Genomic DNA, 111,643 nt, shown 5'->3' with positions numbered 1-111,643 from the left:
AACTAAGGTCGAGGAAGGCACCTGGCTTCAGATCAGTGAAGTGCAATACTTCATCTTTGAGAATGAATTTTCAGGCCTTCCTTTGCCGACCGACATAGCAGTGCCAATGGCAACTTATGCCGAGTTTCTGTTCCCAATCCTGCTGTTGCTAGGGCTGTTCACACGGTTCTCTGCGCTCGCTCTGATGGGCATGGCAATTGTCATTCAGTTGTTCGTCTTCCCAACCTCTGATCACTTTTTTGGCTGGGCTGTTACGATCATTGCACTGGCTCTGGCCCTTATCTCACGCGGCGGCGGTTTCTTTTCGCTCGACGCTCTGATCGCCAAAGCGCGCGGTCAGTAACGGGAGCCGGGGTCCGTGATTGCTGACGAAGCCACCCTCGCCCGCCTCATGGCATCGGCACAAGACGGCGATAAGGCCGCCTATAATGTGCTCTTGTCAGAGGCGGGAATGTGGCTCGAGAGATATTTTCGCAGGCGCGTGCCCCCGTCCCAGCTCGATGATCTGGTGCAGGACGTGCTGCTGGCGATCCATCATAAACGGGCGACCTACGATCCCACCCGTCCGTTTATGCCCTGGCTGGCCGCGATTGCTCGCTATCGCTGGGTCGATCATTTGCGCAAAGTGTACAAGCACGAGAGCAAAGAGATCGAAGATGACGATGCGGTGCAAGATAGCGAAGAAGAAGTGACCCTGGCCCGGGTTAGCCTTGAGCGGCTGTTTAGCCACCTCAACGATAGCCAGGCAGAGGCCATTGAATTGGTCAAAATCGAGGGGCTTTCGATCCGCGAAGCCGCCCAAAGAACAGGCCAGAGCGAAAGTCTGGTCAAAGTGAATATACATCGCGGCTTGAAGAAGCTTGCCGCGCTGGTTGAGAAAGCTGATTAAGATGAACACATCACGCGAAAATATTATTGCAGGACTGGCTGACGATCTGGAACCGGTCCGCCGGATTACCGCTCAAAGCGGCTTATTGCTGGTTGGGTTTGCTACACTGGTTGCATTCGGCGTGTCAGTCGCCGTGTTCGACTTTTGGTTCGGCATCTTCGAAGGCCAGGCCTCCTCGTTCTTCTGGGTCACCAATGGCCTGGTTCTGCTGCTTGGCGTGGCCAGCGCTTTGGCTCTTGTCATGGGCGGATCTCCGCGCGTTGGTCAGCGTGAGAACGCACCAGGCTGGTCAGCTGCCATGGTCGGCGTGCTGCCGATTGCGGCGATCATCGCGCTGTTCACTGGCGAGGCAAGCCATGTGCATGAAGGATTGAACGATCCAGTTGCCCTGATGTGCACTCGCGCATCGCTAGCCGCATCGGCCTTGGTCGCAACCGCCTCGGTTCTTTGGCTACGGCGCAGCGCACCGGTTTCAATCGAGCGCTCTGCTTGGCTGGTTGGGATCGCATCGGGCGCGCTTGGTACTGTTGCCTATGGCATTACCTGCCCGCTCGACACGGTATCGCACCTCGGCCTGTGGCATGTTGCGCCAGTGGCAATCGCTGCCGTCATTAGCCGGATTGTGGTTCCGCCATTGATCCGCTGGTAACCGCGCAATCTCACAACATTTTGGCGGCGGTCAGCGATAAGCTGGCCGCCGTTTTTGTATGCGCGCCCTTCGTCAACCCGCGCCTGCGTCATTGCCCCTGACCATCAACGCGCCTATATTAGGGCTTATGTCTTCAATACGGCCCTGGCGCGATATCGAACGGCGGCAATGCCGCCAAATCATGGTTGGCGATGTGCCTGTGGGCGGCGATGCGCCGATCACCGTGCAGACCATGACCAACACCCCCACCGAAGATGCGGTCGCGACGCTCGATCAGATCCGCCGCTGCGAAGAAGTGGGCGCGGATATCATCCGGGTGTCCTGCCCAACCGAAGAAGCCACCGCCGCCTTTAGCAAGATCACCAAGGCCGCGCGCATCCCCATCGTCGCCGACATTCATTTTCACTACAAGCGCGCGCTTGAGGCCGCTGACGGGGGCGCCGCCTGTCTGCGCATCAACCCCGGCAATATCGGCAGCAGCGAGCGCGTGGGCGAAGTTGTCCGCGCGGCGAAGGCCAATGGCTGCGCGATCCGCATTGGCGTGAACGCTGGCAGTCTTGAGAAGCACCTGCTCGAAAAATACGGTGAACCCTGTCCAGAAGCGCTGATCGAAAGCGCGCTTGATCATATCAAGCTGCTGCAGGATCACGATTTTCACGAATTTAAGGTCGCGGTGAAAGCCAGCGACGTGTTTCTAGCGGTCGCCGCCTATCATGGCCTTGCAGAAACCGTCGATTGCCCGCTGCACCTCGGCATTACAGAGGCTGGCGGCCTGATCGGCGGCACGGTTAAATCCTCAATCGGCATGGGTTCGCTCCTTTGGGCTGGGATCGGCGACACGATCCGCGTGTCGCTCTCGGCGGAGCCGGAGGAAGAAGTCAAAGTCGGCTATGAAATGCTCAAATCACTGGGCCTGCGCACACGCGGCGTTCGCGTCGTGTCCTGCCCCAGCCGCTCACGCCAGGGCTTTGACGTGATCCGCACAGTTGAAACGCTAGAAAAGCGGCTGGAGCACATCAAAACGCCAATGTCGCTGTCTGTGCTCGGCTGCGTCGTCAACGGTCCGGGCGAAGCGCGCGAAACCGATATTGGCCTCACCGGCGGCGGCAATGGCAAGCATATGGTCTATCTCTCCGGCGTGAAAGCGCATGCGATTGATGATGAAGACACGCTTGAACACATCGTCAGGTTGGTCGAGGAAAAGGCAGCAAAGATCGAGGCCGGGGAAGCCACCGCCTTTGATCCGCACGCAGCCGAGGCGGCTGAGTGATCAAGCAGTTATTTGGGGGATTGGCCGGAGGCCTGCTGGCGACCGGCGGCGTCATGGCGGCAGGCACGCTGTCCGGGGCCGCGGCGCACGACTATCCCGAGGCCAAGGCCTATGACGTCTCGCAGAGCGTAAGCGCCGATGTCGATGCCGCCTTTGAGCGCGCAGCGGCAAACGGCAAGCTCGTGATGCTGGTGATGGGCGCAAACTGGTGCCACGACAGCCGCGCGCTCGCCGGATGGCTTCAAACCGAGCGTCTCGCCAAGCTGGTGGATGAGAAATACGAGCTGGTGTTCATCAATGTCGGCATGCCGCAATCGGGCGACGGGCATAATCTAGAGATTGCTCAGCGCTTCGGCATCAGCGACCTGCCCGGCACGCCCAATGTGCTGATCGTGACGGCAGAAGGCGAGCTGCTCAACGCGGACACAGCAACCACCTGGCGCAACTCAGCAAGCCGCAGCGAAGATGAGATTTATGGCGAGCTTGATGGGTATCAAGCATCGCCTGCGCGCAGTGCTCCTTCTACCAACGCTCCTCAGCAAGAGGCGGAACTAACACAATGATTAAAGGCCTAATTGCGGCTATTCTCTCAGCCTTCGGCTCTCCGGCATCGCCCGAAACAGAGCATAGAGAAATCCAAACGGACGGAAGCGAACCCCCGGTGATTGCAGCGCTTGATGCATGGCTCGACGCGTTTGAGGCACAAAAAATCCGCATCCGCGAACAACTGAACACGCCAGCATCAAACGCCGAAATTGCTTCGTTCGAGCAGCATATTGGCTATAAATTGCCCACGGAAGCCCGCGAGCTTTACCGCTTCGCAAACGGACAAAAATCGCCTTTCAAAGTAACCTATCGCGCGCCCGAGGCACCCAATATTGTCGAACTGCCAGTTCCACTGGGTGAGGGCGAGTATGTCGGGAACCTGTTCGGGAACTACGAATTCCTGTCGCTCCAGCAAGCAAAGAAAAATTGGGATGGCTGGGCGGAAATCAGAGCCGGATCGACACCAGAAGAACTGGCACTCGATTTTGATGGATCAGTCACGGTCCGTGACGGCGATCCCGTACTTAAACAGTACACGCACCCAGCGTGGATCCCATTCGCACAAGATGGCGGAGGCAATGCTTATGCCCTCGATCTCGCTCCAACCGAGGGCGGGCATATCGGTCAAATCATTGTGATCGGACCTGACGAAGATTTCCGGCGGGTATTAGCCCCAAGTCTGACCGAGTTTTTCATCTCCGCCTCTGCTCGCGGAATCTCGTTTGAAGACTCAGAAGATCACCGTGCTTTCTTCAATATGGAAAATGACTAAACCGTAGTCACCCGTGCTCCACGTTGTTCATCACGCTGATTACATGGCCCCTCGCCCAGAGCGCGGGACCTTTAAGTTCGACAAGTATTACCTCGTCATGGAAGCTTTGCGTTCGAGCGGCGCGGCAATCACCGAGCATGCGCCTTTACCAATCCCGCGAGAGTGGCTCGAGGCGGTGCATGACCCGGCCTATGTCGAGGAGGTTTTCACCGCCAGCGTCCCGCGCGAAAAGGAACGCCGCATTGGCTTTCCCGTCACCCCGCACATCGCCAGCCGCGTCGCCCACACCAATGGCGGCACATGGCTCGCGGCGAAGCTGGCGATGGAGCATGGCTACGCGGCAAACAGCGCCGCTGGCAGTCACCATGCGCTGGAGAACACCGGCGCGGGGTACTGCGTGTTCAACGATCTGGCCGTCGCTTCCAACCGCTTGATCGCAGAAGGAGACGCGGCGCGCATTTTGATCGTCGATCTCGACGTGCATCAGGGCGACGGCACCGCCAGCCTCACCGCACTGCGCGATGATATCTTCACGCTCTCGCTGCATGCGGAGAAGAATTTCCCAGTGCGAAAGGCCCGCTCTAACCTCGATGTGCCGCTGCCTGACGGTCTGGATGATGAAGGCTATATGGAGGCACTAACGCTGCATCTGCCGCGGGTCTTCGCCGAATTCGCGCCCGATTTTGTGCTCTATCAGGCCGGCGTTGATCCCCATTGTGAGGATAAGCTCGGGCGGCTCGCGCTGTCGGACGAGGGGCTGACCATGCGAGACCGCTATGTCGTGCGTGAGGCGCGGTCGCGGAGGCTGCCTATCGCCAGCGCGCTGGGCGGCGGGTACGGCGATGATCAGGCGGAGGTTGGCGCCCGGCACGCCCGGTCCATGCTGGCGATGGCAGATGAAAACGCGCAGGCTTCTGCGCACCGCGCCGCTCTTTAGAGAGACTTAATTTCGCCCGGCTAAGCTGCGCGATGATGGAACGTTTTATTGTCTTTGCGCTTGCCGTCTTCGGCTTTGCTTATCTCGCTGTGCCCTCTGCTGATGAGGGTGCAGCCGAGAGCGAGACGAGCGCGTCCGCTTCACGCTTTAGCAGCAATTCTGCCGGGCAGTCGCAATCCAACGCCGCGTGGTCTGCGGGTGAGCATGTGCTTGAGCGAGGGTCAGATGGGCATTTCTACGCCTCCGCCTATGTCGATGGCGCGGATATCCGCATGTTGGTCGACACCGGGGCAAGCGTAATCGCACTGACCGCAGATGATGCGCTGGCGGCTGGCCTGCAATGGGACGAGAGCGAGATCCGCCATATTGGCGCAGGCGCGAGCGGTGCGGTTTACGGCGTTCCCACGCGCCTCAACGAAGTTGAGATTGGCGGCATGATGCGGCGCAATATCCCCGCCGTGATTATTCCAGAGGGGCTGGGCATTTCGCTGCTCGGCCAATCCTACCTCTCCAAGATTGGCACGGTCGAAATCGCCGATGACAAGATGGTCATGAGCGCGCAGTAACGCGCGCTCAGCCCGCCTCAAAAATAGATATCGATGTAATCGGTCAGCCGGTCGCACCATTCAAATTCGCGCAGACGCCAATATTTGCGGTTTTGCGTAATGCCAAAACGCCATTGCTTGTTTTGATCACAAAACCGCTCAGCATCCGGCGCGCCAGCAATGGTGATCTCTCCTTCAAACAGGAAATAATCCGAGCCGATTTCGGAAATGTACCCGTCGAGCTTCAGGCCTGAACCGCCCTCGCCATTTTGCCTACCGGCCAGCCACCATACGCCCTGTTCGTCAATTGCAATCCAAACGCGGCCCCGCTCGTCCCAGCTGATCCACTGCAAGGTAAGCCCGGAATTGTCGAAGAGGCGTTCGGCGCTCTCCCGGTTGAGTATGCGCGTTGACACAGCAGGCACTTCATCTGTTTCAACAACCAACCTCTTGGGCGCTTCAGCAAAATTGCTGCGCACCAGTTTTCGCGAGATCAAATCTGGCATCACCGGCGGTGGGGGGATGGTCGGGATCTTGGCCTGGAGCGGGTCGGGCGTCGCTGTCGGTGCGGCAGCCGCCTCAGCAACTTCAAGTGCGGCTCCATCAGCCGAAGCAACACAGCCACTGAGCAGCAAGCCCCCTGAAATCAAGGCAAAAATCGCGCCTCTCCTTATGCTCATTCGCTCACTCCCCGCTCGCATGGCCTTGCATGACACAGCAAAAGCCTCCACCCATTCCCAATAGCTCACAGCGCAAGGATACCAGAGCCATGGCCGACATTGAAACCGATTATCTCGTCATTGGCGCTGGCGCAGTGGGGATGGCCTTTACCGATACATTGCTCGACGAAGATCCCGATTGCCACATCACCATCGTCGATAAGCATGCCAAGCCCGGCGGGCACTGGAACGATGCTTATTCCTTTGTGACCCTGCACCAGCCATCGGCGACCTATGGCGTCAATTCGATGGAGCTGTGCACCAACCGGGTTGATACTCACGGCCACAATGCGGGCATGTATCCGCTCGCCAAACATGCGGAGATCCTCGCCTATTACGAGCAGCCGATGAACGAGCGTTTCCTGCCGAGCGGGCGAGTCACCTATCTGCCGCTCAGCGAGTATCATGAGGGCCATACAGTCAAAGGTATTTTGTCGGGTGAGACCCAGCAGGTGAATGTCCGGCGCAAACTGGTCGATGGCACCTATTTCCAGACCTCCGTCCCCTCCACGCATAAGCCCGCCTATGAAATCGCAGATGGCACGCCCTTCACCATTCCCGGCGCGCTGCCCGGCCTTTGGAAGGATGCGGACAATCTGCCAGAGCATTTCGTGATCCTGGGCGCGGGTAAGACCGCGATGGACACCGCCGTCTGGCTGCTGGAGGCGGGCATTGCAGCGGATCGGATCGGCTGGGTGCGCCCGCGCGGCGGCTGGATGTTCAATCGCAAGTTCCTGCAACCTGCCGAGCATCACCTTGACCGCTTGGTTGATTTCCAACGGCGGCAAATGCGCGCTGCCGCCGCGTCGGAAAGCGGCGATGAGATGTTCGCGAAACTGGGCGAAGAAGGCCTGATGCTGCGGATTGATCCAGAGACCAAACCGGAAATGTTCCACTTTGCGGTGATCTCTGAAGGCGAGATCGAGATGCTGCGCGAGATCAGCCAAGTCTATCGTCAAGGCCGCGTGACGCGGATTGAACCGGGCAAAATGCACTTTGCGAGCGAAAGCGTGGATGTGCCCGCAAGGACCATGTTCATCGATTGCACCGCGTCGGCTGTGCCGTTTGACGCGCGCAACAATCAGCGCCCGTTCTTCGATGGCGATACGATCACCCTGCAATTGGCGCAGGCCCCATTCGTGCCTTACAGCGCATCACTCGCCGCCTTTCTTGAGGCGAATTTTGGCACGGATGACGAGAAGAACGCGCTGACCCCGCCCGCGCCGCTCACCGACACGCCGAGCGCCTATCCAGCCGCGTTTCTCTCCAATTTGCGCAGCACCGGGCTGCTCTCGCAAAATGAAAAGACCAATGCATTTAACGCGCGCAGCCGCCTGCACCCGACCGGCCCGGCGGTGGCCAAGATGATGGCGGAAGGCAGCCCGAAACTCGCCGCGATCGCCGATATTGGCTCGGTTGTAAAAGAATGCATGCCGGGGATCATGGCGCTGGGAATGAAGGCCTTTGCCGAGCACAACGCCGCCCCGCCGCGCGAAACCTCGGTCACGCAAACACAAGCGCAGGGCTAATACGTTTTTTGTTCACGGGAACGTTAGGTTTAGGCTATTAGTTTGAGCATGATGAAACGGCGCGATCTTCTCAAAACTGGCCTAGTCGCAGGCGCGGCTTTGGCTGCTCCTGCTTTGCCAGCGACCCTCGCAGCGCAGCCGATCAAAGGCTCTGCGCGCGACCGCAAGTTGTTCGACATTGCCCAGCGCGAGCTGAACCGGGCAGGCGCGGCGATCTGGAAGCGCGATATCGTGGGCATTGCCGATTTCGGCGTGCACTCGGCGCAGAGGCGGTTTCACTTCGTCAATTTGGACCGCCAAGAAGTGCAAAGCTATCACGTCAGCCACGGCACCGGCTCTGATCCAGAGCATGACGGCTGGCTCAACAATTATTCCAATGTCGAAGGCTCCAACGCGACCAGCCGCGGCGCCTATGTGACGTGGGAATGGTATGTCGGGCGCTATGGCACATCGGTGCGCCTTGGGGGCCTCGACCCAACCAATGATGCCGCCCTGCGCCGCTATATCGTGATGCACCGCGCCAAATATGCCGAACCGTCGCATATTGATCGCTGGGGCCGGCTGGGCCGCTCCAATGGCTGCTTTGCGCTGGGCGAGGAGCAGTTTCGCATTGCCCTGCTCAACCTGTCTGGCGGGCGCTTGCTGTTCGCCGACAGCCTAGGCCTGAACGAGGATGGCAGCATCGCGCAGCGCCCGCAGTACGAACCGCTGCAACCCGAGCGCCCAAGCGATGTTCAGCGCTACGCTCCGGGGTCGTTCTAAGACAGTGCCTTATCGGCCGAGCCATGCTGAGCTTGAGCTCAATATTGGATCAACGCTCAGCGGGATACTGCCAGCCAGTCTCTTTTCAGCGGCGGTCGGATCGGGTTTTGTTGCACTCTATGTTATCGTTAACCCTTGGCTTTTCAGTTCTGAGCCAGCTCCTTGGACTGCGCTAGGAGCAATTGGGACATTCCTCGTCATTTGGCTGTTCGGTTCTGGAATAGCCTTCATGTTCTGCGCGATTTACATCGGTGCGATTGGCATGCCTATCGCTAGTTTACTCGGCGAACGGATCGCAACTAAGTCAGGTTTCGCAATTGCGATTGGAGCAGCATTTCTAGCCAGCGTTGCCGCAGCCTACTTCCTAACTGGTTTAGGAGGCTTGTTCAGTGATCAACAAGAGTGGGAAATTTTTGCGATGATAATCGCCTATGCTATACCCTCAGGCCTGCTCTACCGCCGTGCGGTGATCTCAGCTCGATTGATAAGCCGCTGGTCCTAGAGTTTAACATCAACCCCCAACGCGCGGGTCGTCCTCAATCACAATAACCTCATCGTCGATCAAATCGGTGCGGTTGTCGACGCGCGGCTTGTCCAAGCTCGCCAGCACCGGCTTGTCCCGGCCATAGATGTCCTGGAAGGTCGTCATGTCGCCATTAATGTCAGACGCCATTGTGAAATAGGTGATGTAGGCGGGCAGTTCGCGCTTGTTCTTCACCTTGGTGTATTTGCCCGAAGTAGAAATCTGCACCGCCTCTTCTTTGGTCGCGCCTTTGCCAAGGATGGTGACCAGCATGGCCACTTCGAGCGCGTTTTCCGTGCGGATACAGCCATGGCTGAGCGCTCGATTAGCGTTCTTAAACAGGTGCCGCGACGGTGTATCGTGGAAGAAGATCGCATGCCGGTTTGGCATTTCCAGCTTCATCCGGCCCAGCGAATTGCCCGGCCCGGGCTGCTGAACCACGGTGATCCAACCGTTGGAATTCTTGGTCGCTTTATAGCCATTGCGCCGCGCCCAGGCGGGATTGTTGAGCACTTTATTGCCCAGCCCTTCGCCCTTCACGATGCTCTGCGGCACGGTCCAGGTCGGGTTGAACACCACGCCTTCGACCATTTCAGCGAGCTGCGGGGTCGCGGTGCGGCCCGGCTTGCCCACGACGGTGCGATAGGTTTTGATGATCTTGTCATTCACCGTCAGGCGCAGCTGATATTCCGGCACATTGGTGATCAAATACATGGTGCCCAGATCGCGGGCGAGCCAGCGCCAGCGGTCCATATTGGCGCGGATCAGCTTACGCTTTGCCGGTTCGCTCGCCGGTGTCTTGGCCAGTTCGTTTTTCAGCCGCGCGTAATCGGGATGAGTCGGTGCGAGGTCCGCCAAAGTGTCAGCAATATCACCGGTTTGAACCGCCTTTTCCAGCAGGTCTGCGGTGCGATAAGTGTCGCGGTCTGGATCAACCACAAACCATTGCTTGCGCGCATCCATTGGCGTGCGGCCATCGCGCATGTCCTCCACCAACCAGCGGAAGTTCTTCGAGGCCAGCATATCGAGCTCTGCCGAGGGGCCGGAGGCCTGCGAGACCTTCAATGCCTGCAGGTCATAATCCGCCGGATCGAGCCCTTCGCTGGCGATGCCTTCGATCACCGCGATCAGAGCGGCGGCGTTTTCGGTCGACCAGGCCTGAATGTTTGGCTTTGGCGTGGGATCAAGGTCGCCTTGCACGAGCGGCGCAGAAACACTGCTCGGAAAAGCCTCGTCAAAGCTGCCGGATTGCTCCTGCGCTTGAGGGGCCGTCTGCGTTTCAGCGGCTGGTTCAGCCTGCGCATCGGCAAGCAGGTCAGCAGGCTCGGCCTGCTGCGCGGAGGCGCCGCCAAACGCGATCGCTGAAAGTGCTGCTCCAGCGGCAAATTTGCTGAGGTGTTTGCGCATAAATATCTCTAGCATCCCAATACGCGCCGCCCGGTGGCGGCGCAGTAAACATAGTTATAAGGCTCTGAGGCCCCCCGATTCAAGCGGATGTTTAAGCGATATGCCCTTTCGCTTGGCTGAATCGCTGGGGTTTACGCATATTAATGAGAGGCGCGGGTGTAGCCGCCGCGCAATCGCCCCTGCACAGCGGCACGAAAGCCGCCTCTACGCGAGTTTCCAAGTGACGCGCCGCCGATGCGCCATTAGGGCAGGCCCGCAATGAACAGCTCCCACCGCCTTTTGCCTTTTTTGGCCGCTCTTGCCGGGGTCGGGCTATTGTCCTTGATGGACGCATTTATGAAGGGCGCAGCGCTTGCCGCCGGGGCCTATACCGCCACTTTGCTGCGCGCGCTGATCGGGGCCGCAATGATTGCGCCGTTTTGGCTGGCGCCAATGCTGAAAAAGGGCGCGGGCCGCTGGCCAGAGCGCGCCGTGATGAAGCTGCATCTGGAACGCGGGACTATTTCCGCTTTTATGGCGCTCAGTTTCTTTTACGCGCTCACCAAAATGCCGCTGGCCGAGGCGATTGCGATCAGCTTCATCTCACCGCTCATCGCGCTTTACCTCGCCCGCGCGCTGCTGGGCGAAGAGATCCAGCCGCAAGCGATCTATGCCAGCATCATCGGCTTTGTCGGCGCGATTGTGATTATCGGCGGGCAGTTTGGGCGCGCAGAAATGAGCAATGATCTCATCCTCGGGCTGATCTCGCTGATGTTCTCCGCCCTACTGTACGCCTATAATTTCATCGTGATTCGCCGCCAATCGCAGGTCGCCCGGCCAGTGGAAATCGCCACTTTTCACAGCGGGGTCGGCGGGCTGGTGCTGCTGCTATTTGCGCCATTCCTATGGGCGACGCCGGATCTGAGCGCAGTCGGGTCCATTTCGATTGCCAGCGCCTTCACCGTCACCGGCGCGATGGCGATTGCCTGGGCCTACGCCCGCGCAGAGGCTCAGGCGCTTGTGCCGATTGAATATTCCGGATTTCTCTGGGCGAGCGTGCTGGGCTGGCTTTTCTTCCGCGAAGAAGTGACGCTGACGACGCTGGCGGGAACCGCGCTGATTATCACCGGATGCTGGATCGCGACCCGCAAAGTCGCTGAGCCTGCCGCGGAACAAGCACCGCTATAGCAGACACAAAACACAAAAAAGGCCGGATCAGCGCGCAAACGCCAATCCGGCCAACCCCCTTGGTAAGCCGGCCCAGAACTCTACGGTTCGTTTCCGGCTGCGACCCGAGGGCTATTGGTTGCCCCCAATTGGACCAACGCCGCCGAGTACCCCTGTGGTGCCTCTGCCTGTTCCCCCGAAAAGGCGAAGGCAGCCCCAAAACAAGCTATGACGATTGTCACTGCGCCCAATAATCCGGCGCGTAAGCTATTAATTTTCGCCCTATGCGACTGCGCGTTGTTATTCATTTTTTCCCGCGTCCCTGCTGCGAAACCGCTTTTGCACCCAGGCGTCAGATTCGGAAAGTTAACTGTTGTAAAATTTGCAGCGCCGGGATCGCAGAGGCCACGCCGCACTTGACCTAGAGGCCAAGGTCTAGCAGGTGATCATGCAGATATTTCTCCGGCGCGGAACCCGCCCGGGACACACCACAGACAAGGAAGAAACGCCTCGATGACACAGGTCGGCAAGGACACGCTCGCAACCCGCTCAACCCTTAATGTTGGCGGAACAGAATACGCTTACTATTCGCTCGCAAAAGCGGCGGCGCAATTGGGCGATGTCTCCAAGCTGCCGATTTCACTGAAAGTGCTGCTGGAGAACATGCTGCGCTTTGAAGATGAAGGCTTCACCGTCGGCAAAGAGCATGCGCAGGCGATTGTCGACTGGCAGAAGAACCCAGTCACCGGCAATGAGATCCAATACCGCCCAGCCCGAGTGCTGCTGCAGGATTTCACCGGCGTTCCTTGCGTGGTTGACCTCGCCGCGATGCGCGATGCGATCAAGGAACTGGGCGGCGATACCGCCAAGATCAATCCGCAGGTGCCCGTCAATCTCGTGATCGATCACTCGGTCATGGTCGACGAATTTGGCCATCCGAAAGCGATGGAAGCGAATATGGCGCTCGAATATGAGCGCAATGCAGAACGCTATGACTTCCTCAAATGGGGCTCAAAGAGCTTTGAGAACTTTTCTGCGGTCCCTCCTGGCACCGGCATTTGCCACCAGGTGAACCTGGAGCACATCGCCCAAGGCGTGTGGTCGAGCAAAGACACCAGCGGCGCGATGGTCGCTTATCCTGACACCTGCGTCGGCACAGACAGTCACACCACCATGATCAACGGTCTGGGCGTGCTGGGCTGGGGCGTTGGCGGGATTGAAGCTGAAGCAGCGATGCTTGGCCAGCCGATCTCCATGCTGATCCCGGAAGTCGTCGGCTTTAAGCTGGAAGGCCGCATGGCCGAAGGCATCACCGCCACGGACCTCGTGCTCACCTGCGTGCAAATGCTGCGCGAAGTCGGCGTGGTGGGCCGTTTCGTTGAGTTCTATGGCCCAGGCGTTGCCAACCTCACGCTCGCCGACCGCGCGACCATCGCCAATATGGCGCCGGAATATGGCGCGACCTGCGGCTTCTTCGGGATCGACGACAAGACGCTTGATTACATGCGCCTCACCGGCCGCTCAGAAGAAAACATCGCTCTGGTTGAAGCCTATTCGAAAGAGCAAGGCATGTGGTTCGACCCGGCGAATGAGCCTGTGTTCACCAACACGCTCTCGCTTGACATGGGCTCGGTTGTGCCAAGCTTGGCCGGACCGAAGCGTCCGCAGGACAAGGTCATCCTTCCTGAGGTTGATGAGCTGTTCAACGGCGACCTCAAGACCACCTATAAGAAAGACGCAGCCGTTCGCGTCGGTGTCGACGGCAAAGACCACGACATTGGCGATGGCGATGTTGTCATCGCCGCGATCACCAGCTGCACCAACACCTCCAACCCGGACGTGCTGATCGCCGCTGGCCTCGTCGCGAAAAAAGCAAACGAGCGCGGGATGCTGCCTAAGCCTTGGGTGAAGACATCACTCGCACCGGGCAGCCAAGTTGTGACCGACTATCTGGTCAAATCGGGCCTGCAAGACGACCTCGACGCTATCGGTTTTGACCTCGTTGGCTATGGTTGCACCACCTGCATTGGTAACTCGGGCCCGCTGGCCCCGCCAATCAGCAAAGCGATCAACGGCAACGATATCGTCGCCGCCTCGGTCCTGTCGGGCAACCGCAACTTTGAAGGCCGCGTATCGCAAGACGTGCGCGCCAACTTCCTAGCATCGCCGCCGCTGGTCGTCGCCTATGCGCTGAAAGGCACGGTTACCGAAGACATCACCACCACCCCGCTCGGCCAAGACCAAGATGGCAATGACGTGATGCTGGCCGACCTGTGGCCAAGCAATGCGGAAATCGCTGAGCACCGCGCGGCCAATATCGACCGTTCGATGTTCGAAAACCGCTATGCCAACGTCTATGATGGCGATGAGCACTGGCAAGCGATTACCGTTGAGCCATCCGACACCTATCAATGGCGCGCAGGCAGCACCTATGTCGCCAACCCGCCATACTTTGACGGCATGGGCATGGAGCCTGCACCGATCCAAGATATCGAAGGGGCAAAGCCGCTCGCGATCCTCGGCGACTCGGTCACCACCGACCACATTTCGCCCGCTGGCGCGATTAAGGAAGACAGCCCTGCTGGTTCCTATCTCAGCAGCAATCAGGTCGCGAAGAAGGACTTCAACTCCTACGGCTCACGCCGCGGCAACCACGATGTGATGATGCGCGGCACCTTCGCCAATATCCGCATCAAGAACGAGATGGTCCCGGGCGTCGAAGGCGGCGAGACCACGTATAACGGCGAGCAAATGCCGATTTACGATGCGGCCATGAAGTATAAGGCGGACGGCACCCCGCTGATCGTTGTTGGCGGCAAGGAATATGGCACCGGCTCTAGCCGCGATTGGGCGGCGAAGGGCACCATCCTGCTCGGCGTGCGCGCTGTGATCGTTGAGAGCTTTGAGCGGATTCACCGCTCGAACCTCGTTGGCATGGGCGTTCTGCCGCTGCAATTTAAGGGTGGCGACACGCGCAAGAGCTTGGGCCTTGGTTCAGACGACAGCTTCAGCATTCGCGGCCTTGCCGATCTGGCCCCGGGTCAGGACGTGACAATCGACGTCACCCGCGGCGATGGCACCACCTTCAGCTTCACCGCATTGTGCCGGATCGATACTGCGAACGAGATGGAATATTACCGCAATGGCGGCATCCTCCACTACGTTCTGCGCAAACTGGCAGCATAGGAACTCAGCTATGCAGGCTCGCACTTCAATGATTTCAATTGTGGCTGCGAGCCTGTGCCTTGCGGCGTGCAATGCCGATGATACCCTTCAGGAGGCTGTGAAGGAAGAAATCAACGAATCGGCTGGCACAGAGGCGGCAGTTGAAGCGAGCGCAGAGGCGGCTGTCGTTGACCTCAGTGTAGACGAACTCACCAGTCTAATGGATGGTGGCAATGTCCGTCTGATCGATGTGCGGCGCGATGATGAAGTGGCCGAAGGGGTGATCCCGGGCGCAGAGCACATCATGCTCGATGATTTCAATCCGGCCGCACTCGACCTGTCCGATGGACGCGAAGTCGTGCTCTATTGCCGGTCGGGTCGGCGCTCCGGCATCGCGGCGGAAAAACTCGCAGCGCACACTGGTGAGCCAGCCAAGCATCTCGCCGGGGGCATCAACGCCTGGCGAGAGGCGAACAAGACAGAGACGACGCCGTGACCTCTAGGGTTTGGCCGACTGCAAACCGGCCACATCTTCGCCATTCACGATAAAGTCAGCCGCGCGAGCGCAATCCTTCGGAACTACTTCTGGGAGGATGGCTTTATGCGACCTATTCTGATGGCTGCGCCAATGCTTGCGCTAATCGCGGCGACAGGTGCAGCGGCCCAAGATCAAATACCGCAGGCGCAGCCTGACGTGTTGGAGAGTCCAACACCGCAAATCGACTTTCCCGCCTTTGTTAAACTGACGGGTGAAGTTGCTGAGCTGCGCGAACAGCGCCTACTTCCCAAGGACATGTTTCTTGAGCAAGCGCTCGCCGATGGCGCTCTGTTGCTCGACACGAGATCTGCCGAAGCATTCCGGCTTGGCCATATTGAAGGCGCGGTGAACCTACCGTTTTCAGATTTCACCGACGAGAAATTGGCCAAGGTGATCGGCGAGAACCGTGACCGCCCGATCTATATCTATTGCAACAACAATTTCAGCGATAATGTCGAGCCAATCGGCCTAAAGGCCGCACCACTCGCGCTGAACATCCCGACATTCATCAATCTGGTGGGCTATGGCTATGCCAATGTCTGGGAGCTGGACGGCGCGATGACCATTGCCGAGGTACCGTGGATGGGCGAGCCGAGATGGACTCTGCTTCAGCCAAGCGCGCAGCAAACCAACCCCTGATACGAAAAGGGCGGCTCTAACGCAGAACCGCCCTTTCACCAGGAGTATAAGAAGCGAGGCGTTTACGCGCCGCGCTTGATCCGAAATTTCTTGCGGCCCAGGATCGCTGCTGCGGCCAAGCCAAACAGAACGGTCATCGGCGGTGCGGGCACTTCTGTACCGCTGCTGGTGCCACCGCTCGTTCCGCCCGATGAGCTGGACGAGGATGATGATGACGAGCTCGAAGTGCTGCTGCTCGAGGTGGTTGAGCCGCCCGATGACGAACCCGAGCTAGAGCCGGAAGAACTCGACGAAGACGAAGAGCTGCCCGACGAGGAGCTGGTGCTGCTGGTCATATCGCCTGAGGTGCTGCCGCCGCTGGTCGATACGCCAGATGATGTGGCGCCGCCCGAAGAGGATGAACTGCTCGATGAAGAGCTGCTGCCCGAAGACGAAGAGCTGGAGGACGCGCCGCCGGAGCTGCTGCCGCCGGAGGACGAACCAGACGAGCTGCCCGAAGATGAGCCAGAACTCGACCCGCTAGAGCCGCCGGAACCACCCGAGGTGCCACCCGACGAGGACGAGCTGCTTGAGGACGAAGACGAGCTTGAAGAAGAGCTAGACGATGAACCGCCCGTGCTACCCGTGCTGCCGCCGGTTGAGGTCACACCGCCGGTGGTTGTCGACGAACCGCCGCTGCTGGAGCTCGATGAGCTGCCTGAACTGCTGCCGCTGCTCGACCCGCCGGTGGAACCGCCACTCGAAGTGGTTGTGCCAGGATGGCCGCTCGTGCCGCCCGTAGAGGTATCACCGCCAGTGCTGGTGTTACCGCCCGATGAGCTGCTGGAGGACGACGAAGATGAGCTTGAAGAGCTCGATGAGCTGGACGATGACGAGGATGAGCTCGAGACATTGCCCGAAGAACTGGATACATTGCCAGACGAGCTAGAAACATTGCCCGATGAGCTGGAGACGTTACCCGAAGACGAAGACACGTTGCCGGTCGACGAAGACACTGCGCCGGTTGAACTCGAAACGGTCCCCGTTGAGGTCGACACATCACCCGAAGACGTCGAGGTAGAGGTCGAAACCGCGCCCGTTGACGATGTGACCGTACCGCTGGAGCTGGTCGAGGTGACCACGCCAGAAGACGATGTTGTCGAGGTTGAATTGTCGATATCGATAATGATGCCGCCCGAGGATGAAACCCCGTCGCTGGTCGTGCCGCCGCCCGAAGTCGTGGTGCTGACCACAGAGACATCACCGCTCGACGAACCGCCGCCGCCGAAGAAGCCGCCACCAAATCCGCCACCGAAACCGCCAAAGCCGCCGCTACCGCCGATTACAACCGGCGCGGCTGAGCCGCCACCGCCGCGAATGGGCGGCAATGGTGGGAGCGGCGCTGGAGCGTAGGCAACTTGAGCGATGGGCGGGCACTCGGCTGGATCGAAATAGGTTTGTACAATGCGGCCTGCGCCTGCACCGGCGACCGCGCCGGGCGCTGCGCCCGCAATGGAGCCAGGACCGCCAAAGCCAGGCTGTTCTGGCTGGCACTCAATCGTGCGCTCAACTATACGCCGGCGGCGCTGCTCTGGTGGTGGCAGCCGACGCGTGCGCGTTTTAATCTGGATCGGTTCGCCCTTCACCATGCGGGTGCGGGTCTCCACCAGCTTGCCATCAATATTGGTGGTGAACTGGGGATCATCCGTGTTCATCGGTTCTGCCACTCGCACAGCTCCCCCGGTCATCAGGGCGAGCCCTGCGGCGGTGGCTGATAGCTTTGCTGCGGCCAGTTTGATCGACATGAGATACGAACCTTGCGTTTGCTTGGGTGGCTAGGGGGCGGCCCATCCGCTCCTTCACCAAATCCAACGTTCTCATGATGCTTCGGCAGGCCCGCGCACAACGCGGTTAACCATGATTCACCGCGGCTAACGCCGAAAAACCCACCAAAAGCGTGGTTTTTCAGAGGGCCTGTCCCAGTTTGATACCGAATATGCGGGCTAAGTAAGCCGCTGCGTTAGCCTGACGCTGTTAATCATCCTCGCCAAACATGCTGGGCTGGCCATCGCCGCTTGCCCGATTCGCAGCCGTGGGGGCTGGCGGGGTCATTTCCAGATGCTCCCACCCGCCATCATTGAGCACCCGGCCGCGCGCGGTCCGCGCCAGCAGGCCCAGCTGGATGAGGTAAGGCTCGACCACATCCTCCACCGTGTCGCGCGGCTCAGCGAGGCCGGCCGCCAGCGTCTCCACGCCCACCGGGCCGCCTTTGTAAGTGGTTGCAATCATGGTGAGATAGCGCCGATCCATCGCATCCAGACCCAGCCGGTCAATCTCCAACCGGGTCAGCGCATTGTCAGCGCCCGCGCGCGTCACCGTGCCCTCGCCCGCGACATGCGCAAAATCGCGCACGCGCCGCAGCAAACGACCAGCAACCCGCGGCGTCCCGCGCGAGCGGCGAGCGATCTCGCGCGCGCCTTGGCTATCAATATTGAGCCCCAGCAGCCGCGCCCCGCGCGTCACCACCTGATCAAGCTCGTCATGGGTGTAGAAATTAAGCCGTACCGGAATGCCAAACCGGTCGCGAAGTGGCGTCGTCAGCAAGCCCTGGCGGGTGGTCGCGCCGATCAAAGTGAACGGCGGCAGGTCGATCCGAACGCTGCGCGCAGACGGCCCCTCGCCAATAATAATGTCGAGCGCGCGGTCCTCCATCGCGGGGTACAGCACTTCCTCGACAACCGGGTTCAGCCGGTGAATTTCATCAATGAACAGAACATCATGCGGCTCTAGATTGGTGAGCAGCGCAGCCAGATCACCCGCCTTTGCAATCACCGGACCAGAGGTCGCGCGGAACCCCACGCCGAGTTCATTGGCGACGATCTGCGCCAGCGTCGTCTTGCCCAGACCGGGAGGGCCAAAGAACAGCGTATGATCCATCGCCTCACCGCGCGATTTCGCGCTTTCAATGAACACGCGCAGATTGTCTCGCGCGGCCTCTTGGCCGATAAATTCCTTCAGCGATTTCGGGCGCAGCGCGGCATCCGGATCATCAGGCTGCCGGTCAGGCGAATGGATCGGTGTCTCGTCGGTCATGCGCCTTAGCCCTGCACCTGGTTCAACCATTTCACAAACGGATCATCGCTATTCTTATCGCGCATTTCTGGCATGTCTCGCATGATTTCTGATGCTCTGTCCGGTCTTGCCACGCCGAACGTCTCAGCTATCCATGCCCGCAAAGCGATGGGCGCGGCGGGCGGCTGGGGCCGCTCATCTTCCATGCCTTCATAATCTCCGCACGGATGCTCTTCTTCATGGATCTCAAGAGGCGTGCGCCCGTGGTTTTCTGGCCAGCACAGCTCATCATATCCAATCGCGAGCAGACGCAAGAAATCAACCGGATCGCCAGCCATCACACCAATCATGGTTGATCCCGAACCAGACCTCAAATGAACGATCTGAGTGCTCCCTCCATCATCGACCCAGAACGCGGCATAAGAGCCATCGCCGCCTGTTTTGCAGAAGGGGACCAATCGCTCGCTCACCTCAGCCTTGTCACTGCCCACCCACAGCCGCGCATGGTCAGGATCGGGCGGAATGATCCCCATAGGACTGTTTTCCAGCGCGGGATCGAGCAAAGCATGCCGGTACCCGTCTGAGCCATCAAAATGACGGTCCAGCCCATTGGCCTCAATCCATCGGAAATAGGCCAGGATTGGCTCGGGCACGGTCACGCGCGGTCCAAATTCGGCCAGCATGGTTTGCGTAAAACCGGTCACGCGCCCTCCCCTTCCTCGGGCATGATGCAGTCGCGCACGCCTGGCCCGTCAAGCAGGGTGCCTCCTGCCTCCTCGCATTCGCTTTTGCCAGCGATTTCAATCGCACCGCTCGCGCCGAGGATAAAGGCGACCACAACCCCGCCTGCCAGCAATGGCAAGAGCCAGCGCGGTATGTTCAATCCGGGGCGAAGGTCATTGTCCTGCGTCAAAACGGGTTCACCGTATAGCCGTTTTGCTGCAGCACCGCATGGGCCGTCATCGCAGAGAGCGACATGCGCACGCCTTCGATTAGCTCATCCTGCGCAATGCCATTGGCCGCCGCGCTTTGCCCGCACAGCACCACGTCGACGCCGTAATCGATCATGGTGCGCAGCATCGCAGCACTGGGATTGACGTCAGGGCTGGACTCTCCACCGCGCTCTCTCGCCGCCCATGCTTCATTATTGAGCAGGTCGAGCGAGGCCTTCCCATGCACCACCAGAGCGACGCGGATTTGCGCCGGATCAACGCCATTGGCGACATGCATATTGATAAAGCGCGCCACGCTTTCAAAACTGCGGTGACGCTGCCCCTCACTGGCCGCATCGGCGACATCAAACGCGACGCTGAAACTGACATCTGCGGGCAAGTCCGTCATGCTTTCGACCGGCGCATGCGGGCCGAATTCCTCGAACACCGGGCCGGTTTTGAAGGCGGAGAGATCAGCCTGCTGCGCAGCGGCCGGACTGGCGAGGATTAGTGCCGGGATAAGGAAAGCGAAACGCATGGGTGTTCCTTTGGTGGTCATTTTGAGTGGTACTGGCTTAGCTCGTCACCCCGGACTTGATCCGGGGTCCATGTCTTGGAACGAGAGAAAACAGGATCAGTCATCAACCGACTTCTCCTGACCGCGCTTAGACAATTGAAGGCAGACGAACATCCCGACGGCAAAGACAATTGTCGCAGCAATCTGCAGCAAGGGGACAAATAGGAAAACCAGCGCAGACTGCGGATCAAGCCGTAAGTACATAGCGTCATAGACGAGCCACAGCCCAACCCCGCCAATTAATGCGGCGCCAAGTCCATTAGCGCGCGCGTGCCCGCGCCAAAGGCAAAGAACGGCAATGGGAGCGACGGTAAAAAGGAAGAGACCAATCGAGAACGCATCTTCAAAGCTTCCCAAGTCAGCCATGATAGCCCCCAATCCCAAAATATAGAGAGCCAGCACTCCGATCCTCCAATCCATCACCCAGCCGCCTTCTTAAGCGCCACCCGGATCAGATCGCCTTCCTTTGCATCTTCGCCGAGCTCGCTTTGCGCGCGGGCCACGGCTTGGGCTGCGACCGCTGGTTTGAAGCCGAGGTTCTCCAGCGCGCTCACCGCATCGGCGCTTGCGCCGCCTGCTTGTGAGACCGCGCCGACCGGCGCTCCCGCAACCCCGCCGCCTGGCAGACCGTCTGCCTTATCCTTCAGTTCGTTGACGATTCGGCTCGCCAGCTTTGGCCCCACGCCCTGCGCCCGCGCGACCGTGGCCGCATCCCCGCCTGCGCAGGCATCGCGCACTTCGCCGGTCGACAGGGCAGAGAGGATCGCCAAGGCCACCTTGCTGCCCACCCCTTGAACGGTGGTGAGCAAGCGGAACCAATCGCGCTCTGCACTTTCGGCAAAGCCGAGCAGGCGCATATCGTTCTCGCTGACCTGCAAATCAGTGTGGATGGTGCAGGCCTCGCCCACCTCGCCCATGGCGGCGAGCGTTTTGGTGGAGCAATGGACCAGATAGCCAACGCCCTGAACATCGACGATGGCCCAATCCTCGCCCGTTTCATCGAGCCGTCCGGATAATTTCGCGATCATATTCGGGTTCCCTTGGACATGGTTTGTTCCTGCCTTACCTGCGCGGCTTTGACCAGAGGAAGTTGTTTGGTTGTCCAGAAGGGTATTGGTTTTCCTACCTCGCGGGTGATCGGTATAAACGCGCACATGCCAAACACTGCTCCGCTAACACCAACCGCCCTCAATCGAAATTTCCGATCAATCGCGGCGTTTGTGATCGATTGCTTTTCTTCCCCTGGACTGTGTTCCAGCCGTTCCAAGCGTGCTTCAGCAGCGACGAACCGAGCCGCCCGCACCCTCCGCCCTTCCACCCGGAGTCTACCGGGACACTATCCGGGTGGAAGGGCGGAGGGTGCGGGCGGCTCGGCAATCAGAACAGGCGCAGCCAAAGGTGGACAAACGCGGCGAGATTGGCGAATTGGGCGGCTATGAGTTGGAACACCTTCGGACGCGCATTGCGCTTCACCACTTGGGGCGAGAGCCATGGACCGGCATTGGGCGTGGTGCTCGACGGGTGCCCGCCGGGCATTGGCTTAAGCGAGGCGGACATTCAGCCGTTCATGGACGCGCGCAAGCCGGGCACGAGCAAGTTCACCACTCAGCGCAAAGAGGCCGATCTGGTGCGGATCCTCTCTGGCGTGTTCGAAGGCAAAACGACCGGCACGCCGATCAGCATGATGATCGAGAACACCGATCAGCGCAGCAAGGATTACGGCGAGATCGCCAAGAGCTATCGCCCCGGCCATGCGGACTACACGTATGATGCGAAATACGGCATCCGCGACTATCGCGGAGGCGGGCGCAGCAGCGCGCGCGAAACCGCGGCACGTGTGGCGGCGGGGGCGGTCGCGCGGCTCATCATCCCAGAGGTCACCATCACCGGCTTCGTGTGCGAGCTGGGCGGGGACAGGATCGACCGCGAGGCGATCAACCTCAGCGAAATCGGCAGCAATCCGTTCTGGTGCCCAGACAGCTGGGCGGCGAAACGCTGGGAAGAGCTGGTCGATACAGCGCGCAAGGATGGGTCATCGCTGGGCGCCGTGGTCGAATGCGTCGCGGAAGGCGTGCCCGCCGGATGGGGCGCGCCGGTCTATGCGAAGCTCGACAGCGATCTGGCCGCCGCAATGATGACGATCAACGCGACCAAGGGCGTGGAGATTGGCGATGGGTTCGAGGCAGCGCGGCTGACCGGCGAGCAAAACGCCGATGCGATGAGCCCGGGCGCAGATGGCACCCCGCAATATGCCAGCAACCACGCAGGCGGCACGGCAGGCGGCATCTCAACCGGACAGCCGGTGGTGTGCCGCACCGCGTTCAAGCCGACCAGCTCGATCCTGACCCCGGTGGACTCGATCAACTCCGATGGAGAGGCGACCAAGGTCCGCACAAAAGGGCGGCACGACCCCTGCGTCGGGATTCGCGGCACGCCGGTGGTGGAGGCGATGATGGCGCTGGTGCTGGCCGATCACAAGCTGCTGCATCGTGCTCAAGTAGCGTGAGCGATAGCATGACAAGACTCATGCAGGTGGGCGGTGCATAAGATACAGATCTACGTACGCCGCAAGCACTACCAAGCGGCTCTGCCATTCGACCAACGCCGATTGCCACATCACCCGCCATTGGCTAGCTAGAACAACGCTTTGCCCCTTCACAACGAACAAGCAGGTATCCCCATCCGTTCCTCACCTTCTCAGCAATCAGACCTCCACCTCGACAGCGCCGCCTACGGCCAGGATGATGGAGGCTCTGAGCCGGCCCCTGCGACCACTGCCGAAGAGGCCGAGCTGGCGATCAACCCGCGCGCTCTGGCCCGCCAGCTCGCTGCGTTCCGCACACCGCGCGTCTCGCGCAGCATCTGGGAAGTCGCCTCCACCTTCCTGCCATTTGCGGTGCTGCTGGGAGCGATGCTGTTTGCAGTTCAGGCGGGGCACTATATCGCCTTTGCACTGACGCCGTTAGCAGGAATGCTGCTGCTGCGCCTGTTCATCATTCAGCACGATTGCGGGCATGGCTCGTTCTTCAAGAGCAAGACCGCCAACACCTGGCTTGGCCGCTCGATCGGCGTGCTGACGCTAACCCCTTACGACTGCTGGAGGCGCAGCCACGAACTGCACCATGCGAGCACGGGCAACCTTGATGCGCGCGGATTTGGCGATGTTGATACGCTGACTGTGCGTGAATACCGGGCAAAGAGCTGGCTGGGGCGGTTTGGCTACCGGCTCTATCGCCATCCGATTGTGTTGATGGGCATTGGTCCGGCCTACCTGTTCCTGCTCAGGCACCGCCTGCCGATTGGGCTGATGAAGGATGGCTGGGTCTATTGGATCAGCGCCCTGGCAACCAATGCCGCGGCTGCCGGGCTGCTCGTGGCATTGGGCCTGATCTTCGGAGCCTATGTGACCGCAATCGTATTCTTGCCCGTGCTGTTGACGGCGGCATCTGTTGGTGTGTGGCTGTTCTATGTCCAGCATCAATTTGAAGATGCGCATTGGGACACGCGCGAGAATTGGTCCTATCACGAGTCCGCAATAGGCGGCAGTTCCTACCTACACCTGCCCGCTGTGATGAATTGGTTCACGGGCAATATCGCAATCCACCACATCCACCATCTGGTCAGCCGCATCCCGTTCTACCGCCTGCCGACTGCGCTGAAGGAACATCCAGAACTGGCAGAGATCAACCGCGTCGGCCCGCGCGAAGCGGTCAGCTCCATGTGGCTGGCGCTATGGGATGAGGATCGCCGTAAGCTGATCAGCTTTCGCGAGGCAAAGCGGCTGCAAACCTAAGCCGAAACGCGGCCTATTACCCGCTCGCAACAGCGCAGAAGGTTCCCAGAAACTTCGATTGGAAAATTCGATCATCGTGATCGCACTAATCGGCTTTTGTGCAGCGCAGCAATCCCTATGTGAGGTGTACGTCAAGGGCGGACCGCGCCCCACGTAACGCATTACCAAATAAGGGGTATTACCAATGGGCATTATCGGCTCAACCATCAAACCATTCACCGCCACAGCCTTCAAAGCCGGCGAAGATTTCTACGAAGTCACCGACGAAGACGTGAAGGGCAAGTGGTCGATCTTCTTCTTCTATCCTGCTGACTTCACCTTCGTATGTCCGACCGAACTCGAAGACCTCGGCGAGAAGTACACCATGCTGCAAGATATGGGCGTCGAAGTGTACGGCGTCAGCACCGACACGCACTTCAGCCACAAGGCATGGCACGACACTTCCGACAAGATTGGAAAGCTGCAATTCCCATTCCTGGGCGATCAGAATCACGTTCTCGCGCGCAATTTCGATGTGCTGCGTGAAGGCGTAGGCTTGGCCGACCGTGCGACTTTCGTGGTCGATCCCGATGGCGTGATCCAGATCATGGAGCAAACCTGCGAAGGCGTGGGCCGCAATGCCAACGAACTGACCCGCAAGATCAAGGCCGCTCAATATGTGCGCGCCAACCCAGGTCAGGTCTGCCCGGCAGCATGGGAAGAAGGCAGCGACACGCTGGCCCCATCGCTCGATCTCGTCGGTAAGATCTAAGCAGCGGCCCCAGGCCACTCAAACAGACCGGGCGGCGCGGCTTTCACATGTGAGGGCCGCGCCGCCACCCACTCAAGACAATACGGATTTCTCCATGCTAGACGCCACTATGCAAACCCGGCTGAAGCAATATTTCGCCAATCTGCGCGAGCCGATTGAGCTCGTTGCAAGCTTGGATGAGAGCGAGAAGTCCGAGCAAACCCGCGAGCTTTTGGGCGAGATCGCTGAGCTGCACGATCTGGTCAGCGCCAGCTTCGACGGTACGGATGATCGCAAGCCGAGCTTCGTCATTCGCCGCGCCAGTGATGCGACCAAATGGGTCCGCTTTGCTGGCCTGCCCATGGGCCACGAGTTCACCTCTCTGGTGCTCGCCCTGCTCTGGGCTGGCGGACACCCGCCAAAGGTTGACGCCGATCTGATCGAACAGATCCGCGCCCTGGAGGGCGACTATGACTTTGAGATGTTCTTCTCACTCGGCTGTCACAATTGCCCGGATGTTGTCCAAGCGCTCACCCTGATGGCGCTCGAAAACCCGCGCATCAGCGCCACACTGATTGAAGGCGGGACCTTCCAAGACGAAGTTGACGCGCGCGAGATCATGGCGGTGCCGGCGACCTTCCTCAACGGCGAAAGCTTCTACAATGGCAAAATGGAGCTGGCAGAGATCCTCTCCAAGCTCGACAGCGGCGCGGACGCGAAAGCGGCTGAAAAGCTTGATGCGAAAGAGCCATTTGAAGTTCTGGTCATCGGCGGCGGCCCCGCGGGCGCAGCATCGGCCGTTTACACCGCTCGCAAGGGCTTTCGCACTGGCATCGCTGCGGAGCGCTTCGGCGGTCAGCCGATGGATACGCTCGGGATCGAGAACCTGCCTGGCACCAGCTACACCGAGGGGCCAAAGCTGGCCGACAACCTCCGAAGCCACACCGGTGACTATGACATCGACGTGATGGACCTGGCCCGCGCGACCCAGCTGAAACCAGCTGGTGAGGCAGGCGGCATGCACGAAGTGACTATGGCGAACGGCGCGGTGCTAAAGGCGCGCTCGCTGATCCTGTCAACCGGCGCCCGCTGGCGCAATCTGGGCGTTCCGGGCGAGACGGAATATCGCAACAAGGGCGTCGCCTATTGCCCGCACTGTGACGGCCCCCTGTTCAAGAGCAAGGACATCGCGGTAATCGGCGGCGGCAACTCTGGCGTCGAGGCCGCGATCGATCTCGCCAAAATCGTCGGCCATGTAACGCTGGTCGAATATGACAGCAAACTGCGCGCCGACGATGTGTTGCAACGTAAGTTGCGCAGCATGTCCAATGTCGAAATCATCACCTCGGGCCAGACCACCGAAGTGCTCGGCAATGGATCAAAGGTCAGCGGCCTTATCGTCAAAGATCGCACCAGCGGTGATGAACGCCGGATCGAGCTGGAAGGCGTGTTCGTCCAGATCGGCCTGGTGCCAAACACGGAATGGCTGGAAGGCACCGGCCTGGAGCTGTCTCAGCATGGCGAAATCGTGGTTGATCAGCACGGCGCAACCAACCTGCCCGGTATCTATGGTGCTGGCGATGCGACCACCGTGCCAGACAAGCAGATCGTTGTGGCGATGGGTGAAGGCGCCAAGGCCGGTCTTGGCGCATTTGACTATTTGATCCGCAACGAACCTGCGGACGAGGTCGCCGAGGCGGCATAAACACGCGGACGGCGGGCACGCTTACGCGGCGCGTCCCTACGGAACAGACAATTGGCATGAAGGGGTGAACGCCGAGCGCTCGCCCCTTTTTGTTGCGTGCTGCGCTCAAGCCAAGCCCGAGTCTTCAATCGATCCTATCAATCAATTAGCGCATATTAATCGATTAGACAGATCAAACTCAAACGGTCATCTTCTCCTCATAACCTTGACTCAACCCCGAGTCTTAATGTGGTGAGGAGAACCCCAATGGATGCAAAAACTGGTGAAATGAACGGCTGTCCCTTCAATGGCGACGGCACAATGCGCTCTCTCTTAGGCCGGACAAATCGTGATTGGTGGCCAGAGGCGACGCAGCTCGAAATCCTCACTCAAGAAGGCCGCGACGCCAACCCTTATGGCGACGACTTTGACTATGCTGAGGCCTTCAACACCATCGATTACACCGCGCTGAAGGCAGACCTGACCGCGCTGATGACTGACAGCCAGGATTGGTGGCCAGCGGATTACGGCCACTATGGCCCGTTCTTCATTCGAATGGCATGGCATGCCGCCGGCACCTATCGCACCGGCGATGGCCGCGGCGGCGCAGGCAGCGGGCAGCAACGTTTTGCCCCGCTCAACAGCTGGCCAGACAATGGTAACCTCGACAAGGCGCGCCGTCTGCTGTGGCCGATCAAACAGAAATACGGCAGGAACATCAGTTGGGCTGACCTGTTCATCCTCACTGGCAATGTCGCGATTGAATCGATGGGCGGACCTGTGTTCGGCTTTGGCGGCGGCCGCGCCGACGTGTTTGAGCCAGAAAGCGTCTATTGGGGCACCGAAGAGCAGTGGGTAAACGAAGGCGTTGCCACCCGCATCCGTCCCGATGATGGCGCAGAGATCGAAAACCCGCTGGCCGCGATCCAGATGGGCCTGATCTACGTCAATCCAGAAGGGCCAGGCGGCAACCCCGATCCGCTGCAATCGGCCCGCGACATGCGCGAAACCTTCGCTCGTATGGCGATGAACGACGAGGAAACCGTCGCTCTGACCGCTGGCGGCCACGCCTTCGGTAAGGCGCATGGCGCGCAGCCATCTGACACCTTTGGCGGCGCTCCGGAAAGCGAAGTTCTTGAACTGCAAGGCTTCGGCTGGCTCAATGACGAGGAAGAGATTGCCAAGGGGCACATCACCACCTCGGGCATTGAAGGTTCATGGTCGAACAACCCAACTTCGTGGTCACATGACTACTTCCGGATCCTGTTCAAATATGACTTTGAACTGGTGCACTCACCGGCTGGCGCTCAGCAATGGACGCCGATCAATCCGGAAGAAGCCGACATGGCACCGGATGCCCGCGATCCTTCGAAAAAGGTTCCGACCATGATGACCACCGCCGATATGGCGCTGAAGATGGACCCGGAATATCGCAAGATTTCCGAGCGCTTCCTGGCCAACCCGGAGCAGCCGGATGACGCATTTGCGCGCGCATGGTTCAAGCTGTGCCACCGCGATATGGGGCCAAAGGTCCGCTATATGGGTCCAGAAGTTCCAGAAGAAACACTGATCTGGATGGACCCCGTTCCTGCCGGGGCCGAACCTTCTGACAGCGCGGTTAGCGCGTTCAAGTCGGCCATCCTTGGCAGCGGTCTGACCGTGAGCGAGCTGGTCAAAGCGGCGTGGGCTTCGGCTTCAAGTTACCGCAATTCAGATCACCGTGGCGGCGCCAATGGTGCCCGCGTGCGGCTCGCCCCGCAAAATAGCTGGGCGGCGAACGATCCCGATGAGCTTAGCAAAGTGCTTGCCAAGATCGACGAGCTGCGCGGTGATCTCTCGATGGCTGATGCCATCGTGCTCGCCGGAACGGCGGCGGTTGAGAAAGCCGCCGCGGACGCCGGTCATAGCGTGAGCGTGCCATTTGCTGGCGGACGCGGCGATGCGACCGAAGAGCAAACCGATGCGGAGAGCTTTGAGCCGCTGGAGCCATTTGCTGATGGCTTCCGCAACTACCTCAAGACGAACGCGAGCGTTCGGACCGAGGAAATGCTGATCGACCGTGCACATTTGCTCGGCCTGTCCATTCCGGAAATGACCGTTCTGGTTGGCGGCATGCGAGCGCTGGGCGCAAACACCGGAGGCACCAGCCACGGCGTGTTCACCGACCGCGTTGGTCGGCTGACACCCGACTTCTTCACCAACCTGCTCGACATGGGTACCAAGTGGACCCCGGTCGATGGCAGCGACGATGAGGAATACATCGGGACCGACCGCAAGACCGGCGCTGAGAAGTTCCGCGCCACCCGCACGGACCTGGTCTTCGGCTCCAACTCACGGCTGCGCGCACAGGCAGAAGTCTATGCCGAGGCTGGCAATGAGGCGAAGTTCGTCGCTGACTTCATCGCGGCTTGGACCAAGGTGATGAATGCAGACCGCTTTGATCTGACTCATGCAAAATACCATGGCTGATCCGGCACGAGCCTGATCGGGTCGCAAGAGAGCCCTCGGCAGAAATGCCGGGGGCTTTCCGTTTTTAGGTTGAGGAAGTGTGGAGCGAGAAGGAGCGTTTAGCGCTGCCGTTTCAGCACCAGATAGAGTGCGCCTTCGCCGCCGTGGCTGCGGTGGGCAGCTCTCACTGCTGAAATCGATCCGGCATGCGGGCCAGCGGCGAGCCAATCGAGCAGTTTGGCCCGGATAGCGCCGCGTTTTTCCCCGCGGTCCGCTGGGTCCACCGGACGCGAGCGCCCGGCAATCACCAATACGACCCGCGCATCCATCGCGCGCGCTTGGTCAAGCCCGCTGGAGAGCCGCGTATAGGCGCTGTCGAGCGTGTGGCCATGCAAATCGAGTGTGTAATCGGGCACAATCCGGCCCGTTTTTAGCTTGCGGTCCCAATGGCCATCAAGACTGGACGGGGCCGGCTTGGGCGGCGGTACAGCAACAACTGGAGCGCTCACGCGCGGCAGCTTCTTTGACGGTTTGCGCATTGGTGAGACGGGTTGCGGCGTCTTCAAGCCAGTTTTCGGTTTCGCTGTGGTCTGCACGCCAGCGGCGGGCTCTTGCGGCATCACTGGGCGCGTGCGTCCCTCTAGCGGGGTGACGCTTTGCGCCAAATGCGCCCACGCAGCCGCCTCTTGCTCATTGAGGCCGCGCGGGATGCTCATTGGCCAGTGTGGCGTTCCACTACGCCGCGCGGAAGCAGGATTAGCGCTTGCCCGCGCCCGCTCATGCCGCCGGCGATCTGGCGCGCATCTTCGCCCGCACCCCAAAAGGTGTCGAAGCGGTTCGGCCCTTTGATGGCGCCGCCGGTATCCTGCGCAATCCAAAGGCCATCGGCAACATCGCGGTCGAGATCGAGCCAGACAGGCGCGCCGTAAGGTACGAACCGCGGATCAACCGCCACAGAGCTTTCCCGCCGCACCGGAATACCCAGCGAACCCAAGGGGCCATCACCGGTTAGCTCGCGGAAGAAAATCCAGCTCTTGTTGAGGCGCATCAGCTCACGCCCTTCCTCTGGATTTTCGCGGATGTAGGCCATGATGCCTTGCATGGAGCCAGCGTATTTGCCCGGCCCCTCGCCGATCAAACCCCGGTCGCGCATAACCCGGCCAACACCGACATATTCGCGGCCATTCTGCCCGGCGTAGCCGATGCGGATCACTTCGCCATCGGGCGTGCGCAGGCGCCCTGAACCTTGAATCTGCAGGAAGAAGAGCTCAACTGGATCGGCTGCCCAAGCGATGACGGGGACGCGCCCATCAAGCGCGCCTTCTTCAATCTCGCGGCGTTCGTAATAGCGCACGAACTCGCCCGCTTCATTGGTGCGTCCCAGCGGCGGCCGCCCCGTACGCTCTGCCTCGGGAATATCCGCCGTCCATCCGCGTTTTAGATCGCTCGGCATGGCATAGATCGGCGTTTGGAAACCGGGAGAGCGCGTGCGGCTTGCGCGGATTTCAGGCTCGAAATATCCGGTTGCAAAGGCCTCGCCCGTGCCGACAATCGCGGTTTCAAAATAGGTCGCAAAGAAAGTGTCGGCGGTGCCGCGATTGCGCGGTGCAGCCTCGCAAGCTTGCTCCCAATCACTTGGCCGAGTGAGGCCAGTGGTATCTTCGCGCCGCAGCAGGCTGGGGCAGCTTTCGATGAAAGAGCGAAGAGCGCCCTCTGCGTCCGCCTGTGAATAGCCAAGCCCGGAAACATATGGTCCCGCTTTCACGCCCGCCATCAGAGCGCTCGTCGGTGCCGGGCCAGTGGGCGCTGGCGGCGTTACCGGAGCGGTTGGCGCGGTCACCGGCGGCGGCGGTGTCGTCACCACGGGACCGCTTGGTTCAGTGCTTTCTGGGATCAACCGGACGCAGCCGGAAAGGAGGATAGCCATCGCCAGAACCAGGCCTGTGCGCATTGTACTCTCCTTATGGTCAGTGCCCGTGGGCTTACTGCCTAGCCTTCGTCGGTCTCGTCGAGCACCCAGTTCGGGTCTTTGTCGCTCACATTACGTGAGAACATCCAGATGTCGCGGCTTTCAATCGCATCATCGAGCGAACCGGCGATCATATTGCCATCCTTATCGCGCGTAACAGCGGCAATGTCGGCAACGAACAGCAAAGCTATCCGAGCCATCCGGCCATCCGGCTGAGCGGAGTGGATCTTCGTCTCTTCGATACGGATCAGCTTGTTCTCAAGCGTGTGACCAGCGGCCTCACGCTCATCAATGGCAGCGGAGAAGCCTTCAAAAACATCATCATCACACAGATCGCGCAGGGTCTCGCGGTCGCCCTGCCAAAATGCCTCAAGCACCATGGTGTAAGCAGCGCGCCCGCCTTCTAGGAAGGATGTAAGGTCGAACCGGCTGTCTGCCGCAGCGATTTCGCGAATGCCGCGTTCAACCGCTGGCAAGACGCCTGTAATTTCTGGCTGAGGATTGGCGGCCACTGGCACTGCCGCCGGGCTAGGCGGAGTGTGCGGCGGTTGTTTGCCGCTCGGTTCAAACCGGTTTGGAACCGATTCCTCTTCATGCTCTGCACGGCGGCCAAGCACCGAATAGAGACGCAGCCCCAAGAATGCGGCGATCATGGCGAGGATGATAATTTCAACAATCACGTTTGTAATACCCGGTTGGTTTGGGATCCCGCGGCCGCGCGATCTCCGATTCCTGTGTACCTTAAGTGCCTTAAATAGGCGCTAAATACAAATCGACAACGACCTTTCGCGTGCCCGTTACAGGTTTTTGCGTGCATCTCATCCGGTTGCGAGCACGGCTCGCGCCTGCTAGGCGCGCCGCCAACCGAATACCCGATTACCCTGCGCGCTGTGCAGGCTTCACATTACCCATGATGGAAAGAGCTTAAAAATGGCCGAAGAAGGCGACATCCTAACCGATCTCAACAATCCAGCAGCCGGCGCAAATGGCGCCGATAATCAGCCCGCAGCCGGCCTGATTACGCAATATGTCAAAGACTTGTCGGTCGAAAATCCGAATGCGCCGGACGTCTATCAATGGCAGGATCAACCGCAGATCGACGTGCAGTTCAACATTGGCGCCGAGCAAGTGAACGAGAATGTTCACGAGATCACTTTGAAAGTGAACATCGACGCGAAGACCGAGCAAGGCAGCGCCTATTTGGTGGAGCTGGCCTATTGCGGCCTCATCGGTGTGCGCAATCTGCCCGAAGATCAGACCCATGCGTTTCTGTTTGCTGAAGCACCGCGCCTGCTGTTCCCATTCGCTCGCCGCGTCGTTGCCGATGCCGTGCGTGACGCTGGCTTTCCGCCGCTGCTGATGGATCCGATTGATTTCAACGGTCTCTATCTTCAGCAGCTCGCTCGCAAGCAGCAAGAAGAAGCAGCCGCTGGCGATGCGCCTGCTGGCGAGGCTTAGGGCCGCGTTCTGCTTGGCCCGGCTCACAGGCTTTCAAACCGCTAGACCTGTGATAGGGCTGGTGCAGCCATGAGCCTGCTTAAAAATGTCGGAACCATTGGCGGGCTAACCCTCGCCAGCCGGGTCGCTGGGATGGCGCGCGAGATGATTTTCTCGCGTGTCCTCGGCGCCAATGACATTACCGACGCCTGGCTTCAGGCCTTCATAATCCCGAATGTGTTCCGCCGGCTGTTTGCCGAGGGGGCCTTTTCGGCCGCCTTTGTGCCGATGTTTTCCAAGCGACTGCACGGTGAAGGTGGCATGGAAGAAGCGCGCTCGTTCAGCGCCGATGTGCTGAGTGTATTCCTGCCAGTGCTGATCGCGCTGGTGGCGATATTTGAGCTCGCCATGCCGGGTGTGATCTGGCTGCTCGCAGAAAAGCCGGTTGACGAAAGCACCTTCCCGATTGCCATCGACTTCGCCCGGATCATGTTCCCCTATATCGTGCTGGTCAGCATGGTGACGCTCTTCACCGGCATGCTGAATTCCGTCTCGCGCTTTGCGCCCGGGGCCAGCTTTCCGATCATTTTGAACCTGGTGCTAATCGCCGCCTTGCTGGTCGGCGAGCGCTGGATGGCGACCGGGGCCAGCCTTGAGCAGGTCGCCTATGGGATCGCCTGGGCCGTCACCGGGGCGGGCGTGATGCAGCTCGCTTGGCTCTATTACTGGGTCAGGGTTGAGGGCTTTGAAGTCAAAATGCGCCTGCCGCGTCTCACACCAGAGGTGAAACGGCTCGGCATTATCGCCCTGCCCGCCGCGATTGGCGGCGGCGCGTATCAAATCAACACTCTGGTCCAACTCTATTTCCTGAACCAGCTGGAGAGCGGCGCGGTCAGTTACATGAACTATGCCGACCGGCTCAATCAGTTGCCGCTCGGGATCATTGGGATCGCCCTGTCCACCGCAATCCTGCCGACCCTGTCCAAATTCGTCGGCAGCGACAATCATGAGGGCGCATCGCAAATCCAGTCTGACGCGATCGAGCTGGCTATGCTGCTGACGCTGCCCGCGACGATTGCCCTTGCCATTTGCGGCGTGCCGTTTGTGACGATGATCTTCGAAGGCGGACGTTTCGCGATTGAGGACGCCATTCAAACGGGCGCGGTCCTCACTGCGCTAGTGATGGGCCTGCCCGCCTATGTGCTGATCAAAGTGCTGGTGCCGAACTTTTACGCGCGCGCCGATACGAAGACGCCAGTTTACACCGCATTTGTCGCGCTCTTCGTGTTCATCGCTTACAACATCCTGTTCCTGAAAACCTACGGCGTTGTCGGCGTCGCCTTGGCCAGCGCGACCGGCGCATGGATTAATGTCACCATCCTTTACGTGATACTCACCATGCGCGGGCATTACCGCGCCAATTGGCAGCCGGTCGGGCGGATCGCGCGGCAACTCATCGCAGCCGCCGCGATGGGCGCAGCGCTGTATTTTGCCAGCGATATGCTGAGCGACTATTACTCCGCTGGCATCTTTGCGCGCCTGTTTGCCCTCGCGGTGCTGGTCGGCGCGGCGGCAATCGTCTATTTCACTTTGGCATTCGCTCTGGGCGCGCTCGACCGCGAACGGATCGCCAAGTTCACCCGCAAATCAACCTAAACTGAAAGAGCCTATTTCCCATGCAAGTCGTCTCCGGCATTCAGCCCACCGGCAATCTTCACCTCGGCAATTACCTGGGGGCGATCCGAAATTGGGTGAAGATGCAGGACGACATTGGTGAGAACGGCGAATGCCTGTTCTTTCTGGCCGATCTGCATGCCATTTCGCTGCCGCATGATCCGGCCCAGTTGAAGCAATCAACGCTTGAGATGACGGCAGCCTTGGTCGCTTGCGGGGTTGATCCTTCACGCTCAGTTCTGTTCAACCAAGCGCAGGTTCCCGCCCATGCAGAGATGCAATGGCTGCTGAACGGAACAGCGCGGATGGGCTGGCTCAACCGCATGACGCAGTGGAAGGATAAGTCGGGCAAGAACCGTGAAGGGCAATCGATTGCCCTGTTCACCTATCCCGTCCTGCAGGCCGCAGACGTCTTGCTGTATCAGGCGACTCATGTGCCGGTAGGCGATGACCAGAAACAGCATCTGGAGCTAGCGCGCGACATTGCGCAGAAATTCAACACTGATTTCGCCAGCGAAGACGCACCAGTTTTCACCCTGCCCGATCCCTATATTCCGCCAGAAGCCGCGCGGATCATGTCGCTGCGCGATGGCACGGCCAAGATGAGCAAGTCGGATCCTTCGGACCTCAGCCGCATCAATCTGACCGATGATGCCGACACGATCATGAAGAAGGTGAAGAAGGCAAAGACCGATCCAGAGCCGCTGCCTAGTGAGCTTGAGGGGCTGGAAGGCCGCGCAGAAGCGCTAAACCTGGTGAGTATCTTTGCCTCGCTGGCAGGCGTCAGCAAAGAGCAAGTGCTGGTCGACTTCGGCGGGCAAGGGTTCGGCGCGTTCAAGCCTGCCCTCGGCGAGCTGTTGACCGAGAGCTTTGCGCCGGTGACCGCGCGTTTCCGAGAGTTGATGCAGGACCGCGAGGCGCTCGATGCGATCCTTGCCAAAGGCGCAGCGAAAGCGCGTGAGCGCAGCGCGCCAACACTCAAGGCAACTTACGAAGCGCTCGGCCTTGTACGCGGATAAGGACAAGTACGGAGACGGCCAACAATCACATTCTGGACGCTGTGAACCGCACGATTCAGTCATCGCGCGTTCAAAAAGGGTTCAGGCCACGTCTTTACACTTAGGCTTGCTGATGACAGCTTGCCGACTCGATGATGGGATTCGCACCAGAACTTTATGGCGCGAGTGAAGGGAAATGGCGGCGGCAAACCATGAGCCTTTGAAAGCCATGTGAGTGATAAGAGGTAATGCCATGACCAATTCCGATACATCCTCGGCAAAAACGCCGGGCCGCACGCTAGTGAAACGTTTAGGACGCGCGAGCGTACCAATCCTGCTGCTCAGCCTCGCGGCCTGCGCCACGCCGTTTAAAGCCGATGTCTCGCGCTTCCAGAGCGCGCTTCCGGCGCCGACTGGCCAGACATTTGCCGTTGTTGCGGATGATCCCAAGCTGGCTGGCGGTCTTGAATTCGCGCAATATGCCGATTTCGTCGAAGCCGAGATGGAGCGCCTAGGCTATTCGCAAGCCGAGCCTGAGGCCGCGAATCTGCTGGTGCGCTTCGACTACGGAATCGACAAGGGCCGCGAGCGAATTCGCACCACCAACGCTGGCTTTGCTGGCGACCCCTATTTCAGCCCTTGGTATGGACGATTTGGCCGGCGCGGATTTTACCGCGGCCGCGGTTTCCATCGCAGCCGGTTTGGCGGCGCGTGGGGATTTGGCTTCTATGACCCATGGTTTGGCGGCCCCGAGGTACGCAGCATCACGGTCTATACCAGCGGCATCGATATGAAGATCGACAGCACGGCAACCGGCGAACGCCTCTTTGAAGGCAAAGCGCAAGCTGTCTCCAGCTCGAACCGATTGCAATATCTGGTTCCGAACCTCGTGGATGCGATGTTCACAGACTTCCCCGGCAATTCAGGTGAGACTTTGCGCATCACCATCAAGCCAGAAAGCAAAAAGGTCCGCCGCACCGACTAATCCGGCGGCTGATCAACCCTTTTCCCTTGGACGGGATTTGAAGAGGCGGTGCTGGAAACGGCGCCGCCTTTTTGCGTTTGGGGCGTGCTAGCTAGAGCTTCTCGTGTCCGCCGGTGGAGCCAAAGCCGCCTGCGCCGCGTTCCGTCGCATCGAGCTCTTCGACCTCTACCCATGAGCCTTGTGTAACGGGGGCCAGCACCAGCTGAGCAACCCGGTCGCCGCGTGCGATGGGAAAGGGTTCGTTGCCGTGATTGATCATGATGACCTTTAGCTCACCGCGATAATCGGAGTCGATTGTGCCCGGCGTATTGGGCACGGTGATCCCATGCTTCAGCGCGAGGCCAGAGCGCGGGCGCACCTGAATTTCAAACCCCTTGGGAATGGCAACCGCAAGACCGGTTGCAACGGCGTGGCGCGCGCCTGGATCAATGGTCACATCTTCTGCTGAAACAATATCCATGCCCGCTGCGCCGTCTGTGGCGTATGCTGGCAAGGGTAGGCCCTCCCCATGAGGCAGACGTTTGAGTTCTACCGATACGTGCGAAGTCACTCGGCGGCCTCAGCGGTCAAAGTCTCTGCGATGCGCTCAACCAGAGCCAGAGCGACGGCGCGCTTAGGCATCTTGTCGAGGCTCTCCACGCCTTCGCTCGAGACGATATGGACGGTGTTTTCATTGCCGCCCATCACATCGCCGGACACGTCGTTTGCGACGATCCAGTCAGCGGCCTTGCGCTTGCGCTTCTTCTTCGCGTTTTCGAGCACGTTTTCGGTCTCAGCGGCAAAGCCAACCACCAGTTCGGGGCGATTGGCGCCAGCGGCAAGATTGGTGAGAATGTCTGGGTTTTCCGTCAGCATCAGAACCGGCGGAGCCGACCCGCGCTTCTTCATCTTCTCAGACGTGTATTCTTTCGGCTTCCAATCAGCGACAGCGGCCACCATCACGGCAGCATCTGCGGGCAGAGCCGCTTTCACACGCTCAGACATTTGCGCAGCGCTCTCAACGTCAATCCGGTCAACACCGGCGGGCGTTTGCAGCGCGACAGGTCCAGCCACCAGCGTGACCTTCGCGCCCAGCGCCGCCGCAGCCGCCGCAATGGCGAAGCCTTGCTTACCGCTTGAGCGATTGGCAATGTAGCGCACAGGATCGAGCGATTCCCACGTCGGCCCGGCGGTCACCAGCACATGGCGACCCTCCAGCGGACGGTAGTTCGGATCGATATCAAAGCCGCCGCCGCCCAGCGCATCATCCAGCGCGGCTTGAACGCCGTCTTCCAATGATGCCATTTGCCCGGTCAGCTCAGGCGCAGCCTTGCGCTTGTCGACTTCGTGGTTGATCGCGCTTGGATCCATTGGCGGTGCAGCACCAGCTCCGCCCTTCTTGGCGAGCAGAGGCCCGCCAAAGTCTGGATTGAACTCAGGCGTTTCTTCGATCTCGCCTTCATCGGCCAGCTCAGCCGCCTCCGCATCATCGAGATCAGCCGCTTCGACATATTCGGTCTCGATCTCTTCATGCGTGCGTTTCGCGGTCGAGCGCGGAATGATCATCGACAGCAATCCGCCAAGACCGCCGCTTTTGCTTTCGGAATCTTCTTCTTCGTATTCCGGTTCCGGCTCAATCGCCTCGACTTCATACTCCTCGTCCGGCCCATCATTGGCGGGCACAGCGACAGGAGTGGTCGCTGGCGCAGCAGGCTCTTCGACTTCAATGTCAAAGTATGAGGCAATTTCGCGCCAGATCGCATCCGGCTCTGGCAGGCGGCCATAGCCGAACTCGCCGCAGGCCATTGGCCCTTCATCGGGGTCCAGCACATTGACACCGGCCTGGCGCAGCCATTCGATATTGCGCTGGGTCGCCTCATGCTCCCACATGCGTACGTTCATCGCCGGCACAGCCATCACTGGCTTGTCGGTGGCAAGGATCAAAGTGGTCGCAAGATCATCGGCAATGCCTGATGACATTTTGGCCAAAAGATCAGCCGTCGCCGGGCACACGACCACAAGGTCGGCCTCGCGGCTCAGCTCGATATGACCCATCTCGACCTCGTTCTTGAGATCCCAAAGATTGGAGTAAACTTGATTTTCGCTCAAAGCGGCGAGCGACATGGGCGTGACGAATTGCTGACCGCCTTTGGTCACCACACAGGTGACATCGCCGCCGCCTTTGCGGATCAGGCGAACCAGCTCGCAAGCCTTGTAAGCGGCAATTCCGCCGCCCACGACCAACAGGATTTTCGGCCGTGTTTCGGTCATTTTTGCGTCCTCACACATAGACTTACACATGGGCCGGGCAAGCAAACAATCACTCGCTTCACTCCCTCACATCACGTTAACGCTGTCCCAGAACCTAGACGTACAGCGTCCTTGGGCCAAGCCCAAGAGCGTTCCATGGGATACAATGGTTAATTAAGCTTGATCAATGGGGCACTAAATCAAGTAAAATCAGCGAGAATTCAACCAATCAAACCCAGTGCCACCGCGCCAAACATCGCGCCTGCCCCGGCAGCGCCTGCGACAAGGTACCCAAACACACCGCCGCCCTCGCGTGGTTTGCGGTCGGTCATCAGGGGCACATCGGGCAGCGGAGGCTGCTCTGGCGCGCCGCCTTTCGCTGGGAAGCGGTCTTCTATCCGGCGGATCAAATCGGGCAGGCGCAGAAACGTTTGCGTGTCTTCCTTGATCCGTTCCGCAACCGCGGCCTCTGGCCCCAATTCGTCGCGGATCCAGCCGCGCACATAAGGCGCCGATGTGTCCCACATATTGATCTCAGGGTTGAGCTGCGTCGCTATGCCTTCGACCATCACCATGGTCTTTTGCAGCAGCAGCAGATGCGGCTGTGTTTGCATGTCGAAATCGCGCGTGATCGCAAACAGCCCGTCGAGCATTTGCCCGACGCTAAGCTCGCTCACAGGTTTGCCGCGCATCGGCTCGCCCACAGCGCGCAATGCCGTCGCAAACTCACCAACCGAGTGGTAGCTCGGCACATATTGCGCCTCGAAATGAATTTCGGCCACGCGCTTATAATTGCCTGTTGTCAGTCCATAGAGGATCTCTGCGAGCCATTGCCGCGCGCGCCGATCAATCCGGCCCATGATGCCAAAATCAATCGCGACGATCGTGCCGTCTTCCTCAACGAACAGATTGCCCTGGTGCATGTCGGCATGGAAGAAACCGGCGCTGATCGCCTGCGTCAGGAACGATATCACCAGTCGTTCGGCAATATGCGGCAAGTCCTGACCCTGCGCTTTCAGCTCTTCAATCCGGCTGATCTTCACCGCGTTGATCCACTCAACCGTCAGGACGCGGCCATTGGTGCGGTCCCAATCGATCTCCGGGATGCGGTATCCCTCGATCCCGGCCATGCCCTCCGCCAGCTCAGATGCAGAGGCCGCCTCGCGCCGCAGATCCAGCTCGCTGTTGGTCCAACGTTTGAAATTGGCAATCGTCAGGCGCGGACGCAGGCGTTCCGCTTCGCCGCCAAAGGCCTCAAGGTGCGCCGCCGCCCATTCATAGGTTTGAATATCGCGCGCAAACTTCTCGCGGATTCCGGGCCGCAGCACTTTGATCGCCACTTCGCGGCCATCCGTGGTCACGCCCTTGTGAACTTGAGCGATGGACGCCGCGCCAACTGGGTCAGGGTCAATTTCGCGAAACAGAGTCTCCAGCGGAACGCCAAAGCTCGCCGCGATTGAGGCTTCGATTTCGGAAAATGGCACTGGCGGCAGATTGTCCTGTAGGCTGAGCAGATTATTCGCCGCTTCCTCGCCCACAATATCGGGCCGGGTGGCCAATGATTGCCCAAGCTTGATCGCTGCCGGGCCAATCGCGCGGAAGGCTCCGGCATAGTCGGGCGTGCCTGATTTGCCTGTGAAGGATATCCAGCGCGCTAGCTTAACCAAGCGCCGCACCGGCGGCGGAGCATTGGGATCATTCTCAATCCCGACCAGCGCGCGGCGCCGAGCGAGCGTGATGCCCCACTTTAGCAGGCGGAAAAGATGCGTGGCGGGCTGCGTCACCCTAGATCTTCCACCCCGAATGAATGGCCACAGCGCCGCCCAGGATCGGCTCCACCTTAGTGTTGGCAAAGCCCGCATCGCGGATCATCTGCTCAAACTCCGGCATTTTCGGGAAACGGCGGATGGATTCGGCGAGATAGCGATAGCTCTCTTCATCTTGAGCGATGACCTTGCCCATCTTCGGCATGATCTTATGCGAGTAGACGTCATAGACCTCTTTGAAGCCCGGCCATTCCGTGGTCGAAAACTCCATGCAGAAAAAACGTCCGCCTGGACGCAGGACGCGGCTTGCCTCACGCAGCGCCTTTGGAATGTCGGTCACATTGCGAATGCCAAATACGATTGTGTAAGCATCAAAACTGCTAGAGGCGAAGTTGAGTTCCTCAGCATTCTGGCATGACCAGACCAGCGAGCCCTCATCATCCTTCAGGCCGCGATCCATCGCCCGCTCAACGCCGACATCGAGCATATCCTGATTGATATCGCACACGGTGATCGCTGCGCCGCTGGGCGCCATGCGAAAGGCGATGTCACCCGTGCCGCCTGCCATGTCGAGGATCGTCTCACCCGTCTGCGGCTTCACCCGCCGCACAAAGCGGTCTTTCCACAAGCGGTGCATGCCGCCCGACATCGCGTCATTCATGATGTCATACTTGCTCGCGACGCTGGAGAATACGTCGCCAACACGGCGGGTCTTTTCCTCTGGGGCCACTTCTTCGTAACCGAAGGATACTGTCTTTTCGCTCATAGCGCAGAGCCTTAGGGAAGTTTGTGCAGCGCGCAAAGCTTGTTAGAGCGCTATTTTTGTGGGAGCGGGTGGCTTCGGTTAGCGAGTGACAGCGAGCCTAAGAACGATGCCTGAATTACCAGAAGTTGAAACCACCGTTCGCGGGCTAGAGCGCTTTATGCTGGGCGAGCGCATCGCGCGCGTCCAATTGAACCGCCCCAACCTGCGCCGCCCCTTCCCGCCAGACTTGGTGCAAGTGATGACTGGCGCGGTCATCACTGGATTGTCGCGGCGCGCGAAATACGGCCTCATTGATATCGATCGCGGCCAGTCGATGGTCTTCCATCTGGGCATGAGCGGGCGCTGGCGAATCGATCCGGAGGAACCGGACAAGCACGACCACCTGATCATTGAGACAGACGACCATCAATTTGCCCTGTGCGATCCGCGCCGGTTCGGTTCGGTTGATCTGCTGCCAAGCGATGCACTGGAGCGGTGGCCGCAATTTGCAAGCCTTGGGCCGGAGCCATTGGGCGATGGGTTAAGCGTGGAGCACCTGAAAGCGGCGCTGAAAGGCAAGACCCAGTCGATCAAACTGTGCCTGCTGGACCAGAGGATTATCGCCGGGCTTGGCAATATCTATGTGTGCGAGGCGCTGTGGCGCTCTGGCATTCATCCGCGCAAGCAAGGCGGCAAGGTGACAAAGCCGCAGCCGGCACGGCTCGTTCCGGCCATTCGCGAGGTGCTGGAGACATCAATCCGCGATGGCGGCTCCACTTTGCGGGATTATGCGCAGCCCGACGGCGAGCTGGGCTATTTCGCAACGCGGTTTGATGTCTATGACCGCACCGGCGAGGCCTGCCACCATAAGGATGGCGGGACGATCAAGCGTATCGCGCAAGGCGGGCGCAGCACGTGGTTCTGCCCCAAGTGTCAAAAGTGAGCGCGCTGGATTGATGCGGCCTCAGCCAGGATCGCACCAAAATCATTGACGATTCGCAAGGCTGGCCCTATGTGCCGCGTTTTCCGGCGTACGGGTGAATTCCTGAGCGCCGATTCTTCGAGCAACCGATATTAGAGATCAGGCCATCCTTGGTGGCCCGCAGAAACCGCGAGACAGACACAGATATGGCCAATACGCCGCAAGCCCGCAAACGCATCCGCCGCAACAATCGCCGTGCGGAAATCAACACCGCCCGCATGAGCCGCATTCGCGGCTTCGTGAAGAAGGTCGAGGCCGCTTGCGAAGCTGGCGACAAGCCTGCTGCTGCTGAAGCGCTTAAAGCTGCTCAGCCTGAAATGGCTCGCGGCGTTGCTCGCGGTGTCATGCACAAAAACACAGTCGCGCGGAAAATGTCGCGCCTCTCAAAACGAGTCGCTGCGCTCTGATTCGCACCCACTCACATCCGTATTTTTGCGGAGAATTATACATAAGGGTCGGGCCGTAGTGGCGCGGCCCTTTTTGTTTGTGCGGCACATGACAAAGCTGACACACTAATAGCGCAGGATTCCCCGCGATTCGCAGGGTCATAAACCAAAAATTAAAGGTAATTCAGAGCGTTGAACGGAGGCCTGCGGGTCACAGCCGAGTCAACACAAATATTTCTGTTTTTTTACATTATGCACCCTTGCCTCGAGGTGAAATCCATAGGTACATCATGCCTGACTCGGGGCGGGACAGCCCGGGTTTTTAAAGTTTGAATGAAGAGGGGAAACCCGGATCTTTCGATTCCGGGTCATGGGAAGGCTTTGCCTGTCATGAAGTTGGGGAAACGCTCCAGATCAGCAGCTCTGGAGTTGGTACAGGATTACGTACGATGGCTCATAAAATAGAAAAGGCGCGGTCTACGCGTCGGAAAGCAGATGACGACTTGATGGAAGATTCCGAAGCTGTGAACCTCGCTGCAGATTGGTCAGATATCAGCCAAGGACTTCGCAAGGATCTGGGCCATCAATTGCACAGCCAATGGATCAAACCGATTCAGGTTGGCGGCATTGATAAAGAGACCGGTACGCTCGATCTGTTTTTGCCCACTGAGTTTTCGGCCAATTGGGTCCAAGACCGGTTTCATGACCGTTTGCAACTCGCATGGAAGATCGCGCGCAGCGAAGTCCGCAATGTTCGCGTGCAGGTTCACCCCGGACGCCGCCAATTGCCAGAGCTGCGGCTCGACAATGGCCGCCGGCCAGCCAATGATGCGGATGCCAGTGCGATCGCAATGGCTGCCGGCACAATCGGCGATGCAGGCTTCACCAGCTCCGTAGGGCTCGACCCGTCGCTGACTTTTGCCGCCTTCGTCACGGGCGAGGCCAATGTGCTCGCTTGCAACGCTGCGCAGCGTATGGCCGCAACCGAACAGCCGCAATTTTCACCGCTCTATCTGAAGGCTGCGACCGGTCAGGGTAAGACGCACCTGCTCCACGCGATTGGCCATGCATTCCTGCAAGCCCACCCGCGCGCCCGGATTTTCTACTGTTCAGCTGAGCGCTTCATGGTCGAATTCGTCCAAGCGCTTAAAGCGAACCAGATGATCGAGTTTAAAGCGCGGCTGCGCAGCTTTGATCTGCTGCTGGTTGACGATATTCAATTCATCATCGGCAAGGCGAGCGCTCAAGAAGAGCTGCTTTATACGATCGATGCGCTTCTAGCTGAGGGCAAACGCCTGGTCTTTGCCGCTGACCGCGCACCTCAGGCGCTCGACGGGGTCGAACCGCGTCTCCTCAGCCGTCTGTCGATGGGTCTGGTTGCCGATATCCAAGCGGCCGACATTGAACTGCGCCGCAAGATCCTGGAATCGAAACTCACTCGTTTTGCGCCGCTTAATGTGCCAGACGATGTGATCGATTTCCTCGCCCGTACCATCACGCGCAACATTCGCGAGCTGGTGGGCGGCCTTAACAAGCTGATCGCTTATGCGCAGCCGACCGGCCAAGAGGTTTCACTCCAGCTCGCCGAAGAACAGCTGACTGATATTCTGTCGGCCAATCGCCGCCGGATCACGATTGATGAGATTCAGCGCACGGTCTGCCAATTCTATCGGATCGACCGCAGCGAGATGTCGTCCAAGCGCCGCGCCCGCGCCGTTGTTCGGCCGCGCCAGGTGGCGATGTATCTTGCCAAGGTGCTGACACCGCGCAGTTACCCTGAGATTGGCCGCAAATTTGGCGGCCGCGACCACTCCACGGTTATCCACGCTGTGCGGCTGATCGAAGATCTGCGCACCCGCGATGCGGATATGGATGGCGATGTACGCAGCCTTCTGCGCCGGCTGGAGAGCTGAGTTTAGCGCTCTCAGAAGCGCTCTGAGCCTAACCGTTTAGCGCACAGCATCTGCACAACTGCTCAACAGTCTGTCGACAGGGTCATCAACAGCCCTGCCCACAGGCTGTCGACAGGTTGTAAACATGATGCCAACAGGCAGTGCATGACTGTTTCCAGCGCCTTATCCTCTGCCCGCCTTGATCGCTTTGCGCGCCATATCGTGCTGCCAGAGATTGGCGGCGCGGGTCAGGTTGCGCTGGCTAGCAAGCATATCGCGATGATCGGGCTCGGCGGGATTGGATCGCCAGCGCTGCAATATCTCGCGGCCAGCGGCATCGGGCGCTTCACACTAGTCGATGATGATGTTGTTGATGCCAGCAATCTCCAGCGTCAGACCATTTTTTCCTCCCGCGATGTTGGCCACGGAAAGGCCGTCTCAGCCCGCCGGTGGCTGGCAAACTTCGATGATGAGACCGACGCGGAGATTTCCGACAAGCGCATTGATCCGCATAACGCGCACGGCCTGATTGCCAGCGCTGATCTCGTGCTGGATGGCACAGACAATTTCGCAACCCGCTTGGCTGTATCGGATGCCTGCGTCACGGCCGGTGTGCCGCTGCTCAGCGCCGCCGTTGGCCGCTTTCAGGGACAAGTTGGTGCCTTTGCGGGCCACCTTGCTGACCATGCCTGCTATCGCTGCTTCGTCGGCGATGCGTTTGATGCTGAGGATTGCGACACCTGCGCAGAGGACGGGATGCTGGGCGCGATGGCGGGATGGGCGGGCAGCTTTGCGGCCATGCAGGCGGTGCGCGTTTTGCTGAGCGGTGTGAGCGCCTTTGGCGATCCGCAATGGGGCAAGGTTCACATCCTGGATGGCATGAAGCCAGGCATGCGCACGCTCAGCATCGCCAAAGACCCAGCATGCAAAGGCTGTGGGCCCTCAGCCGCCTAAGCCCCTGCAAAAGCCTGGCAACTCAACGCTGCGTTACGCTGCCATTTGCTCGGTTTCCTCATCAAAGCCGGCGCTATAGCTGAAGTGAGAGACGCATTGCTTCAGCTCCTGAGCGCGGCTCGATAGCTCCAAAGACGCCGCGTTGCTTTCTTCCGCCATCGCCGCGTTCTGCTGCATCGCCTGATCCAGCAAGCTCATCGCGCGATTGATTTCGTCAATGCCGCCCAAGGTTGTGTCTGATTTCTCAGCGATCTGGTCGATCCTGGCGGTGATATCGCTGATCTGGGTGACAACGCCGCCGAGCAGAGCGACCATTTGTTGGACGCGTTCGACACCATCGGTGATCTCGCTGTTGGATTGTTCGATCAGCTCCTTAATCGCAGTCGCCGATTCGCCGGAGCGTTGAGCGAGTTCGCGCACCTCATTGGCTACCACAGCAAAGCCCTTGCCAGCATCGCCTGCACGCGCAGCCTCAACACCGGCATTGAGCGCCAAGAGATTGGTCTGAAACGCAATGGAATCGATAAAGGCGACCATCTCGACGACTTTGGAGGACGAGCTTTCAATGCGCCGCATCGCTTCTGCTGCGCCCTCGATCACCTCGCTGCCACGGTCCGCCTCGCCTTTTGCGCCAAGAGCGGTTTCACGGGTCTCGCTCCACATTTTTGAACTTTCCTGGAAATCTTCGAGCAGCTCAGTTGTCGTGCGAGAGACCGCCTCAATAGAAGAGGATTGTTGCTCTGTCTGGGTCGCCAAATGATCGGATGCCTCCTTCATTTCCCGCGATCCATCCGCGACCCGGTCGGCGGTGATGACGACAGTGCCGACAACCTGCTCCAGCTCTGAACAGGTCTTGTTGAGCATTTCACGCGCTGGCTCATAATCCGCCGGAAACGGTTCCGTTAGCCGGTCTGACAAATTGCCAGAAGCGAGTGCTGCAAGACGGTGACTCATTCCGTCCAGAACAAGGTCTTGCTCCGCTGCAATCCGAGCCCGCTCCGCCTTGGCCTCCTGATCCTGCTCATCCTGACGTTTTTTGGATTTTGTCAACCGGTCAAAGATCAATTCGAGCCGGGTGCACAGGACGATCAAGACGATCGCCTCCACCAAAACCACAAGCGCATGAAACAGAACGCGCATCAAATCCGTGCCGTCGGGAAACACATAGAGCGGAGCGACATAGTTGAGCAGCAGATGATGCACCGCCGTCACCAATGTCGCAGCGACAATCACCCGCCAGTCGGCCATGATCGCCAGCACCGCAAGGTACGCGAAAAAGGTCATGTGCATATCAACGAGCCAAACAGAATTCTTGGCTAGCGCTAGCAGCAGCGCTGCGAAGAGCGGCAAAGTCGCACCCAGCGCGATCCTGGAAACCGCATCAGTCTTGCCCGTCCAAGCGAGATAGGCGGGCAAAACGCACAAACACGCCGCCAGAGCGGCGTAGATATAGTCGCCTGTTTTGGCGCTCCAAACGGTGATTACGATAGCGCTCGCAACGACCAGAACGGTGATCAATTGCACGCCTTGTGCCCTGAGCTTATCAATCTCTTTCATGTTCATTATTCACCTCTGGAGGGGGAGTGCTTCGGCAGATTGCGCCGTCTGTCGCGATTGGCACCAAGCCCATTTTTACAGCTCGCAAAACGCTGATGTTGCTAGGGACAATGGCGATGAAAGCGCCTCCGCGCGCATCGAAGCTGAGCAGGCTTGTCTGTTCTTGCTCAAGCCATTGCAGGGCCCCTGCTGATTGCCTTTCGCCAAGCGGCACTAGGATCGCGGCCTCGCCAGCGCGCGGCCAAAAAACCGCGGCCACCATCACAAACACCGCAAGCAGGGCTTGCAATGAGAGCGCCATAATATGGCTGATAGAAATCTGGCCTTGTCGAGTCATAGTCAAGCGTATCTACTGCCTGAGTCCCTCTGAGCGCTTGCAAGCAAGCTCAGGGATTGCGCCTATACCAGCAGCAGACTTGTACAACTTTTGTAAGCTGGAATGGCGCCCGCCTATGCGCTGAGCACCTCATCGACCCACGCTGGCACCAAGATGCTGGCGGGACCGTGGCGAGCTTGCGCAAAATGATGCGTGCCCTCGCTTGGCTCCAAATTGAGCTCCACGGTATGCACGCCCGCTGCCTTCGCCTCCTGGACGAAACCGGCCGCTGGATAGACCGCACCGCTCGTCCCGATGCTAACGAAAACATCAGCGCTGAGCAGCGCCGCATAGATACGGTCCATCTGATACGGCATCTCGCCAAACCAGACGACGTCCGGGCGCAGGGCCGGTGCCTGGCACACGGGGCATGGCGGCCGGTCCGCCATCGGCGCATCCCATGGCGAGCGGACTTCGCAAGAGCTGCACAGCGCGCTTTTCAACTCGCCATGCATATGCAGCACATCACGCGAACCGCCGCGCTCGTGCAGATCATCGACATTCTGCGTCACCAGCAGCAATTCGCCCGCAAACTCTCGCTCAAGCCGGGCGAGCGCGCGGTGAGCATCATTTGGTTCCACCTTGGCCAGTGCCTCACGCCGCATATCGTAAAAGCCCAGCACCAGATCTGGATCGCGAGCAAAGCCCTCTGGCGTCGCCACGTCCTCCACCTTGTGCTGTTCCCACAGCCCGCCAGCAGAGCGAAATGTATCAATCCCGCTCTCGGCTGAAATTCCTGCGCCTGTCAGGATGACGATGCGTTCAATGTCTGCCATGAGGCCATCAAACACTTTGAATAGGTTGGTAGCAATGGCGCAAATCGGAATTATCGGCAGCAAGGGGCGTATGGGCGAGGCTTTGGCCCGGGCCATCGCGGATGCTGGCCACCAATTGGCAGGCGGCGTGGATCAAGGCGAGGCGCCAAGCCCGCTCGCCGCCCAGTCCGACGTGCTCGTGGACTTCTCCGCCCCCGCCGCTTTGCAAGCCAACCTAGACGCGGCGCAGGCCGCAGGCACTCCGATTGTGATTGGAACGACAGGCCTGGAGGCGGAGCATTTCACAGCGATCGACAAAGCGGCTGAGGTTATAGCCGTGCTTCAAACCGGCAACACGTCGCTGGGCGTCACCCTGCTGGCACACCTGGTGCGCGAGGCGTCGGCAAAGCTTGGTCCGGACTGGGATATTGAGGTGCTGGAAATGCACCACCGCCACAAGGTTGATGCCCCCTCTGGCACGGCCAAACTGCTCGGCGAGGCTGCGGCCGAAGGACGCGGAATTGATCTTGCGAGCCACACGGAGAGCGGACGCCACGGAAACACTGGCGCGCGGGCCGAAGGCGCAATCGGCTTTGCTGCCCTACGCGGCGGCAGCGTTGCCGGCGATCATAGCGTCATTCTGGCGGGGGATGAGGAGCGTATCACCCTATCGCACAGCGCAGAAAACCGCATGATCTTTGCGCGCGGCGCGGTGAAAGCAGCCGCTTGGCTGATCGAAACAGACGCTGGTCGATATTCAATGAACGACGTTCTGGGGCTTGGCTAAGTCCAAGACGGGGGAGGAATTTATGGCATTTGATCCGGCTGCGGCAACACAGGAATATATCGCAACGCTGAGCGAGGCAGAGCTGGAGCTCGCGCGCAGCTACACCACGGGCAATCACTGGTTGATCCTGGCTGGCCTGGTGGTCAGCGCACTCGTCACATGGCTGATCGTCAAAAGCGGTCTGCTCGAAAGAGTATTCGCGCGGTTCAGCGACCGGTGGCAAAATCTGCGTGTCTATTGTGTGGCGCTGGTGTTCTTGCTGCTCAATTCGCTGCTCTCACTGCCTTATTTGATCTACACCGATTGGTGGCGCGAGAGCCAGTATGGCCGCACCAGCCAGCCGTTGGCTGATTATTTGGGGCAAGCGGGTATTTCCACCCTGCTCACCGCAGTGGTCGGCGGATTGCTGCTGATGGGTGTCTATTTCCTCATCCGCAAAACGGGCAAGCTCTGGTGGGCATGGTCTGGCGCTTTGTTGGCTGCCTTCACCGCACTCACCTTGCTGCTTTCGCCCACGTTGATCGAACCGATTTTCAACGATTTCGAGCCTGTGCCAGAGGGCGAAGTGCGTGACGCAGTCTATGCGCTCGCCGAAGAAGCGGGCATCCCAACCGACCGCGTGTTCATGTTTGACGGATCGCGTCAGTCGAACAACTTTACCGCCAATGTCTCTGGCATCGGCAGCTCTGCCCGCATTGCGATTTCCGATGTCGCACTGGATCAGGCATCGCTCGACGAGGTGAAAGCCGTGACCGGCCACGAAATTGGCCACTATGTGCTGGGCCATGTCTGGCGCATTGTGATCGTGCTGAGCGTGATGGCGATGGTGGTGTTTTTCCTAACCGACCGCACCTACGCATGGTTCGCGCGAAGGTTCGGCAGTGATGCGCCGCTTTCGGATGTACGCGGGATCGCAGTGCTGTCTTTCGTGGTCGGACTGTTCTTTACGCTGGCAACACCGATCAACAATGCGCTCACGCGGATTGGTGAGCGAGAGGCGGATGCTTACTCGCTGCAAACCGTGAACCTGCCGGATGCACTGTCAGGTGCGCTCATCAAAACGGCGGAATATCGATATCCGCTGGCTGGATCGCTGGAAGAAACAATCTTCTACACTCACCCAAGTGTGGAGCGGCGCATTCGTACAGCGATGGAATGGAAAGCCGCCAATCCGCCAGAGACCGAGGCAGGACCAGAGACTGAAGCGTTGGCGCAATGACGAAAGACCAGATCTTCGAATTCTTCCGCCGTCTGGCTGAGGACAATCCAGAGCCTGAGACAGAGTTGGAATATGGCAACGCCTATCAGCTGGTGGTGGCCGTTGCCCTGTCTGCGCAGGCGACCGATGTGGGCGTGAACAAGGCGACGCGGGCGCTGTTTGCGAAAGTGAAGACACCGCAGCAGATGCTCGATCTGGGGCTGGAGGGCCTCACCGAGCACATCAAGACGATCGGTCTGTTCAACTCCAAGGCCAAAAATGTGATTGCGCTCTCGCAATTGCTGATCGACGAATATGGCGGCGAAGTTCCCGATACGCGCGAAGACCTCGTCCGGCTGCCCGGCGTGGGGCGCAAGACGGCTAATGTCGTGCTCAATTGCTGGTTCAAGCAAGAGACCTTTGCGGTCGACACGCACATCCTGCGGATGGGCAATCGTACGGGTCTGGCGAAGGGTAAAACGCCGGAGCAGGTCGAGGCAAAGCTAGAAAAGCGCGTGCCGCAGCCCTTCCGCCTGCACGCGCATCACTGGCTCATCCTGCATGGCCGCTATGTCTGCAAAGCGCGCACGCCGGAATGCTGGCGCTGTCGGCTGGTGGACCTATGCAGCTTTAGGAAGAAGGTGCTGGAGGCGCCGAAGGGGCGGTGAACATCAATCGGTGTCACAAGCGCGACAGATAGGAAAGTCAGAAGCCCAATCGCCCTCGCCTAGACCAAACGGCTGAAAGCAAATTATGCATTCAGCTAATGGTTGAGATGCCAAACGCGGTCGCTCTGCTTCACGTTCGCGCTTAGCGAGATGCCAAGCCGTTTTTTCTTCTTTAGTGAAAGCCACGTAGATCCCTTTCTGCCGACAGCGTAGCCGCCACCAATTAAGAAATTTTAAGCTCTAAACATCATCCGCGCTGATCATTTCCTCGCGGTCGATCTCGTCCAGCATACTCGCCACTGTGGTCGCTACGGCTGCATCGCCGCTCACATTGGTGGTGGTCCGCATCATATCCATGATCCGGTCGACACCGGCCACAAAGGCGATGGTCTCCAGGGGCACTCCCACAGCGCCAAACACCAGCGCCATCATGATCAGGCCCGCGCCCGGAATACCCGCTGCGCCAATCGCGCCGAGCGTCGCGAGGATTGAGATGAGGAAATACTGCCCCCAACTGAGATCCACACCGAAGATGGACGCGCCGAACAGGGTTGCCAGGCCGAGATACATCGCCGTGCCGTTCATATTGATCGTCGCGCCAAGGCTGATCACGAACGCGGCGATGGAATTGGGAATGCCCAAGTTTCGCTCTGCGCAGCGCAAAGTGACGGGCAGCGTCGCATTGGAGCTGGCCGTAGAATAGCTCACAGCAACCGCGTCTACGATCCCGCGGAAGAAATCGATGATCGGCAGCTTCGCGATCAGTTTGATCATCGCCGAATACATGACGCCGATGATCAGGAAACAGCCCAGATAGTTGAGCACGACCAGCCAGCTCAGTGCTTTCAAGGCATCCACGCCGAGCGTACCCGCGACCCAGGCCATTAGAGCAAACACGCCAAACGGGGTCAGCTCCATCACGATCATCGTGACCTTCTGCATAACAATCGCGCCGCTATCGAAAATCTTCTGCACCGGCTCGCCATCGCGCCCGGCCATCAAAATGCCGATCCCGATCAGCAGGGAGAATACGATCAGCGGCAGCACCGCGACATCCGCCATCACTTGCACCGGGCTTTCAGGCACGATGGAGAGAACCATATCGATCGCTGTGGTTTCGTTCGGCTCAGGCGTTGGAACCTCGGGCGTCCCCAGCTCTTCCTTGCTCGGGAAGAGCCCCAGATTCACCGCGCCCGTGCCCAGCGCCAGGCCAAGCCAGACTGCAATCTGTCCGCTCACCACGAACAGAATAATGGCTCGTCCGCCAACCGCGCCAAGCTTGCGCAGATCACCGATGGCGGCGACACCTGCGACAAGGCTGAAGAAGATCAGTGGGACGACCAGCATCTTGATCGACTTGATAAAGAAGTCGCCAATCCACTTGATGCTTTCCGCTTCCGGCCCCCATAAAAGACCCAGCGCAATGCCGAGGATCAGCGCCCCGATTACCCGTTGCCACAAGGGAATATTGAACCAAGCCTTCAGCACATCTGCGCTCCCGCGTTTAGTCGTGTTTTAGAGCGGCCAAGGCCACATTCGTATAAATCCGGGCCAGCGCATCCAGATCAGCAATGGCCACCGCTTCATCGCGCTTATGCATGGTTGCGTTGCAAAGCCCAAATTCAATCACTGGGCAAACATTGCGCAGGAAGCGCGCGTCGGATGTGCCGCCGCTGGTTGAGGCTTCTGGCGCCGTGCCGGTTTCCGCCTCAACCGCATCCGCAATCATCTGCGAAAATGCGCCCGGCTCGGTCAGAAATGGCTCGCCCGAAATGATCGGCCGCGCTGTCCCGCCGTGGTTTTCAGCGATGGAGCTGACCCTGTCAGACAGGCTGGCGCCGCTGTGCAAATCGTTGAAACGGATCGAAATGCGCGCCTCGGCCTTTGCCGGGATCACATTGTGCGCCTTGTTCCCAACCGTCAGATCGGTGATTTCCAAATTGGACGGTTGGAACCAATCGGTGCCCGTATCCAGAGTGAGCGCATCAAGCTCAGCGAGCATCGCCACCAGTTTTGGCAGTGGATTGTCGGCCAGATGCGGATAGGCGACGTGTCCTTGCATGCCCTCAACGCTCAGCCAGATGTTGACCGAACCGCGCCGTCCGATCTTCATCATGTCGCCCAGCCTGTTAACACTGGTCGGCTCGCCCACCAGGCACAGATCAGGCTGAATGCCCTGCTCGCGCATGTAGTCAATCAGCGCGCGCGTCCCGTGCAGCGCGGGGCCTTCCTCATCGCCTGTGATGATAAAGCTGATTGTGCCCGCATCCGCTGGCACATCGGCGATGGCCGCGATCATTGCGGCGATCGCGCCCTTCATGTCGACCGCGCCGCGCCCATACAGCAGGTCGCCCCTGATCTCTGGCTCAAACGGAGCGCTTGTCCAGTCTTCGCCCGGCGGCACAACATCCAGATGGCCAGCAAAGGCAAAATGCTTGGAGCCTTCTGGACCTTTGCGAATGGCGAACAGGTTCTCAACCGGGGCCTCATCGCTGCCCTCTGGCCCATCTCCGCGCGTGAAACGGTGCACCGCAAAGCCATGCGGGGTCAGCATCGCCTCCATCGCATCGAACACTGTGCCGGTCGCCGGCGTAACGCTGGGCGCTGCGATAAGCCGCTGCGCAATCTCAAGAACTGTGGTCATCGTCGCTCCGGTTCGGGCAATGGTCCTGGGGCAAAGGCGCTTTCGAGCAGATCTGCAATGCGGATGCCAGCCTGCTGGACCCGCCGCCGCGCGATTGGTACGCCTTTGACGATGTCGTCTTGGCTCAGCGCGGTTTTTCTGGGCAGCTCGGTGCCGCAGACATCCTGCGTGTCAAAGGCTGTGGGATAAACGAAATCGCGGGCGATCTTCCAGCTTTCTCGGCCCCAATCTGCTGGTGATCCGCCGCCCAGCTCCATGCGTTCTGCTGCGCTGTAGGAGCGGACAACAGGCCGCTCACCGCTGGTAATTGCGCGTTCTGCCAAGGGGCCATCCCAGATCCAATGCAGATTGAGGCTGGGAACGATCCCATAATCCGTCTCGCGGTCATTGCCGCCGCGATCATCCTTATCGCCCGAATGCAGCGGCATATGAATGTCGCCCGCAAAATGGACCATGAAGGCCAGCGCCTCCAACCGAATGTGATCCGGCAGGCTTTCGTCGGCGAGCATGCGGTGGCTGCGCTCTATCTGGGCGGTGACGCAATTCCCTCCAGAACAATTGGCGCGCGGGTTGTAAGCCTCGCATATTGGCGTCGTGCGGTAATGCCACGCGGCGGTGTAGCCCCAGCGCCAGCGGGTCCGGCGGACGCAATCGGGCCAAACGGAGGCCTCTGCTAACGTGGAAAGCGAGCATTCTGGCGTGCCCAGCAGTGCCTCTGAACGCAGCAGCCGCGCAATCTCAGCGCGAGCCCGCGGCGAAATATTTGCCTCGCCGATCTCAGCCGTCTTGCCATGCGCATAAAAGCCCCAAGCGAAAGCGGGGCTTGGCGCGGCGAGCATCACTGCCAAGGCGCACAACCAGAGCTTTGCGAAGGCGCGCATCAGCCGATTGTCTCGTATTGCTCAATCACCCATTGCTCGTCTTCAGAGGCGCCGATCCATTCCTGCATCCAGGCATGCTCCCACAAGGCTTGCATATAAGCCTCTGCAAAGCCCGGAACGCCAATGCCGTAGGTGATGAAGCGCGAGACCACGGGCGCGTAGAATATGTCGGCGGCGCCAAAGGTTCCGAACAGGAATGGCCCGCTGCTGCCGTAGCGCGAGCGCGCCTCTGCCCACAGGGTCAGGATACGCACGATGTCCTGGCGCGCCTCTTCCGAGACATCCTCCAGCTTCACCTTGCGGCGGACATTCATCGGCAGCTCTTTGCGCAGCGCCATGTAGGATGAGTGCATCTCAGCCACCATCGCGCGGGCCATGCCGCGCGCACTCTCGTCCTTTGGCCAGAAACGGTCACGCCCAACCTTGTCACCGAGATATTCCATGATGGCCAGACTGTCCCAAATGACTGTGTCATCATCCCACAGGATCGGAACCTTGCCGTGCGAGGGCTGCATCTCGCCCATGCCTTGCTTCTGCTCTTCCCAGCCCTCGCCAAGGATTGGCACCGTCAGTTCTTCAAATGACAGCCCAGATTGCTTCGCCGCCAACCAGCCGCGCAGCGACCAGCCGGAATAATTCTTATTGCCGATAATCAGCTTCATGACGGCTTGCTCCATCTTGCGGGGCTTAGAGGTTTGAGGCAATTATCCGCCTCGCTTTGCGATGCCCTAGATATTCAGTGTTTCGCTGTCGAGGCTGAACGGTTACTTCTCGGCCATCCAATCACAGAAAGGCTCTTCGCCCAGACATGGCCACGCCACCCTTTCACCTCGCCTTCCCGGTCGATGATCTTGCCGCCGCGCGTGCGTTTTACGCGGGCGTTCTGGGGTGCGCAGAGGGGCGCAGCAGCGACGAATGGATCGACTTTGACTTTCACGGGCATCAGATCGTTACGCATCTGGCACCGGGCGCGGCGGGCGATGCCGCGAGCAATCCGGTTGATGGCCACGGCGTGCCGGTGCCGCATTTCGGATTAGTCTTGGATATGCCCGCATGGGAAGCCCTGGCGGGGCGATTGAAGGACGGGGGCACTGATTTTGTGATCGAACCAACGGTGCGCTTCAAAGGGGAGGCGGGAGAGCAAGCGACGATGTTCTTCCGCGACCCATCGGGCAATGCGATCGAGATGAAGGCTTTCGCCGATCCCGACCAGCTCTTCGCGAAGTAATGAAAACCTTCGAGCAATCAGCCGCTGAAGTCCTAGAAAGCCAAGCCAAGGCATTAAAGAACTTGAAGCCAACGTTGGTATTCACAATCGAGATATTAGAACACGTTTTGTTTGCTGGTAAAGATGAAGCGGATGAGGCGCTCGCCAAGGCACCGGATAATGCGATGGCGTTGTATGCAATCAGCTTTCCGCAATGCGGTCCCGAACGGCTTTACAGGCTTTTTGGAGAGGCACGCGCAAAGAAGATCGGGGGTCGAGCATATGCAAGGCAACTTCCAAAACCACCAGTTTGGCCGACTGACGGCTGTGCATATGTTGGAAGCAGTGAGCGTCCACGCAGTCGACTTATACAGCATTTAGGCTTCGGATATACTCGAACCTCTGCACTACATACTAGTTTTTGGGCACGCGAGGTTGGTGTTACTCGGATTGATGTCCGACTTTATGATAGCCAAATCGATAAGCAACTTCTCTTGCTTCTCGAAGACAGTTGGGCAAACCAACGTTGTCCGCTCTTTGGTCGAAGGGGTTCCATTTAGTCAAACCACGCTTCGCCCATCGCATCGAGCAAGACCGCAGCGCGAAGCTCCTCGATACCCATGCCCTTCTCACTGCTGGTGATGTGCAGCTCAGGAAAGGCGGCAACATGCTTGCGCGCCTCAGCGGAGACCGCCTCTGCCGTTTTGGCCAGCTCGCTGGCTTTGATCTTATCCGCTTTGGTCAGCACCACGCGGTAGCCGACAGCCGACTCGTCCAGCATAGTCATCATTTCGCGGTCAACATCCTTGAGGCCGTGACGGCAGTCGACCAGCACAAGGTTGCGAGCGAGAACCGGGCGGCCGCGCAAATATTGGCGCACCAGCTTCTTCCACGTCTCAACCACTTTGGGCGGGGCCTTGGCAAAGCCATAGCCCGGCATGTCGACGAGCCGGAACTGGGTCGGCTCGCCCACTTCAAAGACGTTGAGTTCCTGCGTGCGGCCCGGCGTTACCGAGGTGCGCGCAATTGAGCGGCGACCTGTGAGCGCATTGAGCAGCGAGCTTTTGCCCACATTCGACCGCCCGCAAAAGGCAATCTCCGGCACCGTTGGCTCAGGCAGGAACTTGAGCTGGGGCGCGGACAACAAAAAGTCCACGCGCCCGGAGAAGAGCTTGGAAGCGGTACGCTCACGAAATTTCTGCGCGCGCTCCTCTTGCTCTTGCTGCTCTTGGGCTTGGGTTTCCTCTGTGGTCACGCCTCGCCCTTTGATTGGTCCTCAAGCGCTTTCGCGCGCTCCTTCTCGGCCTTTTCCTTGTCTATGGCAGCGCGCATTTGCGGGTGTTTGGAATAGAGATAGCTTTGCTGAGCCAGCGTGAGGATGTTGTTGGTGACCCAGTACAGCAGCAGACCAGCCGCAAACGGTGCCATCACAAACATCAAAATCCACGGCATGAAGTTGAAGATTTGCTGCTGCATCGGGTCCATGGCCGATGGGTTCAGCTTAAACGTCAGCCACATGGTGATGCCGAGCAAGATCGCGAGCACGCCGATGCCAAGGAAGCCGGTGACTTCAAATGGCAGCAGACCGAACAGGTTGAGGATCGTCCAAGGGTCAGGTGCGGACAGATCCTTGATCCAGAAATCGACAAACGGCTCATGCCGCATTTCAATCGCCAGGATCAGAACCTTGTACAGCGCAAAGAAGATCGGGATCTGTATCAGGAGCGGCAGACAGCCGGCGAGAGGATTGACCTTCTCATCCTTGTACAGCTTCATAATCTCTTGCTGCTGCTTCTGTTTGTCGTCCTTGTAGCGCTCCTGGATCGCCTTCATCTTGGGCTGAACCGCCTTCATCGCAGCCATGCTGGAGAATTGTTTCTGCGCAACAGGAAACAAGAACCCGCGGATGATTAGGGTAAGAACGATAATCGCCACGCCGAAATTGCCGACGAAATCGAACAGAGTCTTCAAGAGAAGCAGCATTGGCTTCTCAATAAACCAGAACCAGCCCCACGAAATCGCCAGACCGAAATCATCAATGCCTGACGCTTCATATTCGTCCAGCACCGAACTCTCTTTAGCACCTACAAACAGCTGAGTTGATTGCTGGATTGATTGTCCGGCGGGAAGCGTAACAGCATCATAGATCAGATCGCTGCGGTAAATTTGGCTACCCAGCGCGCGGAAACTGCTCTCAAAATTGCCCTCGCCCGGCACCAGCGCAGACAGCCAATAGCGGTCGGTAAAGCCGAGCCAATTGGCTTTGCCTTCGGGCGTGTAGCTGGGGACCTCGTCGAGGTCGTCATAGGCGTATTCCTCATCGATCGTGCCGCCGAACACACCAACCGGGCCCGCGTGAACGATAAACTCGTCCGCCGAGGCATTGGCGCTCGTGCGATTGATAAGCGAGAACGGCTGAATCACCGCCGCGCTTTCGCCCGCATTGGATACGGTTTGCACCGCCTCCAGCATGTAATTGTCATCAATCGACAGCTTGATCGAATAGGTCAGCCCATTGGCCGCTGCGTGCGTCAGCGTGACCGGCGAATCCACCGTCAGCCGTTCCGCATCGGCGGTCCACACGACATCGGGGCCAAGCCGCTCAGCATTCGCCAAAAAGCCGAACTCAGCAAAGTACTGGTTGTCCGTGCGATCGGGCGCGAACAGGCGCACTGGGCCGCTATCATCGTCAATCGTCTGGCGATGATCCTTAAGAACAATGTCATCAATCCGCGCACCAACCAGGTTGATCGAGCCAGCCAGGCGCGGCGCATCAATCGCCACCCGCAGCGGGTTTTCCAAGGCTGCATCGAGATCCACTGGGCCTGCCGCAGGGGTCACGCCGCTGGGCAAGTCTGCGGCGACAACGCTGGTCCCCGGGACGTCGCCCGCGCTGGCCGCCGCCGCTGGTTCAACCTCTTCAGTTGACGCGGTGATCGCGGCATCGGGATAGAACTGGCGCATGGCCACGTCCCAACCGAGGATAAGCAGACCTGAAAGCGCTACGGCCAGCAACAAATTACGCTGATTGTCCAAGAGTAAGTCCTGTTTGTATGTTTGCCCAATTTGGCGGCAGGCGTGTTATATAGGTATGACAGTCAAAAATGCGAACTCAAGGGACAGGATCATATCCATGCCCGCCCCACGGATGGCAGCGCATTAGCCGCTTCGTCGCCAGCCATCCACCCTTGATCGCGCCATATTTCCCCAAGGCCTGGATCGCATATTGCGAACACGACGGCGCATAGCGGCAGGTCGGCGGCAAAATCCGGCTTGGCCCCCATTGCCACAGCTTGGCGATAAAGATGAGAACATGCTTCATGAAGGGGCCGTGCCGCTAGCCTTTGGGCCGGGGATTTGGCGCTTGCCGCGCCGCGGCCTGCGCCCACGGGCCGGATCGCCTTTCCCCGCCTTAGCGCGCTCCAATGCATGTTCAAGCTCTTTACCCAGCGCGTCAAAGTCGCGCTCCACGCCGCCTGCACGGCCGATCAAGACGTGGTCATGATCCGCTAGGCCAAACTGAGGCAGAGCGGCCCGCAGAATTTCCCGGAAACGGCGCTTCATTCGGTTGCGCACCACGGCATTACCGATCTTTTTGGTAACGGTAATGCCATAGCGCTGACCCAGCCCGCCATTGGGGCGGGTAAGCAAAACAAATCCAGGCCGCGCCACACGCAGACCGCGATTCGCCGCCAAAAAGTCAGACCGCTTTGTAAGAACTTGAGCCATTAAGGTGCTGTTATACGCAGAACGGGCCCCCAATGGGAGCCCGCAGCATGCGACTGTCTTAGTCGCGAGCAAAAACTGCGCGCCCCTGAAGGGACGCCGACCAGTTTAATTTACGCGCAAAGGGTTTTGCGGCCACGCTTGCGGCGAGCGCGCAGAACCTTGCGGCCACCTGGCGTAGCTTTGCGAGCGAAGAAACCGTGGCGGCGTGCGCGCACGAGATTGCTTGGTTGGAATGTCCGCTTCATATCGTCCTCGAAATCAGTGTGCTCAGCAATATCAGCTATCGCTATTGCTGCGCGAATAAAAAGGGCCGCCTGCTGGCGACCGCATTACGAGCGCGCAATTATGGGAAAGCGTGACCTGAGTCAAGCATTGCGAGCTCAACATGAGCGATATCACTGAACGCCAGTTTGATGGTTGGCAGCATGATAAAGTTCAGATCAATCTGGCGCGTCCGCTCGACCTTGGGACTGTGCGCAGGGCGCTCTGGACGCAGCCAGTTACGCATTTCGTCCGCGCCTAGCCATTTGGCGCTTTGGTGCGGCACAGAATTGGTCATCGCGTAAAAGTCGCGGGCGCGCACATCGCTCATGCCCATCTCGGTGTAATAGTCGAGATAGAGACGATTTTCCGGTGCGTCTGGGGCAAAGTCTTGCGGTTGGCGACCATAATTGTCGAGCCAGGAATGCACGGCGAACTCGGCGCCATCTTCCATTGTGCGGGTCTTGCCCGCGAGGAACAGCTCAACCGCGCCCGAACGCACTGATCCGCCGTCCGGGACATGGGTGGAGATGCCAGCGGCGCGAATGGCGCGGCCCACAGCGAGGTTGGCGATGTCGTCGCTGGTGCCGGGGGCCTCAATCAGTTCGAGCTGCTTGAGACCCGGAAAGTCACGCAGCATCGCGTTGAAATATTGCGGGCTCATCCGGTTGGTGGAGCCAACGACAGCGGCGCGGCTTTCATCAAGGACTTGGAACGGACCATATTGCGCCAGTGCCGTTTTCGCTGGGCGCGCAGTCTTTGGCAGCGGCGCTGCATAGCGGGCGGTCATCGCCGCAGTTTGCGGCTCCACATAGGTGTATTGCGTGGTAACCGTTTTGTTGCCCGAAGACACCGATTGAAAATTGGCTGGTGAAGCAGCCGAAGACTGCAGGCGCACCCACCGCTGAGCCGCCGGATCCCATTCTTCTACCCAACGTTCCACCGCAACTGAGCGCGACGCTGCAAATTCTTGCGCAGCGGCGGCGCTTGGCAATGCAAACAAGCTGAAGAGAATGACGAGAAGGCGACCAATTTTTTGCATGCCGACTCTATAGATTCGACATATTTTAGGAATGGCGAAGTTTTATGCTTGCCAAAACCTTTAGGACTTGCACCTATGCCCGTAAGTAGTGGGCTTAGAAGAGTTTAAAGAGTCAAACGCACTATAGTTATTAGGGGGTTACTGCGTGGTCGCGCTGGTAAAAACTGTCGCATATCTCGGGCTAGAGGCGCGCAGCGTAGAGGTACAATGCCAAGTTGCATCTGGTTTGCCGCGCTTCACAGTTGTCGGATTGCCCGACAAAGCTGTTAGCGAAAGCCGTGAGCGCGTGCAGGCCGCGCTAGCCGCGATGGGCCTCGCCCTGCCCCCAAAACGGATCACTATCAATCTCTCGCCAGCTGATCTTCCGAAAGACGGCTCGCATTATGATTTGCCAATCGCGCTTGCGCTGCTCGCCGCAATGGGTGTGACCGATGCCGAGCAATTGGGCGACTGGCTGGCGGTTGGCGAGCTATCGCTTGATGGCCGAATTGTCGCCACGCCCGGCGCATTGCTGGCCGCGCTGCATGCGAGCGAAAATGAAATCGGATTGATCTGTCCGGCAGAGCAAGGCCCCGAGGCGAAATGGGCGAGCGGCATACCCGTACTGGCGGCGAAGGATTTGGTCAGCCTGCTCAACCACCTCAAAGGCACGCAGACCTTACCGGAGCCGACACGCGGCGCGATTGAGGAAAAGCCAATCGGCGCGGACCTGAAGCAAGTCAAAGGGCAAGAGACCGCCAAACGCGCGCTCGAAATCGCCGCCAGCGGCGGGCACAACATGCTGATGATGGGGCCGCCGGGATCGGGCAAGAGCCTGCTCGCCTCCTGCCTGCCCGGCATTTTGCCAGAGCTTACGCCCGGCGAAGCGCTGGAGGTGTCCATGGTCCAATCGGTTGCGGGCCTGCTCGATAGCGGGCGGATCAGCCGCTCGCGCCCCTTCCGCGCGCCGCATCACTCCGCGAGCATGGCCGCTTTAACGGGAGGCGGGCTGAAAGTGCGCCCCGGCGAGGTCAGCCTGGCGCATCTTGGTGTGCTGTTTCTTGATGAGCTGCCGGAATTTCAGCGACCTGTGCTCGATTCCCTCCGGCAACCGCTTGAGACCGGCCATGTCGATGTCGCGCGTGCCAATGCGCACGTTACCTTCCCAGCCCGAGTGCAATTGATTGCCGCCATGAACCCATGCCGCTGCGGTCATGCGGGTGAGCCGGGCCATGTTTGTGCGCGCGGACCGCGCTGCGCCACCGAATACCAAGCGCGCATCAGCGGACCCTTGCTGGATCGGATCGACCTGCATGTTGAAGTGGCGGCGGTGAGCGCGATGGACATGGCCCTGCCGCCAGCGAGCGAAGGCAGCGAAGCGGTCGCGCAAAGAGTGGCGGCGGCCCGGCGGGTGCAAGAGGCACGCGGTGTGCGCTCCAATGCAGAGCTGGATGGAGAGAAGCTGGAGCACTATGCCTCGCCCGATGACGCTGGCCGCCAATTGCTGATGCAGGCGGCGGAGAAGCTGCGCCTGTCGGCCCGCGGCTACACAAGAATGCTCAGGGTCGCGCGGACAATCGCGGATCTCTCAGGAGCGGAGACAGTAGGCCGCGTGCATATCGCCGAGGCGTTAAGCTATCGCCATCAGCCCGCTCGGATGTAGCAAGCAGCTACGACTCAAGATTAGCCAGCGGCGCGCTTAGCGGCGGCCAGATCAATCACATCACCGCGAGAAAGGTCGCCCTCTGCCGACGCGATTGAGCCATCGGCCCGCTTGCCGAGGTTTTCGCGTGCTACCAGCCATAGGTCTTCATGCGTCAGAATACGTCCGTCATGGGCGAGGATTGAAACCGGACCGATGGGCAAACGGTCTTGCTCGTCAACCAGGACAGGGCTTTCTTCCACCTCGACACCGTATTTCTGGCCCCATTGCCGAAGCGCAAGCATGGCGGGCAGCAAATCAAAGCCCTTGGGTGTGAGGCGATATTCAATTTTGCGACGGTCATCCGCGCATGGCTCTCTTTTCAGGATCCCATGCTCGACCAATTTCGCCAGCCTGTTGGACAGAATATTGCGCGCAATGCCGAGTTCGCTGAGGAATTCCTCGAAATGATGCAGCTCGTTGAAGCTCGCCCGCAGAATCATAAACGACCAGCGTTCGCCCATCACTTCAAGCGCTTGCGGCAGGCCGCACTCGGTTAGTTCGCGTAGTGGCTCGCGGATATCGCCCATATTCAGTCCTCTTCCTGAAACCTATTTAGCGCGATTTTCCAAGGACGCAAAAAGATTTCAGTTTTTAGTTGCAACTCAAAACCTAATCACTTAGATAGCGATTGGCAACTGGTTTTGAAATGAAACTAAATTACAACTCAAGCAAGGAATGAACGATGACCCTCTCCCTTTCACGTTTCAGTCGCTTTTCGGTTTTCGCAATGGCGCTGGTCTATACTGCCCTGACATTCGGCGTGGCAACGGCGCCGTCGCCCGCAATGGCCAAGAGCGGCCCATATTACACCGTCACGCTTGCCCAGCCCGCCGATGACAACCGCGCGGTCGCATCGGGCGTCGCTTGGTCATGCAAAGGCACCACATGTGTCGCAAACAAAGGCCCATCTCGCCCGCTTCGCATTTGCCGCGGCCTCGCGCGTGAATTCGGTGAGATTGTAAGCTTCACCGCCAAAGGCGAACAGCTGGCTGCGGACAAGCTGGCGAAGTGTAACGGCAAGTAAGCCGACCCAAACAAACTCTTCTCGCCCGAAACTCTCCAACTCGGGCGAAGAAAGATGGCCCCCGGCGCTTCCCCAATCCGCGCCGGGGGTCTTTTATTGTAGGCCCTCTAGGAAGCCGGCGGAGCGCAATTGCGCCTCCAGACTGGGCGCATCGGTGAACAAATGCGCCGACCATCCGCGAGCCTGCGCCGCCTCGATATTCGCGGCATTATCATCGGTAAAGAACAGCTGCTCAGGCGCGAAGCCGCTGCGCTGCTCAACAATCTCGTAGATGCGCGGCTCAGGCTTTGCGATCTTCTCTGTGCCCGACACGATGATATCTTCAAACAGATCAAAGATCGCGTGCTCAGGGCGGAACATGTTCCAAAACTCATGCCCGAAGTTGGTGAGACAAAACAATGGCACCCCGTTAGCGTGCAGGCGTTTGACGATTTCATGCGTCCCCTCAACAGGGCCTGGCACGGTCTCGTTAAAGCGCGTGGCATAGGCGTCGAGATGGACCTCATATTTTGGAAACATCGCAATCCGCTCTGGCACCATATCACCCAGCGGGCGGCCGCGATCATGTTCGAAGTGCCATTCTTCCGTCACGACATTGGCAAGGAACCAATCGAGCTCTTCTGGTTCCTCAATCAGCTTTTCAAACAGAGCCCGAAGCTGCCAGTGAAACAGCACGCGCCCCACATCGAACACGACGGCAGCCGGTGACTTACTCATTGGGAATGCTCCAAACACGGCAACGGCCCGCTCTCCATTGCGGAGGCGGGCCGGTGCGGTTGCTCAATTGCCGCGCGGGCAATCGGCGAATACCGGGCTGATTAGCCCTGGCGCGCCTTGAAGCGGCGATTGGTCTTGTTGATCACATAAGTGCGGCCACGACGACGAATCACTCGGCAATCGCGGTGACGGTTTTTCAGCGACTTCAGGCTGTTGCGGATTTTCATTGTCTGTCTTCCAAAGGTAAGCGCGCCGGAGATTGCCCCGACGCGCGGAATTTGTTGAGTGCCCACTAGCGCCCAAGCCCGCCAAGGTCAAGCAATCTAGCGCAGATCTGACAGCTTTCGCTCCCAGGCGAGCGCATGGGTGATGATCGTGTCGAGGTCAGCGTGCTTGGGCTGCCACGGCAAGGTGGATTGGATCCGCTTTGGATCAGAGACAAGCGAATCGGGATCGCCAGCGCGGCGCCCTTGAAGTACGCGGTTTATCGGGCGATTCGTCACGCGGTCGACCGCATCGAGCACCTCAAGGACCGAGAAGCCTCGGCCATAACCGCAATTCATCGTAAGTGAACGCTGGGGCTGCTCAATCAGCGCCTCAAGCGCCAGCACATGCGCCGCCGCCAGATCGCTGACATGGATATAGTCGCGCACCCCGGTGCCATCGGGCGTGTCATAGTCCGTGCCGAACACACTCACCGATTCGCGTTTGCCCAGAGCGGCTTCAACCGCGACCTTGATGAGGTGCGTGGCCCCAGCGGTGGACTGGCCGCTGCGTGCCTCAGGATCTGCGCCCGCGACATTGAAGTAACGCAGGGCGCAATAATTGAAATCATGCGCCGCGGATACGTCGCCCAGCATCTGCTCGGTCATCAGTTTTGACCAGCCATAAGGATTGATCGGATTGCGCGGCGTATCCTCCGTCACAGGCGAGGTTTCTGGCACGCCGTAGGTCGCGGCGGTGGACGAGAAAATGAAATGCGGCACGCCCGCCGTGGTCGCAGCCTCGATCACGGCCCGGCTCTTTGCGGTGTTGTTATGGTAATATTTCAGCGGGTTCTCGACGCTCTCAGGAACGATTACCGAACCTGCAAAATGCATGATCGCGCCCGTTCCTTGCTCAGCAAATATGCGCGCCAGCAGCTCGCCATCCTCAATGTCGCCTTCGTAAAGCGGCACACCGTCAGGGATCGCAAAGCGAAAGCCAGTGCTAAGGTTGTCGATGACAGCAACCGGCCAGCCCGCGTCTTTGAGCGCGAGCACTGCATGGCTGCCAATGTATCCGGCACCGCCTGTTACGAGCACTGGAACTTTAGAAATTTTGGTCATGGGTAAGGCCTTAGCAAGCTACACATGCAAAAGCGTAGATGGCTCGTTGAAAGGCGCGCAGTTTTGCACAATCACGCCAATGGGTCCAAACAGTGCGTAACAATACCGGGAACGCGCGATCAATCGCCGCGTATATTTGAGGAGGCCACCATGGCTCAGCCCATCAGGAAACCAGCCGCAATGCTCATCGCAATGGCGGTCAGCGCCGCGCTTGGCGCCTGCGCCACCGTTCCGCCGCCCAGCCCGGTGTCGGTAACCCGGTTTCACCAACAGGACACGCTGGGCCAGATTGGCCAGGGCGTGGTGTTTGTTGAAAGCGCACCCGATGAAAGCAACGCCAATCTCGACCTTGCCCCCTATAAGGCGGCGGTGGCAGCAGAGCTTGCAGCGCTGGGTTATCGCGAAGGGCCTCGCAGCGAAGCGGGTGCCATTGCCAGCATCTCGCTGGAGCGGTTTGATGTGCGCAGCGAGCGGCAGAACCGCGGCCCAGTTAGTGTAGGCGTCGGCGGCGGGACGGGATCGTTCGGTTCCGGCGTTGGTCTGGGCATTGGGATCAACCTTGGCGGCGGCAGCAGTCGCGCGCGCATTGGCACCGAGCTGTCGGTCACTTTGCGGCCTGTCGGCGCACAAACGCCAGCTCCAAGCAATTTGTGGGAAGGGCGCGCTCAGATCGAAGTTTCTGAGGGCACGCCCGAAGATCAGGCGGCTGCGACTGCACCAATTTTGGTAAAAGCCTTGTTTCGCGATTTCCCAGGGGGCAATGGCGACACTGTAACGATCAAATTGCAAGATATTGAAACGAGTGAGTGACCAAGACAGTGAATGACATTGCCATTGATGCCGAATTTGACAGCGGCAATATCCAAGTTCTCTCCGTCTCCGGCAGCAGCGCTGAACTGGCGCTGCGCAAGGATCACATGTCGGAATTTGCGCAGTGGTTCCATTTCCGGGTCACATGCGCCGCCGGCGAAGAGCTGACGCTGAAGATCACGGGCCTCAACGAAAGCGCATTCACAGGCGGCTGGCCTGATTATAACGCGTGCGTATCCGAGGACCGCGAGTTTTGGGCGCGCGCGGCCAGCAGTTTCGACAAGGACGAGGCGAATGGCACGCTGACCATCAGCTATGTCCCATCGGGCAATATTGCCTGGTTTGCCTATTTCGCGCCTTACTCGATGGAGCGGCATCACGACCTCGTCTCAGAGGCGGCCGCGAGCGAGGGCGTCGATCTCTTGCGCCTTGGCAACACGCTGGACGGTCAGCCGATTGATTGCCTCGAAATGGGCGAAGGCGAGCGTTCCGTCTGGCTCTATGCGCGCCAGCACCCCGGCGAAACGCAGGCAGAATGGTGGATGGAAGGCGTGCTGGAATGCCTGACCGATCCGGGCGACCCTGTCGCGCGCGCGCTGCGCAGCAAGTGCCGTTTTCACATCGTGCCCAATTGCAACCCGGATGGATCGCGCCGCGGCCATCTGCGCACCAATGCCGTTGGCGTCAATTTGAACCGCGAATGGTCTGAGCCGAGCGCTGAGAAATCACCCGAAGTCCTCGCGATCCGCGATTATATGGACACCACTGGGGTCGACTTTGCTATTGATGCGCACGGCGATGAAGCAATCCCCGCTGTGTTCCTAGCAGGCTTTGAAGGCATCCCATCCTGGACCGACGAGCAAGGCGAAGACTTCTATCGCTATCAGCGCATTTTGGACCGGCGCACGCCAGATTTCCAAACAAAACTCGGCTATCCCAAAGCCCCCGCTGGCAAAGCCAATCTGGGGATCAGCACCAATTTGGTCGCGGAACGTTTCGGCTGCACCGCCATGACGCTGGAGATGCCGTATAAGGATTTGGCCGAGGCGCCAGAGCCAGAACAGGGCTGGTCGCCAGAGCGCTGCAAGCTGCTGGCGCGCGACTGTTTGGCCGCGCTGCTGGAATGGCTGGACGGCTCGCAATAGGATTTTACATCCCATTCAGTCTGTTCCCAGCCAGCGCTGTGCTACTATGCAGCGCAACACACATGGAGGGGACAATATAATGGCCGCACAATCGAACTGGAACCGCCGGGATATTCTGCTTGGAACAGGGGCGCTCGGCCTTGCAGCAGCCCTCCCAGCGCCAGCCTATGCCCAAGGTTTCAGCCTGACCTCATTGCTGGGCAAGGCCAGCGACAGCGCGCTCGACCAGCTCGCGCAGCCCGGCGCCTTCTACGGCGATGAGGCCATTCGCATTGGCCTGCCCATCATCGGTAAAAAGCGCGGCGGACTGCTCGGTTCAATCCTTGGCGCTGGCCAAAAGCTCGGAATTCTTGATGGCGTCACGCGCCGGATCAACGACGCCGCCGGGATCGCTGCGGGTGAGGCCAAGCCGATCTTTCGCGATGCGATCAATGACCTCTCAGTCGCCGATGCGCCCGGCATTATATCCAACGGAGACGGCGGCACGCAATATTTGCGCAGCAGCGCCAATGACACGCTGCAAGGCAAGCTCTCCCCGCTGGTCGACAGCGCGCTTGAGGAGCTGGGCGTTTACGGTGAGTTCGAAAAGCTATCGAGCAAGCACAGCTTTATCAGCGCAGCGGGACTCAACCGGGAAAGCATCAACACAAGCGTGACCGATCAAGGCCTCGATGGCATTTTCTCTTACATCGGCAAGGAAGAGCGCGCGTTCCGCAAGAACCCGCTTGGTGATGTTGGCAAGGCTTTGGGCGACATCTTCGGCAACTAAGCCAAATGCGCGGGCCCAAAAGCGTGCGGGAGCAGTCTGTGACAGGGTGACACGCCGGATCTCATCCGTGCCGACGCACAATATTTCGGGATCGGTCCCGCCCAATTGCGCCAGCTCATTCAGCACCTGGCGGCACCGCCCGCACGGCGTGATCGGTTCTCCGTCGCCGCTGTCATGTGGCCCCGTCACCGCGACCGCCACCAGCCCGCCGCGCCTGCCATCAGCCATCGCTTTCGAAACCGCGATCGTCTCCGCACACAAAGCAAGGCCGTAGCTGGCGTTCTCGACATTGGTGCCCGTCACAACCGCGCCGTCGTCAAACAGTAGCGCAGCGCCGACTGAGTAATTGGAATATGGCGAGTAGGAATGCTCCGCCGCCTCGCGCGCAGCAGCCACCAATTCGCCTGCATTCAATTCTGGATGACCACCCATTCTATCGGCTCCTCTGCCGCTTCACTGACCAACTGGCTGTTGGCGCTCCATAGCAGCCAAGGCCGTCCGGCATAGGCCGGTTTCGCGCGGTCTCGCTCCAGCCACAGGTCGCGCTCAATATTGCCGGCGACCGTGTGGCGTTCTTCAAACTCACTGCTGATTTTCAGAACCACTGGCTTGCCCGCGTGCATCTCAATCTGATTGATCAAAGTCATCAGCTCGCTCTCAACCGCCGCATCGCTGATCGTGTCTTCGCAAACATCTGCCACCACCGACAAGCCAATCGCTGGCGGCAGCAGGTCGGCGCTGCGCGGAACCATGCGGGTAAAGCGGGCCGATTGCGGGTCTGCGCGCAGGCATGGGTTGAACACATGCAGCATGCCGACCTTCATCCCGCTGCGCTTAGCCGCGCTGAGATGCTTCGCAAACTCTGGGTCAGGCGGCGCAGTCGCATCGCCCAGATCAAGATAGACGAACTGTCCGCCCAGCGCTTTGAGCGTTTCAAACCGCACATCTTTCGCGCCGCTGGCAACCACCGCGCCCTGCTCTGGGAAGACCGCCTCGTCGGGGCGCCAACTGCGCATGTCCCACCAAAACCAAGCGGCATAGATGATCGCGGCCAAAGCAAGGCTGGCCGCCGCATAGAGCAGCAAACGCCCGCGGCGCGGCTTGCCCGTACGCGCGCGGCTTGGCCGTTTGGCCTTGGTTTTGGAACGACTGCTCGCCACGTCTGCTGCCCTGCCCCTGCCCTCAGCCTTTGATATGCAAAACGCAGATCAGGGTGAACAAACGGCGGGCGGTGGCGAAATCAGTTTCCACTTTGCCCTCGAGTCGCTCGAGCAAAAGCTCTGCGGCGTTGTTGTGGATGCCGCGCCGCGCCATATCGATCGTCTCAATCTCTGACGGGGTCGCTTTGCGAATGGCCTGATAATAGCTGTCGCAAATGGCAAAATACTCGCGGATCGGACGGCGAAAGCGCGCCAGACCAATCACCAGACTTTCGAGCAGCGTCTCGCCCGTGTCGCTGACATCCATCACCAGGCGGCCATCACGAACCGACAATTGCAAACGATACGGTCCATCTGCGCCGCGCTCTGCACTGCGCAGCGGCTTAAAGCTGTTTTCCTCGATCAGGTCATAAATCGCGACGCGCCGTTCCTGCTCGACATCCGCGTTGCGCCAGAGAATCGTCTCCTCATCCAGCGCGACATGCGCGATGCGATAATTGCCCGGTTGGCTGGCAGAAGATTCGCTTGGCGTGACCATTACAAGCATCGCCTTCGCAGATCGTATCGGGACAGTTCAAGCACTTCGATCAACCATCCCCGCTATCCACAGCCAAGTGAGGCGAATTTGCCGCCATTTGCCCTTGCGCCATTTCCCATCCGCTGCGCAAGAGACGCGCATGGCCGAACCAGAAATTCTTCTCCCCGTTGATTCTCAATCCGACACTGCGCGCAAGCTGCCTTCTAACCTAGAGGCGGAGGCGGCGTTTCTGGGTGCGGTTCTGATCGATAACCGGGTGATTGAGGAATTGCAGACCCCTCTGCGGCCCGACCACTTCTTTGAGCCGCTGCACGACCGGATTTACACCCGTATCCTCACCCTGATTGAGCGCAATGCGACCGCCAGCCCGGTCACTCTGCGCCCGTATTTTGAGAGCGATGAAGCGCTAAAGGAATTGGGCGGAACGAGTTATCTGGCTCAGCCGACCGCAAACGGCGCAGGCCTGCTTGCCCCGCGCGAATTGGCTCAGCAAATTTACGACCTCGCTTTGCTGCGGGAACTGGTCAGCGTTGGCCGGGGCCTTGTCGAAGGCGCGCTCGACACCAGCGAAGAAGTCGATCCGATGGACCGAATCTCGCAAGCGGAAGCCGACTTGTTCAAGGTTGCCGAGGGCGCGGCGACGGGCAGCGAAGCCTCGACGTTCCGCGACGCGGCGCTTGCGGCGATCAAAATGGCCGAAGCCGCGATGAATTCTGGCGGCGGGCTATCGGGAAAGACAACCGGCCTGCAATCAATCGACCGTAAGACATCCGGCCTGCACGCCTCCGACCTTATCATTCTCGCCGGGCGTCCCGGCATGGGCAAGACATCGCTTGCCACCAATATCGCGTTTAATTGCGCCGAAGCCCATTTGAATTGGGAGCAAGATGGCGGCGAGTTCAATTACGGCGCGCCAGCCGCTTTCTTCAGCCTAGAGATGAGCGCCGACCAGCTCGCAACGCGTATCCTCGCCGAGCAAGCGGAGATCAGTTCTGAGGCTTTACGGAGCGGTAAAATGAGCCGGGAGGACTTCCAGAAATTGTCTTTCGCCAGCCAGCGCCTGGCCGAATTGCCGCTGTATATTGATGACACGCCTGCTCTCACCATTGGCGCTCTGCGGACGCGCGCACGGCGGATGAAGCGGCGCCATGATATCGGCCTGATCGTGGTCGACTATCTGCAGCCGCTGCAAGGCTCTGGCCGCGCCAATGACAACCGGGTCAATGAGATTTCGGAAATCAGCCGCGGCCTGAAAACCCTCGCCAAGGAACTGAGCGTCCCAGTGATCGCGCTCTCTCAGCTTAGCCGTGCGGTGGAACAGCGCGAAGACAAGCGCCCGATGCTGTCTGACCTGCGCGAATCGGGCTCAATTGAGCAAGATGCGGACATGGTCTGGTTTGTCTACCGCGATGATTATTACCTGGAGGCCACGCGGCCCGACTTCCCAACCGAGGCGAGCACGCCCGAGGCGGTTGAGAAATACCGCGCTTGGGAAGAATCCTACGAGCAGGTCAAAAACAAGGCTGCGGTAAACGTTGCAAAGCAGCGTCACGGCTCAACCGGCATGGTCCCGCTGCATTTCCAGAGCGAGTTCACCAAGTTTACCTCGCCAAATCTGAAGGACTACTCGGATTACGGATACGAGTAATATCCGCGCGCCATGGCTCGGTCCTTAAGGATTGAGCCTGCGAGCGGCCCAGGCATCCGCCAATCCGAAATAGAACCACAATCGCCAGCGCAGGCGCGTGAAGAAGGTGGCATTTTTGCTGTACCACTCCGGCGTGATCGGCACGCTGGCTCGCTCCAGATGGTCCATGAACTCACGCAAACGCTCTGCCAGCGCCTCATCTTCAACGCGCACCATCAGCTCCAGATTGATGCGCACAGAGCGGCGATCCAAATTGGCGCTACCAAAATAGCTGATCGCATCCACGACCAGCAATTTCATGTGCAGCTTGCATGGGCGAAACTCAAAAATGCTCACGCCCGCTTTCAGAAAGCGTTTGTACAGCAACCTCGCCGCTTCAATCGTGGCCGTAATGTCGGACTTTCCGGCCGTGATCATCCTCACATCACCGCGCTTCCCCACACGGACCATTTGGCGCCGTATGCTAAGCGGCGGGGCGAAATAAGCAGTGACGAAATCCAGTCTGGTTGCCTTCGCGAGGTCTTTCTTTAGCCGGTACACCCAAGTCTGCGCGCGCACGACCGGCCCGCCAAGCACGAGCTGCACGGGCGCATCCCCAGGGTCCCAATCACGCACCAGCTTGCGGATCCGGCGAAGCTGGGATCCTTCGCTTTCCACCCACTCGCTGACTAAACCGAACCAATCGCTAAACTGCTCAACGACAGACCCCTCGATGGCGACCCCCAGATCACACCAGCCGTTCTTTTCCGGCGGGTCGTAATAGTGATCAGACACGTTGGAGCCACCCGTCATAACCCGCGCGCCGTCGGCAATCGCAAATTTTTGATGGTTGCGAATGAGGTAGCGCACGCCCCAGCGCGGTGAAAAGACGGCAAAACGCCCGCCTGCTTGCTCCAAGGGCTGAAAGAATTCCGGCGGGGCGTCGCTGCCGAAGGCATCGACGATCAGATGGACCTCCACCCCGCGCTCCGCCGCCCTCACCATCGCATCGCGCACTTTCGTGCCGGAGACATCGTCTTGAAAAAGGTAGTAAAAAACCTCCAAAGAGCGCTGCGCCTCCTCGATATGATCGATCAGAGCGGCCAGCCTGTCTGAGCCTCTGGGATAGAACGTGAAGGCGTGCCCCTGAGCTTCCATCTGGAAACTATCAGAATCGCTGTAATCGCTCGTTGGAGTTTCGGCGGGATTCGGCGCAGATTGCATAGAATCACCCTCTTAAAGCGTCGCGCGCAGAATGCTCGCATTTCTTGACTCAGAGCGGCCTTCCGACTAACTGCAGCGCTCATTTTCCAAAAAATCTAATTTAAGAGGCCAGTATGGCGCGCGTTACCGTTGAAGATTGCGTAGACAAGGTTCCAAACCGTTTTGATCTGGTGCTGCTCGCAGCCCAGCGTGCGCGCGAAATCTCTGGCGGTGCTGAACTGACCCTCGACCGCGACCGTGATAAGAACCCGGTTGTGGCCCTGCGCGAAGTGGCTGAGCAAACGATCAAGCCGAAGGAATTGAAGGAATCCCTCGTCACGGGCCTTCAAAAAATCCTTCCTGATGACGAAGATGATGCCGATGAAATCGGTTCGCTGAGCCAGTCCGCCGAAGCGCTGCGGATTACCGCTTCTGCTCCGACCCGCTCGACATCGATCGGTTCAGATTACGACGGCAGCTAAGCCGGCTCACATTCATGCGTGCTTTTGCGCGCAGTTTACGAAAGAGGCTGCCGTCAGGCGGCCTTTTTTGTGCCTATCTTGTGAGCCCTCTTTACAATGTTCGAAGTCTGGGGCCTCAGTGTCTTTCACCTTGCCTGCCATGCTGCCTATAAGGCGGCAGTCGATTAGAGGGGTCTATGAGCGACATAACAGAAGGCGTTGGCGCCGCGATTGAAGGGGCCATGGCCAGCCGCGCAGTTGAACCAGCGCACGGCGAGAACGCTGCTCTGAATGCGGAAGGCGACGCCGCGGCGATCTGCAAGAATTGCGGGGCTGAGGTGTCAGGCGAGCATTGCTCTGCCTGCGGCCAGAAACGGCACATTCACAGCAGCCTGACCGCTATCGCCCACGATCTCATCCACGGCGTCCTGCATCTTGATGGCAAGCTGTGGCGCACCTTGCCGATGCTCATCCTAAAGCCAGGCCAATTGACGCGCCGCTACATCGACGGGGAGCGCGCAAAGTTCGTCAGCCCGATGGGCATGTTCCTGTTCACCGTCTTCTCAATGTTTGCAGTGTTCCAAATCGCTGGGATCAGCACGCCGACCGACTTCGTCGGCAACACCCGCGCGCAAGTTTCGTCAATGGCAGAGGCCGAAGCCGAAGCCGTTACTGGGCTGATTACCGAAATTGATGAGGAGCTTGCGCAGCCAGATCTGGAGGAGGCGCGCCGGACCGAGCTGGAGTCGAGCCGCGAAGGGCTGGAAGCAGATCTGGCCCTAATCGAAACGCGCGCACAGAACCTCACCAAAATGCGGACCTCCGGCGGCAGCGACATTCTCGATGAGGTGGAAACAGCTGGCGCGGCGCAGATCGCTGAGGGAAAGGCCAAGCTGGCGACTCTGCCCGAGGATTCCGCTGAATACACCGAGCTCGCGGCCGAGATCGCTTCCGCAGAAGAAGAGATCGCCAATCTGCAGCAATTCGAAGAGTCAAACCCGTTTGTGGTCGGGGAAAATGGATCATTCGAAGCATCTGAGACCGGTGTCGAATTCGTGGATTCGCTCCTTGAAAAATGGAACAAAAACCCCAGCCTGATGGTCTACAAATTGCAGGCTAATGCCTACAAATTTAGCTGGCTCCTCATCCCGCTCTCCGTCCCCTTCGTTTGGCTCATTTTCGCCTGGAAGCGGCGCTTCAAAGCGTATGACCACGCTATTTTTGTTACCTATTCGCTCGCCTTCATGTCGCTCTTATTCATCACCGTATCGGTGGGCGGCGTGCTCGGCGCGCCTATACCGTTGATCGTTTTCTCGACGCTGCTCATCCCGCCCATTCATCTCTACAAACAATTGCGCCGGGCATATGAGCTCAGCAGATTCTCTGCGTTTTGGCGACTTTTGGCGCTCAGCGTGTTCATCTGGATCGTTGCGGCGCTGTTCATACAAGCGCTGCTGCTGCTCGGCGCGTTTTGACCGTCACCAAAAAGGGCGCCTGAGTTACCCCAGACGCCCCGTCTCACTTCTGTGATATTTGGCTAAGCCTTACGCGCCCTGAGGTGCAGCTCCGCCTTTGTCATCTTTCGATCCAAAGCGCTTGCCCGCTTTGGGGATCGCAGACCCATGGGCCGGTGGAACCACCGCTGGGCCTTTCGGCTCGTCGGGTCGGTCCATCTTGCCCGTGTCGAGCAATTGCTTGATCTCGTCGCCGGTCAGGGTCTCATATTCGAGCATCGCCTGCGCCAAGAGATGCAGTTGATCTTCGTGCTTCTTGAGCAATTGGGTGGCACGCTTGTGTGCGCCCTCAACCAGGCCTTTGATCTCGGCATCGATCAGCTTGTTCGTTTCCGCGCCGCCCATTGTGCGAGCGGTCTGGCCCATGCCCAGATAGCCCTCTTGGCTTTGCTCATATTGCAGCGGGCCAAGTTTTTCCGACATGCCCCATTTGGTCACCATATTGCGGGCCAAATCAGTGGCATATTGAATGTCTGACGAGGCGCCAGAGCTGACCTTGTCATGGCCGAAGATAATTTCTTCCGCCACGCGTCCGCCCATGCTGACAGACAGGTTTGCGTGCATCTTGTCGCGGTGATAGGAATAGCTGTCCCGCTCTGGCAGGCGCATGACCATACCCAAAGCGCGGCCGCGCGGAATAATCGTCGCCTTGTGGATCGGGTCGGATGCTTCCTCGTGGACAGAGACAATTGCGTGACCGGCCTCGTGATAGGCGGTCATCTTCTTCTCGTCTTCGGTCATGACCATGGAGCGGCGTTCGGCCCCCATCATGACCTTGTCTTTGGCGTCCTCGAACTCACGCATGGCGACCAGGCGCTTGTTACGGCGCGCGGCCAGCAAAGCGGCCTCGTTCACAAGGTTGGCGAGATCTGCACCGGAGAAGCCCGGCGTACCGCGCGCAATCGTACGCGGGTTCACATCCGGGGCCAGCGGCACCTTCTTCATGTGAACGCCAAGGATCTTTTCCCGGCCATCAATATCAGGGATCGGAACCACAACCTGACGGTCAAAACGGCCCGGACGCAGCAGCGCTGGATCGAGCACGTCAGGACGGTTGGTTGCAGCGATGATGATGATGCCTTCATTGGCTTCAAAACCATCCATCTCAACCAAGAGCTGGTTAAGCGTCTGCTCACGCTCATCATTGGAATTGCCGAGGCCGTGGCCACGCGAGCGGCCCACAGCGTCAATCTCATCAATGAAGACGATGCATGGCGCGTTTTTCTTGGCCTGTTCAAACATGTCGCGCACGCGGCTGGCGCCGACGCCAACGAACATCTCGACAAAGTCAGAACCCGAAATCGTAAAGAACGGCACGCCCGCCTCACCCGCAATCGCGCGGGCTAGCAAAGTCTTACCCGTACCCGGCGAACCGACCAGCAATGCGCCCTTCGGAATTTGACCACCCAGCTTAGAGAAGCGCTGCGGATCTTTCAGAAATTCGACGATTTCTTCGAGTTCTTCGCGCGCCTCATCAATGCCGGCAACATCGTCAAAAGTGACGCGGCCTTGACGTTCAGTCAGCATTTTGGCCTTGGATTTTCCAAAGCCCATGGCGCCGCCGCCGCCGCCTTTTTGCACTTGGCGAAGCGCAAAGAATGCAATCCCCAGGATCAGGATAAACGGCAAGGCTTGGATCAGTATATAGAGCAACATGTTAGGCTGCTCTGGAGCCTGCCCTGCATATTTCACTTCGTTATCGTCGAGCAGCTGTGTCAGCTGATCGTCGCTCGGAACCGGAACAGTCGAGAATGTCTCGTCATTGTTCTTAAGCTTGCCGGTGATCAGGTCGGGCGCGATCTGAACCTCGGAAACGCGCCCTTCGGCGACCGCTTCGCGGAATTCAGAATAGCGCATCTGCTGGCCGGGCGCAGCATTGGTGTTGCTGAACATCGACACCACGACGAGCAGGGCCATGAAGATGCCGCCCCAAATCATCAATTGCTTCACCCAGGGGTTGGGGTTCTCAGGTGGAGTTTGTTGCGGGTCGTTTTCGTCGCTCATGCGCTCAGATTCCTTGTTCTCACCCGAATATGTAGGTGAGCAGAGATGAATGGCAAGATATGCTTATAGGTAAGGGATCATGCGAAATTGCGAACAGATTGATCTGTTTTTGCGATTCAAGCCAATTGGTTACGCCTTTACAGGCGAGTAAGCGCGCAGAAAAACATCGACTGCGCCGCTAATGCGGGCCTCTTTTGCCTCCGGCTCTATCACCTCACCGAAACGTTGTTCGAGATCGCCCATCCCCTTGCACATTGCGACAAACTGTTCCGCGGCCAAGTCAGGGTTTGGCACCGATAGCTCGCCTAACGCATCCGCATGGGCAAGAAACCCGCTGAACGTCTCTTTCATTCGCCATGGCCCAGCCTCCAAAAACGCTCGCCCAATGGCCGGATTGGTTTCCGTCTCAGCCGCGATGCGCCGCTCAAACTGGACCATTTCTGGACGCGACAGAAACGCGAACATGGCCTCGCCGATCACGCGCAGGCGCTCGGCGATGGGCATGCCTGATGCCGAATCGATCGAAAAATACCCGCGCATCTTTTCGCATTCATGATCGACCGCGGCAGCAAACAGCGTACGCTTATCGCCAAAATGGTTGTAGATCGTGACTTTGGATACGCCAGCTTCAGCGGCGATCTGTTCGATCGAACTTGCTGCAAAACCAACATTAAAGAAGGCGCGCGAACCCGCCTCGATAATCGCCTCACGCTTGGCGGTATCGACCGGCCGTCCGGTTCTTTTCTGAAACTGGGTTGACAAAGTGAACGGCTCCGTTCAATTAAACGTGACCGTTCAATAATGTGAGGCATATCACAAGGACGCAACCCCCTCTCGCGATAAAGGTTCCCTGACGTGCTTTGGATTGCGATACGAATGCTGACTGGTGATGCCCAAAAATTCTATGGGCTGTTGTTCGGTATTGGCTTTTCGACCCTGCTGATCACGCAGCAGCTCACTATCTTTGTGAACCTGGTCGAGCGCGGGGCAAGCGGTGTCTACAACGTGCCGACCGCGAAAATCTGGGTGATGGACCCGGTCAGCCGGACGACCGACGTAAATTATGCGATGCCGTCCACGGCGCTCGATCAAGTGCGATCGGTGCCCGGCGTAGAATGGGCCGTCCCGCACCTGCGCGCCGTTGCAAACGTCCGCACAAGCACCGGAGACCTTGAGGGCGTAACGATCGTGGGAGTCGATGATGCCAGCCTGATTGGCCTGCCCAAGAACATGGTTGAGGGCTCACTAGATGTCTTCGCTCAGCCAGATACGGTCGTGATTGATGATGTCGGTATCAACAGTATGTTTGAAGACGGGACCGATCCCATTGGCCAGCGGCTAGAACTGAATGATCAGCGCGCCGTTATCCGCGGCGTGGCCGATGCAATCCCGAGCTTTACCAGCCAGGTGACGCTCTACACAAAATACAGCCAAGCGCTGAATTACGTGCCCGGCACGCGCAACCGGATGAGTTTCGTGCTTGCCGGGATTAGCGACGGCGAAACCGCGGAAGGCGTGGCTGACCGCATTGAAGAGCAAACCGGTCTGAAAGCCGAAACGCGCGACGAGCTGGCGCAGGCGGGCGTCGATTTCATCATTGAGAACACCGGCATCCCGACCAATTTCGGGATCACCGTTTTGCTCGGCTTCATCGTCGGTGTCGCGATTGTTGGCCTCACCTTCAGCCTGTTCATCAGAGACAACATCAAACAGTTCGGCGCGCTCAAAGCGATTGGTGTGACCAACGCCAAAATCATTCGCATGGTCGCTGTGCAAGCGGGCCTTGTTGGCTTCATCGGATATGCCATCGGCGTGCTCGGTACCGTCGGCTTCCTCGCCGCCTTTTCGGGCAACCCATTCTTCAAAGGGTTCTATATCCCTTGGCAAATCCCTCTCATTAGCCTGGTGTCGGTCATCATCATCCTCGCGATCACGGGCTTTATTGCAATCCGCAGCGTCTTGCGCACAGAGCCAGCAGCGGTGTTCCGGTGAGCGATATGACACAGACGCAAAACTCACGCGCCCCAACCAAGTCCCCAGCACGCGAAGTCGCCATTTGCGCGCGCGGCATCGTGCGCGATTTCGAGGCTGGGCAATCGACGATCCGCGTGCTCCACGGGATCGACACCGATATTCAGCCGGGTGAGATGACTTATGTGGTGGGCGAAAGCGGCTCCGGCAAAACCACTTTGATCTCGATCATGTGCGGCATTCTGTGGCCGACCGAGGGCGAAGTGCGCGTGTTCGGCACCGACATCTATAATCTGAGCGACACGGAGCTTGTAAACTTCCGCCTCCAAAACATCGGTTTCATTTTTCAGCAGTACAACCTGATCCCCTCCATCGACGCAGCCGCCAATGCGGCTGTTCCGCTGATCGCGCAGGGCATGGCGCTGGAGCCAGCGCGGCGCAAAGCGATGGAATTGCTCGATGCACTTAATATTGGCGATCAGGCAAGCAAGCTGCCCAAACAGCTCTCCGGCGGCCAGCAGCAACGTGTCGCCATTGCCCGCGCCTTGGTTCATGAGCCGCGCCTTGTGGTGTGCGACGAACCAACCGCGGCCTTGGACGCGAAGTCCGGGCGCAGGGTGATGGATTTGCTGCGCGAGGTTGCGGTCGCAGAAGACCGCGCCTGCATCATCGTGACCCACGACAACCGCATTTTCGATCTCGCTGACCGCATCCTCGTGCTCGAGGATGGCCGGGTCACGCATGACGGCACAGAAATGCCGGACGACCACTAAACCTCTTTCGTTCTCCCTCGAGGCACAGCCATGGCAATTCTACCTGAAAATCTCAGCTTCTCACGCAAGATCATGCCGATCCTGGCCGTCATCGGCCTGATCGCGGCGGTGTATTTTATCGTGACCGGCCTGCCCGATCGCGAATTGTCCGAGCCTGATCGTGAACCGCCCAAAGCGAGCGGAGAACTTGCCAATTCCGCCCGCGTGGCCGGCGCAGGATTGGTCGAGCCCTCCAGCGAGATCATTGACGTGGGCACGGCCTTGTCCGGCCTCATTGCGGACCTGCGGGTGCAGCCCGGCGATTTCGTGGAGAAGGGACAGCCGCTGTTTGTTGTCGATGACAGGGCCATTCGCGCTCGGCTTCAGGAAACAAACGCAGCGGTTGGCGAAGCCCGCGCCGCCATTCGTGAAGCCCAAACCGCCCGCAGCACGGCCCAGCGCCAGCTCGCGCTCTATGGCCAGATCGACGATCCAGCCGCCGTCAGCCAATCCGAAGTCATCCGCGCCGAAGGTGAAGTCGCGGCGGCAACCAGCAGGCTGGAGCTTGCCCGCGCCCGCCTGACCGCCGCCCAAGCAGGGGCCGCGAGCGCGCGAACCGAGCTAGGCCGTTTGACTGTGCGCGCGCCGATTCCTGGCGAAATCCTGGCGGTGAATATCCGCCCGGGCGAATTCGTCTCCAATCAAGGCGGCGGCAATTCCCTGCCCTTCATCCAGATGGGTGAGACGCGCCCACTGCACGTGCGGATCGATGTCGACGAAAACGAAGCTGTGCGCCTGAATCTGGGCGCATCGGCCATCGTCAGCCCGCGCGGCGCAGCGGACAGTCAAGTCGAGGCAAAGTTCGTGCGCGCAGAGCCGCAAGTCGTGCCCAAGCGCCAGCCGACCAATAGCGCGGCAGAGCGCGTCGATGTCCGCGTCCTGCAGGTGATCTACGCGCTGCCAGAAGGCGATGCGTTCCGCGTTGGGCAGCAAGTGGATGCGTTTATCCCCGCCCGCAGCAGCTCCAGCGATAGCGCCGAGACACCCGCCGGTGAGACGGAGGAATAGCCGATGGCCCGCCTCTCTTCCGTTGCATTGCGCCGATCCTTAGCCACCGCGCTAGCCCTATCGCTCAGCGCCTGCGTCGCTGGCCCTCCGCCAGAAATCGCCACACCTACGCCTGAACTGCCCGAGAGCTTTCTGTTTGCGCCATCAGCCGAAACCAGCGCGACTCTGGCAGAGCTCTTGCCGAGCGATGACCCGGCGTTTCTCGACCTTTCCACTCAGGCATTGGACAGCGCGCCCAGCCTTCAAGAAGCCTTGGCCCGCATCGACATCGCTCGCTCTGGCGCCCGCCGGGCGGGGGCTGTGCGCCTGCCGCTCGTCACCGGTGATGCATCGGCAACGGGCACGCGGATCAACCCCAACCAATTCGGCGATGGCGCGGCGCAGGGCGGCTTTATCGACACCGAGCAGGTGCAATATGGCGCCAATGTCGCGGCCGGCTGGGACTTGGACATCTTCGGCAGTCTGCGCGCACAGGAGCGCGCGGCCATTGCCCGAATTGATGCCGCCAGCGCCTCTGCGGGTGCCGTCCGCTTGGCTCTGGTCGCAGAAATCGCAACCAGCGTGATTGATTGGCGCACCCTCTCTCAGCGCCAGGAGGCGCTCGAGCAAGATGTTCTCGCCGCCGAACAGCTCGCTAGCCTCGCCAAAACGCGCGAAGACGCAGGGCTCGCCCCCGGATTTGACCGCGTCCGCGCAGAGGCGGCGGCAAGCGCCTCGCGTTCTCGCCTGGCCGCTCTCACCAGCGAGCGGGTCCGCATCATTGGCCGCTTGGTCACGCTGACAGGTCAGAACGCGGGCACAGTCACCGCAGCTCTGGAAAAGCAGGGCCCAGCGGGCGTGCGCGCACTGGCCCCAGCCGCCGTCCCATCGCTGGTGCTGACCAACCGGCCTGACGTCTTGGCGGCAACCGCAGAGCTTGCTGCAACCGATGCAGACCTTGCCGCGACCGCGCGCCAGCGTTTTCCGCAGTTCACTCTGTCCGCCGCGCTCGGCCTGCTCGCCTTCAACCTGGGTGATCTGTTCGATTCAGATTCTTTGGTCGGCTCGCTCAGCGCAGGCTTGGCCGCACCCTTGCTCGACTTTGGCCGGATAGAGGCAGAGATCGACGGCGCAGCTGCGACCAAGAGGGCCGCGTTCGCCGCCTATCGCGGAGCCGTGTTCCAAGCGCTGGGCGAAGCAGAAACCGCCTACGGCCTGATCGAGGCAAGCGACCGCGAAGCGGATCTGGCGGTGAAGGAAAGGGACGAATTGCAGCGCGCAGCGAGCCTCGCCAATTCACGCTACCGCGCCGGACTAGCCGATTTCCTGACCGTGCTAGAAGCCCGCCGCGCCGCCGATGCAAGCGGAGAACGCGCCGCCGCTGCTCTTGGCAGGGCTCAGCGAGCGCGGGTGCTGCTGTGGCAGGCTTTGGGCGGGGAGCGAATGTAGGTGGTAGGCTTGGGTTGGCGCTGAACTGCTGACTTCAGCAAGCTTAACTCGAATGCCTAACCACGGCTGACGCGCTGTAGTTCTTGCATGACCGATTTTTTGCAAGTGTTAGCCCGGAGCTGACTTTCTGCTTTCGACCCAATAGCCGACGCTCTGAGAGTCCTCGTTGGTCGGCATTCTGCGCTCAATTGCAGTGGCCTGCTTTCGTTGGGACAGCGATCGATCGATTCTGGCTTCTTATCTTTTGAGCACTCCAAAGAAATAAAATTTGCAATTGACTCGCAAGAGCAACATGGTCACGAGGCTCCGCATTCGAATACCGAAGGGGTCATCACTTGCTTAAATTATCGACTAAACCGCTGAAGATAGCGCTGCTCGCATCCACATGCGTTGCCACCAGCGCCCATGCGCAAGACGCGCAGGATGCCAACTCATCCGATGAAGAAGGCGCGATCATTGTCACCGGCGAAGTCTCAACATTCGGCGCAACTAAGTCCGAAACGCCAATCCTAGAAACCGCTCGATCAGTTTCGGTCATCACCAATGATGCATGGCGCGAGCGTGGTGCGCTCACTCTTGATGACACGTTGAACTACACGGCTGGCGTGGTTGGCGACACATTCGGATTCTCGACACGGGGAGACTTCCCCCGGGTTCGCGGTCTCGATGTGCCAGAATATCTCGACAACATTCAGGTGCTGTTTGGTTTCTACAACAACGCCCGCTCTGACATTTATACGCTTGAACAGGTCGAAGTTCTGAAGGGGCCAGCGTCAGTTCTCTATGGGCAAGGATCGCCCGGCGGTATCCTCAACACCGTCAGCAAGCGTGCTGGGCCAGACAACATTGGCAGCGAAGTGTTCGTTGAATATGGCACGTTCGACCGGGCCCAGATTTCCGCCGATATTGGCGTCGATCTTTCCGGTAATGGGACGCTCACCGGTCGGCTCGTCACGCTTTACCGCGATGCCGGTACGCAGGTTGATTTTGTGAATGATGACGCGTTTATTATCGCGCCGTCGATCACGTTCGACAACGGCCAAACCGCGCTTACATTGCTAGCCAACTACACGGACCGGGAAAGCGATACTGCGCACCAGTTCTTGCCACTGGCAGTGACAGCATGCGCGAGTGATAATGTCGCCGTTTCAGAGCCCAATATCTGCTCAGGCGGCATTACGGAGGAAGTTGACGCATCGCTTTACGTGGGGGAGCCTGCTTTCAATCGCTATAATAGCGAAAGCTTCTCGCTCACCGGTTTTCTCCAACATCAATTCAGCGACGCCATCGGCTTCGAGGCGACCGCTCGTTATCGCGACAACAGCGCCAATTACAGCCAGACATGGGTGTCATTCCTTGGCGATGGCACTCCGCGTGTTTTGGCCGATGGAACGGCGATCGGGCGCAGCCGGTATGACGCCCCTGCAAGCTCTGACCAGTTCGCCATCGACGGACGTTTCCGTGCTCAATTCTCAACCGGTACGATTGAGCATGAGGTGCTAGCAGGCATCAACTACCAGACTGTCGACACTCTGTTGGAAGCGGCGTTTCTCTATGCGCAGCCGACCACTTTCAACCTCTTCACCCCGGTCTATGATGGATCAGAAATCCCCGCTGATGCCCTGTTTGAGGCGGCGCGTGGGAGCAGTGTCAATGAGATTGATACAACCGGCTATTACATCAACAATCAGATGACTGTCGGCAATCTCGTCCTGAACGCAGGCGTTCGATTTGATGAGCTGGAGACCGGCAACGGCACCACCACGCAAGATGACGATGCCACCAGCCTCAGCTTTGGCGCGCTCTACAAGACCGATATCGGCCTCAACCCCTATGTCAGTTATGCCGAGAGCTTTCAGGCTGTTGTTGGCAATGACACGGTCACCAACGAGCCCTTGCTGCCGCAGGAAGGTAAGCAGATCGAGGTTGGGGTGAAGTTCCAACCGCGCGGGACGCGCACTTACATCACGGCCGCGTATTTCGACATTGAACAATCGAATCTGCCCAACCCGGCGGCCTTGCCCAACGCCTCCTCGCAGCAGGAAGGGGTTGCGAAAATCAGTGGCTTCGAAATCGAGGCTACGACCGCCATCGGGGATGTGTCGATCGACGCAGCCGTCAGTGTAATCGACACAGAAGACCCCGATGGCGTCCGTTTCCCAAGCGTGCCGGAAGTGCAGGGTTCCGCATGGGTCGCATGGAAGCCTTCGTCAGAGCAACTGGATGGGTTGGTTGTCGGCGCTGGCATTCGCTACGCCGAGGGCAACGAAAGCAGCGGCACAGCTTTTCTTGCCGCCAACGGTTTCGCGCCGACGCCGGTCTTGATTGAAACCGATGGCTACACCGTCTTCGATGGTTTGATCGGCTACAGCTTTGATCGGTATTCCATCACGCTGAATGCGCGAAACATCTTTGACAGCGAGTTTTACGGTACCTGCCTGTCGCGCGGGGACTGTTTCCCCGGCGAAGGTCGCACAATCCAGGTCCGCGCTGGCGTGCGCTTCTAAGGGGTTCGGATTGTGTTGATCTGGCAAATCCTGGGATTGGCGCTGGCGGCGATGGGCATTTACTCGCTCTATTTCGCATGGCAGCGCAAGGCGCGCAGTTGGCCGCTGGTGGTGGCCGGCTGGGTGCTGGTTTTGGGCTCGATCATCTCATGGAGCCAGACCAGCGGCGTCGACAAGGGACCTGCCTTGGGTGTTGTCGCGGTCATACTGGTCGCTTTGCTCGCAATTATCGCAGCCGCGATCAAAGCGCCGGTAAAGACGCGCCGAACGATTGCACCTCGCCAGCCACAGCAAAGCGGGCAAGCCAGCGTCTGGCATGAAGGGTTATCCATCACGGCATCAATCCTTGCGATTGCGATCCTTGCTCTGATCGCCGCTCTGGCGAGCTGCACGGCTCTGTTTGTGGCTGGCCGCGCGGCAGGATTGGAGCACACCGCCAATCTCACAGTCTCAATGTTTGCCTTCCCGATGGCTTGGGCGGGGCTTGCGACGTTCATCGGCTATTCGACGAGCACGCTTTTGCGAGCAGCCGTGCTGCTTGGGCTCGCCATTGTCTCGGCGGCGATCATACTCGTAACTATGCAAGGGGGCGGCTGAGATGTCACCGTCAAACTCAAAGACCTCGGCAACCCGCGTGGCAAAGTCGCTCGAGGCGCATAGCCTGATCGCGGTCATCTTTGGCGGGCTGATTTACATCCTTGCCGTCACGGGAACCCTTTCGGTGTTCAATCATGAATTTCAGCGTTGGGAACAGCCGAACGTGCCAGAGATGGAGAGCATCTCTCCGGAAGCGGCTGAAATGGCGGCGCTGGAGGTGTTCAGAAGTGAAGAGACGCCGACGACGCACCTTTATGTGAACTTCCCGCAGGAGGATTTGCCGCGCACGGTCATCACAACGGATACGCAGGCGTTCTTCGCTGCGCCCGACGGCACGATCGCTGCGAAGGAGGCGTTTCCTTGGACGCAGTTCCTGCTCGACCTGCACTATTATTTGCACTTGCCGCAAATCCTTGGCCTCACCGTAGTGGGAGCGTTGGGCGCGATGCTCATCGCAATGTCTTTTTCGGGCTTGCTGGCTCACCCCCGCATCTTTCGTGACGCGTTTACATTCCGCAGGGGTGCGGGGCGTCTCACGACTGTTGATCTGCATAACCGTCTGAGCGTTTGGACGCTGCCGTTCCATCTCTCCAATGCCCTGACAGGTGCGATACTCGGCCTTGCCAGCATCCTCGCTTTTGCCATCGCAGCGGCGGGTTTTGACAACGATACAGACGCTGTTTTCAACCCAGTCTTTGGTAGTGAACCGGAGGAAAATTCAGCTCCTGCCGAGGTGGCAACGATTAGCGCGCCTTTAACGTATATGGCGCGTGAGTTTCCCGATCTCGATGTCACATACTTCATTCTCCACGATCCCGGTACGGCGGGGCAACACAGCTCCATTATCGCGGAACACCCTGATCGTCTCATCTTCGGTGAATATTACAATTTCACCGCAGACGGCGACTACGAAGGGAATGTTGGAATATCCGACGGAACAGTCGGTCAGCAGATTACTGGCGCGGTTTACAACGTGCATTTCGGCAATTGGGGCGGGCTGCTTGTAAAGCTGGCCTACCTGGTTTTCGGCGTTGGCCTCTGCGTGATCATCGCCAGCGGCTTGAGCATCTACTTTGCGAAACGTGCGGCGAATGGAAGAGCAGCACCGAAGCTTGCTGCGGTATGGACTGGGCTCATTTGGGGCACCCCTGCAATGCTCGCCTCGACCTTGGCGGCTGCGCTGATTGGCGTGAGCGGTGGTAGCTTGGTCGCGATGTTCTGGATCGGCCTTGTCGCGGCGCTAATTGCTTCGTGCTTTGTCGGGCGCGAAAAGACTCACAGCCTTGGTCGTGCGTTCATGCTGACAAGCTTGGTCTTAGTGCTCGCCATTTACGCTGGGCGTTACGGATTGGACGCTCTTTCCAATGCAGGCCTAAGCATCTCGCTATTGGGCGTTGTCTTAGCTGCGGGGCTGGCATGGTGGAGCCTGAAAGCGCGCAAGAACCAGCGTGACCGCCTTCAAGTGGCAGACGATGCCGAAGCACAACCGGCTGAATGACAATGTTAATCGCAACAAACGAACAACCTGCGCGGGAGTGCAACTGATGAAAACGACTTTGAAAATTTGGACCGGCCTTGGAGTTGCAACTGCATTGATGGGTTCCGGTCTGGCCGGTTGCGCTGAAGAGCCGAACGCCGGCGCAGCCACTGCTTACGGCGACGACGCGGCGCAAACGGGCGAAGCTGGCGAAGGTGAAGGCGGAGAGGGCGAAGGCGGTGTTGAAGTTAGCGCTGCTGGCAGCGACCCAGTTGTCTATGGAACGGCACTCGCCATTGTTGAAGCGCATGTCATTGCGGCGCGCGACGCTTTCGTACTTGGGAAAACCGATGCAGCGGCTGAGATGTTTGCGCATCCCGTATCCGAAGTCTTGATCGACATGGATCCAGTTTTTGAACAGCGCGGCGTGGCCGATTTCAAACCACTCTTGGTGGCCGCATCTACTGGCGCTTTAGATGGCGAGAGCGCTGCGCAAATAAACGCCCACTATGATGGCATTATTGCGGCGTTGCGCGGTGCCGCCAATAAAGCCCCAGACAATGGAGTTGATGAGGCAGATGTTTCCGCAAGGATCGTCGCGGACATGATCGACAGGGCCGTCTCTATGCATGGGGAAGCGGCCAGTTCTGAGCGATATGAGCCATATTTGGACGGCTATGGGTTCCACAAAACCGGCGTTACTGCCTTTGCTGCTTCCAAAGATGCAATCAAAGCCGCCAACGAGCCGCTCCATGAGCGGATCACAGAGGCTTTGGATTTGCTCTCGGCAGCTTACCCCAGCGCAGAGCGACCTGATGCTCTTAATGCAAATCAAGGCGAGCTATCAGCCGCAAGCTCAGGCGTTCAGTTGGCGCTCCCCGCGCAATAGCTAGGCGCTCGTTTGCAGGAAACAGTTTGACTGGAGTGAGACAGGCCACCATTGCGAATGATTATAAGAATCATTCGCAATGGTGATTCGTTTTAGGGTTACAATCTATGAAAATGAATTTCCTGCTTGCGTCGTCCGCTCTAGTCTTGGCGAGCTCACCAGCTTTAGCTCAGGACGATGCTAGCGGCGACGAAGGCGCGCAGCTAAATGATGAGATCATTGTAACCGGTCAAAAGATCGAACGCTCTCTCCAAGATACGCAAGCATCCGTCGCAGTGGTGGATCAAGAGGCCATTCAAGACGCCAATTTTCGAGACGTGTACGATGTACTTAATCAGACCGCCAACGTTGCGAGCCTGTTTGATGGCGCTGGCTTCTCAATCCGTGGATTGAGAAACACAGGCGCTGGCTCAGGCGAGTCTACCAGCGATGTTGCCTCGATCTTCGTAGATGGCGTCTTCATTCCCAGCAGCCTATTGACCAACGGGGCCTTTAGCATCTGGGATGCGCAAAGTGTTGAGGTTTTCCGTGGCCCACAATCGACCATCCAAGGGCGCAACTCATTGGCTGGCGCAGTCGTCATTCGCACCGTCGATCCGGGTGATACTTTTTCGGGCGATGCTCAAGTCGAGGTTTCCGAGTTCAACACGTTCCGCGGCTCGGGAGCAATCACAGTGCCAATTGCGCCAGGGCAAGTGTCTTTGCGGTTGGCAGGTGACTACCAACGCTCTGATGGCTTCCAAAACAACACATTCTTGGACCGCGACGATATTGACGAGTCTGAGGCAATCACAGGCCGTGCCACGCTTCTCCTCACACCGGACTTCGCGCCAGACTTAACCATTCGCGGAACATTCACCTATTCCGACAACGAAGAGGGGGAAAATCGCGTAGTCGAAGAGCTGTTTCGCCAAGACGGGCAGCGCACCTCGATCCAGAACAACATCGACCGACAAGGGGGTGAGGCTTACATCGCATCGGGTGAAATCAGCTATGATTTCAGCGACGAATGGTCGCTCACCTCTGTCACCAGTTACATCGACAGTGCAAGCTTCTTGAACTTCGATCCAGACAACTCGAACCCCGGCGTAACTGGCTTGAATGATGAGCTTCAAATCACGCTGCGCGATGATCGCATCTTCACCCAAGAATTCCGTTTGGCCTATGATGGCGATGGTATTTCCGGCCTTCTTGGCGGTTATTTTTTCGACAATGAAGGCAGCCGGGACAGCAATAACAGCACTGTAGTAGGTACAGACTTTGCCTTCCCACAAGCGCCAACGCTTGCTGGATTGCTGTTTATGACTCAGGCTCCGACGCCCGCACAGATCGCGCAAGCGACCGCTATCCGGCAGCTAATCGTTTCTGAAGTGCCAAGCTTCCCGGTTCAGCTCGTGCGGCGAAGCACTACCGATGTGCAGAACTTCGCAGTGTTTGGTGAAGTGACAATCGACATCACAGATAGACTGCACCTCACCTTGGGTGCTCGCTACGACAGAGAGGATGTTCAGCAGACGGTTTTCGATGCGACAATCGTTCCTGACCTGGCAGTAGGCAACCCGTTGATTGATCCGGTGCTGTTGGCTGCGCAGCAGCAGTTCTCAACCCAATTCACATTTGAAGCTGACAACGACTTCGAAGCCTTCCTGCCTAAGGCGGGGATTGTATATGACTTCAGCGACGATGTGTCGCTCGGCTTCACGTACCAGCGAGCATACCGGGCGGGCGCGCTTTCGTTCAACACGTTCCGTGCAGCTTTGGCCCCTGAAGGCAGCGAGCAAGCTGCCCTCGAAGAAGCAAATATCGTAAACAGCTTCGATCCTGAGTTCACGAACAATTATGAGCTCTCGTTCCGTTCAGTTTGGGGTGACGGTGCGCTTGTGCTGAATGCGAACGCCTACATCATTGACTACACCGACCAGCAAATTTTGGTTCAACTGACACCCAATCCGCTAGATACCATCACCGACAATGCGGGGCGATCGCGGCTACTCGGCTTTGAAATTGAAGCGACAATGGAGCCTACAGATGGCCTGACCTTGTTTGCCAGTCTCGGCTATTCCGAGACTGAGTTTACCGAGGCGAGCGCCGTTATCGGCGGAGACATCACCGGATTTGAGTTTGCCTATGCCCCTGATGTCACGGTCGGTCTGGGCGGCCGGTATGAGCACGATAGCGGCTTTTACACTAACTTGCAGACACGCCTGACTGATGGAAACTTTACCAGCGTTATCGATCTCAATCGATTGGCGCCGAATATCCCGGAACGTGTTCAACAGCCCACTGGCTTTAACGATGCCGCGTTCACCGTCGATCTGAATGTCGGTTGGGAGGGTGAATACTTTGGTGTTGAGGTGTTTGCTCGCAATCTCTTGGACGAAGAGTTCTTTACATTCGATCCAATCAATGACCCTGTTGATGCGGTAAACAGCCCTGGCGGTCCCTTCATCGCGAACGATGTTACGACCGCACTTGTTGGTGCGCCCCGCCAGTTCGGTGTGCGGTTGACGGGAAGGTTCTGACACGAGCAATGGAGCTACTTACCCTCACCGCGCTGCTCTATCTCGCTTCATTTGCGTTTTTTCACGTGAGCGAGAGACGAACGGTATTTGAGCGAGTGAAAAGATCGCCCGACGCTCAGCGCAATCTCACCTCGTGTGTGGAACGGCTTATTCCATGCTGATTGTTGGCGGAGTTGCTGCTCAACTGGCGGGGATTTGGGCGCTCAAGCTCGGTCAGAAACGTGGCCTGCTGGCGCTCACAATCGCCGCTTTGGCGCTTATGCTGGCATCTGCTTGGATCATGACCTTGGCGCTCGGCACTGAACTTGGGGTGACTTGTGCGCTCACGGTCGTGTCCGTTGTTGCCTATCTTTTTATTCTGCACCCATTCTTTCGCGCAAAGGCGATTGGTCATGACCGTGTCCCGCGTCAGGGCAGACGGATGCCAACGCCGCCAAGCAATTCCAAAACGCGCCTCGCGGTTAAGCTACTTTCTGCCGGGCCACTCTATCTGATCGCTGCGCTAGGGCTTAGCCTTCTTGTTGCCACCAAGCCTTGGACGACCGAACTCACCCGGCTCTTTATCGGCGGACTGTCCTCGCCGCTCTTTTGGTCGATTGGCGCATTGCACGCCACAGTCGATCCAAAACTCTGGCGCGTCGTAGCGGTTCCAATCGCGCTTTCGCTCGTTTCCTTTGGGATATTCTACCTGTCATGAATGCAGAGCAGCCAATCACCGCAGAAGCCTCGAAGCAGAGTTCATTCGTTCGCCGAATGATTGACTCGCATTCCGTACTCGGACTGGGCCTTGCAGCGCTGATCTACATTGTCAGCGTGACAGGCGCTTTCACGCTATTCGTTCCAGAGATTTCGCTCTGGGAAAATCGCGGCGTCGTTACATCACAATCCGTCACGCCTGAGGTCGCGGCGAGAGCGGCAGAGAATGCAGAGGCTCGGCTGGAGCAAGGCAATGAGATACTCAACGTAATTCTGTACGCGCCAGACGAGTTTAAGCCCTATACCACAGTTAGGCTTAACCAAAGGCCAGACCGTGAAAGTCCCTTGCAAACGACGGAATGGATCGTCGAACCCAGTTCGGGTGAATTGCTCGATCAGATCGATGCGCCCTATGCGCATTTCATCGAAGACCTGCACACCGTGTTGCACTTGCCCAACCCGTGGGGGCGTTACCTCGTCGGCCTGGTTGGCGTTGTCATGTTCACGCTCATACTGTCTGGCATCTTTGCTCATCCAACGATCTTCAAAGATGCCTTCAAACTCAGGCTGGACCGCAATGCGCGACTCGCATGGACTGACATTCACAACAGATTGAGTGTTTGGGGTCTGCCGTATCACTTGGTTTTGACCTTCACCGGAGCTTTTCTGGGAGTCGCTGGGATCACCGTGTCAGCGCTGGCATTCGTAGCGTTCGAAGGCGATACCGAGAAGGCTATCAGCGCCATCAACGGCCCGCAGCCAATCCTGGAAGCGCCCGCTATGGAAAGGTCGCCAGACTATGCGGCTATGCTCCGCAATTCCGATCAAGAGGGGCGGACATTCGCGCTCATGGTTGCGAGCAATCCTAAAGACAGTGGCAACACCACTTCCGTGATTTATGGCGAAGAAGGGATTCTATCGCCCCGCTCTTCTGACATCTATCGCAATGATGGTGAATTTTTGGAGAAGTTCGGCGGCAAAGGTTCGGAGGTTGGAGCGCGGATATTCGGAGCAGTACAACCTTTGCATTACGGCACTTTTGGCGGTTACCCGATCAAGTTCTTCTACTTCGTTTTGGCGCTGGGCCTCACCTACATCACCAGCAGCGGCATGATGATTTGGTTCAAACGCAAGATGCAACAAGGCCAGCCAAAGCCTAAATCAGAGGCCGCATGGCGCGGCATGACAACCGGGCTGACTCTGGCTTTGGCAGTCGGAGCTGTTATGGGCACAAGCGGCCTTAGTCTGCCTATTGCTCCAATTGGCTTGGGTGTCTGGGCCGCTGGTTTAGCTGCGATCTACCTCGCGAAGACCCCGATTAGGGTTGTCCGGATTGGTTGGTTCTTAAGCGCTGCGCTGCTCCTAGTCGCAACGGCAACTAACATCGCCTTGCAGGGGCCAATAGGAGCAATCTCAATAGTGACTAACACTCTGCTTGCAGCGACCGCTGTTGGATTGGCGATCTGTGCGATGCGGCTCAACCCTCCGAGTGCCAATTGGCGTGAGCTAGAGGCCACTGCTGAGGCAGTTGTCTAAGTATCCATTTTCCGCTCCCGCGCCAGACGCGCTCCTTACACCTTCCACAATGTCCAGCGAGTTTGCTGCGAGCAAAAACTGCGGCTATGATATTTAGTATCATGATCGGTGAAGGCAGATGATCGACGAGTTCGACGACTTTTCTCAGGCAGCACAAATAGCAAGCGAAGAAGTTCCGTTTGGTGGGGGTGCCATTTGGAATTCCGATCGGGAGTTTGGTCCGTCTGGTCGCTACGAGGCGACTATACCCTCTGGGTTACATATCAGCGTTGGCAATGCCCAGATATGCACGCACTCGGAAAAATATGGCGGCTTTCGATCTGCAGGTACCACTCTCAGCTTTGTGAGAATCGAAGAACAAGAAGGTGTGTTTGACACAGAGCTTGAGGCAGGAAGCGTAAAGTCATTTGGCTACTATCTTCCCGCACAAGCGCTTGAAACTGCAACGTCGGTCTTGCGGTCAATCAACGACGCCGCGCTCAACCAACCATTGATGCTCTTAAACGGCGAAGCGGCATTTGCTGCAGAGCGATTGCTGTCTCCGTTAGGCGAAGAATTTCAGGGCGATGTCCGCACCATGCTTCTACAAGCACGGGCAATGGAACTGATTGCCTTGGTAGGTAATGCGGTCGAACGGGGTGTGGAACAATCCATTTGGAATTGCGCCTCCAATTCAGCTTCTACTGTGCGCGACTACATTGAGGCACATCTAGGTGCGCGGCTCGAGCTGAGTGTTTTGGCTGACCACTGTCAAGTTAGCCAGCGAACTATGACACACGCATTCCGAGCCGCTTACGGTGAGAGTATAATGGAGTATGTCACTCGTCGGCGGATGGAACGGGGGGCGCAGATGCTGTGTGAAGGCGCTTCAACGGCAGTGACAGCCTACACAGTAGGGTATACGCCCAACGCTTTCTCCACAGCCTTCAAGAAACACTTTGGAATGTCGCCAAGCCAAAGCGCCCGGGGCATAATTGCTGGATCGCGGTGACATTTGCCGGTTGGCGTAGCCTTCTAAGATTGTACCGCTGATCCCACACTGCCATTTTGCGATCAATTCGCAATAAGGGGTGGTGATGCAAAAGCTTAGGAAATACAAATTTGCGGTCGGTGGTTCTGTTGCCGTCACGGCCTGCCTGCTCGCGAGCCCGGCGGTTGCGCAAGAGACAGACGAGTTGCTCGAAACACCGGAGCAATCTCAAGGCGAGAGTATTGTCGTCACCGGTCAAAAGCGAGAGACAACGGTTCAAGACAGCGATGTGGCTGTCACGGTCCTTGATGCGAAAACTATACGCGAAACGCGCCTTCGTGATGTCCGGCGCATCGATGACCTCGTCCCTAACGTTCAATTCAATGAAAGTGGTCAGCTTAGTTCGGTCTTCGTTTCCATTCGAGGGGTCGAATCGAACCCATTCATCGTGAATCGCGCAGCAATTTATATCGATGGCATACCATTCCGCGAATTGAGCAATGCAGTGCTCAACCAGATCGAGTCCATAGAAGTTTTGCGCGGTCCGCAGTCCACGCTGTATGGCGCAAACAGCGAGGCTGGCCTCATCTTGATCAACACAAGGCAACCGACAAACTCGTTAGAGGGAGAGGTGCGCGGCACGCTCACCACGTTCAACGGTGACCTTGGGTACGGCGTCGATGGGTTTGTTGGTGGCGCATTGAGCGATACCCTCAAAGTGGTCTAAATGACTTCCAATTCTCTCCCACACAATTCTCCATCGGAGAAGACTTTGCGGTGTTTGGCTCCGCCACGCTTGGTCTGTGGGAAAATCTGAGCGCGACAGCCGGCCTACGCTATGATTATGCAAGACGCAGCACCAGTCAATCTGAAGGTGTGCTTGACCTTGGCTTCACGCAATTGCTGTTTCAAGACATCGAGCTCGAAGACACCTTTGACGCGTTCCTCCCTCGCTTCGCCCTGAGCTACAAGCCGAGCGATCAGGTGCATATCTACGCCAGCGCCGCTCGCGGATATATCCCAGGCGGCTTTAACTTAAGTGCGGCTCAGGCAGATGTTGCCGATGAAGTCATTCGGTTCGATAAAGAAAGCGTTTGGAGCTATGAAATCGGCTTCAAGGCGTCGAGCCCGGACCGTAAGGCCTATTTCAACGCAGCAGCATTCTACATTCGCTCGAACAATTGGCAGGAGGTGCAGGTCCTCTTTAACGATCAAGGGCAGGTCATTTCCTCCGCCTTTATCGCCTCCACCGCATCAATCGAAAGCGCTGGTTTTGAGATTGAGGCTGGGTATGAGCCCATTGACGGTCTAAAACTGACCGGCAGCTTGGGATATGCTGATGCAACCTATCGCGACTTTCAGATTAGCGAGACAGAAAACCTGCGAGGTAACCCGGTCAAACTCGTCCCTGAATTCGATGCCAACTTGGCTATTCGCTACGAGATACTTTCGGGGCTTTTTGGCCGGATTGAGCTCAACGCCATTGGCAGAACTTCGCTCGACGAGCGCGAAAGAGTCGTTCGCGGCGCGGTCGGAGTAGTTAACCTGCAGGCGGGTTATGAGGGGGAGCGCTTCTCAGTACGTGCCTTTGCCGACAATGTGACAAACCGCAGGATCGCAACCGGACTGGCTTTTGAGAATTTCGGTTTCGGTTCCGATGGAAATTTCTACGCGCCACTCGACGCGCCAAGGATCGTCGGAGTCGAGACAGAAATTCGATTCTAGTGCGTCTGTTTGCTCAAGGAGCGCCAACACCCAACTACCCGAGTATGCGACCACATATATCGCATAGGTGGGGACGTATTGAACAATGTCTGTTTCCACCCCCAATGATGATCATTTTATAGCTGATACGAGACACCTCAAAGCCGACGCTCGAGTAAAGTTGGTTAGCCTCGGTACTAAACATCCCATGTCAGCCTGAATCTGGTTTAAAGCCCATCCCCCGCGCGGCCAGCTAGGCTTGGAGCTAAAGATGGATGCCGAGTTGAATTCAGCATGACGCGTGTTTCATCGTTTGCGTCACTCCAGTGCGGGCTGGGGTCTAGGGCCATGCAGTGCAGCACTTGCCCGCGCGAGAGCCCAGCCCTTGGGCAGGTTCAGGAGAATCCCTTTCGCTGGGATGGCGCTGCGCGGGAGCATGAGGGCGCGTGGATTTTCCTACTTGGCGCGCGCTCGCTAGGACTGCGGCATGCTTTTGCTTCGCGCCCTCCAGCCCCGCATTAATCGAGTAAATCGATCAACAGCCACGTCTGTGATCGATTGGTTTTTTGGTCATGACTGTGTTCCAGCCGTTCCAAGCGTGCCTCACATGCGATGGATAGAGCTAGGTCAGAAGCCGCTCAAACAGCCAGAAGCTGGCGATGGTGCCGATAGCGTAGGTGATGAGCTTCAGAGCGATCGGCCATGCCTGAGGCGCCAAGCTCAGGACCATCCAGCGCAGGCACAGCACGGCGGCGATGACCAGCAATTGCCCCGCCTCCACGCCGATGTTGAAGGCCAGCAATGCGGCGGGGATCTCGCCCGATGGCAGGCCGATCTCCGACAGCGCGCCGGCAAAGCCAAACCCATGCAGCAGGCCGAAACCCAGCGCGACCAGCCACGGCGCGCGCTGCGTCCAGCTCATCGGGCGATCCGGCTGGCCGCGACCGTGCAGCTCAACCGCCAGAAACAGGATGGACAGCGCGATCAGCGCCTCGACGGGTCGCTGAGGCAATCCGGCATAGCCCAATGTGGTCGCGACCAGTGTGACCGAATGCGCTATCGTGAAGGCTGTGGCGGCTTTGACGACCGACCAGCCGCCATGCACCAGCAGCACCAGCGCGATGACGAACAGCAGATGGTCCCAGCCGAGCAGGATGTGCTCAACCCCGATGACAAAGTAGCTGCGCGCGACGCCCCAAGTGGTGGGCGCGGCGGCGATGAGGACGCTTGGCATGTCCGAGGTCAGCCGAGAGGTCTGAGACGCTTGCCCAATCGGAACCACCCGCAGCAGCGCATCCGAACCGCTGGGCAGTGCGGCAAAGCCAATCCGCTGATCCGCGAGCGCGCCCTCGCATTGCAACCGGGCATGGCCAAGCTGCGCGAGCGGGGCGGCGCGAAGAACGGGGCCCTCGATGAAGGTGCAGCTCTCCGGGATCACCAGCGCAGGAACGGGACCGGCGGCCTGATCCGCGGATGGGATGGGCAGATTCCAATCGAGCAGCCACTCGCCTGGCTCTTGCTCGGACAGCTCGACAACGGCGGGGCGGATCTCATCGGCGGACGCAGGCACTGCAAGCAGCACCGCGCAGCACGCGAGCAGCCATCCCAGCCATGACCTCACTCGGCAATCTCAACCGTGTAGGCGCTGCGCAGCAAGTCATAGGCCGCGTCCTTGCGGGCCGCGATCGTCTCGCTGCGCCAATCGTTGAGGACTTGGCCGCGGACCTCGGCAAAGTCGGGCGCAGCAACGCTGGTCTTGGCTCGCAATCGGACCACGTGCCAGCCGAAGCCAGAGCGCAGGGGGCCTTGCCAGCCTTCTGCGGGTTCAAGCTGTGCGAGCTCCGCCAAGAACAGCTCGCCAAAGCGGGTATCGACTTCGCGGGCGGGCATGGCCTGCGTGGATGCGGGCAGGCTGATGGTCTCGCCGATGGCGCTCCAGTCACCGCCCGAGGTGAGACTGGCGAGCGAAGACCTAGCCGCGCTTTCGCTCTCAAAATAGAGCTGATCAAAGCTGTAGCTCACTGCGCCAGCATAGCGCTCCGCACTGGCCTCATACCAAGCGCGCAAGGTCTCATCGGAAGGGGTAGCCGCCTCAGCCCGCGCGCTGGCGGCAAGGTCCATCTTGCTAGCCAGCCTGCGCCTGATAACGGCATCACCCTGATCAAAGCCAAGGCGCAGTGCCTCTCGATACAGCACTTCGTCGCGGACAAAACGCTCGATTTGCTGATCAAGCTCCGCATCCGTCGGCGCCCGGCCCAATATCCGCTCAAACCTCAGGGACAGGTCAGCCTGAACCGCGCGGTTGATGTCTATCGTGCGGCTGGCAGGGTCAACCTCTTCGCCCCGCCACGCGAAGAGGGCAAAGACGAGCGCGCCCGCGGCCAGGAAATGGACCAGCGGTTCGCGCGTCCAGTTGGGCCAGGCTCTGGCCGCCTCCCCAGGCTCGCTCACTCTTCCTCCATGATGGCAGGGGCCGTCGCGACCACCGCCGGCCGCAGCCATATTGGGGAGGTGTACGCACGCTCTTGCGCCACAACGTCGGCCATCGCGCCCTCTGATAGAGTGATCCCAAAACGCACCGCATCGAACAGCGACCAGCGCGGCGTTGGGATCTCGATGACGCGGACATAGTAGAATGCGCGCTGACCCTCGGAGTAGTCTGGATCGTTCCAGACCGTGCGCAGCTCGGCTGCACCGATGTCATTGGTGTAGGTCGCCGTCTCGCGGTCAACCGTATCGCCAACGGAGGGCACCTTGCCGCCTGCTAGCGCGCGGCTCTCCATGTCGCTCCACACGGCGTCGTAGACCTGCTCCTGAGCCTCGCCCGAGGCATCGATCCACCCCTTCACCACCTGAACCCGGTCGAGGTTTGCGCCGTCAGGGTCTTTGAGCGCGGAGATCATGAAGCTTGGCGCGCTTCCCTTGTCGGCCAATTCACCGCCCATTGGCACGCCGCGCGTATAGCCTGCCCTGACCCAATCGCCGTCCCAATCCGCATCAGTAAAGTCGAACCCGCCAAAGATACGCACGGACATGCGAGGGCCAGTGGTGGCGTAGACCTCTCGCCGGGCAAACGCGTCGAAAATCTCAGCCCTCGTGTTGCCGCGCGCCCATGCCGCTGCATAGCCGCCGGCAAGATAGTGCCAACCGAACCGTCCTTCGCGCGTGCCGAGGTTTTGTGCAGCGGTCGCACGATCTTCCACGCTTGGTTCATTGCCGGTGTGCTTGCCGAAGAAATTGTCCTCATCACCCGTAGCGAGCGAGGTGTGGCTATCGGTCGAACCGATCATGCCAAAGGCATAAGGGTTCACGCCAAGCTGCTCTTCAAGCGACAACCCTCGCTTCAGCGCTTCTCGGACATAATTGCCGCTCAGCATCTCAGGCTCAGTCTTGGCGGTGAGCGGCAAATTGCCAAGCTCCCAACCTTTCACGCCGTAGCCGGCCATCTCATCATTGGGCGACAGCAGCGGATGAGACTCGCTATCGCCTTTGATTTGCGTCACCTCGACCACAGGCTCTGCCGCTGCACGTTTGGCCGCATATTCGGCCGTCATTGCACTGCCATCAGGCATGGTCATCTCAAACATCATCCCATTGGACAGGTTCGAGTTGTGCGGAATGGCGAGCGCTTTGCCGCCCGTCTTCTCCGCATAGGCGCTCATATAATCCCACAATTGTTCCGCTGTGTTGCTTAGGCCCGGAAACGGAAGAACTTGGCTGGTCCGGTCGCTGCCATCGCGAAACATCACCACCCGGTGCAAATTGTTGCCATCAGGCATGAGCGTCCATTCAAACCCGGCCAGCGCCGTAAAGCTGCCCGGCTTATTGTAACGATCGAGGATCTCCAGCTGGGTGTTCCAAATGTCGGTGGTGTTTTCTATTTGCCTCTCGGGATCGCTCATCGCCTCGGGCAAAGTGCCATTAGCCGCCGCCGTAATCAGCTCGCCGATTGCACGCTGAGATTGCTCAGGGCTTTCATGCATCATGTCGTACCAGCGCAGCATGGTCTCATCGCCCATCGTCTGCACGCCGATCCGAGGGGCATCGTAGAGCCGCCGGGTCGCGCCTAAGCCATCGGAGTGGTCGGCAATGACCAGGAAATCGAGCGGGCGAGCGAGCTTGGCAGGCACACCGGTGGTCGCCGTTACCTCTTCGCCGCTGGCAAAGCGCAGCGCATCTTCCGGGCCGAGGCGGACGCCGAAGCCAAACGCATCGACCGAATTGTCCGTATGGAGGTGAGTGTCGCCCCAATAGGGCCGGTCGGGAAATTCCGCGAGTTCGATGGTGCCGACGCCATCCCCGCTTTGCGCCTCATCTACGCCGCTTAACGCGTCGCATCCGGCCAGCAAAATGCTCGCAATGCCGGCCAAAGCGGCCGCTTTCCACGTCATCTGCATGGCGTCCCTCCCATTCCTCTTTTTATGGCTAGGAATGTGGGCCGAGGACACGCACTTCGTCAAGCCAAAGGGAAATGGTCAGCCCGATTTTTGCAGCAAGGCAGAACGCTCACAGCGGCACACGACCTCATCGCGTTGGTTCGTCAATTCATGGATGAACGTCACAACACCCGCCTCTGGGCGCGACTTACTAGGGCGCAGTTCTTTGACTTCACTCGCCGCGCGCAAGGTGTCGCCGATGAACACTGGCTTGGGCGTCACGACCTTATCAAAGCCCAAGTTTGCCACAAGCGTACCTAACGTTGTGTCGCCAACTGAGAGCCCAACCAAAAGCGAGAACGTGAAGGTTGAATTGACGAGAATCTGCCCGAAACCACTCTCTTTCGCGGCCTCCACATCAAGATGAAGCGGCTGAGGATTGTGCGTCATGGTCGAAAACAACAGGTTGTCCGTCTCGGTCACAGTGCGCCGGATATCGTGTTCGATCCGCTCGCCCACTTGCCATTGGTCAAAGTACTTTCCAGCCATTGGCTTCAGTCTTCCTTCTTCCAGCTTGCGGCGACATCTGCGCCGTCCATAGCGCTGTCGCGGATGACGCCCGGAGTGCGGCTAAACCGAGGAGCAGGCGCGGTGTGCCACTTGCCGCCATGCTCGACATAGGCACCGCGTGCCTTCAAATGCGGGTGCTCGCGGGCTTGCTCGACCGGAAGGACCGGCGCAAAGCAAGCATCGCTACCCTCGAGTAAATCGCACCATTCGGCCTGTGTCTTGGTCTTGAACATGGCCGCCAATTGCTCGGCATAATCGTCCCAATTGCTTGGGTTCATCTGACCTTCGGCAAGTCCGCTTGGAGCGTCCGCTTTGGCCAGAAACTCGGCGTAAAACTGCGGTTCAATCGCACCAACGGACACTTCCAAACCGTCAGCGCATTCAAAACAGCGATAGAAATGCGCCGCTCCGCCAAGCATCCCTTTGCCTTTCTCGGTTGAGAGGAAGGGCCGCGAGCCAGCACCGAAGAAAAAGCTCATTAGGCTGGTGGCTCCATCGACAATCGCCGCATCGACAACTTGCCCTTTGCCGGACCGCTCGCGTTCATAGAGAGCTGCAAGAATTCCAAATGCGCAGTACATTGATCCGCCGCCAAAATCACCGACAAGGTTCTGCGGGGGTATCGCGGGCTCTCCGGCCCGGCCAACCGCGGCGAGAGCGCCAGTTATCGCGATATAATTGATGTCATGCCCAGCCGCCTTTGCGAGCGGACCTTCCTGACCCCACCCGGTCATCCGGGCATAGATCAAGCGCTTATTCGCGCTCAGGACTTCGTCTGGCCCCAGGCCTAAGCGCTCCATGACACCGGGGCGAAACCCTTCGATCAAAACGTCTGCTTTGACCAAAGTCTCTAGGCAAAATGCGCGGCCCTCATCGCTCTTCACATCGACCGCAACGCGATTGCGTGCTCGCTCGACTACCGGATTGCTGATCTGCGTGCCATGACGCTCAATCCGAACAACCTCAGCGCCCATATCGGCGAGCAGCATTGCAACGTGCGGCCCTGGACCAATGCCTGTAAACTCGACCACTTTGAGACCAGTTAACGGCCCATTTGATTGCGTCATACAATTCCTCTCCTTCTAGCGGGCGACATTGGCCTGCCCGGCTTCGGCTGGCAAGATATCGAGGCGGTGATTGATTGACTTTGTGCGCACAAGTCACACAATTGTTTGGTCAGTGACTTTTGCCAGATGAGGGGCCAGTTATGATATGAAAAAGGTTCTGGCAGTCGCTTCGGGCGGAGGGCATTGGGAGCAGTTGATGATACTGCGATCCTCAATGGATACGCACGAGGTCTGCTATGCCACAACCCACAAAGATATGGCGAGCGCGCATGGCATTGAGCGCGCTGCCGAACTGCCTGATTGCAATCAGCGCACGCCCATTCGCGCGCTGTTGTGCCTGATTGTGGCAATCCGTCTCGTGCTGAAAGAAAGGCCGAGCATAGTGATCTCGACTGGGGCCGCACCAGGGTTTTTCTGCATTCTTGCTGGACGGTTGATCGGCGCCAAAACGCTATGGATCGATAGCGTTGCTAATGCCGAACAGCTCTCAATGTGCGGCGAGCTGTCCAAATATGTTGCCCATGACTGCCTTACGCAGTGGAGCCATTTGGCTAGCGACACCAAACCGCTCTTTCGTGGAGCGGTCCTGTGATTTTGGTGACAGTGGGAATGCAGTTGGGGTTTGACCGGTTGATCCGCGCGATGGACGATATTGCCCCAATGCTGGATACGCCCCTGATCGCTCAGACGGGGCGAGGCCATTACCGTCCAGCCAATATGGAAACGCACGAAAGCTTGGACGCTGGCGAATTTGAAGCGCTGGCAACCGATTCCAATTTGATCGTCTCACACGCGGGGATTGGTACGGTGTTGACAGCTCAAAGACTGCGAAAACCGGTCATCTTGCTCCCCCGGCGAGCGGCGTTAGGCGAGCATCGCAATGATCATCAGTTGGCGACAGCCAAACAGCTGAGCAATCGGCCCGGCATCCTTATTGCTTGGGATACAAATGACCTCGGTTCTGCGATAAGGGGAACCTTGGCAAACCCAGACCTGCCGGACGACGAACCTAAGGCCTCTGCAGAGCTTCTAGACGCAGTCTCGAGCTTTATTGAGAAGGGCGAGATTTAGCGAAAGCCGCTCTGCCTGCCCGCTACAATCACCGCGCACCGCACCGCGCATCCAGCGACGAGAAGTGAGGCACCAATATCCAATATCCAGTTCAACTTTAGTGGGCCTCCATACAACAGAGCGTCTACCGAATGCAGCGATATGATTCGCAGCCCAATCAACAGCAGCATCGCAAAAGCGGAAAGTAGCGCAGTCATCAGCATCCTATTTGCACCGCTGCTGATGGCGTGCAATTTGGCGCGAAATCCTTGCCGGAGAACCAGGCCAAGAAGGCTGACTGCGATTGCAAACAGAGCAATCATGGCGGGAAGTTGCCAAACACTGCGAGCTTCATAAGCACCCCAAGATCGCAGCAGATCGCGCATCAACTCGCGTAGCATGTCCTCAAGACCCAGCAATCGCGACACGATAAGCATACAAAAGAACAGTGCCATCAGGAACCAAGCCCGCCCATGCGGCACGCTCATGCCCTTTCGCACAGAAAACCTCCATGCCGCGCCGCACATCATGGCCGCGAACAGATACAGACCTGCGCCGAGCCAATTGAGGAGCGATACATCCTGAAGCACAGCCCCTTTCCTTTCTCAGCCAACAAAAATCAAACCTGTACCAAGTCATAATTTAGGGACCTATATACCTAACTAGCCACTATGCCGCTTGACTTTCTAGCCAGTCTTGGCTAGTTAAGTTTCATGAGTAGCAAACAAGACAAGCCAGAGACGATCAGCCTCTACCAGTTTTTCGAGAAGTTCCCGAATGAGGAAGCTGCTCGCAAGTATTTTGAGCGCAACCGCTGGGGTGGTGAACCTGCCTGCGGTCACTGTGGCAGCCTTAACGTGGTCGAATGCAAAGATCACAAGCCCATGCCTTACCGCTGCCGCGACTGCCGCAAACATTTCAGTGTTCGCACCGGCACAGTCCTAGCAGAAAGCCGCCTTGGCCTGCACAAGTGGCTTATGGCCATCTACATGATGACAACCGCTCGCAAAGGCATCCCTTCAACCCAAATGGCGCGCGAGCTGGGTATTACCCAAAAGTCCGCATGGTTTTTAGCGCAGCGCATTCGTGAAACATGGCTGTCTGGTCGCGATGAAGGTCCAATGGGTGATGACGTGCAGGTAGACGAAACTTACATTGGCGGCAAAGAGCGCAACAAACACGCCAGCAAGCGCCAGAACAAAGGTCGTGGCCCCGTTGGCAAGGTTGCGGTGATCGGCGCTCGCGACGAAAATAGCCAAGTGCGTGCCACCCCTATCGCAGATACGTCGGCCGCCACCCTTAAAGGTTTTGTACGTCAGAATGTCCGCAAGGGTGCGTTTGTCACCACTGACGAACATGGCTCATACCGTGGGCTGCGTTCAGAAGGTTTTGAGCACTTCACCGTCAATCATGGTGCTGGCGAGTATGTGCGTGACTATTGCATTCACACAAACGGCATTGAGAGCTTTTGGGCGCTGCTCAAGCGTGGCTATAATGGCGTCTATCATTACATGTCGCCAAAACACCTTCACCGTTATGTCAGCGAGTTCTCATTCCGTCACAACACGGCACGGGCTGACACCCTGCAATTCATCGATATGACTGCTACCCGTATGGCCGGTAAGCGCCTCACCTATAAGGAACTAACCAATGGCTGATGACAAGAATATCATCGATCCAATTGACGCTGAATTTGATGACGTGGCCAAAGCTATGCTTGCCGAGGAAAACCCTCTGCCCAAGCGACACGCTCTTTTAAGCGGCCCGCTTCCAATCGGGAACGTCGATTTGCAGTGCGCTGTCTTGGACGACGAAACGCGCATTCTTAGTGCGACTTCCATTTTTTCTGCATTCAAAAAGCGCCGTCAGGGCATGAATGACCGTTTGCAGATTGATGGGATCAAAGTGCCCCCATTTATCGCTGCAAACAACCTGAAACCATATATAAATCAGGATGTTATTGAGCGGATCAAAACCATAGAATACCGCGACGGGAACGCAATAAAGACGGGCTACGACGCCTCTTTGCTAGCAGACCTGTGCGAAATGTATCTGAGTGCACGCAGGGATGGGGTTCTTACCAGCACCCAACTTCCGCAGGCTGAGCAGGCCGAAATTTTGCTTACTGCGTTCGCTAAAGTCGGGATCGCTGCGGTTATCGACGAGGCTACTGGCTATCAAAAAGTCAGGACCAATGATGCACTTAGACTTCTGCTGTCGCGGTATATCGCGGAGGGCCTGCAAAAGTGGCTTTACACCTTTCCAGATACGTTTTTTTCGCAGCTTGATCGACTCTATGGAAACGCAACGACGAGTTCCGGAAAGCGCCCTCAATACTACGGTAAATTCATCAACAAATACATCTATGACCCCATTGAGAACGGTTACGTCAAAACTCAATTGGACAAGCTTAACATTCGAGACGATGGGCGCAGACGCGCTCGCTTCCACCAGTGGCTGACCAACGAAGGAAGAGACGTTCTAATCCGTCAAATTGGCCGTGTAGAGGCAAGAATGGAGATGCATGAAGACATTGAAGGCTTCAAAAAAGCGGAGGCAAAGCAGAAGTCCATTACAATCGCTCCGTATCTTTTTGACGATATGAACCGAATCATTAAGTAAGTAGCGTGCTACACGGTTGCTGCCCGTGCTGTGCCGACCTGCCAGATGTCTAGCAATCGAAACGCCGCATCTAGTGTTGGCGCTTTGCCGAGTATCTTTATGCCCTTTGACTGCCTGTCATCGTCAGTTTCAAATAAAAAGTAACCATCAAAACCCAAATGCTCGCATTCTAGGTCACTTATGCTATGCGGTGAAAGCATGCCTAAATGCAAGGCGCGACTTTCGTCTATCTGAAAACTACCTAGGATTTCGTCCATGGCTAAAGCCTCTCCAAAAAAACCCCGAATTTCTGTAAACGATCTTGCACAATACATGGTTTCCTCTGATACCGCGCGCGTTGGGATCGTACGCCGCGCGAAGTCTCCGCAGATACCGCCGATCATCCGATATAAAGATGCGCGTGGCCCCATCTGCGAGCATTTAGCAAGCGCAGACCGATCTGTGAATCCCCTACATGCCGCTGAGGCGATGTTCGAGCAACGGACGCAAGACTCGAGCATGTCTGCATTGATGCAGGATGATGCTAAGAACTGCATCGAAGTGATCCATGGTATCCAGAGGATGCAAAACCAGCTCGGCCAGTTCACATTCTCTAACGCTCCAAAGCAGCAAAAGAAACTTGAGATTGAGGGTTTGGAAATCTCGATCCGTGCAGATTTGTTTGCGCACGGCAAAAATCGCAAGGGTAACGACACCATTGGCGCTGCCGTGCTTAGGATGACCCAGAGCGATGAGAAAACCGAAGCGGCAATTAGCAAGCGCCGCGAAATGGGGCTTTATGTGGCCACTTTGGCACGAGCCCATGTGGATCAGAATTTGGCTGGCAACTCGCTAGCGGACAACAAGCTGTGCATGTCGATAGATGTTCAGCGGGGTGAGGTTTTTACAGCACCGACGTCCAGCACTCGGCGCATGAATGATCTAACCAATGCTTGCCGATTTATCGTGGCACTTTGGCCGACTGTCTAGCGAGCCGCTCGGCTAGCTATCTATATAGGCCCCTAATCAATATATCCCGAATCCCTGCCAGCATTAAAGTGCTGAGCGGATAGTAAATCATTGGCTTGTCGAAAACTGGCATCAATTGCTTAGAAACCCCGCGCGTAAGCGGGTATAAACGCGTCCCTGAGCCACCAGCTAGAATAATGCCTTTGCGGCTGGTGGTCATCGGATGCAGCTCCTAATACTGGTGCGAATACCCCCTGTATTTGCATCCCAGAATACTTGCAGGGCCGCATAGCGCGGTCAACGCACAACTGCGGCCTTACACCGAACTCCTTAGGGCAGTCGGCGGGGATAATCGCAGTGGCGCCACTTAACCCTGGTCGATGCGCTGGATAATCTCACGAAAATAGCGCACCGTCAGCGGCATACATCCGCCGAACCCAAAGGCTTGCTCCTAAACATATGACTGAAGGCACAGCCATTGACACAATGCTAGCTGCTGCAATGCACGGCGAGGCAGCGCCGTAGGGGACGAGAGCGTTTCGCAGGTTTCGGAGCGAATTGCCTTTCATGGGATCGTTGGTGCGCTCAATCAGCGCCTCGACCATCTCTCTGACTGGCCCGACCAGATCCTCGATGACATCAAGCACGAAGCGCAGATTGCTGCGCTTTGGGAGGAAACGCATCGGCATTATCTCGCAACGCTTATCGATACCTTAGCAGACCGAAGCAATGGCGGCCAAATGCAGCCTTGCCTTAGCGCAAAGCAAGCGGAAATGACCGACCGTATCGCCTATGTGCTGCCTCGCCTTTCAACTCGTGTGCCATGGCGCAGCGATTGCTTGATACAGGCGACCGCTGGTCAGAACTGGCTAAGACAGTTAGGCATTCCAAGCGTGATCGAGCTGGAGGTTAGGCGAGAAACGGCCAATGGCCTCAACGCGCATGCTTGGCTGTTGTGCGGAGACCAGACCGTGCTGGGCAGCAGCACAGAACTTTACACGCCGATCTTATTACGCGGTCCAAAACCAACCATTGCCCCTAACAAGTAATTGGCCAATGGGGTCTGGCTGTTAGCGCGACTCGATTTGTAAATTGCTTCCAACCTAGTAATACTACGCAGGTTAGACAGCGGGAGCGGAAGATGGCGCCTACATTACGACTTCAAATAGCGGTTTTTGCGGCCGCCATTGCGCTGTTTTTGACGCCATTTTCAGCCCATGCCAATACCAGAGCGGGCGATTATTCTGTCTGCTGTGCTGGAGCTACACTGGAAGGCGGCGTTGATCAGAGTTGGTTTGCCGAGGACACAGGCCGCGGTGCACTATGGCTAGCGCTGTTGGGCGGTATGGGAGCAATCATCGGCATCCTGATCATTCAAGAAGACGGTGATGAGGAACAGCGCGGTGATGGAGGCCTCAATCAATCGCCAGGGGCCAATTGAAGCGGGCCCTTTGATCGCCTGCTATGCGTGCTGATCGTATTTCCCAACAATCAAGCGCCTTTGCGCTCGCTGCGCTATTAACTCTGGCGGCGATAGCTGGTGGAGGCGGCGTCAGATACGGTCTGGCAAACCTGACCGTACAACTTGCGGCCCTCGTTGTTCTTGGAGCGCATCGCCGCGCCTTTACAGAGTTCTGGGGCACGGCGCCGTTTTCTCTTCGCGTCCTTACTGGTGCTTGCCTGTTGCTTCCGATTCTGCAGCTCATCCCTCTACCAACGGGAGTTTTAGCAGTCTTACCCGGCAGGCAGTTGGTGCTCGAAGCGCACTCGCTAGCCGGGGTGAATATCTGGTTTCCCATGAGCGTGGATCCGGCCCGAACACTTGTCGCGCTTGCAGGTTTGATCTTGCCACTCGCCGTAATGATCGTCGCTTATCAACTTTCGCGGCATCAATTGGTCTGGATCGCCTGGATCTTGGTCGGCTTGGCCTTGGGCGGCGTATTGCTCGGAGCGATCCAAGTCGTGACGCAAAGTCAGAGCGGGCTTCTCTATCCGGAAAACTCAATGCCTGGCGTCCTGTTCGGGACCTTTGCCAACCGCAATTCAGCTGGCCTGTTTCTGGTCTCGACCCTTGCGCTCGCCGCGCTGCTGCCCGCTCCGTTGAATGCCTCAAGATTTACCGTTTGGCGCGCAACGATCTGCTTGCTGTTGATCACTGCCATTTTGCTCACCCGCTCTCGCACCGCTATAGTTTTGGCCGCGGTGCCGCTTGCAATGTTGGTTACGAAAAATCTCGGCTCAAGCCTCAGCAAGGCGCGTGAAAACCCACACAAAAGACGTCGGCTGCGCAAGAAATGGGCGGTTGCCAGCCTCGTATTGGCAACATTGATCACCAGCCTTACCGCCTTTGCACCCGGGCGGATTAGCGACAGCATTGATCGCTTCGGTGCCAGAGAGGACGCCCGCAGCTACATCTGGGAAGATGCGACCTACACCGCCAGCCGCTATTGGCCAATCGGATCGGGTATGGGTACGTTCGATGAAGTTTTTCAACTGGACGAGTCTCTTGAAAACCTCACGCCACGCCGTGCTGGACGTGCGCATAACGACTATCTGGAAATCGCTATTGAGGCAGGATTCGTTGGGATTGTACTCGTCGCGCTTTGGCTCATTTGGATTGCTTCGATGTCATGGAGAGCGCGGCTATCAGCGCAAAAATGGGCCGCCTGGAGTGGAAGCGCAATCCTGGCTAGTATCGCATTTCAATCATTGTTGGATTACCCACTTCGAAACCAGACGTTGCTCGGAATGGCAGCATTTGCGATCATCCTGCTGCTGGGTTTTGGCAAGGCGCATCAGGACCAAGAGGCATGAAGCAAGCGCTTTGGATCATAGCTTTTTTGCTCATCGGCCTCATCACTACAGGAGCGCAAATTGACCGGCAGGCCCGCGTATCAGGCGATCTCGCAGCTAACGTTCCCGCACCATTCCGTGCCTTTGCACAAGAGAGGCTAACCACTCGCGCCCTTGCAGAAGGTACGCCCAACCAAGCACTGGCCGAAGCCCGACAGCTAGTAGCACGCCGCCCCATGGCTGCCGAACATTTGCGCACTCTGGCCATCGCACATGCCATTCATCAAAATGACGCGGCTAGCCTTCAGACACTACAAGCCGCCAGCCGCCGGGGCTGGCGCGACCCGATCACGCAGGAAGCGGTTCTGAGACTGGCTATCGAAACGGAAAACCATAGCGAGGCCGCAAGACGATACGCTTCCCTTATGGCCATGCCCAACACGTCAAACGCTCTGCTTACTGAACTGGGTGAGGCAGCCTTGAGTACACCCAAAAGTCGCACAACCTTTGCGACTGTCTTGGCTCCAGCAAAACGCTGGCACAGCACTTTCCTTCGGCGCGGGCCAATGGACCTGACGCCGCCTGTCTTCGTGGAATTGATTGCCGAAGCACAAGATCAAGGCGCAAAGTTTGATTGCAAGCAATTGCAGCAAGCGGAGAGGGTTCTGAATGGCAAATCAGATACTATAAGGCTGCGCCCAAAGTTCGCGATCAGCGACAATTGTGTGTAGAAGAGGAATGTACTGACATCATAAACACCTGTTTTCAAAGCCTTAATTATTTCATTCTTTGCGGCCGACCCGCAAAAATGCCCGCTAGCTTCCAGCCGAGCGGCACAACTAATTTATATCGGAAGGCAATTGTCTCAGTTCACGTTGGCGAAAGTGTAAACATCGAATGACCGCTTTGCGCCTCAATGTCGGACGTGGCCATTCGAATTCTTAGCTCTTGAAAGCAGACATTCGCCCAGGCCATTCCGGCCGAAGAGAATGACAATGACCTACTCACACTTTGACCCGGCTGCGCAGAACCGCGTGCCGTGGAACTTTGGAGCGAAGATTGGGCCCAAGCGTCCATTCAATCAGAAACAGATTTGGGCGATCCGTTTCTTTCTAGATCGCGAAAAGCGCGTTCGAGATCGCGCGCTGTTTGATGTGGTGATCGATAGCAAGCTGCGAGGCTGTGATCTTGTTGAGTTGAAGATCGGTGACTTGGCCAGCGGTCCAGAGATCAGAACGCGAGTGACAATCACGCAGCGCAAAACTGGTCGGCCCGTTCAGTTTGAGATCGCGGCAGACGCGCGCGTCAGCCTGTTCGCCTGGCTAGAGCTCAGAGAAGGTGACGTCGAGGACTTCGTCTTTCCTAGCCGAGTTGATCATTCACGCCATCTCAGCACGCGCCAATATGCTCGCCTTGTCGATGAATGGGCTGAAGCGATCGGCCTCCGGCCTGAGGAATACGGCACCCACTCGCTTCGAAGAACAAAAGCCTCGATCATCTACAAAGCGACTAGCAACATCCGCGCCATCCAAATCCTGCTCGGGCATTCGAAAATTGAGAACACTGTCCGTTACCTTGGTGTCGACATTGAGGATGCTCTCACGCTCGCGGAGAAGATGGAAATCTGACGTTCGGGCGGTTCGCTGCCGCACCAGTTTTACAACAAGGGATGGGTCTTTAGTGGAATGACGGTTTCCCGACCTGAGTCAGCCCAAATTGTACAGTCGTCAATCAAGTTCTTTTCCCATGACAATACCAGTGCGAGTATTCATGTTGGCGCAAGTCAATTGAACGAATTATGGGGGTCTTCCCCCATACAACCCTGAGCCATTCTGCTGCACAAATCCTCTGCGCCTCATTTCCTGACGCGCTTTGGGGAATATCGAATGCGACCAATCATTTTTACGGTCTTAGCAGGGGCATTGTTGCACCTTCCTTTGACAGCTCAAGAGGCATCCTATGTGCCTGATGTGCTTGAGTTGGACGGAGAAACCTCACTAACGTTTCCAGCGGATGCAAGCCTCGACCTGTCAGGTGGGGCCACTGTCGAATTTTGGGTGCAGCCCGATTGGACTGCGCCGCCAACTTATGATCCGGTGGTGCTGTCCTATGCAGGGAACGATGGGGCCAGCTATCTCGTTTCCATCCTAAGAGACCGCGACGGCATTGGGGTGATGTCGGGCGACAAATACGAGGTGGTCCCTTTTGATTTTTCAGACGCCCGGATGCACCACGTCGCTTTGATCGACTATGGCAATCAAACCGAAGTTTTGGTCAATAATGATCTTGTCGCGGTTCTACCCATGACCATTCAGAACCTTCCTGCGGACGGGCTGTTCGTTGGCAGCTCTGATGGCGAGAACAATCCGCTTCAGGGGGCCTTGGGTGCAGTGCGTCTTTGGGGTGTCCCGTTGGCACAGGATACGGTGATTGATTGGGCGCTGCGCGACGTTCTTTCAGAAGAAGGCGCAGACCATCCAGATCTACAGTTTTTGATTGGCCACAGCGCCTTCTCCAGCGAGGATTTCTTGCTGGCTAGTGTCGCTGCGGAACCAGAGACGGGAGGGAATTAAGATGACACTTAAAGCCAACATGAAAACACTCATGATCGCCTTAGCAGGGAGCATGACAATGACGACAGTGCATGTCGCAGCCGAAGCCAAGCCAAAGCCCAAGACAACGGCGGCGAGCGCATCCAAGGGCAAACCTAAGCCTAAAAAACCAGGTAAACCAGGAACCACTCAAGGAAGCGCGACAGCAAAGCCGGGCCGCCCGAACACCAGCCGCAACCGTGCCGGTTACAAGCCCCGTACGGTCACCTTCCGTCAGCCAAACCGTGCGGATCGCACAGCGGCTAGCACCCTCAGAAGAACTCAACGCGGCAATGCCGTGCCGTTGGGCAGGTCAGTTCGTGATAGGCGGGCGCCCAACGCCCGTGCCGCATTGACGACCAAGCAGGCGGCGCGTGCCAAGCCGGAGGTTAGCAAGACCTCCGCAACAGCTCTGCAAGCGGCCGTTGCCAACGGTCGCAGGGCAACAGAAGCATCGCGTGGTGCAGTTCGCGTAGGCGCTGCCCCCATCGGCAGTGGGCAGAGAAACTTAGACGCCACGCAATTGGCCCGGGATACTGCGCTGCGCCGCGGTCTTCCTCCACCCCAAGGACCTGGATTGCGCGTCCGTCTCGCTAACAGTTTCAAATCATTGTTTAATTGGTCTCGGTAGCAACTGAGAGTGAATGTAATTCAAGGCTGGGCCGCGATGCTCCAGCGCGAGGAGGTTATTGTGAAATCACAGAGTCTATCAGGTGTGGCAACGGGTGCTTTGGCGCTGGGTATGCTGGCTTATTCATCGGCTGCTATCGGCAATACGAGCGAACAATCGCGCAGCCGCGCTGACGTTCTGACCAACCCGGTACAAACCAGCAGCGCTTTTCTTGAAGGGAGCCCGGCTCCTGCGCGTGACACCACTCTGTTCAAGGGATGCGAGGATGACCAAAGCGGATCACTCGCCGGAAATCCACGCGATCGCATCGAAGATGCGCGCGGCGGCGATCCGAACCCAACCGGGCGCGTTTTCGCACCCGTTGGAGGGGCAGAAGTGGAAGCTCCCTCAGACGTTGACGAAGAGGCAGATTGCGCATCCCGCATCGACGGTCTTTGGGTTGAACGCAGCGCTCAACCGGCATTCGACAAGAACTTTGAAGCTGGCGGCTGGGCTGATGGCGCAGACACGCCAGAACTGCG

At 58.4% G+C, this 111,643-nt stretch carries 113 protein-coding genes and 2 pseudogenes (2 of these 115 only partly in view); 69 read left to right on the top strand and 46 right to left on the bottom strand.

Translation table 11 applies throughout. From position 1 onward, the window contains the following. The 8 genes from AC0V6M_RS07420 to AC0V6M_RS07385 all read left to right on the top strand — a co-directional run. Positions 1–343 carry the 3' portion of a DoxX family protein gene (locus tag AC0V6M_RS07420; protein WP_486138183.1) on the top strand. Its footprint begins 122 nt before the window's first position, so the window shows 343 of its 465 coding nt (coding positions 123–465); its start codon lies beyond the left edge, outside the window; its stop codon occupies positions 341–343. Between the two features lie 15 nt (positions 344–358). Next, positions 359–889 carry a sigma-70 family RNA polymerase sigma factor gene (locus AC0V6M_RS07415; RefSeq protein ID WP_486138182.1) on the top strand — a complete coding sequence of 177 codons (531 nt, stop codon included), beginning with the start codon at positions 359–361 and terminating at the stop codon, positions 887–889. 1 nt (position 890) lies between these two features. Next, entirely contained in the window at positions 891–1,538 is a 648-nt protein-coding gene (locus AC0V6M_RS07410; protein WP_486138181.1) for a DUF1109 domain-containing protein, read from the top strand. Between the two features lie 127 nt (positions 1,539–1,665). Then, on the top strand, positions 1,666–2,808 hold the full coding sequence (ispG, locus tag AC0V6M_RS07405) for a flavodoxin-dependent (E)-4-hydroxy-3-methylbut-2-enyl-diphosphate synthase (RefSeq protein WP_486138180.1): 1,143 nt from the start codon (positions 1,666–1,668) through the stop codon (positions 2,806–2,808). Further along, positions 2,805–3,371: a thioredoxin family protein gene (locus tag AC0V6M_RS07400; protein WP_486138179.1), complete on the top strand. Its 567-nt coding sequence runs from the start codon at positions 2,805–2,807 to the stop codon at positions 3,369–3,371. Before ispG ends, AC0V6M_RS07400 begins: the two co-directional genes overlap by 4 nt. Then, positions 3,368–4,126 carry an SMI1/KNR4 family protein gene (locus AC0V6M_RS07395; protein WP_486138178.1) on the top strand — a complete coding sequence of 253 codons (759 nt, stop codon included), beginning with the start codon at positions 3,368–3,370 and terminating at the stop codon, positions 4,124–4,126. Before AC0V6M_RS07400 ends, AC0V6M_RS07395 begins: the two co-directional genes overlap by 4 nt. A 43-nt stretch (positions 4,127–4,169) precedes the next feature. After that, positions 4,170–5,063 (top strand): histone deacetylase family protein, encoded by an 894-nt coding sequence (locus tag AC0V6M_RS07390; protein WP_486138177.1) that lies wholly within the window; start codon positions 4,170–4,172, stop codon positions 5,061–5,063. Positions 5,064–5,095: 32 nt separating this feature from the next. Beyond that, positions 5,096–5,629, top strand: a complete 534-nt coding sequence (locus AC0V6M_RS07385) for a retropepsin-like aspartic protease family protein (protein ID WP_486138176.1) — start codon at positions 5,096–5,098, stop codon at positions 5,627–5,629. Between the two features lie 17 nt (positions 5,630–5,646). Here AC0V6M_RS07385 and AC0V6M_RS07380 read toward each other — a convergent pair whose 3' ends face one another. Beyond that, a complete protein-coding gene (locus AC0V6M_RS07380; protein ID WP_486138175.1) occupies positions 5,647–6,288 on the bottom strand; it encodes a hypothetical protein in 642 nt (213 codons plus the stop codon). An 89-nt stretch (positions 6,289–6,377) separates the two neighbouring features. Between AC0V6M_RS07380 and AC0V6M_RS07375 the strand changes: the two genes are divergently transcribed. From AC0V6M_RS07375 to AC0V6M_RS07365, 3 genes are read left to right on the top strand one after another with little or no spacing between them, the layout of a single operon-like run. Continuing rightward, positions 6,378–7,856, top strand: a complete 1,479-nt coding sequence (locus AC0V6M_RS07375) for an NAD(P)-binding protein (protein WP_486138174.1) — start codon at positions 6,378–6,380, stop codon at positions 7,854–7,856. A gap of 48 nt (positions 7,857–7,904) precedes the next feature. Further along, entirely contained in the window at positions 7,905–8,618 is a 714-nt protein-coding gene (locus AC0V6M_RS07370; RefSeq protein ID WP_486138173.1) for a murein L,D-transpeptidase catalytic domain-containing protein, read from the top strand. Beyond that, positions 8,587–9,120: a hypothetical protein gene (locus AC0V6M_RS07365; protein WP_486138172.1), complete on the top strand. Its 534-nt coding sequence runs from the start codon at positions 8,587–8,589 to the stop codon at positions 9,118–9,120. Before AC0V6M_RS07370 ends, AC0V6M_RS07365 begins: the two co-directional genes overlap by 32 nt. 9 nt (positions 9,121–9,129) lie before the next feature. Here the strand turns inward: AC0V6M_RS07365 and AC0V6M_RS07360 are convergent, their stop codons facing one another. Then, complete coding sequence (locus AC0V6M_RS07360; RefSeq protein ID WP_486138171.1) at positions 9,130–10,548, bottom strand: L,D-transpeptidase family protein; 1,419 nt, start codon at positions 10,546–10,548, stop codon at positions 9,130–9,132. A 258-nt stretch (positions 10,549–10,806) separates the two neighbouring features. Between AC0V6M_RS07360 and AC0V6M_RS07355 the strand changes: the two genes are divergently transcribed. From AC0V6M_RS07355 to AC0V6M_RS07330, 6 genes are all read left to right on the top strand, one after another. Continuing rightward, positions 10,807–11,715, top strand: a complete 909-nt coding sequence (locus tag AC0V6M_RS07355; RefSeq protein WP_486138170.1) for a DMT family transporter — start codon at positions 10,807–10,809, stop codon at positions 11,713–11,715. Between the two features lie 492 nt (positions 11,716–12,207). After that, positions 12,208–14,880, top strand: coding sequence for an aconitate hydratase AcnA (gene acnA / locus AC0V6M_RS07350; protein WP_486138169.1), 2,673 nt, complete (start codon positions 12,208–12,210; stop codon positions 14,878–14,880). 10 nt (positions 14,881–14,890) lie between these two features. Next, complete coding sequence (locus tag AC0V6M_RS07345) at positions 14,891–15,355, top strand: rhodanese-like domain-containing protein (protein WP_486138168.1); 465 nt, start codon at positions 14,891–14,893, stop codon at positions 15,353–15,355. Positions 15,356–15,460: 105 nt separating this feature from the next. Beyond that, positions 15,461–16,036, top strand: a complete 576-nt coding sequence (locus tag AC0V6M_RS07340; RefSeq protein WP_486138167.1) for a rhodanese-like domain-containing protein — start codon at positions 15,461–15,463, stop codon at positions 16,034–16,036. 75 nt (positions 16,037–16,111) lie between these two features. Next, the gene (locus AC0V6M_RS07335; RefSeq protein ID WP_486138166.1) at positions 16,112–17,428 is read left to right on the top strand and encodes a hypothetical protein; all 1,317 of its coding nucleotides are present in this window, start codon (positions 16,112–16,114) and stop codon (positions 17,426–17,428) included. 5 nt (positions 17,429–17,433) lie between these two features. Continuing rightward, a complete protein-coding gene (locus tag AC0V6M_RS07330) occupies positions 17,434–17,790 on the top strand; it encodes a hypothetical protein (RefSeq protein ID WP_486138165.1) in 357 nt (118 codons plus the stop codon). 259 nt (positions 17,791–18,049) lie between these two features. Here AC0V6M_RS07330 and ruvB read toward each other — a convergent pair whose 3' ends face one another. The 6 genes from ruvB to ruvA all read right to left on the bottom strand — a co-directional run bounded on the left by ruvB (position 18,050) and on the right by ruvA (position 21,624). Next, positions 18,050–19,108: a Holliday junction branch migration DNA helicase RuvB gene (ruvB, locus tag AC0V6M_RS07325; protein WP_486138164.1), complete on the bottom strand. Its 1,059-nt coding sequence runs from the start codon at positions 19,106–19,108 to the stop codon at positions 18,050–18,052. Between the two features lie 5 nt (positions 19,109–19,113). Continuing rightward, positions 19,114–19,791, bottom strand: a complete 678-nt coding sequence (locus AC0V6M_RS07320) for a hypothetical protein (RefSeq protein ID WP_486138163.1) — start codon at positions 19,789–19,791, stop codon at positions 19,114–19,116. Next, a complete protein-coding gene (locus tag AC0V6M_RS07315; protein ID WP_486138162.1) occupies positions 19,788–20,000 on the bottom strand; it encodes a hypothetical protein in 213 nt (70 codons plus the stop codon). The genes AC0V6M_RS07320 and AC0V6M_RS07315 overlap by 4 nt, the downstream gene beginning before the upstream one ends. Next, a complete protein-coding gene (locus AC0V6M_RS07310; RefSeq protein ID WP_486138161.1) occupies positions 19,997–20,557 on the bottom strand; it encodes a DsrE family protein in 561 nt (186 codons plus the stop codon). Before AC0V6M_RS07310 ends, AC0V6M_RS07315 begins: the two co-directional genes overlap by 4 nt. 96 nt (positions 20,558–20,653) lie before the next feature. Beyond that, positions 20,654–20,962 carry a hypothetical protein gene (locus tag AC0V6M_RS07305; RefSeq protein WP_486138160.1) on the bottom strand — a complete coding sequence of 103 codons (309 nt, stop codon included), beginning with the start codon at positions 20,960–20,962 and terminating at the stop codon, positions 20,654–20,656. 53 nt (positions 20,963–21,015) lie between these two features. Beyond that, on the bottom strand, positions 21,016–21,624 hold the full coding sequence (ruvA, locus tag AC0V6M_RS07300; RefSeq protein ID WP_486138159.1) for a Holliday junction branch migration protein RuvA: 609 nt from the start codon (positions 21,622–21,624) through the stop codon (positions 21,016–21,018). Positions 21,625–22,031: 407 nt separating this feature from the next. On the opposite strand from ruvA, the gene aroC reads away from it, so the two are divergent. From aroC to katG, 5 genes are all read left to right on the top strand, one after another. Beyond that, positions 22,032–23,102: a chorismate synthase gene (gene aroC / locus AC0V6M_RS07295; RefSeq protein ID WP_486138158.1), complete on the top strand. Its 1,071-nt coding sequence runs from the start codon at positions 22,032–22,034 to the stop codon at positions 23,100–23,102. A 141-nt stretch (positions 23,103–23,243) separates the two neighbouring features. Continuing rightward, positions 23,244–24,389, top strand: a complete 1,146-nt coding sequence (locus AC0V6M_RS07290; RefSeq protein ID WP_486138157.1) for a fatty acid desaturase — start codon at positions 23,244–23,246, stop codon at positions 24,387–24,389. A gap of 184 nt (positions 24,390–24,573) precedes the next feature. Beyond that, positions 24,574–25,140, top strand: coding sequence for an alkyl hydroperoxide reductase subunit C (ahpC, locus tag AC0V6M_RS07285; RefSeq protein WP_486138156.1), 567 nt, complete (start codon positions 24,574–24,576; stop codon positions 25,138–25,140). 94 nt (positions 25,141–25,234) lie between these two features. After that, complete coding sequence (gene ahpF / locus AC0V6M_RS07280) at positions 25,235–26,824, top strand: alkyl hydroperoxide reductase subunit F (RefSeq protein WP_486138155.1); 1,590 nt, start codon at positions 25,235–25,237, stop codon at positions 26,822–26,824. Positions 26,825–27,070: 246 nt separating this feature from the next. Then, positions 27,071–29,272 carry a catalase/peroxidase HPI gene (gene katG, locus AC0V6M_RS07275; RefSeq protein WP_486138154.1) on the top strand — a complete coding sequence of 734 codons (2,202 nt, stop codon included), beginning with the start codon at positions 27,071–27,073 and terminating at the stop codon, positions 29,270–29,272. A gap of 98 nt (positions 29,273–29,370) precedes the next feature. Here katG and AC0V6M_RS07270 read toward each other — a convergent pair whose 3' ends face one another. Genes AC0V6M_RS07270 through AC0V6M_RS07260 form a run of 3 tightly spaced genes read right to left on the bottom strand, consistent with a single transcriptional unit; the run spans position 29,371 to position 31,900 of the window. Then, positions 29,371–29,967 (bottom strand): Smr/MutS family protein, encoded by a 597-nt coding sequence (locus AC0V6M_RS07270; protein WP_486138153.1) that lies wholly within the window; start codon positions 29,965–29,967, stop codon positions 29,371–29,373. Beyond that, a complete protein-coding gene (gene mltA, locus AC0V6M_RS07265; protein WP_486138152.1) occupies positions 29,964–31,202 on the bottom strand; it encodes a murein transglycosylase A in 1,239 nt (412 codons plus the stop codon). The genes AC0V6M_RS07270 and mltA overlap by 4 nt, the downstream gene beginning before the upstream one ends. Positions 31,203–31,240: 38 nt before the next feature. Beyond that, entirely contained in the window at positions 31,241–31,900 is a 660-nt protein-coding gene (locus AC0V6M_RS07260) for a Tim44/TimA family putative adaptor protein (RefSeq protein ID WP_486138151.1), read from the bottom strand. 250 nt (positions 31,901–32,150) lie between these two features. On the opposite strand from AC0V6M_RS07260, the gene secB reads away from it, so the two are divergent. The 4 genes from secB to AC0V6M_RS07240 all read left to right on the top strand — a co-directional run bounded on the left by secB (position 32,151) and on the right by AC0V6M_RS07240 (position 36,314). Beyond that, on the top strand, positions 32,151–32,678 hold the full coding sequence (secB, locus tag AC0V6M_RS07255; protein ID WP_486138150.1) for a protein-export chaperone SecB: 528 nt from the start codon (positions 32,151–32,153) through the stop codon (positions 32,676–32,678). A 69-nt stretch (positions 32,679–32,747) separates the two neighbouring features. Then, complete coding sequence (gene murJ, locus AC0V6M_RS07250) at positions 32,748–34,313, top strand: murein biosynthesis integral membrane protein MurJ (protein ID WP_486138149.1); 1,566 nt, start codon at positions 32,748–32,750, stop codon at positions 34,311–34,313. A gap of 20 nt (positions 34,314–34,333) precedes the next feature. After that, on the top strand, positions 34,334–35,350 hold the full coding sequence (trpS, locus tag AC0V6M_RS07245; RefSeq protein ID WP_486138148.1) for a tryptophan--tRNA ligase: 1,017 nt from the start codon (positions 34,334–34,336) through the stop codon (positions 35,348–35,350). Positions 35,351–35,582: 232 nt separating this feature from the next. Then, the gene (locus AC0V6M_RS07240) at positions 35,583–36,314 is read left to right on the top strand and encodes a DUF4136 domain-containing protein (RefSeq protein WP_486138147.1); all 732 of its coding nucleotides are present in this window, start codon (positions 35,583–35,585) and stop codon (positions 36,312–36,314) included. Between the two features lie 91 nt (positions 36,315–36,405). Here the strand turns inward: AC0V6M_RS07240 and dut are convergent, their stop codons facing one another. From dut to AC0V6M_RS07220, 4 genes are all read right to left on the bottom strand, one after another. Further along, the gene (gene dut, locus AC0V6M_RS07235) at positions 36,406–36,864 is read right to left on the bottom strand and encodes a dUTP diphosphatase (RefSeq protein ID WP_486138146.1); all 459 of its coding nucleotides are present in this window, start codon (positions 36,862–36,864) and stop codon (positions 36,406–36,408) included. Next, the gene (locus tag AC0V6M_RS07230; RefSeq protein WP_486138145.1) at positions 36,861–38,564 is read right to left on the bottom strand and encodes a bifunctional phosphopantothenoylcysteine decarboxylase/phosphopantothenate synthase; all 1,704 of its coding nucleotides are present in this window, start codon (positions 38,562–38,564) and stop codon (positions 36,861–36,863) included. Before AC0V6M_RS07230 ends, dut begins: the two co-directional genes overlap by 4 nt. A 200-nt stretch (positions 38,565–38,764) precedes the next feature. Further along, on the bottom strand, positions 38,765–40,327 hold the full coding sequence (gene ubiB / locus AC0V6M_RS07225) for a 2-polyprenylphenol 6-hydroxylase (RefSeq protein ID WP_486138144.1): 1,563 nt from the start codon (positions 40,325–40,327) through the stop codon (positions 38,765–38,767). Between the two features lies 1 nt (position 40,328). Then, positions 40,329–41,075: a class I SAM-dependent methyltransferase gene (locus tag AC0V6M_RS07220; protein ID WP_486138143.1), complete on the bottom strand. Its 747-nt coding sequence runs from the start codon at positions 41,073–41,075 to the stop codon at positions 40,329–40,331. Positions 41,076–41,181: 106 nt separating this feature from the next. On the opposite strand from AC0V6M_RS07220, the gene mutM reads away from it, so the two are divergent. The 4 genes from mutM to AC0V6M_RS07200 all read left to right on the top strand — a co-directional run bounded on the left by mutM (position 41,182) and on the right by AC0V6M_RS07200 (position 45,268). Continuing rightward, entirely contained in the window at positions 41,182–41,997 is an 816-nt protein-coding gene (gene mutM / locus AC0V6M_RS07215; RefSeq protein WP_486138142.1) for a bifunctional DNA-formamidopyrimidine glycosylase/DNA-(apurinic or apyrimidinic site) lyase, read from the top strand. 185 nt (positions 41,998–42,182) lie between these two features. Next, positions 42,183–42,443 carry a 30S ribosomal protein S20 gene (gene rpsT / locus AC0V6M_RS07210; protein WP_472640822.1) on the top strand — a complete coding sequence of 87 codons (261 nt, stop codon included), beginning with the start codon at positions 42,183–42,185 and terminating at the stop codon, positions 42,441–42,443. A 428-nt stretch (positions 42,444–42,871) separates the two neighbouring features. Beyond that, a complete protein-coding gene (gene dnaA, locus AC0V6M_RS07205) occupies positions 42,872–44,335 on the top strand; it encodes a chromosomal replication initiator protein DnaA (RefSeq protein WP_486138141.1) in 1,464 nt (487 codons plus the stop codon). 144 nt (positions 44,336–44,479) lie between these two features. After that, positions 44,480–45,268: a HesA/MoeB/ThiF family protein gene (locus AC0V6M_RS07200; RefSeq protein ID WP_486138140.1), complete on the top strand. Its 789-nt coding sequence runs from the start codon at positions 44,480–44,482 to the stop codon at positions 45,266–45,268. 33 nt (positions 45,269–45,301) lie between these two features. Here the strand turns inward: AC0V6M_RS07200 and AC0V6M_RS07195 are convergent, their stop codons facing one another. The 3 genes from AC0V6M_RS07195 to AC0V6M_RS07185 form a co-directional block, all read right to left on the bottom strand. Beyond that, entirely contained in the window at positions 45,302–46,825 is a 1,524-nt protein-coding gene (locus AC0V6M_RS07195) for a methyl-accepting chemotaxis protein (protein ID WP_486138139.1), read from the bottom strand. Beyond that, positions 46,812–47,162: a hypothetical protein gene (locus AC0V6M_RS07190; RefSeq protein ID WP_486138138.1), complete on the bottom strand. Its 351-nt coding sequence runs from the start codon at positions 47,160–47,162 to the stop codon at positions 46,812–46,814. Before AC0V6M_RS07190 ends, AC0V6M_RS07195 begins: the two co-directional genes overlap by 14 nt. A gap of 113 nt (positions 47,163–47,275) precedes the next feature. Continuing rightward, the gene (locus tag AC0V6M_RS07185; protein WP_486138137.1) at positions 47,276–47,977 is read right to left on the bottom strand and encodes an NAD-dependent deacylase; all 702 of its coding nucleotides are present in this window, start codon (positions 47,975–47,977) and stop codon (positions 47,276–47,278) included. Between the two features lie 34 nt (positions 47,978–48,011). On the opposite strand from AC0V6M_RS07185, the gene dapB reads away from it, so the two are divergent. From dapB to nth, 3 genes are read left to right on the top strand one after another with little or no spacing between them, the layout of a single operon-like run. Next, positions 48,012–48,743, top strand: coding sequence for a 4-hydroxy-tetrahydrodipicolinate reductase (dapB, locus tag AC0V6M_RS07180; protein ID WP_486138136.1), 732 nt, complete (start codon positions 48,012–48,014; stop codon positions 48,741–48,743). Positions 48,744–48,765: 22 nt separating this feature from the next. Continuing rightward, positions 48,766–49,962 (top strand): M48 family metallopeptidase, encoded by a 1,197-nt coding sequence (locus AC0V6M_RS07175; RefSeq protein ID WP_486138135.1) that lies wholly within the window; start codon positions 48,766–48,768, stop codon positions 49,960–49,962. Next, complete coding sequence (gene nth / locus AC0V6M_RS07170) at positions 49,959–50,609, top strand: endonuclease III (protein ID WP_486138134.1); 651 nt, start codon at positions 49,959–49,961, stop codon at positions 50,607–50,609. Before AC0V6M_RS07175 ends, nth begins: the two co-directional genes overlap by 4 nt. Positions 50,610–50,849: 240 nt before the next feature. Here the strand turns inward: nth and AC0V6M_RS07165 are convergent, their stop codons facing one another. Genes AC0V6M_RS07165 through AC0V6M_RS07150 form a run of 4 tightly spaced genes read right to left on the bottom strand, consistent with a single transcriptional unit; the run spans position 50,850 to position 54,796 of the window. Next, positions 50,850–52,097: a dicarboxylate/amino acid:cation symporter gene (locus AC0V6M_RS07165; RefSeq protein WP_486138133.1), complete on the bottom strand. Its 1,248-nt coding sequence runs from the start codon at positions 52,095–52,097 to the stop codon at positions 50,850–50,852. 16 nt (positions 52,098–52,113) lie between these two features. Beyond that, entirely contained in the window at positions 52,114–53,253 is a 1,140-nt protein-coding gene (gene dapE, locus AC0V6M_RS07160) for a succinyl-diaminopimelate desuccinylase (protein ID WP_486138132.1), read from the bottom strand. After that, positions 53,250–54,134: a S1/P1 nuclease gene (locus tag AC0V6M_RS07155; protein WP_486138131.1), complete on the bottom strand. Its 885-nt coding sequence runs from the start codon at positions 54,132–54,134 to the stop codon at positions 53,250–53,252. Before AC0V6M_RS07155 ends, dapE begins: the two co-directional genes overlap by 4 nt. Beyond that, positions 54,134–54,796 (bottom strand): glutathione S-transferase family protein, encoded by a 663-nt coding sequence (locus AC0V6M_RS07150; RefSeq protein ID WP_486138130.1) that lies wholly within the window; start codon positions 54,794–54,796, stop codon positions 54,134–54,136. Before AC0V6M_RS07150 ends, AC0V6M_RS07155 begins: the two co-directional genes overlap by 1 nt. Positions 54,797–54,942: 146 nt before the next feature. Here AC0V6M_RS07150 and AC0V6M_RS07145 point away from each other — a divergent pair, with 146 nt between their 5' ends. Further along, positions 54,943–55,362: a VOC family protein gene (locus tag AC0V6M_RS07145; protein WP_486138129.1), complete on the top strand. Its 420-nt coding sequence runs from the start codon at positions 54,943–54,945 to the stop codon at positions 55,360–55,362. After that, entirely contained in the window at positions 55,362–55,901 is a 540-nt protein-coding gene (locus tag AC0V6M_RS07140; protein ID WP_486138128.1) for a hypothetical protein, read from the top strand. The genes AC0V6M_RS07145 and AC0V6M_RS07140 overlap by 1 nt, the downstream gene beginning before the upstream one ends. Here the strand turns inward: AC0V6M_RS07140 and yihA are convergent. The 6 genes from yihA to AC0V6M_RS07110 form a co-directional block, all read right to left on the bottom strand. Beyond that, entirely contained in the window at positions 55,898–56,497 is a 600-nt protein-coding gene (yihA, locus tag AC0V6M_RS07135; RefSeq protein ID WP_486139586.1) for a ribosome biogenesis GTP-binding protein YihA/YsxC, read from the bottom strand. The two genes, AC0V6M_RS07140 and yihA, sit on opposite strands and share 4 nt — an antisense overlap. 95 nt (positions 56,498–56,592) lie before the next feature. Then, positions 56,593–58,377 (bottom strand): membrane protein insertase YidC, encoded by a 1,785-nt coding sequence (gene yidC, locus AC0V6M_RS07130; protein ID WP_486138127.1) that lies wholly within the window; start codon positions 58,375–58,377, stop codon positions 56,593–56,595. Positions 58,378–58,453: 76 nt separating this feature from the next. Next, positions 58,454–58,663: a membrane protein insertion efficiency factor YidD gene (gene yidD / locus AC0V6M_RS07125; RefSeq protein WP_472639804.1), complete on the bottom strand. Its 210-nt coding sequence runs from the start codon at positions 58,661–58,663 to the stop codon at positions 58,454–58,456. Beyond that, positions 58,660–59,070, bottom strand: a complete 411-nt coding sequence (gene rnpA, locus AC0V6M_RS07120; RefSeq protein ID WP_486138126.1) for a ribonuclease P protein component — start codon at positions 59,068–59,070, stop codon at positions 58,660–58,662. The genes yidD and rnpA overlap by 4 nt, the downstream gene beginning before the upstream one ends. A 110-nt stretch (positions 59,071–59,180) precedes the next feature. Then, positions 59,181–59,315 carry a 50S ribosomal protein L34 gene (gene rpmH, locus AC0V6M_RS07115; protein WP_119514694.1) on the bottom strand — a complete coding sequence of 45 codons (135 nt, stop codon included), beginning with the start codon at positions 59,313–59,315 and terminating at the stop codon, positions 59,181–59,183. Positions 59,316–59,413: 98 nt separating this feature from the next. Then, positions 59,414–60,373: an alpha/beta hydrolase gene (locus tag AC0V6M_RS07110; RefSeq protein WP_486138125.1), complete on the bottom strand. Its 960-nt coding sequence runs from the start codon at positions 60,371–60,373 to the stop codon at positions 59,414–59,416. A 145-nt stretch (positions 60,374–60,518) separates the two neighbouring features. On the opposite strand from AC0V6M_RS07110, the gene AC0V6M_RS07105 reads away from it, so the two are divergent. Next, positions 60,519–62,015 carry a YifB family Mg chelatase-like AAA ATPase gene (locus tag AC0V6M_RS07105; RefSeq protein ID WP_486138124.1) on the top strand — a complete coding sequence of 499 codons (1,497 nt, stop codon included), beginning with the start codon at positions 60,519–60,521 and terminating at the stop codon, positions 62,013–62,015. A gap of 20 nt (positions 62,016–62,035) precedes the next feature. Here AC0V6M_RS07105 and AC0V6M_RS07100 read toward each other — a convergent pair whose 3' ends face one another. After that, positions 62,036–62,584: a winged helix-turn-helix transcriptional regulator gene (locus tag AC0V6M_RS07100; protein ID WP_486138123.1), complete on the bottom strand. Its 549-nt coding sequence runs from the start codon at positions 62,582–62,584 to the stop codon at positions 62,036–62,038. 155 nt (positions 62,585–62,739) lie between these two features. Here AC0V6M_RS07100 and AC0V6M_RS07095 point away from each other — a divergent pair, with 155 nt between their 5' ends. Next, positions 62,740–63,081, top strand: a complete 342-nt coding sequence (locus AC0V6M_RS07095; RefSeq protein ID WP_472643303.1) for a CC_3452 family protein — start codon at positions 62,740–62,742, stop codon at positions 63,079–63,081. 93 nt (positions 63,082–63,174) lie between these two features. On the opposite strand, the gene AC0V6M_RS07090 is transcribed toward AC0V6M_RS07095, so the two are convergent. The 3 genes from AC0V6M_RS07090 to galE all read right to left on the bottom strand — a co-directional run bounded on the left by AC0V6M_RS07090 (position 63,175) and on the right by galE (position 65,126). Next, positions 63,175–63,798 (bottom strand): HAD family hydrolase, encoded by a 624-nt coding sequence (locus AC0V6M_RS07090; protein ID WP_486138122.1) that lies wholly within the window; start codon positions 63,796–63,798, stop codon positions 63,175–63,177. Positions 63,799–63,899: 101 nt separating this feature from the next. Next, complete coding sequence (ykgO, locus tag AC0V6M_RS07085) at positions 63,900–64,025, bottom strand: type B 50S ribosomal protein L36 (RefSeq protein ID WP_007165381.1); 126 nt, start codon at positions 64,023–64,025, stop codon at positions 63,900–63,902. Between the two features lie 96 nt (positions 64,026–64,121). After that, positions 64,122–65,126, bottom strand: a complete 1,005-nt coding sequence (galE, locus tag AC0V6M_RS07080; protein WP_486138121.1) for a UDP-glucose 4-epimerase GalE — start codon at positions 65,124–65,126, stop codon at positions 64,122–64,124. 150 nt (positions 65,127–65,276) lie between these two features. Between galE and AC0V6M_RS07075 the strand changes: the two genes are divergently transcribed. From AC0V6M_RS07075 to AC0V6M_RS07065, 3 genes are all read left to right on the top strand, one after another. Continuing rightward, positions 65,277–65,936 (top strand): DUF4136 domain-containing protein, encoded by a 660-nt coding sequence (locus AC0V6M_RS07075; protein ID WP_486138120.1) that lies wholly within the window; start codon positions 65,277–65,279, stop codon positions 65,934–65,936. 8 nt (positions 65,937–65,944) lie between these two features. Further along, the gene (locus tag AC0V6M_RS07070; RefSeq protein ID WP_486139585.1) at positions 65,945–67,081 is read left to right on the top strand and encodes a M14 family metallopeptidase; all 1,137 of its coding nucleotides are present in this window, start codon (positions 65,945–65,947) and stop codon (positions 67,079–67,081) included. 79 nt (positions 67,082–67,160) lie between these two features. Continuing rightward, the gene (locus AC0V6M_RS07065; RefSeq protein ID WP_486138119.1) at positions 67,161–67,850 is read left to right on the top strand and encodes a DUF4197 domain-containing protein; all 690 of its coding nucleotides are present in this window, start codon (positions 67,161–67,163) and stop codon (positions 67,848–67,850) included. On the opposite strand, the pseudogene AC0V6M_RS07060 reads toward AC0V6M_RS07065, so the two are convergent. The 3 genes and pseudogenes from AC0V6M_RS07060 to AC0V6M_RS07050 form a co-directional block, all read right to left on the bottom strand. Beyond that, positions 67,847–68,282 (bottom strand): annotated as a pseudogene (locus tag AC0V6M_RS07060) (cytidine deaminase). The gene AC0V6M_RS07065 and the pseudogene AC0V6M_RS07060 sit on opposite strands and share 4 nt — an antisense overlap. Continuing rightward, on the bottom strand, positions 68,261–69,010 hold the full coding sequence (locus tag AC0V6M_RS07055; protein WP_486138118.1) for a glycoside hydrolase family 25 protein: 750 nt from the start codon (positions 69,008–69,010) through the stop codon (positions 68,261–68,263). The pseudogene AC0V6M_RS07060 and the gene AC0V6M_RS07055 overlap by 22 nt, the downstream one beginning before the upstream one ends. Positions 69,011–69,032: 22 nt before the next feature. Further along, positions 69,033–69,548, bottom strand: a complete 516-nt coding sequence (locus AC0V6M_RS07050; protein ID WP_486138117.1) for a UPF0262 family protein — start codon at positions 69,546–69,548, stop codon at positions 69,033–69,035. Positions 69,549–69,687: 139 nt separating this feature from the next. On the opposite strand from AC0V6M_RS07050, the gene AC0V6M_RS07045 reads away from it, so the two are divergent. After that, on the top strand, positions 69,688–71,196 hold the full coding sequence (locus tag AC0V6M_RS07045; protein WP_486138116.1) for a replicative DNA helicase: 1,509 nt from the start codon (positions 69,688–69,690) through the stop codon (positions 71,194–71,196). Between the two features lie 24 nt (positions 71,197–71,220). Here the strand turns inward: AC0V6M_RS07045 and AC0V6M_RS07040 are convergent, their stop codons facing one another. Continuing rightward, positions 71,221–72,399 carry a phospholipase D-like domain-containing protein gene (locus AC0V6M_RS07040; RefSeq protein ID WP_486138115.1) on the bottom strand — a complete coding sequence of 393 codons (1,179 nt, stop codon included), beginning with the start codon at positions 72,397–72,399 and terminating at the stop codon, positions 71,221–71,223. 113 nt (positions 72,400–72,512) lie between these two features. Between AC0V6M_RS07040 and rpoZ the strand changes: the two genes are divergently transcribed. Together rpoZ and AC0V6M_RS07030 are read left to right on the top strand one after the other, a co-directional pair. Next, positions 72,513–72,860, top strand: a complete 348-nt coding sequence (gene rpoZ / locus AC0V6M_RS07035) for a DNA-directed RNA polymerase subunit omega (RefSeq protein ID WP_486138114.1) — start codon at positions 72,513–72,515, stop codon at positions 72,858–72,860. Between the two features lie 176 nt (positions 72,861–73,036). Then, positions 73,037–74,314 (top strand): DUF3667 domain-containing protein, encoded by a 1,278-nt coding sequence (locus AC0V6M_RS07030; RefSeq protein ID WP_486138113.1) that lies wholly within the window; start codon positions 73,037–73,039, stop codon positions 74,312–74,314. 69 nt (positions 74,315–74,383) lie between these two features. On the opposite strand, the gene ftsH is transcribed toward AC0V6M_RS07030, so the two are convergent. Then, positions 74,384–76,357: an ATP-dependent zinc metalloprotease FtsH gene (gene ftsH / locus AC0V6M_RS07025; RefSeq protein ID WP_486138112.1), complete on the bottom strand. Its 1,974-nt coding sequence runs from the start codon at positions 76,355–76,357 to the stop codon at positions 74,384–74,386. 129 nt (positions 76,358–76,486) lie between these two features. After that, complete coding sequence (locus AC0V6M_RS07020) at positions 76,487–77,119, bottom strand: TetR/AcrR family transcriptional regulator (protein WP_486138111.1); 633 nt, start codon at positions 77,117–77,119, stop codon at positions 76,487–76,489. 114 nt (positions 77,120–77,233) lie between these two features. Here AC0V6M_RS07020 and AC0V6M_RS07015 point away from each other — a divergent pair, with 114 nt between their 5' ends. The 14 genes from AC0V6M_RS07015 to AC0V6M_RS06950 all read left to right on the top strand — a co-directional run bounded on the left by AC0V6M_RS07015 (position 77,234) and on the right by AC0V6M_RS06950 (position 94,495). Then, the gene (locus AC0V6M_RS07015) at positions 77,234–78,349 is read left to right on the top strand and encodes an ABC transporter permease (RefSeq protein WP_486138110.1); all 1,116 of its coding nucleotides are present in this window, start codon (positions 77,234–77,236) and stop codon (positions 78,347–78,349) included. 5 nt (positions 78,350–78,354) lie between these two features. Continuing rightward, positions 78,355–79,101 carry an ABC transporter ATP-binding protein gene (locus AC0V6M_RS07010; protein ID WP_486139584.1) on the top strand — a complete coding sequence of 249 codons (747 nt, stop codon included), beginning with the start codon at positions 78,355–78,357 and terminating at the stop codon, positions 79,099–79,101. 30 nt (positions 79,102–79,131) lie between these two features. Further along, on the top strand, positions 79,132–80,148 hold the full coding sequence (locus AC0V6M_RS07005) for an efflux RND transporter periplasmic adaptor subunit (RefSeq protein ID WP_486138109.1): 1,017 nt from the start codon (positions 79,132–79,134) through the stop codon (positions 80,146–80,148). 3 nt (positions 80,149–80,151) lie between these two features. Further along, positions 80,152–81,576, top strand: coding sequence for an efflux transporter outer membrane subunit (locus tag AC0V6M_RS07000; protein WP_486138108.1), 1,425 nt, complete (start codon positions 80,152–80,154; stop codon positions 81,574–81,576). Positions 81,577–81,911: 335 nt separating this feature from the next. Then, positions 81,912–84,083, top strand: a complete 2,172-nt coding sequence (locus AC0V6M_RS06995; RefSeq protein WP_486138107.1) for a TonB-dependent siderophore receptor — start codon at positions 81,912–81,914, stop codon at positions 84,081–84,083. A gap of 15 nt (positions 84,084–84,098) precedes the next feature. Further along, the gene (locus tag AC0V6M_RS06990; RefSeq protein ID WP_486138106.1) at positions 84,099–84,680 is read left to right on the top strand and encodes a hypothetical protein; all 582 of its coding nucleotides are present in this window, start codon (positions 84,099–84,101) and stop codon (positions 84,678–84,680) included. Position 84,681: 1 nt separating this feature from the next. Further along, a complete protein-coding gene (locus tag AC0V6M_RS06985; protein WP_486138105.1) occupies positions 84,682–86,178 on the top strand; it encodes a PepSY-associated TM helix domain-containing protein in 1,497 nt (498 codons plus the stop codon). A 46-nt stretch (positions 86,179–86,224) separates the two neighbouring features. Continuing rightward, positions 86,225–87,046 carry a hypothetical protein gene (locus tag AC0V6M_RS06980; protein WP_486138104.1) on the top strand — a complete coding sequence of 274 codons (822 nt, stop codon included), beginning with the start codon at positions 86,225–86,227 and terminating at the stop codon, positions 87,044–87,046. 107 nt (positions 87,047–87,153) lie between these two features. Beyond that, positions 87,154–89,568 (top strand): TonB-dependent receptor, encoded by a 2,415-nt coding sequence (locus AC0V6M_RS06975; protein ID WP_486138103.1) that lies wholly within the window; start codon positions 87,154–87,156, stop codon positions 89,566–89,568. 154 nt (positions 89,569–89,722) lie between these two features. After that, positions 89,723–90,265 carry a hypothetical protein gene (locus AC0V6M_RS06970; protein WP_486138102.1) on the top strand — a complete coding sequence of 181 codons (543 nt, stop codon included), beginning with the start codon at positions 89,723–89,725 and terminating at the stop codon, positions 90,263–90,265. Between the two features lie 56 nt (positions 90,266–90,321). Then, positions 90,322–91,800: a PepSY-associated TM helix domain-containing protein gene (locus AC0V6M_RS06965; RefSeq protein WP_486138101.1), complete on the top strand. Its 1,479-nt coding sequence runs from the start codon at positions 90,322–90,324 to the stop codon at positions 91,798–91,800. Positions 91,801–91,918: 118 nt separating this feature from the next. Then, positions 91,919–92,791: a helix-turn-helix transcriptional regulator gene (locus AC0V6M_RS06960; protein WP_486138100.1), complete on the top strand. Its 873-nt coding sequence runs from the start codon at positions 91,919–91,921 to the stop codon at positions 92,789–92,791. An 85-nt stretch (positions 92,792–92,876) separates the two neighbouring features. Beyond that, positions 92,877–93,497, top strand: coding sequence for a TonB-dependent receptor plug domain-containing protein (locus AC0V6M_RS06955; protein ID WP_486138099.1), 621 nt, complete (start codon positions 92,877–92,879; stop codon positions 93,495–93,497). Continuing rightward, positions 93,470–94,495 (top strand): TonB-dependent receptor, encoded by a 1,026-nt coding sequence (locus AC0V6M_RS06950; RefSeq protein ID WP_486139583.1) that lies wholly within the window; start codon positions 93,470–93,472, stop codon positions 94,493–94,495. The genes AC0V6M_RS06955 and AC0V6M_RS06950 overlap by 28 nt, the downstream gene beginning before the upstream one ends. Before the next feature lie 601 nt (positions 94,496–95,096). Here the strand turns inward: AC0V6M_RS06950 and AC0V6M_RS06945 are convergent. The 5 genes from AC0V6M_RS06945 to AC0V6M_RS06925 all read right to left on the bottom strand — a co-directional run bounded on the left by AC0V6M_RS06945 (position 95,097) and on the right by AC0V6M_RS06925 (position 100,487). Next, positions 95,097–96,095, bottom strand: a complete 999-nt coding sequence (locus tag AC0V6M_RS06945; protein ID WP_486138098.1) for a HupE/UreJ family protein — start codon at positions 96,093–96,095, stop codon at positions 95,097–95,099. Further along, positions 96,092–96,925: a peptidyl-prolyl cis-trans isomerase gene (locus AC0V6M_RS06940; protein ID WP_486138097.1), complete on the bottom strand. Its 834-nt coding sequence runs from the start codon at positions 96,923–96,925 to the stop codon at positions 96,092–96,094. The genes AC0V6M_RS06945 and AC0V6M_RS06940 overlap by 4 nt, the downstream gene beginning before the upstream one ends. Further along, positions 96,922–98,865: a DUF3604 domain-containing protein gene (locus AC0V6M_RS06935; protein WP_486138096.1), complete on the bottom strand. Its 1,944-nt coding sequence runs from the start codon at positions 98,863–98,865 to the stop codon at positions 96,922–96,924. Before AC0V6M_RS06935 ends, AC0V6M_RS06940 begins: the two co-directional genes overlap by 4 nt. A gap of 84 nt (positions 98,866–98,949) precedes the next feature. Continuing rightward, positions 98,950–99,399, bottom strand: a complete 450-nt coding sequence (locus AC0V6M_RS06930) for a MaoC family dehydratase (protein ID WP_486138095.1) — start codon at positions 99,397–99,399, stop codon at positions 98,950–98,952. A 5-nt stretch (positions 99,400–99,404) separates the two neighbouring features. Continuing rightward, positions 99,405–100,487 (bottom strand): CaiB/BaiF CoA transferase family protein, encoded by a 1,083-nt coding sequence (locus tag AC0V6M_RS06925; RefSeq protein ID WP_486138094.1) that lies wholly within the window; start codon positions 100,485–100,487, stop codon positions 99,405–99,407. Positions 100,488–100,632: 145 nt separating this feature from the next. Here AC0V6M_RS06925 and AC0V6M_RS06920 point away from each other — a divergent pair, with 145 nt between their 5' ends. Together AC0V6M_RS06920 and AC0V6M_RS06915 are read left to right on the top strand one after the other, a co-directional pair. Beyond that, positions 100,633–101,079, top strand: a complete 447-nt coding sequence (locus tag AC0V6M_RS06920) for a glucuronosyltransferase (RefSeq protein WP_486138093.1) — start codon at positions 100,633–100,635, stop codon at positions 101,077–101,079. A gap of 17 nt (positions 101,080–101,096) precedes the next feature. Then, entirely contained in the window at positions 101,097–101,558 is a 462-nt protein-coding gene (locus AC0V6M_RS06915; protein WP_486138092.1) for a glycosyltransferase, read from the top strand. Here the strand turns inward: AC0V6M_RS06915 and AC0V6M_RS06910 are convergent. Further along, entirely contained in the window at positions 101,555–102,127 is a 573-nt protein-coding gene (locus AC0V6M_RS06910) for a hypothetical protein (RefSeq protein WP_486138091.1), read from the bottom strand. The genes AC0V6M_RS06915 and AC0V6M_RS06910 overlap by 4 nt on opposite strands. 123 nt (positions 102,128–102,250) lie before the next feature. Between AC0V6M_RS06910 and AC0V6M_RS06905 the strand changes: the two genes are divergently transcribed. Beyond that, the gene (locus AC0V6M_RS06905; RefSeq protein WP_486138090.1) at positions 102,251–103,195 is read left to right on the top strand and encodes an IS1595 family transposase; all 945 of its coding nucleotides are present in this window, start codon (positions 102,251–102,253) and stop codon (positions 103,193–103,195) included. Beyond that, the gene (locus AC0V6M_RS06900; protein ID WP_486138089.1) at positions 103,188–104,159 is read left to right on the top strand and encodes a P63C domain-containing protein; all 972 of its coding nucleotides are present in this window, start codon (positions 103,188–103,190) and stop codon (positions 104,157–104,159) included. Before AC0V6M_RS06905 ends, AC0V6M_RS06900 begins: the two co-directional genes overlap by 8 nt. A gap of 8 nt (positions 104,160–104,167) precedes the next feature. On the opposite strand, the gene AC0V6M_RS06895 is transcribed toward AC0V6M_RS06900, so the two are convergent. After that, on the bottom strand, positions 104,168–104,416 hold the full coding sequence (locus AC0V6M_RS06895) for a hypothetical protein (protein ID WP_486138088.1): 249 nt from the start codon (positions 104,414–104,416) through the stop codon (positions 104,168–104,170). Here AC0V6M_RS06895 and AC0V6M_RS06890 point away from each other — a divergent pair. After that, the gene (locus tag AC0V6M_RS06890) at positions 104,415–105,128 is read left to right on the top strand and encodes a hypothetical protein (RefSeq protein WP_486138087.1); all 714 of its coding nucleotides are present in this window, start codon (positions 104,415–104,417) and stop codon (positions 105,126–105,128) included. The genes AC0V6M_RS06895 and AC0V6M_RS06890 overlap by 2 nt on opposite strands. A gap of 34 nt (positions 105,129–105,162) precedes the next feature. On the opposite strand, the pseudogene AC0V6M_RS06885 reads toward AC0V6M_RS06890, so the two are convergent. Beyond that, positions 105,163–105,327: pseudogene (locus AC0V6M_RS06885) on the bottom strand (sugar phosphate nucleotidyltransferase); the annotation flags it as partial. A 337-nt stretch (positions 105,328–105,664) separates the two neighbouring features. Between AC0V6M_RS06885 and AC0V6M_RS06880 the strand changes: the two are divergent. The 7 genes from AC0V6M_RS06880 to AC0V6M_RS06850 all read left to right on the top strand — a co-directional run. Next, a complete protein-coding gene (locus AC0V6M_RS06880) occupies positions 105,665–106,156 on the top strand; it encodes a lasso peptide biosynthesis B2 protein (protein WP_486139582.1) in 492 nt (163 codons plus the stop codon). Between the two features lie 149 nt (positions 106,157–106,305). Continuing rightward, a complete protein-coding gene (locus AC0V6M_RS06875; RefSeq protein ID WP_486138086.1) occupies positions 106,306–106,548 on the top strand; it encodes a hypothetical protein in 243 nt (80 codons plus the stop codon). Between the two features lie 404 nt (positions 106,549–106,952). Continuing rightward, positions 106,953–107,921 carry an O-antigen ligase family protein gene (locus tag AC0V6M_RS06870; RefSeq protein WP_486138085.1) on the top strand — a complete coding sequence of 323 codons (969 nt, stop codon included), beginning with the start codon at positions 106,953–106,955 and terminating at the stop codon, positions 107,919–107,921. Positions 107,922–108,136: 215 nt separating this feature from the next. Further along, positions 108,137–108,631, top strand: a complete 495-nt coding sequence (locus AC0V6M_RS06865; protein ID WP_486138084.1) for a hypothetical protein — start codon at positions 108,137–108,139, stop codon at positions 108,629–108,631. A 264-nt stretch (positions 108,632–108,895) separates the two neighbouring features. Beyond that, positions 108,896–109,528: a tyrosine-type recombinase/integrase gene (locus AC0V6M_RS06860; protein WP_486138083.1), complete on the top strand. Its 633-nt coding sequence runs from the start codon at positions 108,896–108,898 to the stop codon at positions 109,526–109,528. Positions 109,529–109,837: 309 nt separating this feature from the next. Next, entirely contained in the window at positions 109,838–110,473 is a 636-nt protein-coding gene (locus AC0V6M_RS06855; protein WP_486138082.1) for a LamG-like jellyroll fold domain-containing protein, read from the top strand. A gap of 1,024 nt (positions 110,474–111,497) precedes the next feature. Next, on the top strand, positions 111,498–111,643 hold the 5' end (the start) of the coding sequence (locus AC0V6M_RS06850; protein ID WP_486138081.1) for an MAC/perforin domain-containing protein. 1,852 nt of this gene lie beyond the right edge of the window; only the first 146 of its 1,998 coding nucleotides appear in the window; its start codon is at positions 111,498–111,500; its stop codon lies off the right edge, out of view.

The sequence above is a fragment of the Erythrobacter sp. JB3-1 genome, from assembly GCF_057364995.1.
The sequence above is the reverse complement of the archived record's forward strand: the minus strand, read 5'-3'. Positions and strand labels throughout refer to the sequence as shown.

What these genes read in the sequence shown, in the direction of transcription:
- AC0V6M_RS07410 (WP_486138181.1), top strand. Translation starts at nt 891, where the DNA reads ATGAACACATCACGCGAAAATATTATTGCAGGACTGGCTGACGATCTG.
- ispG (WP_486138180.1), top strand. Translation starts at nt 1,666, where the DNA reads ATGTCTTCAATACGGCCCTGGCGCGATATCGAACGGCGGCAATGCCGC.
- AC0V6M_RS07395 (WP_486138178.1), top strand. Translation starts at nt 3,368, where the DNA reads ATGATTAAAGGCCTAATTGCGGCTATTCTCTCAGCCTTCGGCTCTCCG.
- AC0V6M_RS07390 (WP_486138177.1), top strand. Translation starts at nt 4,170, where the DNA reads ATGGCCCCTCGCCCAGAGCGCGGGACCTTTAAGTTCGACAAGTATTAC.
- AC0V6M_RS07385 (WP_486138176.1), top strand. Translation starts at nt 5,096, where the DNA reads ATGATGGAACGTTTTATTGTCTTTGCGCTTGCCGTCTTCGGCTTTGCT.
- AC0V6M_RS07380 (WP_486138175.1), bottom strand. Translation starts at nt 6,288, where the DNA reads ATGAGCATAAGGAGAGGCGCGATTTTTGCCTTGATTTCAGGGGGCTTG.
- AC0V6M_RS07375 (WP_486138174.1), top strand. Translation starts at nt 6,378, where the DNA reads ATGGCCGACATTGAAACCGATTATCTCGTCATTGGCGCTGGCGCAGTG.
- AC0V6M_RS07370 (WP_486138173.1), top strand. Translation starts at nt 7,905, where the DNA reads ATGATGAAACGGCGCGATCTTCTCAAAACTGGCCTAGTCGCAGGCGCG.
- AC0V6M_RS07365 (WP_486138172.1), top strand. Translation starts at nt 8,587, where the DNA reads ATGTTCAGCGCTACGCTCCGGGGTCGTTCTAAGACAGTGCCTTATCGG.
- AC0V6M_RS07360 (WP_486138171.1), bottom strand. Translation starts at nt 10,548, where the DNA reads ATGCGCAAACACCTCAGCAAATTTGCCGCTGGAGCAGCACTTTCAGCG.
- AC0V6M_RS07355 (WP_486138170.1), top strand. Translation starts at nt 10,807, where the DNA reads ATGAACAGCTCCCACCGCCTTTTGCCTTTTTTGGCCGCTCTTGCCGGG.
- acnA (WP_486138169.1), top strand. Translation starts at nt 12,208, where the DNA reads ATGACACAGGTCGGCAAGGACACGCTCGCAACCCGCTCAACCCTTAAT.
- AC0V6M_RS07345 (WP_486138168.1), top strand. Translation starts at nt 14,891, where the DNA reads ATGCAGGCTCGCACTTCAATGATTTCAATTGTGGCTGCGAGCCTGTGC.
- AC0V6M_RS07340 (WP_486138167.1), top strand. Translation starts at nt 15,461, where the DNA reads ATGCGACCTATTCTGATGGCTGCGCCAATGCTTGCGCTAATCGCGGCG.
- ruvB (WP_486138164.1), bottom strand. Translation starts at nt 19,108, where the DNA reads ATGACCGACGAGACACCGATCCATTCGCCTGACCGGCAGCCTGATGAT.
- AC0V6M_RS07310 (WP_486138161.1), bottom strand. Translation starts at nt 20,557, where the DNA reads ATGCGTTTCGCTTTCCTTATCCCGGCACTAATCCTCGCCAGTCCGGCC.
- AC0V6M_RS07305 (WP_486138160.1), bottom strand. Translation starts at nt 20,962, where the DNA reads ATGGCTGACTTGGGAAGCTTTGAAGATGCGTTCTCGATTGGTCTCTTC.
- ruvA (WP_486138159.1), bottom strand. Translation starts at nt 21,624, where the DNA reads ATGATCGCGAAATTATCCGGACGGCTCGATGAAACGGGCGAGGATTGG.
- aroC (WP_486138158.1), top strand. Translation starts at nt 22,032, where the DNA reads ATGAGTTGGAACACCTTCGGACGCGCATTGCGCTTCACCACTTGGGGC.
- ahpC (WP_486138156.1), top strand. Translation starts at nt 24,574, where the DNA reads ATGGGCATTATCGGCTCAACCATCAAACCATTCACCGCCACAGCCTTC.
- ahpF (WP_486138155.1), top strand. Translation starts at nt 25,235, where the DNA reads ATGCTAGACGCCACTATGCAAACCCGGCTGAAGCAATATTTCGCCAAT.
- katG (WP_486138154.1), top strand. Translation starts at nt 27,071, where the DNA reads ATGGATGCAAAAACTGGTGAAATGAACGGCTGTCCCTTCAATGGCGAC.
- AC0V6M_RS07270 (WP_486138153.1), bottom strand. Translation starts at nt 29,967, where the DNA reads ATGAGCATCCCGCGCGGCCTCAATGAGCAAGAGGCGGCTGCGTGGGCG.
- mltA (WP_486138152.1), bottom strand. Translation starts at nt 31,202, where the DNA reads ATGCGCACAGGCCTGGTTCTGGCGATGGCTATCCTCCTTTCCGGCTGC.
- secB (WP_486138150.1), top strand. Translation starts at nt 32,151, where the DNA reads ATGGCCGAAGAAGGCGACATCCTAACCGATCTCAACAATCCAGCAGCC.
- murJ (WP_486138149.1), top strand. Translation starts at nt 32,748, where the DNA reads ATGAGCCTGCTTAAAAATGTCGGAACCATTGGCGGGCTAACCCTCGCC.
- trpS (WP_486138148.1), top strand. Translation starts at nt 34,334, where the DNA reads ATGCAAGTCGTCTCCGGCATTCAGCCCACCGGCAATCTTCACCTCGGC.
- AC0V6M_RS07240 (WP_486138147.1), top strand. Translation starts at nt 35,583, where the DNA reads ATGACCAATTCCGATACATCCTCGGCAAAAACGCCGGGCCGCACGCTA.
- AC0V6M_RS07230 (WP_486138145.1), bottom strand. Translation starts at nt 38,564, where the DNA reads ATGACCGAAACACGGCCGAAAATCCTGTTGGTCGTGGGCGGCGGAATT.
- AC0V6M_RS07220 (WP_486138143.1), bottom strand. Translation starts at nt 41,075, where the DNA reads ATGAGCGAAAAGACAGTATCCTTCGGTTACGAAGAAGTGGCCCCAGAG.
- mutM (WP_486138142.1), top strand. Translation starts at nt 41,182, where the DNA reads ATGCCTGAATTACCAGAAGTTGAAACCACCGTTCGCGGGCTAGAGCGC.
- rpsT (WP_472640822.1), top strand. Translation starts at nt 42,183, where the DNA reads ATGGCCAATACGCCGCAAGCCCGCAAACGCATCCGCCGCAACAATCGC.
- dnaA (WP_486138141.1), top strand. Translation starts at nt 42,872, where the DNA reads ATGGCTCATAAAATAGAAAAGGCGCGGTCTACGCGTCGGAAAGCAGAT.
- AC0V6M_RS07200 (WP_486138140.1), top strand. Translation starts at nt 44,480, where the DNA reads ATGACTGTTTCCAGCGCCTTATCCTCTGCCCGCCTTGATCGCTTTGCG.
- AC0V6M_RS07195 (WP_486138139.1), bottom strand. Translation starts at nt 46,825, where the DNA reads ATGAAAGAGATTGATAAGCTCAGGGCACAAGGCGTGCAATTGATCACC.
- AC0V6M_RS07190 (WP_486138138.1), bottom strand. Translation starts at nt 47,162, where the DNA reads ATGACTCGACAAGGCCAGATTTCTATCAGCCATATTATGGCGCTCTCA.
- AC0V6M_RS07185 (WP_486138137.1), bottom strand. Translation starts at nt 47,977, where the DNA reads ATGGCAGACATTGAACGCATCGTCATCCTGACAGGCGCAGGAATTTCA.
- dapB (WP_486138136.1), top strand. Translation starts at nt 48,012, where the DNA reads ATGGCGCAAATCGGAATTATCGGCAGCAAGGGGCGTATGGGCGAGGCT.
- AC0V6M_RS07175 (WP_486138135.1), top strand. Translation starts at nt 48,766, where the DNA reads ATGGCATTTGATCCGGCTGCGGCAACACAGGAATATATCGCAACGCTG.
- nth (WP_486138134.1), top strand. Translation starts at nt 49,959, where the DNA reads ATGACGAAAGACCAGATCTTCGAATTCTTCCGCCGTCTGGCTGAGGAC.
- dapE (WP_486138132.1), bottom strand. Translation starts at nt 53,253, where the DNA reads ATGACCACAGTTCTTGAGATTGCGCAGCGGCTTATCGCAGCGCCCAGC.
- AC0V6M_RS07155 (WP_486138131.1), bottom strand. Translation starts at nt 54,134, where the DNA reads ATGCGCGCCTTCGCAAAGCTCTGGTTGTGCGCCTTGGCAGTGATGCTC.
- AC0V6M_RS07150 (WP_486138130.1), bottom strand. Translation starts at nt 54,796, where the DNA reads ATGAAGCTGATTATCGGCAATAAGAATTATTCCGGCTGGTCGCTGCGC.
- AC0V6M_RS07145 (WP_486138129.1), top strand. Translation starts at nt 54,943, where the DNA reads ATGGCCACGCCACCCTTTCACCTCGCCTTCCCGGTCGATGATCTTGCC.
- AC0V6M_RS07140 (WP_486138128.1), top strand. Translation starts at nt 55,362, where the DNA reads ATGAAAACCTTCGAGCAATCAGCCGCTGAAGTCCTAGAAAGCCAAGCC.
- yidD (WP_472639804.1), bottom strand. Translation starts at nt 58,663, where the DNA reads ATGAAGCATGTTCTCATCTTTATCGCCAAGCTGTGGCAATGGGGGCCA.
- rnpA (WP_486138126.1), bottom strand. Translation starts at nt 59,070, where the DNA reads ATGGCTCAAGTTCTTACAAAGCGGTCTGACTTTTTGGCGGCGAATCGC.
- rpmH (WP_119514694.1), bottom strand. Translation starts at nt 59,315, where the DNA reads ATGAAGCGGACATTCCAACCAAGCAATCTCGTGCGCGCACGCCGCCAC.
- AC0V6M_RS07110 (WP_486138125.1), bottom strand. Translation starts at nt 60,373, where the DNA reads ATGCAAAAAATTGGTCGCCTTCTCGTCATTCTCTTCAGCTTGTTTGCA.
- AC0V6M_RS07100 (WP_486138123.1), bottom strand. Translation starts at nt 62,584, where the DNA reads ATGGGCGATATCCGCGAGCCACTACGCGAACTAACCGAGTGCGGCCTG.
- AC0V6M_RS07095 (WP_472643303.1), top strand. Translation starts at nt 62,740, where the DNA reads ATGACCCTCTCCCTTTCACGTTTCAGTCGCTTTTCGGTTTTCGCAATG.
- AC0V6M_RS07090 (WP_486138122.1), bottom strand. Translation starts at nt 63,798, where the DNA reads ATGAGTAAGTCACCGGCTGCCGTCGTGTTCGATGTGGGGCGCGTGCTG.
- ykgO (WP_007165381.1), bottom strand. Translation starts at nt 64,025, where the DNA reads ATGAAAATCCGCAACAGCCTGAAGTCGCTGAAAAACCGTCACCGCGAT.
- galE (WP_486138121.1), bottom strand. Translation starts at nt 65,126, where the DNA reads ATGACCAAAATTTCTAAAGTTCCAGTGCTCGTAACAGGCGGTGCCGGA.
- AC0V6M_RS07075 (WP_486138120.1), top strand. Translation starts at nt 65,277, where the DNA reads ATGGCTCAGCCCATCAGGAAACCAGCCGCAATGCTCATCGCAATGGCG.
- AC0V6M_RS07065 (WP_486138119.1), top strand. Translation starts at nt 67,161, where the DNA reads ATGGCCGCACAATCGAACTGGAACCGCCGGGATATTCTGCTTGGAACA.
- AC0V6M_RS07050 (WP_486138117.1), bottom strand. Translation starts at nt 69,548, where the DNA reads ATGGTCACGCCAAGCGAATCTTCTGCCAGCCAACCGGGCAATTATCGC.
- AC0V6M_RS07045 (WP_486138116.1), top strand. Translation starts at nt 69,688, where the DNA reads ATGGCCGAACCAGAAATTCTTCTCCCCGTTGATTCTCAATCCGACACT.
- AC0V6M_RS07040 (WP_486138115.1), bottom strand. Translation starts at nt 72,399, where the DNA reads ATGCAATCTGCGCCGAATCCCGCCGAAACTCCAACGAGCGATTACAGC.
- rpoZ (WP_486138114.1), top strand. Translation starts at nt 72,513, where the DNA reads ATGGCGCGCGTTACCGTTGAAGATTGCGTAGACAAGGTTCCAAACCGT.
- AC0V6M_RS07030 (WP_486138113.1), top strand. Translation starts at nt 73,037, where the DNA reads ATGAGCGACATAACAGAAGGCGTTGGCGCCGCGATTGAAGGGGCCATG.
- ftsH (WP_486138112.1), bottom strand. Translation starts at nt 76,357, where the DNA reads ATGAGCGACGAAAACGACCCGCAACAAACTCCACCTGAGAACCCCAAC.
- AC0V6M_RS07015 (WP_486138110.1), top strand. Translation starts at nt 77,234, where the DNA reads ATGCTGACTGGTGATGCCCAAAAATTCTATGGGCTGTTGTTCGGTATT.
- AC0V6M_RS07010 (WP_486139584.1), top strand. Translation starts at nt 78,355, where the DNA reads ATGACACAGACGCAAAACTCACGCGCCCCAACCAAGTCCCCAGCACGC.
- AC0V6M_RS07005 (WP_486138109.1), top strand. Translation starts at nt 79,132, where the DNA reads ATGGCAATTCTACCTGAAAATCTCAGCTTCTCACGCAAGATCATGCCG.
- AC0V6M_RS07000 (WP_486138108.1), top strand. Translation starts at nt 80,152, where the DNA reads ATGGCCCGCCTCTCTTCCGTTGCATTGCGCCGATCCTTAGCCACCGCG.
- AC0V6M_RS06985 (WP_486138105.1), top strand. Translation starts at nt 84,682, where the DNA reads ATGTCACCGTCAAACTCAAAGACCTCGGCAACCCGCGTGGCAAAGTCG.
- AC0V6M_RS06980 (WP_486138104.1), top strand. Translation starts at nt 86,225, where the DNA reads ATGAAAACGACTTTGAAAATTTGGACCGGCCTTGGAGTTGCAACTGCA.
- AC0V6M_RS06975 (WP_486138103.1), top strand. Translation starts at nt 87,154, where the DNA reads ATGAAAATGAATTTCCTGCTTGCGTCGTCCGCTCTAGTCTTGGCGAGC.
- AC0V6M_RS06970 (WP_486138102.1), top strand. Translation starts at nt 89,723, where the DNA reads ATGCTGATTGTTGGCGGAGTTGCTGCTCAACTGGCGGGGATTTGGGCG.
- AC0V6M_RS06965 (WP_486138101.1), top strand. Translation starts at nt 90,322, where the DNA reads ATGATTGACTCGCATTCCGTACTCGGACTGGGCCTTGCAGCGCTGATC.
- AC0V6M_RS06960 (WP_486138100.1), top strand. Translation starts at nt 91,919, where the DNA reads ATGATCGACGAGTTCGACGACTTTTCTCAGGCAGCACAAATAGCAAGC.
- AC0V6M_RS06955 (WP_486138099.1), top strand. Translation starts at nt 92,877, where the DNA reads ATGCAAAAGCTTAGGAAATACAAATTTGCGGTCGGTGGTTCTGTTGCC.
- AC0V6M_RS06935 (WP_486138096.1), bottom strand. Translation starts at nt 98,865, where the DNA reads ATGACGTGGAAAGCGGCCGCTTTGGCCGGCATTGCGAGCATTTTGCTG.
- AC0V6M_RS06930 (WP_486138095.1), bottom strand. Translation starts at nt 99,399, where the DNA reads ATGGCTGGAAAGTACTTTGACCAATGGCAAGTGGGCGAGCGGATCGAA.
- AC0V6M_RS06925 (WP_486138094.1), bottom strand. Translation starts at nt 100,487, where the DNA reads ATGACGCAATCAAATGGGCCGTTAACTGGTCTCAAAGTGGTCGAGTTT.
- AC0V6M_RS06920 (WP_486138093.1), top strand. Translation starts at nt 100,633, where the DNA reads ATGAAAAAGGTTCTGGCAGTCGCTTCGGGCGGAGGGCATTGGGAGCAG.
- AC0V6M_RS06915 (WP_486138092.1), top strand. Translation starts at nt 101,097, where the DNA reads ATGCAGTTGGGGTTTGACCGGTTGATCCGCGCGATGGACGATATTGCC.
- AC0V6M_RS06905 (WP_486138090.1), top strand. Translation starts at nt 102,251, where the DNA reads ATGAGTAGCAAACAAGACAAGCCAGAGACGATCAGCCTCTACCAGTTT.
- AC0V6M_RS06900 (WP_486138089.1), top strand. Translation starts at nt 103,188, where the DNA reads ATGGCTGATGACAAGAATATCATCGATCCAATTGACGCTGAATTTGAT.
- AC0V6M_RS06890 (WP_486138087.1), top strand. Translation starts at nt 104,415, where the DNA reads ATGGCTAAAGCCTCTCCAAAAAAACCCCGAATTTCTGTAAACGATCTT.
- AC0V6M_RS06895 (WP_486138088.1), bottom strand. Translation starts at nt 104,416, where the DNA reads ATGGACGAAATCCTAGGTAGTTTTCAGATAGACGAAAGTCGCGCCTTG.
- AC0V6M_RS06865 (WP_486138084.1), top strand. Translation starts at nt 108,137, where the DNA reads ATGGCTGCCGAACATTTGCGCACTCTGGCCATCGCACATGCCATTCAT.
- AC0V6M_RS06860 (WP_486138083.1), top strand. Translation starts at nt 108,896, where the DNA reads ATGACCTACTCACACTTTGACCCGGCTGCGCAGAACCGCGTGCCGTGG.